Annotated in this window: 97 protein-coding genes, 2 tRNA genes and 1 pseudogene (2 of these 100 only partly in view); 41 read left to right on the top strand and 59 right to left on the bottom strand. The window is 67.5% G+C overall.

Features of this window, described 5'->3' with window-relative positions:
• Both DTPSY_RS08645 and DTPSY_RS08640 read left to right on the top strand, forming a co-directional pair.
• A protein-coding gene (locus tag DTPSY_RS08645; protein WP_015913263.1) for a CysB family HTH-type transcriptional regulator crosses the window boundary here: on the top strand, window positions 1-79 show its 3' end. 863 nt of this gene lie to the left of the window's left edge; only the last 79 of its 942 coding nucleotides appear in the window; its start codon lies beyond the left edge, outside the window; it ends in the stop codon at window positions 77-79.
• Window positions 80-219: 140 nt separating this feature from the next.
• Window positions 220-1,371: a pyridoxal phosphate-dependent aminotransferase gene (locus DTPSY_RS08640; RefSeq protein ID WP_015913262.1), complete on the top strand. Its 1,152-nt coding sequence runs from the start codon at window positions 220-222 to the stop codon at window positions 1,369-1,371.
• Between the two features lie 407 nt (window positions 1,372-1,778).
• Here DTPSY_RS08640 and rng read toward each other — a convergent pair whose 3' ends face one another.
• Both rng and cobA read right to left on the bottom strand, forming a co-directional pair.
• On the bottom strand, window positions 1,779-3,266 hold the full coding sequence (gene rng / locus DTPSY_RS08635) for a ribonuclease G (protein ID WP_015913261.1): 1,488 nt from the start codon (window positions 3,264-3,266) through the stop codon (window positions 1,779-1,781).
• A 76-nt stretch (window positions 3,267-3,342) separates the two neighbouring features.
• Window positions 3,343-4,167 (bottom strand): uroporphyrinogen-III C-methyltransferase, encoded by an 825-nt coding sequence (cobA, locus tag DTPSY_RS08630; protein WP_041839006.1) that lies wholly within the window; start codon window positions 4,165-4,167, stop codon window positions 3,343-3,345.
• 210 nt (window positions 4,168-4,377) lie between these two features.
• On the opposite strand from cobA, the gene DTPSY_RS08625 reads away from it, so the two are divergent.
• From DTPSY_RS08625 to DTPSY_RS08585, 9 genes are read left to right on the top strand one after another with little or no spacing between them, the layout of a single operon-like run.
• Window positions 4,378-6,102 carry a nitrite reductase gene (locus DTPSY_RS08625; RefSeq protein WP_011805163.1) on the top strand — a complete coding sequence of 575 codons (1,725 nt, stop codon included), beginning with the start codon at window positions 4,378-4,380 and terminating at the stop codon, window positions 6,100-6,102.
• Window positions 6,103-6,121: 19 nt separating this feature from the next.
• Window positions 6,122-6,466, top strand: coding sequence for a c-type cytochrome (locus DTPSY_RS08620; protein WP_015913259.1), 345 nt, complete (start codon window positions 6,122-6,124; stop codon window positions 6,464-6,466).
• Window positions 6,463-7,677: a cytochrome D1 domain-containing protein gene (locus DTPSY_RS08615; RefSeq protein ID WP_015913258.1), complete on the top strand. Its 1,215-nt coding sequence runs from the start codon at window positions 6,463-6,465 to the stop codon at window positions 7,675-7,677. The genes DTPSY_RS08620 and DTPSY_RS08615 overlap by 4 nt, the downstream gene beginning before the upstream one ends.
• A 3-nt stretch (window positions 7,678-7,680) precedes the next feature.
• On the top strand, window positions 7,681-8,727 hold the full coding sequence (gene ahbB / locus DTPSY_RS08610; RefSeq protein WP_015913257.1) for a siroheme decarboxylase subunit beta: 1,047 nt from the start codon (window positions 7,681-7,683) through the stop codon (window positions 8,725-8,727).
• Window positions 8,714-9,196, top strand: coding sequence for an Lrp/AsnC family transcriptional regulator (locus DTPSY_RS08605; protein ID WP_015913256.1), 483 nt, complete (start codon window positions 8,714-8,716; stop codon window positions 9,194-9,196). Before ahbB (DTPSY_RS08610) ends, DTPSY_RS08605 begins: the two co-directional genes overlap by 14 nt.
• Window positions 9,186-9,668, top strand: coding sequence for a siroheme decarboxylase subunit beta (gene ahbB, locus DTPSY_RS08600; RefSeq protein ID WP_015913255.1), 483 nt, complete (start codon window positions 9,186-9,188; stop codon window positions 9,666-9,668). Before DTPSY_RS08605 ends, ahbB (DTPSY_RS08600) begins: the two co-directional genes overlap by 11 nt.
• 2 nt (window positions 9,669-9,670) lie before the next feature.
• Entirely contained in the window at window positions 9,671-10,891 is a 1,221-nt protein-coding gene (gene nirJ / locus DTPSY_RS08595; RefSeq protein WP_015913254.1) for a heme d1 biosynthesis radical SAM protein NirJ, read from the top strand.
• Window positions 10,884-12,584, top strand: a complete 1,701-nt coding sequence (locus tag DTPSY_RS08590; protein WP_015913253.1) for a nitrite reductase — start codon at window positions 10,884-10,886, stop codon at window positions 12,582-12,584. The genes nirJ and DTPSY_RS08590 overlap by 8 nt, the downstream gene beginning before the upstream one ends.
• Window positions 12,585-12,637: 53 nt before the next feature.
• Window positions 12,638-13,402 (top strand): Crp/Fnr family transcriptional regulator, encoded by a 765-nt coding sequence (locus tag DTPSY_RS08585; RefSeq protein ID WP_011805155.1) that lies wholly within the window; start codon window positions 12,638-12,640, stop codon window positions 13,400-13,402.
• A gap of 27 nt (window positions 13,403-13,429) precedes the next feature.
• Here DTPSY_RS08585 and DTPSY_RS08580 read toward each other — a convergent pair whose 3' ends face one another.
• From DTPSY_RS08580 to DTPSY_RS08555, 6 genes are all read right to left on the bottom strand, one after another.
• Window positions 13,430-14,056, bottom strand: coding sequence for a Maf family protein (locus DTPSY_RS08580; protein ID WP_015913252.1), 627 nt, complete (start codon window positions 14,054-14,056; stop codon window positions 13,430-13,432).
• Between the two features lie 51 nt (window positions 14,057-14,107).
• On the bottom strand, window positions 14,108-14,575 hold the full coding sequence (rlmH, locus tag DTPSY_RS08575; RefSeq protein WP_015913251.1) for a 23S rRNA (pseudouridine(1915)-N(3))-methyltransferase RlmH: 468 nt from the start codon (window positions 14,573-14,575) through the stop codon (window positions 14,108-14,110).
• A gap of 15 nt (window positions 14,576-14,590) precedes the next feature.
• Window positions 14,591-15,379 carry a ribosome silencing factor gene (rsfS, locus tag DTPSY_RS08570; RefSeq protein ID WP_015913250.1) on the bottom strand — a complete coding sequence of 263 codons (789 nt, stop codon included), beginning with the start codon at window positions 15,377-15,379 and terminating at the stop codon, window positions 14,591-14,593.
• A gap of 170 nt (window positions 15,380-15,549) precedes the next feature.
• Window positions 15,550-16,569 carry an oxygen-dependent coproporphyrinogen oxidase gene (gene hemF, locus DTPSY_RS08565; RefSeq protein ID WP_015913249.1) on the bottom strand — a complete coding sequence of 340 codons (1,020 nt, stop codon included), beginning with the start codon at window positions 16,567-16,569 and terminating at the stop codon, window positions 15,550-15,552.
• Entirely contained in the window at window positions 16,566-17,852 is a 1,287-nt protein-coding gene (purD, locus tag DTPSY_RS08560; protein ID WP_015913248.1) for a phosphoribosylamine--glycine ligase, read from the bottom strand. Before purD ends, hemF begins: the two co-directional genes overlap by 4 nt.
• A gap of 21 nt (window positions 17,853-17,873) precedes the next feature.
• A complete protein-coding gene (locus DTPSY_RS08555; RefSeq protein WP_011805149.1) occupies window positions 17,874-18,593 on the bottom strand; it encodes a YebC/PmpR family DNA-binding transcriptional regulator in 720 nt (239 codons plus the stop codon).
• Window positions 18,594-18,663: 70 nt separating this feature from the next.
• Here DTPSY_RS08555 and DTPSY_RS08550 point away from each other — a divergent pair, with 70 nt between their 5' ends.
• Window positions 18,664-20,172 carry a helicase HerA-like C-terminal domain-containing protein gene (locus DTPSY_RS08550; RefSeq protein WP_015913247.1) on the top strand — a complete coding sequence of 503 codons (1,509 nt, stop codon included), beginning with the start codon at window positions 18,664-18,666 and terminating at the stop codon, window positions 20,170-20,172.
• Window positions 20,173-20,244: 72 nt separating this feature from the next.
• A complete protein-coding gene (locus DTPSY_RS08545; RefSeq protein ID WP_015913246.1) occupies window positions 20,245-20,946 on the top strand; it encodes a glutathione binding-like protein in 702 nt (233 codons plus the stop codon).
• A gap of 92 nt (window positions 20,947-21,038) precedes the next feature.
• On the opposite strand, the gene DTPSY_RS08540 is transcribed toward DTPSY_RS08545, so the two are convergent.
• Complete coding sequence (locus tag DTPSY_RS08540; RefSeq protein ID WP_015913245.1) at window positions 21,039-21,743, bottom strand: YebC/PmpR family DNA-binding transcriptional regulator; 705 nt, start codon at window positions 21,741-21,743, stop codon at window positions 21,039-21,041.
• A 267-nt stretch (window positions 21,744-22,010) separates the two neighbouring features.
• On the opposite strand from DTPSY_RS08540, the gene DTPSY_RS08535 reads away from it, so the two are divergent.
• The 3 genes from DTPSY_RS08535 to upp all read left to right on the top strand — a co-directional run bounded on the left by DTPSY_RS08535 (window position 22,011) and on the right by upp (window position 24,762).
• On the top strand, window positions 22,011-22,853 hold the full coding sequence (locus DTPSY_RS08535) for an enoyl-CoA hydratase-related protein (RefSeq protein ID WP_015913244.1): 843 nt from the start codon (window positions 22,011-22,013) through the stop codon (window positions 22,851-22,853).
• A 170-nt stretch (window positions 22,854-23,023) separates the two neighbouring features.
• On the top strand, window positions 23,024-24,010 hold the full coding sequence (locus DTPSY_RS08530; protein ID WP_015913243.1) for a threo-3-hydroxy-L-aspartate ammonia-lyase: 987 nt from the start codon (window positions 23,024-23,026) through the stop codon (window positions 24,008-24,010).
• A gap of 122 nt (window positions 24,011-24,132) precedes the next feature.
• Window positions 24,133-24,762, top strand: coding sequence for a uracil phosphoribosyltransferase (upp, locus tag DTPSY_RS08525; protein ID WP_015913242.1), 630 nt, complete (start codon window positions 24,133-24,135; stop codon window positions 24,760-24,762).
• Window positions 24,763-24,848: 86 nt separating this feature from the next.
• On the opposite strand, the gene DTPSY_RS08520 is transcribed toward upp, so the two are convergent.
• A complete protein-coding gene (locus DTPSY_RS08520; RefSeq protein ID WP_015913241.1) occupies window positions 24,849-27,341 on the bottom strand; it encodes an AI-2E family transporter in 2,493 nt (830 codons plus the stop codon).
• Window positions 27,342-27,620: 279 nt separating this feature from the next.
• On the opposite strand from DTPSY_RS08520, the gene DTPSY_RS08515 reads away from it, so the two are divergent.
• The 4 genes from DTPSY_RS08515 to DTPSY_RS08500 all read left to right on the top strand — a co-directional run bounded on the left by DTPSY_RS08515 (window position 27,621) and on the right by DTPSY_RS08500 (window position 32,700).
• Window positions 27,621-29,336: a Na/Pi cotransporter family protein gene (locus DTPSY_RS08515; RefSeq protein WP_015913240.1), complete on the top strand. Its 1,716-nt coding sequence runs from the start codon at window positions 27,621-27,623 to the stop codon at window positions 29,334-29,336.
• A 291-nt stretch (window positions 29,337-29,627) separates the two neighbouring features.
• Window positions 29,628-31,151: an aldehyde dehydrogenase gene (gene adh / locus DTPSY_RS08510; RefSeq protein ID WP_011805141.1), complete on the top strand. Its 1,524-nt coding sequence runs from the start codon at window positions 29,628-29,630 to the stop codon at window positions 31,149-31,151.
• Window positions 31,152-31,245: 94 nt separating this feature from the next.
• Window positions 31,246-32,277 carry an alcohol dehydrogenase AdhP gene (gene adhP, locus DTPSY_RS08505; protein ID WP_015913239.1) on the top strand — a complete coding sequence of 344 codons (1,032 nt, stop codon included), beginning with the start codon at window positions 31,246-31,248 and terminating at the stop codon, window positions 32,275-32,277.
• 21 nt (window positions 32,278-32,298) lie between these two features.
• Window positions 32,299-32,700: a DUF779 domain-containing protein gene (locus DTPSY_RS08500; protein ID WP_015913238.1), complete on the top strand. Its 402-nt coding sequence runs from the start codon at window positions 32,299-32,301 to the stop codon at window positions 32,698-32,700.
• A 111-nt stretch (window positions 32,701-32,811) separates the two neighbouring features.
• Here DTPSY_RS08500 and DTPSY_RS08495 read toward each other — a convergent pair whose 3' ends face one another.
• The 3 genes from DTPSY_RS08495 to sbcB form a co-directional block, all read right to left on the bottom strand.
• Window positions 32,812-34,815: a sigma-54-dependent Fis family transcriptional regulator gene (locus DTPSY_RS08495; protein WP_015913237.1), complete on the bottom strand. Its 2,004-nt coding sequence runs from the start codon at window positions 34,813-34,815 to the stop codon at window positions 32,812-32,814.
• Window positions 34,816-34,885: 70 nt separating this feature from the next.
• Window positions 34,886-35,770: an NAD-dependent protein deacetylase gene (locus DTPSY_RS08490; protein ID WP_015913236.1), complete on the bottom strand. Its 885-nt coding sequence runs from the start codon at window positions 35,768-35,770 to the stop codon at window positions 34,886-34,888.
• An 8-nt stretch (window positions 35,771-35,778) separates the two neighbouring features.
• Window positions 35,779-37,218, bottom strand: coding sequence for an exodeoxyribonuclease I (gene sbcB, locus DTPSY_RS08485; RefSeq protein ID WP_015913235.1), 1,440 nt, complete (start codon window positions 37,216-37,218; stop codon window positions 35,779-35,781).
• Between the two features lie 68 nt (window positions 37,219-37,286).
• Between sbcB and DTPSY_RS08480 the strand changes: the two genes are divergently transcribed.
• Window positions 37,287-38,687 (top strand): lytic murein transglycosylase, encoded by a 1,401-nt coding sequence (locus tag DTPSY_RS08480; protein ID WP_015913234.1) that lies wholly within the window; start codon window positions 37,287-37,289, stop codon window positions 38,685-38,687.
• Window positions 38,688-38,779: 92 nt separating this feature from the next.
• Here the strand turns inward: DTPSY_RS08480 and DTPSY_RS08475 are convergent, their stop codons facing one another.
• From DTPSY_RS08475 to DTPSY_RS08445, 6 genes are all read right to left on the bottom strand, one after another.
• Window positions 38,780-39,490: an ABC transporter ATP-binding protein gene (locus DTPSY_RS08475; protein WP_015913233.1), complete on the bottom strand. Its 711-nt coding sequence runs from the start codon at window positions 39,488-39,490 to the stop codon at window positions 38,780-38,782.
• A 10-nt stretch (window positions 39,491-39,500) separates the two neighbouring features.
• Window positions 39,501-40,700: an ABC transporter permease gene (locus DTPSY_RS08470; RefSeq protein WP_015913232.1), complete on the bottom strand. Its 1,200-nt coding sequence runs from the start codon at window positions 40,698-40,700 to the stop codon at window positions 39,501-39,503.
• On the bottom strand, window positions 40,697-41,848 hold the full coding sequence (locus tag DTPSY_RS08465; RefSeq protein ID WP_015913231.1) for an efflux RND transporter periplasmic adaptor subunit: 1,152 nt from the start codon (window positions 41,846-41,848) through the stop codon (window positions 40,697-40,699). Before DTPSY_RS08465 ends, DTPSY_RS08470 begins: the two co-directional genes overlap by 4 nt.
• Window positions 41,845-42,453, bottom strand: a complete 609-nt coding sequence (locus tag DTPSY_RS08460; RefSeq protein ID WP_015913230.1) for a TetR/AcrR family transcriptional regulator — start codon at window positions 42,451-42,453, stop codon at window positions 41,845-41,847. Before DTPSY_RS08460 ends, DTPSY_RS08465 begins: the two co-directional genes overlap by 4 nt.
• Before the next feature lie 645 nt (window positions 42,454-43,098).
• Entirely contained in the window at window positions 43,099-44,277 is a 1,179-nt protein-coding gene (locus DTPSY_RS08450; protein ID WP_015913229.1) for an acetyl-CoA C-acetyltransferase, read from the bottom strand.
• A gap of 141 nt (window positions 44,278-44,418) precedes the next feature.
• Window positions 44,419-46,137, bottom strand: coding sequence for a PHA/PHB synthase family protein (locus DTPSY_RS08445; RefSeq protein WP_015913228.1), 1,719 nt, complete (start codon window positions 46,135-46,137; stop codon window positions 44,419-44,421).
• A gap of 153 nt (window positions 46,138-46,290) precedes the next feature.
• Here DTPSY_RS08445 and DTPSY_RS08440 point away from each other — a divergent pair, with 153 nt between their 5' ends.
• Window positions 46,291-46,581: a hypothetical protein gene (locus DTPSY_RS08440; RefSeq protein ID WP_015913227.1), complete on the top strand. Its 291-nt coding sequence runs from the start codon at window positions 46,291-46,293 to the stop codon at window positions 46,579-46,581.
• Here DTPSY_RS08440 and pgeF read toward each other — a convergent pair.
• Window positions 46,498-47,349 carry a peptidoglycan editing factor PgeF gene (gene pgeF / locus DTPSY_RS08435; protein ID WP_015913226.1) on the bottom strand — a complete coding sequence of 284 codons (852 nt, stop codon included), beginning with the start codon at window positions 47,347-47,349 and terminating at the stop codon, window positions 46,498-46,500. The genes DTPSY_RS08440 and pgeF overlap by 84 nt on opposite strands.
• 5 nt (window positions 47,350-47,354) lie before the next feature.
• Window positions 47,355-48,023 carry a maleylacetoacetate isomerase gene (gene maiA / locus DTPSY_RS08430; protein ID WP_015913225.1) on the bottom strand — a complete coding sequence of 223 codons (669 nt, stop codon included), beginning with the start codon at window positions 48,021-48,023 and terminating at the stop codon, window positions 47,355-47,357.
• A gap of 118 nt (window positions 48,024-48,141) precedes the next feature.
• Here maiA and DTPSY_RS08425 point away from each other — a divergent pair, with 118 nt between their 5' ends.
• Both DTPSY_RS08425 and DTPSY_RS08420 read left to right on the top strand, forming a co-directional pair.
• Window positions 48,142-48,837 carry a fumarylacetoacetate hydrolase family protein gene (locus DTPSY_RS08425; protein ID WP_015913224.1) on the top strand — a complete coding sequence of 232 codons (696 nt, stop codon included), beginning with the start codon at window positions 48,142-48,144 and terminating at the stop codon, window positions 48,835-48,837.
• A gap of 70 nt (window positions 48,838-48,907) precedes the next feature.
• A complete protein-coding gene (locus tag DTPSY_RS08420; protein WP_015913223.1) occupies window positions 48,908-49,456 on the top strand; it encodes an NUDIX hydrolase in 549 nt (182 codons plus the stop codon).
• On the opposite strand, the gene DTPSY_RS08415 is transcribed toward DTPSY_RS08420, so the two are convergent.
• The 9 genes from DTPSY_RS08415 to DTPSY_RS08375 all read right to left on the bottom strand — a co-directional run bounded on the left by DTPSY_RS08415 (window position 49,449) and on the right by DTPSY_RS08375 (window position 65,361).
• Entirely contained in the window at window positions 49,449-50,651 is a 1,203-nt protein-coding gene (locus tag DTPSY_RS08415) for an MFS transporter (RefSeq protein ID WP_015913222.1), read from the bottom strand. The two genes, DTPSY_RS08420 and DTPSY_RS08415, sit on opposite strands and share 8 nt — an antisense overlap.
• Window positions 50,652-50,666: 15 nt before the next feature.
• The gene (locus DTPSY_RS08410; protein WP_015913221.1) at window positions 50,667-53,207 is read right to left on the bottom strand and encodes a penicillin-binding protein 1A; all 2,541 of its coding nucleotides are present in this window, start codon (window positions 53,205-53,207) and stop codon (window positions 50,667-50,669) included.
• Window positions 53,208-53,453: 246 nt separating this feature from the next.
• A complete protein-coding gene (locus tag DTPSY_RS08405) occupies window positions 53,454-54,404 on the bottom strand; it encodes a patatin-like phospholipase family protein (RefSeq protein WP_015913220.1) in 951 nt (316 codons plus the stop codon).
• Window positions 54,405-56,600, bottom strand: a complete 2,196-nt coding sequence (gene ligA / locus DTPSY_RS08400) for an NAD-dependent DNA ligase LigA (RefSeq protein WP_041838830.1) — start codon at window positions 56,598-56,600, stop codon at window positions 54,405-54,407. It abuts the gene before it with no gap.
• Window positions 56,601-56,611: 11 nt separating this feature from the next.
• Window positions 56,612-56,986, bottom strand: coding sequence for a VOC family protein (locus DTPSY_RS08395; RefSeq protein WP_015913218.1), 375 nt, complete (start codon window positions 56,984-56,986; stop codon window positions 56,612-56,614).
• 8 nt (window positions 56,987-56,994) lie between these two features.
• Window positions 56,995-58,137 carry a cell division protein FtsZ gene (locus DTPSY_RS08390; RefSeq protein WP_011805328.1) on the bottom strand — a complete coding sequence of 381 codons (1,143 nt, stop codon included), beginning with the start codon at window positions 58,135-58,137 and terminating at the stop codon, window positions 56,995-56,997.
• A gap of 13 nt (window positions 58,138-58,150) precedes the next feature.
• Entirely contained in the window at window positions 58,151-61,675 is a 3,525-nt protein-coding gene (smc, locus tag DTPSY_RS08385) for a chromosome segregation protein SMC (RefSeq protein ID WP_015913217.1), read from the bottom strand.
• A gap of 174 nt (window positions 61,676-61,849) precedes the next feature.
• Window positions 61,850-62,182 carry a YnfA family protein gene (locus DTPSY_RS08380; RefSeq protein ID WP_015913216.1) on the bottom strand — a complete coding sequence of 111 codons (333 nt, stop codon included), beginning with the start codon at window positions 62,180-62,182 and terminating at the stop codon, window positions 61,850-61,852.
• Between the two features lie 35 nt (window positions 62,183-62,217).
• Complete coding sequence (locus DTPSY_RS08375; RefSeq protein WP_015913215.1) at window positions 62,218-65,361, bottom strand: bifunctional diguanylate cyclase/phosphodiesterase; 3,144 nt, start codon at window positions 65,359-65,361, stop codon at window positions 62,218-62,220.
• A 171-nt stretch (window positions 65,362-65,532) separates the two neighbouring features.
• Between DTPSY_RS08375 and DTPSY_RS08370 the strand changes: the two genes are divergently transcribed.
• Complete coding sequence (locus DTPSY_RS08370) at window positions 65,533-67,401, top strand: ABC transporter ATP-binding protein (protein ID WP_238526587.1); 1,869 nt, start codon at window positions 65,533-65,535, stop codon at window positions 67,399-67,401.
• A 120-nt stretch (window positions 67,402-67,521) separates the two neighbouring features.
• Here the strand turns inward: DTPSY_RS08370 and mdtD are convergent, their stop codons facing one another.
• Window positions 67,522-68,958 (bottom strand): multidrug transporter subunit MdtD, encoded by a 1,437-nt coding sequence (gene mdtD, locus DTPSY_RS08365; RefSeq protein WP_015913213.1) that lies wholly within the window; start codon window positions 68,956-68,958, stop codon window positions 67,522-67,524.
• Window positions 68,959-69,260: 302 nt separating this feature from the next.
• On the opposite strand from mdtD, the gene DTPSY_RS08360 reads away from it, so the two are divergent.
• Both DTPSY_RS08360 and DTPSY_RS08355 read left to right on the top strand, forming a co-directional pair.
• Complete coding sequence (locus DTPSY_RS08360; protein ID WP_015913212.1) at window positions 69,261-69,839, top strand: C40 family peptidase; 579 nt, start codon at window positions 69,261-69,263, stop codon at window positions 69,837-69,839.
• A gap of 136 nt (window positions 69,840-69,975) precedes the next feature.
• Window positions 69,976-70,455, top strand: coding sequence for an EVE domain-containing protein (locus DTPSY_RS08355; protein WP_015913211.1), 480 nt, complete (start codon window positions 69,976-69,978; stop codon window positions 70,453-70,455).
• Between the two features lie 151 nt (window positions 70,456-70,606).
• Here the strand turns inward: DTPSY_RS08355 and DTPSY_RS08350 are convergent, their stop codons facing one another.
• Both DTPSY_RS08350 and DTPSY_RS08345 read right to left on the bottom strand, forming a co-directional pair.
• Window positions 70,607-71,494, bottom strand: coding sequence for an NAD(P)-dependent oxidoreductase (locus tag DTPSY_RS08350; RefSeq protein WP_015913210.1), 888 nt, complete (start codon window positions 71,492-71,494; stop codon window positions 70,607-70,609).
• 63 nt (window positions 71,495-71,557) lie between these two features.
• Window positions 71,558-72,517, bottom strand: a complete 960-nt coding sequence (locus tag DTPSY_RS08345; protein WP_015913209.1) for a class I SAM-dependent methyltransferase — start codon at window positions 72,515-72,517, stop codon at window positions 71,558-71,560.
• Between the two features lie 125 nt (window positions 72,518-72,642).
• Between DTPSY_RS08345 and DTPSY_RS08340 the strand changes: the two genes are divergently transcribed.
• Window positions 72,643-72,957 carry a DUF2322 family protein gene (locus DTPSY_RS08340; protein ID WP_015913208.1) on the top strand — a complete coding sequence of 105 codons (315 nt, stop codon included), beginning with the start codon at window positions 72,643-72,645 and terminating at the stop codon, window positions 72,955-72,957.
• A gap of 133 nt (window positions 72,958-73,090) precedes the next feature.
• On the opposite strand, the gene lpdA is transcribed toward DTPSY_RS08340, so the two are convergent.
• The 3 genes from lpdA to aceE are packed head-to-tail and all read right to left on the bottom strand — an operon-like array spanning window position 73,091 to window position 79,367.
• Window positions 73,091-74,950: a dihydrolipoyl dehydrogenase gene (lpdA, locus tag DTPSY_RS08335; protein ID WP_015913207.1), complete on the bottom strand. Its 1,860-nt coding sequence runs from the start codon at window positions 74,948-74,950 to the stop codon at window positions 73,091-73,093.
• A 16-nt stretch (window positions 74,951-74,966) separates the two neighbouring features.
• The gene (aceF, locus tag DTPSY_RS08330) at window positions 74,967-76,652 is read right to left on the bottom strand and encodes a dihydrolipoyllysine-residue acetyltransferase (RefSeq protein WP_015913206.1); all 1,686 of its coding nucleotides are present in this window, start codon (window positions 76,650-76,652) and stop codon (window positions 74,967-74,969) included.
• 18 nt (window positions 76,653-76,670) lie between these two features.
• Complete coding sequence (gene aceE, locus DTPSY_RS08325) at window positions 76,671-79,367, bottom strand: pyruvate dehydrogenase (acetyl-transferring), homodimeric type (RefSeq protein ID WP_015913205.1); 2,697 nt, start codon at window positions 79,365-79,367, stop codon at window positions 76,671-76,673.
• Window positions 79,368-79,536: 169 nt separating this feature from the next.
• Between aceE and DTPSY_RS08320 the strand changes: the two genes are divergently transcribed.
• From DTPSY_RS08320 to DTPSY_RS08300, 5 genes are all read left to right on the top strand, one after another.
• Window positions 79,537-82,083, top strand: a complete 2,547-nt coding sequence (locus DTPSY_RS08320) for a PAS domain S-box protein (protein ID WP_015913204.1) — start codon at window positions 79,537-79,539, stop codon at window positions 82,081-82,083.
• A complete protein-coding gene (locus tag DTPSY_RS08315) occupies window positions 82,080-82,706 on the top strand; it encodes a response regulator transcription factor (protein WP_011805358.1) in 627 nt (208 codons plus the stop codon). Before DTPSY_RS08320 ends, DTPSY_RS08315 begins: the two co-directional genes overlap by 4 nt.
• Before the next feature lie 78 nt (window positions 82,707-82,784).
• Window positions 82,785-83,633 carry a bifunctional methylenetetrahydrofolate dehydrogenase/methenyltetrahydrofolate cyclohydrolase FolD gene (gene folD / locus DTPSY_RS08310; RefSeq protein ID WP_015913203.1) on the top strand — a complete coding sequence of 283 codons (849 nt, stop codon included), beginning with the start codon at window positions 82,785-82,787 and terminating at the stop codon, window positions 83,631-83,633.
• An 87-nt stretch (window positions 83,634-83,720) separates the two neighbouring features.
• Window positions 83,721-85,754, top strand: coding sequence for a M3 family metallopeptidase (locus tag DTPSY_RS08305; RefSeq protein WP_015913202.1), 2,034 nt, complete (start codon window positions 83,721-83,723; stop codon window positions 85,752-85,754).
• Between the two features lie 114 nt (window positions 85,755-85,868).
• Window positions 85,869-86,525, top strand: a complete 657-nt coding sequence (locus tag DTPSY_RS08300; protein ID WP_015913201.1) for a glutaredoxin family protein — start codon at window positions 85,869-85,871, stop codon at window positions 86,523-86,525.
• 51 nt (window positions 86,526-86,576) lie between these two features.
• On the opposite strand, the gene rpiA is transcribed toward DTPSY_RS08300, so the two are convergent.
• A complete protein-coding gene (gene rpiA / locus DTPSY_RS08295; protein ID WP_015913200.1) occupies window positions 86,577-87,266 on the bottom strand; it encodes a ribose-5-phosphate isomerase RpiA in 690 nt (229 codons plus the stop codon).
• Window positions 87,267-87,301: 35 nt separating this feature from the next.
• Here rpiA and DTPSY_RS08290 point away from each other — a divergent pair, with 35 nt between their 5' ends.
• Window positions 87,302-88,357, top strand: a complete 1,056-nt coding sequence (locus DTPSY_RS08290; protein ID WP_015913199.1) for a quinone-dependent dihydroorotate dehydrogenase — start codon at window positions 87,302-87,304, stop codon at window positions 88,355-88,357.
• Window positions 88,358-88,414: 57 nt separating this feature from the next.
• Here the strand turns inward: DTPSY_RS08290 and DTPSY_RS08285 are convergent, their stop codons facing one another.
• The 16 genes from DTPSY_RS08285 to uvrB form a co-directional block, all read right to left on the bottom strand.
• Window positions 88,415-88,738 carry a hypothetical protein gene (locus DTPSY_RS08285; RefSeq protein ID WP_015913198.1) on the bottom strand — a complete coding sequence of 108 codons (324 nt, stop codon included), beginning with the start codon at window positions 88,736-88,738 and terminating at the stop codon, window positions 88,415-88,417.
• Complete coding sequence (locus DTPSY_RS08280; RefSeq protein ID WP_015913197.1) at window positions 88,735-89,130, bottom strand: phage holin family protein; 396 nt, start codon at window positions 89,128-89,130, stop codon at window positions 88,735-88,737. Before DTPSY_RS08280 ends, DTPSY_RS08285 begins: the two co-directional genes overlap by 4 nt.
• 67 nt (window positions 89,131-89,197) lie before the next feature.
• Window positions 89,198-89,506: a DUF883 domain-containing protein gene (locus DTPSY_RS08275; RefSeq protein WP_015913196.1), complete on the bottom strand. Its 309-nt coding sequence runs from the start codon at window positions 89,504-89,506 to the stop codon at window positions 89,198-89,200.
• Between the two features lie 130 nt (window positions 89,507-89,636).
• Entirely contained in the window at window positions 89,637-90,752 is a 1,116-nt protein-coding gene (locus DTPSY_RS08270; RefSeq protein WP_015913195.1) for an NAD(P)/FAD-dependent oxidoreductase, read from the bottom strand.
• Window positions 90,753-90,769: 17 nt separating this feature from the next.
• On the bottom strand, window positions 90,770-91,807 hold the full coding sequence (locus tag DTPSY_RS08265; protein ID WP_015913194.1) for a histone deacetylase family protein: 1,038 nt from the start codon (window positions 91,805-91,807) through the stop codon (window positions 90,770-90,772).
• A gap of 116 nt (window positions 91,808-91,923) precedes the next feature.
• Window positions 91,924-91,998, bottom strand: a tRNA-Val gene (locus tag DTPSY_RS08260).
• Window positions 91,999-92,037: 39 nt separating this feature from the next.
• Window positions 92,038-92,112 (bottom strand) — tRNA-Val (locus DTPSY_RS08255).
• Between the two features lie 41 nt (window positions 92,113-92,153).
• Window positions 92,154-92,867 carry a DNA polymerase III subunit epsilon gene (dnaQ, locus tag DTPSY_RS08250; RefSeq protein ID WP_015913193.1) on the bottom strand — a complete coding sequence of 238 codons (714 nt, stop codon included), beginning with the start codon at window positions 92,865-92,867 and terminating at the stop codon, window positions 92,154-92,156.
• A complete protein-coding gene (gene fdx / locus DTPSY_RS08245) occupies window positions 92,867-93,205 on the bottom strand; it encodes an ISC system 2Fe-2S type ferredoxin (protein ID WP_011805370.1) in 339 nt (112 codons plus the stop codon). Before fdx ends, dnaQ begins: the two co-directional genes overlap by 1 nt.
• A 33-nt stretch (window positions 93,206-93,238) precedes the next feature.
• Window positions 93,239-95,107, bottom strand: a complete 1,869-nt coding sequence (gene hscA, locus DTPSY_RS08240) for a Fe-S protein assembly chaperone HscA (RefSeq protein WP_015913192.1) — start codon at window positions 95,105-95,107, stop codon at window positions 93,239-93,241.
• Between the two features lie 66 nt (window positions 95,108-95,173).
• A complete protein-coding gene (hscB, locus tag DTPSY_RS08235) occupies window positions 95,174-95,692 on the bottom strand; it encodes a Fe-S protein assembly co-chaperone HscB (RefSeq protein ID WP_015913191.1) in 519 nt (172 codons plus the stop codon).
• 67 nt (window positions 95,693-95,759) lie between these two features.
• Window positions 95,760-96,083 carry an iron-sulfur cluster assembly protein IscA gene (gene iscA, locus DTPSY_RS08230; RefSeq protein ID WP_011805373.1) on the bottom strand — a complete coding sequence of 108 codons (324 nt, stop codon included), beginning with the start codon at window positions 96,081-96,083 and terminating at the stop codon, window positions 95,760-95,762.
• A gap of 5 nt (window positions 96,084-96,088) precedes the next feature.
• Window positions 96,089-96,490 (bottom strand): Fe-S cluster assembly scaffold IscU, encoded by a 402-nt coding sequence (iscU, locus tag DTPSY_RS08225; RefSeq protein ID WP_011805374.1) that lies wholly within the window; start codon window positions 96,488-96,490, stop codon window positions 96,089-96,091.
• A gap of 37 nt (window positions 96,491-96,527) precedes the next feature.
• The gene (locus DTPSY_RS08220; RefSeq protein WP_015913190.1) at window positions 96,528-97,748 is read right to left on the bottom strand and encodes an IscS subfamily cysteine desulfurase; all 1,221 of its coding nucleotides are present in this window, start codon (window positions 97,746-97,748) and stop codon (window positions 96,528-96,530) included.
• Between the two features lie 104 nt (window positions 97,749-97,852).
• Window positions 97,853-98,389, bottom strand: a complete 537-nt coding sequence (gene iscR, locus DTPSY_RS08215) for a Fe-S cluster assembly transcriptional regulator IscR (protein ID WP_011805376.1) — start codon at window positions 98,387-98,389, stop codon at window positions 97,853-97,855.
• A 235-nt stretch (window positions 98,390-98,624) separates the two neighbouring features.
• Entirely contained in the window at window positions 98,625-100,721 is a 2,097-nt protein-coding gene (uvrB, locus tag DTPSY_RS08210) for an excinuclease ABC subunit UvrB (protein WP_015913189.1), read from the bottom strand.
• 108 nt (window positions 100,722-100,829) lie between these two features.
• Between uvrB and DTPSY_RS08205 the strand changes: the two genes are divergently transcribed.
• Window positions 100,830-102,026, top strand: coding sequence for an amino acid aminotransferase (locus DTPSY_RS08205; protein ID WP_015913188.1), 1,197 nt, complete (start codon window positions 100,830-100,832; stop codon window positions 102,024-102,026).
• A gap of 106 nt (window positions 102,027-102,132) precedes the next feature.
• Here DTPSY_RS08205 and ygiD read toward each other — a convergent pair whose 3' ends face one another.
• Entirely contained in the window at window positions 102,133-102,987 is an 855-nt protein-coding gene (gene ygiD, locus DTPSY_RS08200; RefSeq protein ID WP_015913187.1) for a 4,5-DOPA-extradiol-dioxygenase, read from the bottom strand.
• A gap of 324 nt (window positions 102,988-103,311) precedes the next feature.
• On the opposite strand from ygiD, the pseudogene DTPSY_RS18770 reads away from it, so the two are divergent.
• From DTPSY_RS18770 to DTPSY_RS08190, 3 genes and pseudogenes are all read left to right on the top strand, one after another.
• Window positions 103,312-103,443 (top strand): annotated as a pseudogene (locus DTPSY_RS18770) (cold-shock protein); the annotation flags it as partial.
• Between the two features lie 271 nt (window positions 103,444-103,714).
• Entirely contained in the window at window positions 103,715-104,023 is a 309-nt protein-coding gene (locus tag DTPSY_RS18765) for a DUF1294 domain-containing protein (RefSeq protein ID WP_041838829.1), read from the top strand.
• 162 nt (window positions 104,024-104,185) lie between these two features.
• Entirely contained in the window at window positions 104,186-104,608 is a 423-nt protein-coding gene (locus DTPSY_RS08190) for a hypothetical protein (RefSeq protein WP_015913186.1), read from the top strand.
• An 18-nt stretch (window positions 104,609-104,626) separates the two neighbouring features.
• On the opposite strand, the gene DTPSY_RS08185 is transcribed toward DTPSY_RS08190, so the two are convergent.
• Entirely contained in the window at window positions 104,627-107,116 is a 2,490-nt protein-coding gene (locus DTPSY_RS08185) for a YgiQ family radical SAM protein (protein WP_015913185.1), read from the bottom strand.
• Between the two features lie 114 nt (window positions 107,117-107,230).
• On the opposite strand from DTPSY_RS08185, the gene DTPSY_RS08180 reads away from it, so the two are divergent.
• From DTPSY_RS08180 to DTPSY_RS08170, 3 genes are all read left to right on the top strand, one after another.
• Window positions 107,231-107,824, top strand: coding sequence for an IMPACT family protein (locus DTPSY_RS08180; RefSeq protein ID WP_015913184.1), 594 nt, complete (start codon window positions 107,231-107,233; stop codon window positions 107,822-107,824).
• Between the two features lie 111 nt (window positions 107,825-107,935).
• Complete coding sequence (locus tag DTPSY_RS08175) at window positions 107,936-109,348, top strand: dihydrolipoyl dehydrogenase (protein ID WP_015913183.1); 1,413 nt, start codon at window positions 107,936-107,938, stop codon at window positions 109,346-109,348.
• Window positions 109,349-109,504: 156 nt separating this feature from the next.
• Window positions 109,505-109,708: a YjfB family protein gene (locus DTPSY_RS08170; protein WP_015913182.1), complete on the top strand. Its 204-nt coding sequence runs from the start codon at window positions 109,505-109,507 to the stop codon at window positions 109,706-109,708.
• Window positions 109,709-109,765: 57 nt separating this feature from the next.
• On the opposite strand, the gene DTPSY_RS08165 is transcribed toward DTPSY_RS08170, so the two are convergent.
• The 4 genes from DTPSY_RS08165 to dsdA all read right to left on the bottom strand — a co-directional run.
• Window positions 109,766-110,893, bottom strand: a complete 1,128-nt coding sequence (locus DTPSY_RS08165) for an NAD(P)/FAD-dependent oxidoreductase (RefSeq protein WP_015913181.1) — start codon at window positions 110,891-110,893, stop codon at window positions 109,766-109,768.
• Between the two features lie 21 nt (window positions 110,894-110,914).
• Window positions 110,915-112,465, bottom strand: a complete 1,551-nt coding sequence (locus DTPSY_RS08160) for an amidase (protein ID WP_015913180.1) — start codon at window positions 112,463-112,465, stop codon at window positions 110,915-110,917.
• A 43-nt stretch (window positions 112,466-112,508) separates the two neighbouring features.
• On the bottom strand, window positions 112,509-113,486 hold the full coding sequence (locus tag DTPSY_RS08155) for a Bug family tripartite tricarboxylate transporter substrate binding protein (RefSeq protein WP_015913179.1): 978 nt from the start codon (window positions 113,484-113,486) through the stop codon (window positions 112,509-112,511).
• 70 nt (window positions 113,487-113,556) lie between these two features.
• Window positions 113,557-113,982, bottom strand: partial view of a D-serine ammonia-lyase gene (dsdA, locus tag DTPSY_RS08150; protein ID WP_015913178.1) — the 3' end only. The gene runs 930 nt beyond the window's last position; 426 of the gene's 1,356 nt are visible here — the last part of the coding sequence; its start codon lies off the right edge, out of view — the gene reads right to left on this strand; the stop codon is at window positions 113,557-113,559.

Genomic DNA, 113,982 nt, shown 5'->3' with positions numbered 1-113,982 from the left:
CGAGCTGCTGAGCGACCGCCTGAGCCGCGACCTGATCGCCCGCGCCATGACCGGGCACGTCAACGACTATGAGTTGTGATGCGCCCTGAGCCGCTTTAAGGCTTCCCGCATGGGGACGACGCGAGCGGCCTGGGCAAGCCCGCCCCAAGACCCGTGTTCGCAAGGCATGCGGCCGTCGGAACGCCACGCGTTGCGCCAGTTTTGAATGAGTGACACCCAATGACCACGCCCCACTTTCCCAGCCGCCTGCCCAACGTGGGCACCACTATCTTCACCGTGATGTCCGCGCTGGCGGCCGAACACCAGGCCGTGAACCTCGGCCAGGGCTTTCCTGACTTCCACTGCGACCCGCAACTGATCGACGCCGTCACGCGCGCCATGCAGGCCGGCCATAACCAGTACCCGCCCATGGCCGGCGTGCCCGCGCTGCGGCAGGCCGTTGCTTCAAAAATTGAAGCACTTCACGCTCGCCAGTATTGCCCCAACGCCGAAATCACCATCACGGCCGGGGCGACCCAAGCCATTCTCACCGCCATCCTCGCCTGCGTGCAGCCGGGCGACGAGGTGATCGTGCTGGAGCCCTGCTACGACAGTTACGTGCCCAACATCGCGCTGGCCGGCGGCGTCGTGGTCCGGGTGCCGCTCACGCCGGGCAGCTTCCGCCCTGACTTTGCCAAGATCGCGGCGGCCATCACGCCGCGCACGCGTCTGTTGATCATCAACACGCCGCACAACCCCAGCGCCACCGTGTGGACGGCCGACGACATGCGCACGCTGGAGGAACTGCTGGCCCCCACGGACGTGCTCCTGATCAGCGACGAGGTGTACGAGCACATGGTCTTCGACGGCGCCGAGCACCAGAGCGCCGCGCGCTTCGCGGGCCTCGCGGAACGCGCCTTCATCGTCTCCAGCTTCGGCAAAACCTTCCACGTCACGGGTTGGAAGGTGGGCACGGTGGCCGCCCCGGCCGCCATGACGGCGGAGTTCCGCAAGGTGCACCAGTTCAATGTGTTCACCGTGAACACACCCATGCAGTACGGCCTCGCGGACTATCTGCAGAACCCCGCGCCTTACCTACAGCTGCCGGCCTTCTACCAGGCCAAGCGCGACCTGTTCCGCCAGGGGCTGGAGGGCTCGCGACTCAAGCTGCTGCCCAGCACCGGCAGCTACTTCCAGTGCGTGGACATCTCGGCCGTGAGCGACCTGAACGAAGCGGACTTCTGCCAGTGGCTCACGCGCGAGATCGGCGTGGCCGCCATTCCCCTGTCGGCCTTCTATGGCGACGGCTTCGACCAGCGCGTCGTGCGTTTTTGCTTCGCCAAGAAGGACGAAACGCTGCGTGCGGCCATCGAACGCCTGCGCACGCTTTAAGCCCAAACAGGCCCCCGCGCTTATCCAGCAAGCGCTAGCAGCTCATCATTCAATAGCACCCAGGAGCGTTGCCTCCTGGCGCACGCAATCGACGGCGAGCGACGTAGCGCATGGCGCGGGCCAGCACCTGTGACACCCCGTGTGGCACACAGGTGCCGCGGAAAGTCGCGCCACTGCGCCGCGCAGCCCCGAGCAAGCCGTGGAGCAGTACGGCGGATACCACCATTGGCCGCTCGCCAACGCCGGAAGACCACGGGAGCACGAGAGGGGCCCGCATTCATCTCGACCTTTCCGCCGTCGACCGGCACGGGCGATAGACGCGGCGCACCCAGGCTCGCGACGTTGGTATGTTTTTGATAGCTGCTAGCGCCCGTCCCACAAGCGCCAGAGGCCAATTTGATCTCAACTCACAACAGCACGATGTCGTACTGCGCCTGGCCCATGGCGCTTTCGGCCTGCAGGGAGATCGGCTTGCCAATGAAGTCCGACAGGCCCGCCAGGTGCTGGCTCTCCTCGTCCAGGAACAGCTCCACCACGCGCGGGGACGCCACCACGCGGAACTCGCGTGGATTGAACTGGCGTGCCTCGCGCAGCACCTCGCGCAGGATGTCGTAACACACACTGCGCGCGGTCTTCACCTGACCCGCGCCCTGGCACGTGGGGCACGGCTCGCACAGCATGTGCGCCAGCGATTCGCGCGTGCGCTTGCGCGTCATCTCCACCAGGCCCAGCTGTGAAAAACCGCCCACCATGGTCTTGACCCGGTCGCGCGCGAGCTGCTTGCGGAACTCCGCCAACACCGCGGCCTGGTGGTCCTCGCGCAGCATGTCGATGAAGTCGGCAATGACGATGCCGCCCAGGTTGCGCAGGCGCAACTGCCGCGCGATGGCGCCCGCCGCCTCCAGGTTGGTCTTGAAGATGGTGTCGTCGAAGTTGCGCGCGCCCACGTAGCCGCCGGTGTTCACGTCGATGGTGGTCAGCGCCTCGGTCTGGTCCACGATGAGGTAGCCGCCCGACTTGAGCTGCACGCGCCGGCCCAGCGCCAGGGCGATCTCCTCGTCGATGGAATACAGATCGAATATGGGGCGCTCGCCCTTGTACAGCTGCAGCTTGGCGGCGGCCGCAGGCATGAATTCATTGCCGAACGCCTTCAGCGCCACGAACTGCTCGCGCGAATCGATGCGGATGCTCTGCGTTTGCTCGCCCGCCAGGTCGCGCAGCACACGCTGCAGCAGGCTCAGGTCCTGGTACAGCAGCGAGGTGGGCGGATGCGTCAGCGCTGCCTGCCGGATGCCTGCCCAGGTCTTGCGCAGGTAGGCGATGTCTTCGGCCAGCTCTTCGTCGCTGGCGTCCTCACCATTGGTGCGCAAAATGAAGCCGCCGCTGCTGCCCGATGCCTGGTCATCCACCAGCTTCTGCAACCGCGTGCGCAAGGCGTCGCGCTCGGCCTGGGGAATCTTCTGCGACACGCCCACGTGGTCGTCCTGCGGCAGGAAGACCAGCAACCGCCCGGCGATGCTGATCTGCGTGGACAGGCGTGCGCCCTTGCTGCCGATGGGGTCCTTGATGACCTGCACCATGAGCGCCTGGCCCTCGAAGATCTGCTTCTCGATGGGCACGGGCGGTTCGTTCTTGCGCGCGAACATCGGCGCCTCGCCGCCTTCCTGGCGGTGCCACACGTCCGCCACGTGCAGAAAGGCCGCACGCTCCAGCCCGATGTCGATGAAGGCCGATTGCATGCCCGGCAGCACGCGCGAGACCTTGCCCAGGTACACGTTGCCGACCAGGCCCCGCTCCAGCGTGCGCTCCACGTGCAGTTCCTGCACGGCGCCGTTTTCGACCACGGCCACGCGCGTTTCCTGCGGCGACCAGTTGATGAGGATGTCTTGTTGCATGGGCTTTTGCCAGATGAGGCGCCCATGATGCCTCAGAACCAGCGCTGCCCGCCGCCCTACCGGCGGCCGGCGCCCGTCACACCATCGTCGCCAGCATGCCCTGCATGAGTTGCGGCTGCAGCGCCACCACGTCGCCCACGATGATGAGCGCAGGGGGACGCACGCGGTGCTGCTGCGCCAGCGCGGGCAGGTCCTGCAGCGTGCCGGTGATGCAGCGCTGCCCGGGCAGCGAGGCTTGCTCCACCAGCGCTGCGGGCGTGCTGTCCGGCAGGCCGTGGCGCACCAGTTCGCGGCAGATGATCGGCAGCGTGCCCATCCCCATGTAAATCACCACGGTCTGGCGCGGGCGCGCCAGCGCCTCCCAGTCCAGCGCCACTTCGTTGTCGCCGCGCAGGTGGCCGGTGGCAAACACCAGGGTCGCGGAGTGGTCGCGGTGCGTGAGCGGGATGCCGGCGCAGGCGCCCGCACCCTGCGCGGCCGTGATGCCCGGCACCACGTCGAACGCGATACCGGCCTCGGCCAGCGCCTGCACCTCTTCGCCGCCACGGCCGAAGATGAAGCCATCGCCGCCCTTCAGGCGCACCAGGCTGCGCCCGCTGCGCGCCAGGCGCACCATGAGGTCAATGATCGATTCCTGCGGCAGCGTATGGTGCGAAGACTGCTTGCCCACGTAGATCAGGTCGGCATCCTCGGCCACGTAGCGCAGCACCTCCTTGCCGACCAGGTGATCGTAGAGCACCAGGCGCGCGCCGCGCAGGGCCTTGACGGCGCGCAGCGTGAGCAACTCAGGGTCGCCCGGGCCTGCGCCCACCAGCGTCACGTGTCCAGGCTTCGGGGGCTGTCCGGACTCTCCTGCTGCGGGTGCCACGGTGAACCAGCGCGCATCTTCAATGAAGCTCATATGGGCCTCTCCTTTGCGGATCATGGGGTGGCTCCATTGTTCAAAGGCTGCACCGTTTGCGTCCTTGAACCAGTTCAAGGACAGCGGCAACACCCGCTGCGACGATGCTCCCACTCGCATGAAGAGGGGATGGACAGCGACCTCGCGAGAGTGGCCGTGGCAGCCGCCAGGGCCCACCCAAGCGCTGATCCGTGACGCAGAGGACCCACAATGACAGCAAAGAGGATCGCCAGGCTGGTCGCATTAGCGGCCGCCACCCTGGTGTCTGCCACCGCTATGGCGCAGGACGCCAAGCCAGTCTCGGAGGCCGAGAAAAACTACCAGGCAGGCGGATCGCCGCTGGCGGAAGTGCCCATGTACCAGAGCACGAACCCCAAGGCACCCAAGATGACGCAGGCCGAGTTCGACCGCGCACGCCAGATTTACTTCGAGCGTTGCGCGGGCTGCCACGGCGTGCTGCGCAAGGGCGCCACGGGCAAGCCGCTCACACCGGACGTGACCCTGCCCAAGGGCACGGACTACCTCAAGGTCTTCATCGCCTACGGCTCGCCTGCCGGCATGCCCAACTGGCAGACGTCCGGCGAATTCGACGAGGCGACCGTGGACCTGATGGCCCGCTACATTCAGCAGGACCCTCCCACACCGCCCGAGTGGAGTCTGGCCGACGCCAAGAACACCTGGAAGGTCATCGTGCCGCCAGACCAGCGTCCCAAGAAGAAGATGAACAAGTACAACTTGGACAACATCTTCTCCACCACGCTGCGCGACACGGGCGAAGTGGCGCTGATCGACGGCGACACCAAGCAGATCATCAACATCGTCAAGACCGGCTACGCGGTGCACATCTCGCGCATGTCGGCTTCGGGGCGTTATCTGTTCGTGATCGGCCGCGACGCCAAGATCAACATGATCGACCTGTGGATGGAAAAGCCCGACAACGTGGCTGAAATCCGCGTGGGCCTGGAAGCACGCTCGGTGGACACCTCCAAGTTCAAGGGCTATGAGGACAAGCTGGCGATCGCCGGTGCATACTGGCCTCCCCAGTACACCATCATGGACGGCAACACCCTGGAGCCCCTGAAGATCGTGTCTACCCGCGGCATGGTCGTCGGCACGCAGGAATACCACCCCGAACCGCGCGTGGCTTCCATCGTGGCATCGCACTACAAGCCCGAGTTCCTGGTGAACGTGAAGGAAACCGGCAAGACGATGATGGTGGACTACTCCAACCTGAATGCGCTGAAGACCACCGAGATCGGCTCGGCCCCCTTCCTGCATGACGGTGGCTGGGATGCATCCAAGCGCTACTTCATGGTGGCTGCCAACAACAGCAACAAGATTGCTGCGATCGACGCCAAGGACGGCAAGCTGGCCGGTCTGACCGAAGTGGGCAAGATCCCCCACCCCGGCCGCGGCGCCAACTTCACGCACCCCAAGTACGGTCCGGTGTGGGCCACGGGTCACCTGGGCGACGAGACCATCTCGCTGATCGGCACCGACCCGCAGAAGAACAAGCAATACGCCTTCAAGGAAGTGGCCAAGCTCAAGGGCCCGGGCGGCGGAGCGCTGTTCATCAAGACCCATCCCAAGTCCAAGCACCTGTGGTCCGACGCACCGCTGAATCCTGATCCCAAGGTCTCGCAAGCCGTGGTGGTGTTCGACATCAACAACCTGGACAAGGGCTACGTCACGCTGCCGATCGCCGAATGGGCAGGCTTGCCCGATGACGGTGGCGCCAAGCGCGTGACCCAGCCTGAGTACAACAAGGCAGGTGACGAAGTGTGGTTCGCCGTGTGGTCGGCCAAGGACAAGCAAAGTGCGCTGGTCGTCGTGGACGACAAGACGCTCAAGCTGAAGTCCGTGATCAAGGACCCGCGCCTGATCACGCCGACCGGCCACTTCAACGTGTACAACACCCAGCACGACGTCTATTGACGCACTTCGAAGGCCAACCATGTCACGCACCGCGTTCCTGTCCCTGGCCCTGGCATTGGCCGCTTCGGCGGCCGGCGCACAGGGCACGCCCGACCCTGACCGAGCCGCCCAGCTCGTGCGCATGGTGCGGCAGGACTGCGGTTCGTGCCATGGCATGCGCCTGACGGGCGGCCTGGGTCCCGCGCTCACCCGCGAGGCCCTGGCCGGCAAGCCGCCCGAGTATTTGGCTGCCGTCATCACCCACGGCATCCCCGGAACACCCATGCCGCCCTGGAGCGCCATGCTGCAGGGAAGCGAGGCCCTGTGGATCGCCGAACAGCTGGCCAATGGGTTCCCCGAAGAAAACAGGAGGTCCGCCCCATGAAACGGCGTGCCCTGCTCTCCCTTACCGCCAGTGCACCCCTGATTGCCACGGGCTGTGCAGCTCCCTCTTCCACCACCTCCACATCCGCCGCTCCTGCAGCCACGCTGCAGGGCACGGGCGATCTGGGCGTGGTCATTGAGCGCGCCAAGGGCGCACTCACCCTGATCAACACCAGCCGGCGCGAAGCCGTGGGCCGCGTTACCGGCCTGGGCGACCTGTCACACGCCTCGGTGGTGTTCTCGCGTGACGAGCGCTTTGCCTACGTCTTCGGCCGCGACGGCGGCCTGACTCAGGTAGACCTGCTCACCCAGCACATCACGGGCCGCGTGATGCAGGCCGGCAACTCCATCGGTGGCGCCATCAGCGCCGACGGCAGCCTGGTCGTGGCGCAGAACTACACGCCCGGCGGCGTCAAGGTCTTCGACGCCGCCACCCTGGAGTTGCTGGCCGACCTTCCCGCCCACACGGCCAGTGGCGAACGCTCGCGCGTCGTCGGCCTGGCCGACCTGCCGCAGCGCCGGTTCATCTACAGCCTGTTCGACGCGAACGCCATCTGCATCGCCGACTGCTCCAACCCCCGAAAGCCGCAGGTCACCACCATCCCCAACATCGGCCGCCAGCCCTACGACGCGCTGGTCTCGCCCAACGGACGCCACTACATCGCCGGCCTGTTCGGTGAAGACGGCCTGGCCATGGTGGACCTCTGGGACAACCCGCCGCGCGTGCGCCGCATCCTCGCAGGCTACGGCCGCGGCCAGCAACCGCTGCCGGTGTACAAAATGCCCCATCTGCGCGGCTGGGCCATCGCGGGAGGCCATGCTTATCTGCCGGCCATTGGCCGCCATGAGGTGCTGGTGGTCGACACCGCCACCTGGGCCGAGGTCGGCCGCATTCCGGTCGCGGGCCAGCCGGTGTTCGTGATGGCGCGGCCCGACGGACGTCAGGTGTGGGTCAACTTCTCTGTGCCAGACTACAACCGCGTGCAGGTCATCGACACTCCGAGCCAGCGCGTGGTGCAGACGCTGGAGCCCGGCAAGGCCGTGCTGCACATGGAATTCACGCCGCGCGGCGAATCGGTCTGGATCAGCTGCCGTGACGACAACCGCGTTCAGGTTTACGACACGCACACCTTACAGTCCCAAGCCAGGCTGGACGTGGACGCCCCCAGCGGCATCTTCTTCACTGCCCGCGCACAGCGCATGGGGTTCTAAGCCATGCCGAGCAGCCAGAACGCAACCCACCTCGCGCTGCTCAACCACTGGCAGCGCGGCTTCCCCCTGTGCGCCGAACCCTTCGCGGCCATCGGCCACAGCCTGGGGATGGATGCCGAGGCCGTGCTCAGCGGCTACGCACGGTTGTGGCAGGCGGGCGCGCTCAGCCGCATCGGCGCGGTGTTCGCACCGGGCGCGGGGGGCGCCTCCCTGCTGGCGGCCATGGCCGTGCCGCCCGAGCGGCTCGACGACGTGGCCGCCACGGTGTCGGCCCACCCAGGCGTCAACCACAACTACGAGCGCGAGCACACCACCAACCTGTGGTTCGTGGCCACCGGCCATGACGCGGACCAGGTGGAGCGCCTGCTCCAGTCCATCGAGCACACCACCGGCCTGCCCGTGCAGCGCCTGCCCATGCTGCGCCCCTACCGCATCGACACCGCCTTCGACCTGGAGAGGACATCCGCAGGCGTGGGGGACGGCGTCGGCACCACGGGCCCCACGGGCCGCGCACGCACCCCCCTGGCACCCGAAGACTGGCCCCTGGCCGCGCTGGCCGAGCAGGGCCTGCCGCTGACCGAGCGGCCCTATGACGTATGGGCCGACCAGCTTCACAGCAGCACGCCCGCCGTGCTGGCCACCATTACCCGCTGGCAGGACGAAGGGCTGCTCAGCCGCTTCGGCGTGGTGGTGCGTCACCATGAACTGGGCTACACAGCGAATGCCATGGCCGTGTTCGACGTGCCGGACGACCACGTGGACACCCACGGCATGGCCCTGGCCCATGCGCACGGCGTAACGCTGGCGTACCGCCGTGCGCGCACGCCGGACTGGCGCTACAACCTGTACTGCATGGTGCATGGGCGCGACCGCGCAGCGGTGCATACCCAACTGGCGCAGGCCGTGGCCCAGGCGGGCCTAGCCCCCTGCCCCAGCGCCGTGCTGTTCTCGCTGCGGCGTTTCAAACAGACGGGTGCGCGGCGGTTTGCCCACCATGCGCCCCATGCCATTCCCGAACCCATGCAGGAGGCCGTCGATGCTCTCCCCTGAAGACGCTCGGCTGATCGACCACCTGCACGGCGGCTTTCCGCTGGTGGACCACCCTTTCGCCGCCGTCGCCGCCGACATCGGCTGGACCGAAGAGCAGGTCATCGAACGCCTGCACCGCCTCCTCGCCCAGGGTGTGCTCACGCGCTTCGGCCCGCTGTTCCAGATCGAACGCGCAGGCGGCCAATTCGTCCTCGCGGCCATGGCTGTGCCCGAGGATCGTTTTGACGCCGTGTGCGCTGCCGTCAACGCCTTCACCGAGGTGGCGCACAACTACCGCCGCGAGCATGCGCTGAACATGTGGTTCGTGGTGGCGGCCGAGTCCCCCGCGCTGGCGCGCGAGACCCTGGCACGCATCGAAGCCGCGACTGGCCTGCCGGTCTACGCCTTTCCCAAGGAAGAAGAGTATTTCGTGGAGTTGCGCCTGCCGCCCCTGCCTGCGCAGTCCACCGGAGAACACCATGGCGCTTGATGCCTTCGACCGTGCGCTCATCGCCGCCACGCAGGGCGGGCTGCCGCTGGTGGCGCGCCCCTACGAAGCCGTGGGCGCCATGCTGGGCGTGCCCGGCGAGCAGGTGCGCGAGCGCCTGGCCCGGATGATCGACGAGGGCCTGGTGCGCCGCATCGGCGCGGTGCCCAACCATTACCGCCTGGGCTACACGGCCAACGGCATGAGCGTGTGGGACGTGGACGATACCCAGGTCGCCGCGCTGGGTCGCCAAGTCGCCGCGCTGCCGGGCGTGAGCCACTGCTATCGCCGCCCGCGCCACCTGCCCCACTGGCCCTACAACCTGTTTGCCATGCTGCATGGCCCCAACCGCGCGCATGTCGAGCAACAGGCCGAGCAGATTGCCGGCCTGCTGGGCGATGCCTGCCGCGCCCACGACATCCTGTACTCCACGGCCATCCTCAAGAAGACCGGCCTGCGCCTCAAGGAAGACTGACCATGTTTCGCATCAGCCAGTACCTGCGTGAACTCGCCCAGGCCCAAGCCACCGGAACCTACCCCACTTCGCGCGAACGGCACGCGCGCGGCCCCGTGGTCATCTGGAACCTGATCCGGCGCTGCAACCTCACCTGCAAGCACTGCTACGCGCTCTCGGCCGACCACGACTACGCTGGAGAGCTGTCGTTGCAAGAGGTGTACACCGTCATGGACGACCTCAAGGCCTTCGGCGTGCCTGCGCTCATCCTCTCGGGCGGCGAGCCACTGCTGCGCCCCGACCTCTTCGAGATCGCGGCGCGCGCGCGTGACCTGGGCTTCTACACCGGCCTTTCGACCAACGGCACGCTGATCGACGCGCCCATGGCCGCGCGCATCGCTGGCGCAGGCTTCGACTACGTGGGCATCAGCCTGGATGGCCTGAAGCCCACGCACGACAAGTTCCGCCGTCTGGACGGTGCGTTCGACCGCAGCCTGGCCGCCATCCGCCACCTGGCCACGCACAACGTCAAGGTGGGCCTGCGCTTCACCATGACAGCGCTGAATGCACACGATCTGCCCGCACTGCTGCAGCTCATGAAGGACGAGGGCGCCAACAAGTTCTACTTCTCGCACCTGAACTACGCGGGGCGTGGCAACATCCACCGCGACAAGGACGCGCACCACCAGGCCACACGCCAGGCCATGGACCTGCTGTTCAACCACGCCTGGGCCGATGCCCAGGCCGGCAGCCTGGACGACTACGTGAGCGGCAACAACGATGCCGACGGCCCCTATTTACTGCAATGGGCGCGCGAGCACCTGCCGCAATGGGAAGACGCCTTGCGCCAGCGCCTGGTGGCCTGGGGCGGCAATGCCAGCGGCCAGATGGTGGCCAATATCGACAATCTGGGCCATGTGCACCCCGACACCATGTGGTGGCACCACGACCTGGGCAGCGTGCGCGAACGCCCCTTCTCGCAGATCTGGAACGACATCAGCGACCCGCTCATGGCGGGGCTCAAGCAGCACCCGCGCCCTGTCCAGGGCCGCTGCGCCGGTTGCCAGTACCTCACGATCTGCAATGGCAACACCCGCGTGCGCGCACAGCAGCTCACGGGCAACCCCTGGTTCGAGGACCCCGGCTGCTACCTCACCGATGCCGAAGTGGGCGCATCCAGCACGCCCTTCGAATCCCCTGCCAAGCATGAGCGCCGTCGCACGATCGAGATTGCCCATGCGTAAACTAGAAATACCTTTCCCTGAGCGGCTACGCCGCTTCCCCCTTCTCTGCGCTATCGCGAAAAAGGTGGACACCGACGCGGCGAAGCGGCCCTTGCGCGGCAGCCGCTGGTCTGGACCGAGCCGTTATCTGGCGGCCTTGGGTCTGTTCTGGCTCGCGGGCCTGCACGCCCAAACCACCGAAGCCCTCCAGCCCAACGCCCCCGCCCTGTACCAGCAGCACTGCGCTGTATGCCACGGCGCGCAGCGCACCGGCATCATGGGCCCCGCGCTGCTGCCCGAGAGCCTGGAGCGTGTGCGCCCCGCCGAGGTGTTGCGCGTCATCCAGCAAGGGCGCCCCGCCACCCAGATGCCCGGGTTCTCCGAGCAGTTGGGCGACGCGGAGATTCGCGCCCTGGCCGCGTGGGTACGTACCCCCGTGGTGCCCGCGCCGCGCTGGGGCGAGGACGATATCCGGGCGTCACGCACGTTCACGCCCATGCCCGACGATGAGCCCGCCAAGCCGAAGTGGAACGCAGACCCGATGAACCTCTTCCTCGTCGTGGAAGGAGGCGACCACCATGTCTCGCTGCTCGACGGCGACCGCTTCGAGGTCATCACGCGCTTTGCCAGCCGCTATGCGCTGCATGGCGGCCCCAAGTTCACGCCGGACGGGCGCTACGTGTTCTTCGGTTCGCGCGACGGCTGGATCACCAAATACGACCTGTGGCGCCTGCGCGTGGTGGCCGAGGTGCGCGCGGGCCTGAACATGCGCAACGTGGCCGTGAGCGGCGACGGGCGCTGGGTGATGGCCGCCAACTACCTGCCCCACACGCTGGCGCTGTTCGATGCCGATCTGAACCTCGTGCAGACATACGCCGCAGCCACGCTCGACGGCAAGGCGAGTTCACGCGTTTCGGCCGTGTACGACGCCACGCCGCGCAAGAGCTTTGTGGTGGCGCTCAAGGACATCCCCGAGCTCTGGGAAATCTCGTACGACCGGAACGCGGCCCCCATCTACGATGGTCTGGTGCACGACTACAAGATGGGAGAGGCCATCGCCAAGCCCGGCTACCTGGGCGTGCGGCGCACCCCCCTGAGCGAGCCGCTGGACGACTTCTTCTTCGACCAGTCCTACCGCCACGTACTCGGCGCCACGCGCCCGCGCAGTGGCGCCGACGAACGCGCAAGCGCGCAGGTCGTAAACCTGGACATCCGGCGCAAGGTGGCCGATCTGCCCATCGCCGGCATGCCGCACCTGGGCTCGGGCATCACCTTCGCCTGGGGCGACACCACTGTGCTGGCCAGCCCCAACCTGGGCGGCGGGGCCGTGGACGTCATCGACATGCAGACCTGGAAGACGGTACGCACCATCGCCACGCCCGGCCCGGGTTTCTTCATGCGCAGCCATGAGGACACGCCCTACGCCTGGACCGACTCCATGATGAGCCCCACGGCCAAGGACACTCTGACCATCATCGACAAGCGCACGCTGCAGCCGGTGGCCCAGGTGCGCGAGCCCGGCAAGACGCTGGCGCACATCGAGTTCACCCGCGATGGCCGCTACGCCCTCGCCAGTGTCTGGGAAATGGACGGCGCACTGGTGGTCTACGACGCCGCCACCTTCAAGGAAGTCAAGCGCCTGCCCATGAAAAAGCCCGTGGGGAAATACAACGTCTGGAACAAGATCACCCGCAGTGAGGGCACATCGCACTGAACGATTTGAGATAGATCAAGTCAAAACCTAGGGGTCTCCCCTGTAATGCGCGCATGGACATCGCGCACTTCGACATACCGCGCTACCTTGCGGCGCTGCCCCTGTTCCAGGAAATGGCACCCCAGGAGCTGGAACGCCTGGGCACGGGTTGCCGGCTACGCCGCTATGCGCGCGGCGAGATGGTGTTCAGCGTTGGCATGCCCTGCGAGGAATTCCACGTCACCGTAATGGGGCAGGTGAAGCTGTTTGCACTGTCGCCAGCGGGGCAGGAGAAGGTGATCGAGCTTGCCGGCCCCGGCATCAGCTTCGCCGAGGCGCTGATGTTTACTGATCGTCCCTATATCGTGAACGCCCAGGCCCTGACCGATACCCTGCTGCTCTCTGTAGGCAAGGCGGCCGTGGTGCGCGAGATCGAGAACGAGCCGCGCTTTGCCATGCGCATGCTCGCCGGCATCTCGCGCCGCCTGCACGGCCTGGTGCATGACGTGCAGACCTATACGCTGCACAACGGCGCGCAGCGCGTGATCGGCTACCTGCTGCACGCCCTGCCCGAGGACGCGCCTCATCCCCCTACCGCGCCTGTGCCTCCGCAATGCCCGGCCCGCGCGGCACTGCAGTCCGTTGCTCCCGCACCGCCAGCCAGCGCGCGCAGCATCTCGCTGCCGGTGAGCAAGGCCACCATCGCTTCGCGGCTGTCGATCACGCCCGAGTATTTCTCTCGCGTACTGCACGACCTGGAGGCCGCCGGCCTGATCCACATCGACAAGCGCGACATCCACATCCCGGATACGGCGCGCCTGGCCAAATACCCGATGTAACCAGGCTCCGGGCCTGACAGGCTGCGCCTAGACGGCCAGCACGCCCGCCGCGCGCAACAGGCGCGCCGTCTCATACATGGGCAGGCCCATGATGCCGGAGTAACTGCCCGACAGGTGCTCCACATAGGCGGCGGCGCGCCCCTGGATCGCATAGGCGCCCGCCTTGCCCAGCGGCTCGCCCGTCGCCACGTAGTCCTGGATCTGCGCCGGCGACATGGGCGCAAAGCGCACGCGCGAGACTGACAGCGCCGTAAGGCGTCGGGGACCCACCTGCAGCGCGACGGCCGTCAATACGCGGTGTTCATGCCCCGCCAACTCCCCCAGCATACGCACCGCGTCGTGCGCATCCTCGGGCTTGCCGTAGATGGTGCGCCCCAGGGCCACGGTGGTGTCGGAGCACAGAATGGGCGCTGGCGACAGCCCGCGCCGCGCATGGCGCACCACGGCAGCGTCCAGCTTGAGCCCCGTCACCCGCTCGACATAGGTCGTGGGCGCCTCACCAGGCAGCACGGCTTCAATGGCCTCGGCATCCTCGGCCTCGTCCCCCGCCGCGTTGGGCAGCAGCAGCTCATGGCGCACCCCCAGCTGCTCCAGCAACTGGCGGCGCCGCGGGCTCTGGGAGGCCAGGTAGATGAAGCGGTTTTCTTGAGTCAAATGTGCCTCCAGCGCCCGACCAGCAAGCGCGAGCAGCTATCAAATCTGAAGTTATTCGCGATGGTACGGGTGCCCGGCATTCACCGACCAAGCACGGTAGAGCTGCTCGATAAGCAACACGCGCACCATGGCATGCGGCAGCGTCAGGTCCGACAGGCGGATGCGCTCATGCGCGGCCTGCCGAAACGCAGGCTCCAGCCCATCGGGACCGCCGATCACCAGGGCCACATCATCCCCCCCGAGCTGCCAGTCCTTCAGCCGCTGGGCCAGGGCCTTGGTGGTGAGACTCGTGCCCCGCTCGTCCAGCACCACCACACGCGTGCCACGCGGGATGGCCGCTTCGATACGCTCGCGCTCGGCAGCATAGAGCGTCTCCAGCGTCTTGGAGCCGCGCGGCTCGGTCTTGACGGCCTTGAGCTCGACCTTCAGCTCGGGCGGGAATCGCTTGGCATAGTCGTCATAGGCCGTCTGCGCCCAGTCGGGAACCCGCTGGCCCACGGCCACGATCAGCAGCTTCATGGGTCAGCGAAAGGCTTAGGCCTTCTTGCGTGCGGGGGCCTTCTTCGCAACAGCCTTGCCGGTGGATTTGGCGACCGGCTTGCGTGCCGTGGTGGTAGCGGCGGCCTTGGCGGGTGCCTTCTTGGCCACAGGCTTGTTCACCACGACGGTCTTCACCGCGTTCTTGACAGCTGGCTTCTTCGCCGCCACGGGCTTTGCCGTGGTCTTCTTCGCTGCGGGTTTGGATGCGGCCTTGACCGGTGCCTTCTGTGCCTTGCCAGCGGGCTTGGATGCGGTCTTCACTGCGGATTTCGCTGCCGGTTTGGCCGCCGCGGGAGCTGCCGCCTTGGCCGGCTTCTGGCCAGCTGCGGCCTTCTTGGCGGCCGGCTTGCGCGCGGGTGCCTCGTCGTCGCCTTCCGAGGCCATGATCTTGCGCGGCTTGGCAGCGCCCAGCTTCAGGCGCACGGGCTTCTCGCCCCAGATCTCCTCCAGCCGGTAGTACTGGCGGATGGCGGGCTGCATGACGTGCACCACGGCCTGGCCGCAGTCCACGATGATCCATTCGCCGTTGTCCTCGCCCTCGCTGCGCGGCTTGGGGAACCCGGCCTTGCGCACGGCGTCGCGCACGCTGGCCGCCAGCGCCTTGGTCTGGCGGTTGGAGCTGCCGGTGGCGACGACCACGCGCTCGAACAGCGGCGAGAGATGCTCGGTGTTGAAGACCTGGATGTCTTGCGCCTTGACGTCTTCCAGGCCATCGACGATGGCGCGCTGGAGCTTGGTGACGTCTTTCTTGGCGGCGGTTTCCGATTTGCTGGAAGTGGTCATCAGGTGGTCTTCAGTGAAGGAATGGAATCAATATAGCCTGCAAGCACCGCCACGGCCAAGGGGGGCGCGGAGCGGTTGTCAGGGCATGTTTCAGATATCAAAAACGGGTCTGGCGCTTGATGATCAAGCGCAGGCAGCTATTGAAATTATAGTTACCCGCGCTCACACACTCAGATCCAGTCGCGGCGCTGCAGAAAGCGCTCGGTCAACAGCGCCTCGGGCGAGCCCGGCTGCGGCTCGCGCTGGTAGGACCAGGCCGCCAGCGGCGGCATGGACAGCAGGATGGATTCCGTGCGCCCACCCGACTGCAGGCCGAAGTGCGTGCCGCGGTCCCACACCAGGTTGAACTCCACATAGCGGCCACGCCGGTAGAGCTGGAACTCGCGTTCGCGCTCGCCATGGTCCATGTGCATGCGCCGCTGCACGATGGGCAGGTAAGCGCCCAGGAAGGCATCGCCCACGCTCTGCGTCATGGCCAGGCTCTGCTCGAAGCCCAGCTCCGCGAAGTCGTCAAAGAAGATGCCGCCCACGCCGCGCTGCTCATTGCGGTGCTTAAGGTAGAAGTACTCGTCGCACCAGGTCTTGAAGCGCGGGTACAGGCCTTCGCCGAAGGGTGCGAGCGCATCGCGGCAGGCACGGTGAAAGTGCACCGCATCCTCGTCGAAACCGTAGTACGGCGTGAGGTCCATGCCGCCGCCGAACCAGCAGATGGGGCCCTGGCCTGCCTGACCTGCCGCTTCTGTGCCGGCCGCACCTGTGCCGGCCGCACCTGTGCCGGCCGCACCTGTGCCGGCTGCGATCATGCGCACGTTCATGTGCACCGTGGGCACATAGGGGTTGCGCGGGTGAAACACCAGCGACACGCCCATGGCCTCGAACGGCGCACCCGCCAGCTCCGGCCGGTGCTGCGTGGCCGAGGGCGGCAGACGCGGCCCGCTCACATGCGAGAAGCCGCAGCCCGCGCGCTCGAACACGCGCCCACCTTCCAGGATGCGCGTGATGCCGTCGCCCTGCAGTGCAGAGCCGCTTTCGCGCCGCCAGGCATCGGACCGAAAGCGCGCCCCGCCGTGGCTTTGCGGCCCCTCGATGTCCTCCAGCGCGCTGGTGATGCGCGCCTGCAGGCCCTCCAGATAGCCGCGCACGCGGGCCACGGTGTCCGCCGTGTTGAAGGTGGGTTTTTGTGTGGTCATCCGTTGGCCTTCACCGCGCGGTGGCCAATGTCGTGGCGGTACTGCGCGCCGTCAAAGTGAATGCCGCGCGCCACGTCATACACGCGCTGCTGTGCCTGCTTGACGCTGTCGGCCAGCGCCGTCACGCACAGCACGCGCCCGCCACTGGTCCGCACCACGCCGTCCACGAGCTGTGTGCCGGCGTGGAAGACCATGGCGTCGTCCGCGTCCTGCGGCAGGCCGGTGATGGCGTCGCCCTTGCGCGGGTTCTCGGGATAGCCCTGGGCAGCCATCACCACGCCCAGCGCCGTGCGGCGATCCCATTGCAGTTCCACCTGGTCGAGCTTGCCGTCCACGGCCGCCCCCAGCACCTCCACCAGGTCGCTCTTGAGGCGCATGAGGATGGGCTGTGTCTCGGGGTCGCCCATGCGGCAGTTGAACTCCAACGTTTTGGGATGGCCCGTCGCGTCGATCATCAGGCCGGCATACAGAAAGCCCGTGTAGGGGATGCCGTCTTTTTCCATGCCACGGATGGTGGGTAGGATCACCTCGCGCATGGCGCGCGCATGCACATCGGCCGTGACCACCGGCGCAGGCGAATACGCGCCCATGCCACCGGTGTTGGGGCCTTGGTCGCCATCCTTCAGGCGCTTGTGGTCCTGGCTGGTGGCCAGCGCCAGGACGTTCTTGCCGTCGCACAGCACGATGAACGAGGCTTCCTCACCTTCGAGGAACTGCTCGATCACCACGCGGGCGCCGCCTTCGTTGTGGGCCACGCCGTACTTGTTGTCCACCAGCATGAAGTCCACGGCGTCGTGGGCCTCCTGCAGCGTCATGGCTACCACTACGCCCTTGCCCGCCGCCAGGCCGTCGGCCTTGATGACGATGGGTGCGCCCAGACGGTTCACGTAGGCATGCGCGGCCTGCGGGTCGGTGAAGGTCTCGTACTCGGCCGTGGGGATGCCGTGGCGCTTCATGAAGGCCTTGGAGAAGGCCTTGGAGCTTTCCAGTTGCGCGGCAGCCTGCGTGGGGCCGAAGATGCGCAGGCCGTGGGTACGGAACTCGTCCACCACGCCAGCGGCCAGCGGTGCCTCGGGGCCGACCACGGTGAGTGCGATCTTCTGCGCCTGCGCCCACTCGCGCAGGGCCGTCACGTCGCTGATGGGCACGTTCTCATACTTTGGCGACAGCGCCGTGCCGCCGTTGCCGGGCGCCACGTACACCTTGGAGGTCTTGGGGGACTGGCTCAGCTTCCAGGCCAGTGCGTGTTCCCGGCCGCCGCCGCCAATGACTAGGATTTTCATAGGGTGTCGGTGCTCAAGTTCCTAGAGCTCTGCGTTGTGGTAGACCTCTTGCACATCGTCGAGGTCTTCGATCATGTCCAGGAGCTTTTGCATGCGCGCGACATCGTCGCCCTCCAGGGCGATGGTGTTCTCGGGGCGCATGGTGACCTCGGCCACCTCCGGCTGAAGGCCCGCAGCCCCCAGCGCATCGCGCACCGCCTCGAAATCGCCGGGCGCGGTCAGCACCTCGATGGCGCCCTCATCATCGGTGATCACGTCCTCGGCGCCCGCCTCCAGGGCCACTTCCATGACCTTGTCCTCGCTGGTGCCGGGGGCGAAGATGATCTGGCCCACGTTCTTGAACTGAAAGGCCACGGAGCCTTCCGTGCCCATGTTGCCGCCGTACTTGCTGAAGGCGTGGCGCACTTCAGCCACGGTGCGCACGCGGTTGTCGGTCATGGTGTCCACGATGATCGCGGCGCCGCCGATGCCGTAGCCCTCGTAGCGGATTTCCTCGTAGCTCACGCCTTCCAGCGTGCCCGAGGCCTTGTCGATGTTGTACTTGATGCGGTCGGCCGGCATGTTGGCGGCCTTGGCCTTGTCGATGGCCAGGCGCAGACGCGGGTTGGCCGAGGGGTCGCCGCCGCCCGTGCGCGCCGCGACGGTGATTTCACGAATGATGCGGGTCCAGATCTTTCCGCGCTTTTCATCCTGGCGCCCCTTGCGGTGCTGGATGTTGGCCCATTTACTGTGTCCTGCCACTGCAGCGTCCTTTGATTGATTTAATCTTGCGGCCGCGATTTTACTTTTGACTCACCCCATCACTACCGCCATGTCCGAACCTCTCCTGATTGCACAGCGTGATTCCACGCAATGCCACCTGCTGCCGGGCCTGGCCAACCGGCACGGCCTGATCACCGGCGCCACCGGCACCGGCAAGACCGTGACGCTGCAGACGCTGGCCGAGCAGTTCTCGCGCATCGGCGTGCCGGTGTTCATGGCCGACGTGAAGGGCGATCTCACCGGCATCAGCCAGAAGGGCAGCATTGGCGAGAAGCTGGGCAAGACGCTGGCCGACCGCGGCTTGGCCGCGCCCGAGCCCACGGCCTGCCCCACCACGCTGTGGGATGTGTTCGGCACGCAGGGCCACCCCGTGCGCGCCACCATCTCGGACATGGGGCCGCTCTTGCTGGGGCGCATGCTGAACCTGAACGAAACCCAGCTGGGCGTGCTGAACCTGGTGTTCAAGATCGCGGACGACAACGGCCTGCTGCTGCTGGACCTGAAGGACCTGCGCGCCATGCTCACCTACGTGGGCGACAACGCCAAGGAGTTCACCACCGAGTACGGCAACATCTCCACGGCCAGCGTGGGCGCCATCCAGCGCGGGCTGCTGCAGATCGAGACGCAGGGCGGCGACCAGTTCTTTGGCGAGCCCATGCTCAACATCCAGGACTTCATGCAGACCGTGGACGGGCGCGGCGTGGTCAACATCCTGGCGGCCGACAAGCTCATGAATTCGCCGCGCCTGTACGCCACGTTCCTTCTGTGGATGCTGTCGGAGCTGTTCGAACAACTGCCCGAGATCGGCGACCCCGAAAAGCCCAAGCTGGTGTTCTTCTTCGACGAAGCCCACCTGCTGTTCAACGAGGCGCCCAAGGTGCTCGTGGAGCGTATCGAACTGGTGGTGCGCTTGGTGCGTTCCAAAGGGGTCGGCGTGTATTTCGTCACCCAGAACCCGCTGGACATCCCCGACAGCGTGCTGGCCCAGCTGGGCAACCGCGTGCAGCACGCGCTGCGCGCCTTCACCCCGCGCGACCAGAAGGCCGTGAAGGCCACGGCCACCACCATGCGCCCCAAGGCGGGCCTGGACATCGAGGCCGCCATCACCGAGCTGGCCGTGGGCGAGGCGCTGGTGAGCTTTCTCGACGCCAAGGGCCGCCCCAGCGAGACCGAGCGCGTGTACGTGCTGCCGCCCGGCAGCCAGATCGGCCCCATCACCGACGTGCAGCGCCGCGCACTCATCGGCGGATCGCTCGTCGCGGGCACCTACGAGCAGGCCGTGGACCGCGAATCTGCCTACGAGAAGCTGCGCGGCCGCGCCGAGCAGGCTGCCAGCAACGCCCCCAGCGCCCCCGGCAACGGCACGGCACAGGGCGACAGCGGCCTCATGGGCGGCCTGAACGACGTGCTGTTCGGCAGCACCGGGCCGCGCGGCGGCAAGCGCGACGGCCTGGTGCAGACCATGGCCAAGTCGGCCGTACGCACCATGGGCACCAGCCTGGGCAAGGAAATACTGCGCGGCGTGCTGGGCGGCATCTTCGGCGGTAGGAAGCGTTGAGGCGTTCCAAGCCAAATTCAGCTCCGGCGCTCTACTATCAAGCGCTAACAGCTATTATTTAAGGAGCATTCAATGATCGACCTGTACTACTGGACCACGCCCAACGGCCACAAGATCACCCTCTTCCTGGAAGAAAGCGGCCTGCCCTACCGCGTGCACTCGGTGAACATCGGCCGGGGCGAGCAGTTCGCGCCGGACTTCCTGCGCATCGCGCCCAACAACCGCATCCCCGCCATCGTGGACCAGGCGCCCGCGGATGGCGGCGCGCCGCTGTCGGTGTTCGAGTCCGGCGCCATCCTGCTGTACCTGGCCGACAAGACCGGCCGGTTCATCCCGCAGGACCTGCGCGGGCGCAACGAGGCGCTGCAGTGGCTGTTCTGGCAAATGGGCGGCCTGGGGCCCATGGCCGGGCAGAACCACCACTTCACGCAATACGCGCCTGAGCCGGTGCCCTACGCCATCGACCGCTACGTGAAGGAAACCGCGCGCCTGTACGGCGTGCTGGACAAGCACCTGGCCGACGGGCGCGACTACATCGCAGGGGACTATTCCATTGCCGACATGGCCTGCTATCCCTGGATCGTGCCGCATGAGAGGCAGCGCCAGGACCTGGCGGATTTCCCGCACCTGCGGGCCTGGTTCGAGCGCATCCAGGCACGGCCCGCCACCGGCCGCGCCTACGCGCTGGCACAGGCCATCAATACCGCGCCCACGGTGGACGAGGCGGCCAAGAAGATCCTCTTCGGCCAGGACGCCGGCACGGTGCGCCGCTAACCAAGCACCGAGGCGCCCATGAAAAAAAGCCGCTGTTCAGCGGCTTTTTCGTGGGTGGACGGGGGCCTCGGCGGCACGGTGCATCGCGTGCATCAGTCCACGAGCCCCACGAACACGTTCTGCACGTCGTCGTTGTTCTCGATGCCCGCCAGGAAGGCCTGCACTTCCTCCTGCGCCTCGGGCGAAAGGCTGGCCATGCTCACCGGGTTCTTGGCCTTATAGCCCAGCTTGACCGACAGCACCTTGAAGCCGAAGCCCGGCAATGCCTTGGCCACCGCGTCCAGGTCCGAGGGGTCGGTCAGGAACAGGGTCTGGCCCTCTTCCTCGCCGGGCTCGAAGTCCTGGGCACCGGCCTCGATGGCGGCCAACTCCGCGTCGGCGCCGGCTTGCTCGGGCTCGCCCTCGATCATGCCCACGTGGTCGAAGTCCCAGGCCACGGCGCTCATCTGCCCCTTGCGAAAGCACACGCGCATCTCGGGCGCCGTGCGGTTCACGTTGTCGGTCAGGCACTCCACCATCACCGGCACCTGGTGCGGGGCAAAGCCCTCGTAGATCACGCGCTCGTAGTTCACCGCGTCACCCCCCACGCCCGAACCCTTCTTGATGGCACGCTCCAGCGTGTCCTTGGGCATGGACGCCTTGCGCGCCGCCTCGATGGCCAGGCGCAGGCGCGAATTGCCGGCCGGGTCGGCCCCCGCGCGCGCGGCGACGATGATTTCCTTGACCAGCTTCCCAAAAAGCCTGCCCTTGGCATCGGCGACCAGCGCCTTGCCCTTTGCCTTCCATTGCGCGCCCATGGCTGCGATTCCTTTGCTTGGAGCCAACAAAAAATGCGGCCTGCGCCGCAGCGGCAAAGTGTATACCTCGCCGCCAGACCGGCTGGACCGCGACAGAGGGGCGCCTGCCGGCGGCGCCGCGCGAGATGGCGCTTCTTTGCTATGCATCAAATAGCTGCCTGCGCTTGCTCTACAAGCGCTGCAGGCCGATTTCGCTCTGTGCCCGATGACCGCCGCACCGTCGCGCAAGCGACGCCCCGGCCCGCCGGCCACTCCTACAGTCGTGCCATGAACACCCTCACCTGCTTCACCCTCACCGTCACCGACCACGTGGCCCACCTGGTGCTGAACCGCCCCGAGGCCATGAACACCATGCACCCGCAGTTCTGGCGCGAGCTGGACGCCGTGCTAGCCGACCTGCACCGCGGCGGCGATGCGCGCGCGCTGGTCATCAGCAGCACGGGCAAGCACTTCAGCGCGGGCATGGCGCTGGAGACCTTCGGCGGCGCGATCACGCTGGACGACCGCAGCCCCGAGGGGCGCGCCGCCGTGTTCGACCTGCTGACGGACATGCAGGCCACCTTCACGCGCATCGAGGAGCTGCGCATCCCCGTGATCGCGGCCATCCACGGCGGCTGCATCGGTGGCGCGCTGGACATGGTGGCGGCCGCCTGCATCCGCTATGCCACGCGCGATGCCTTCTTCTGCATCCAGGAGATCAACATCGGCATGGTGGCCGACGTGGGCAGCCTGCAGCGCCTGCCCAAACTCATGCCGCTGGGCCTGCTGAACGAGCTCGCCTACACCGGCCGCCGCCTGCCGGCCGAGCGCGCCCTGGAATGCGGACTGGTCACGCAGCTGTTCGACTCGCACGAAGCGCTGGTGGCCGGCGCCCTGGCCTGCGCGAACGAGATTGCCACCAAGCCTCCGGTGGCCGTCTGGGGCACCAAACAGGCCGTGCGCTATGCGCGGGACCACGGCGTACACGACAGCCTGCGCCAGATGGGCTGGCTGCAGGGTGCCATCTGGAGCAACCGCCACGTGGGCGAGGCCGTCTCCGCCATGCAGGCCAAGCGCGCGGGCGACTTCCCGGCGCTGGCGCCGCTCAAGCGCTTCAGCGAACTCGGCTGACGCACGCGCCGCGCGGCCCCGGTTTCAAAGTTGATAGCTGGGCGCGCTTGCTGCAAGGGCGTTGCAGGCCAATCGAGGCATATACCGCCGGGTGTCGGGCTATGATGCGGCAACCCGCCTGCGGCGCGGCACCGCGCCGCGTTTCCATTCACCAGCGTTCGCCCACAGCCATGCACCTGCCGCGCCCTCCGCTGCCCACCTACGACGACGTTGCCGAAGCGGCCCATCGCCTCAAGGGCATGGCACACCGCACGCCGGTGCTGAGTTCCAGCACGTTGGATGTGCTGCTCGGCGCGCAGGTGTTCTTCAAGTGCGAGAACCTGCAGCGCATGGGCGCGTTCAAGTTCCGCGGCGCGTTCAACGCACTGGTGCAGTTCAGCGAGGCGCAGCGCCAGCGCGGCGTGATCGCGTTCTCGTCGGGCAACCATGCACAGGCCATCGCGCTGTCGGCGCGGCTGCTGGAAATTCCCGCAGTCATCGTCATGCCGGAGGATGCGCCGCTTGCAAAGATAGCCGCCACGCGCGGCTACGGCGCCGAGGTGGTCACCTACAACCGCTTCACCGAAGACCGCGAGGCCATCAGCCGCCGCCTGGCCACCGAGCGCGGCATGACGCTGATTCCGCCCTTCGACCACGCCCACGTGATCGCCGGCCAGGGCACGGTGGCCAAGGAACTGTTCGAGGACGTGCCGCACCTGGACTACCTGTTCGTGCCTCTGGGCGGCGGCGGCCTGCTGTCGGGCTGCCTGCTGGCAGCCCGCGAACTGGCGCCGCAGTGCAAGGTGGTCGGCGTGGAGCCCGAGACCGGCAACGACGGACAGCAGTCCCTCAACGCAGGCCACGTGGTGCGCATCGACACACCGCAGACGATTGCCGACGGTGCGCAGACGCAGGCACTGGGCGCGCTCACCTTCCCCCTCATCCACGCCGGCGTTTCTGACATCGTGACCGCCACCGACGCGCAGCTCATGAGCGCGATGCACTTCTTTGCCGAACGCATGAAGATCGTGGTCGAGCCCACGGGCGCGCTGGGACTGGCGGGCGCGTGCCATGGCGGCGTGCGGCTGCAGGGCAAGCGCGTGGGCGTCGTCATCAGCGGCGGCAACGTGGACATGACCCGCTACGCACAGCTGCTGACCGCGGCGTCGGCAGATTGACCTGAGGCGGATGGGCCGCTGGCCGGCGGTGCGTCGGCGCTGCCCGCGCGCAGGGGCTTGGCGCCAGAGTGCAAAATTCCGGCTCCGATCTTTTTTTCTACCCCAATAAGAGGCACCAGCCCATGAGCAACGTCCACGTCATCGACCACCCCCTGGTACAGCACAAGCTGACCCTGATGCGCAAGAAGGACGCCAGCACCAACAGCTTCCGCCGCCTGCTGGGCGAGCTGTCCACCCTGATGGCTTACGAAGTCACGCGCGACATGCCGCTGCAGGACATCCAGATCGAAACCCCCCTGGAGACCATGACCGGCAAGGTCATCGACGGCAAGAAGCTCGTGCTCGTGTCCATCCTGCGCGCGGGCAACGGCTTCCTGGACGGCATGCTCAACGTGGTGCCGGGCGCGCGCATCGGCCACATCGGCCTGTACCGCGACCCGGACACGCTGCAGCCGGTCGAGTACTACTTCAAGATGCCCTCCGAGATGGCCGAGCGCGACATCATCGTCGTGGACCCGATGCTGGCCACCGGCAACTCCGCCGCCGCGGCCGTCGCGCGCCTCAAGCAACTGCAGCCGCGCTCGATCAAGTTCGTGTGCCTGCTGGCTGCACCCGAGGGCGTGGCCACGCTGCAAAAGGCCCACCCCGACGTGCCCATCTACACCGCCGCCATCGACCGCGAACTCAACGACCACGGTTACATACTGCCCGGCCTGGGCGATGCGGGCGACCGCATCTTCGGCACCAAGTAACGCGCTGGCGACAGGCGCTGCCCCGACCCTGGCCGCGCCGGTCGCTCCTACTTCAGACCATTTCGGACGATTTCGGACAACGTCGGCTACTGCGGCACCACCTGACCCACCGTGGCCGATGGCGCGGCCTGGCCCGCGGGTAGCGCCGGGCCGCCCGCGGCCTGGGCGTCGCGCCAGCCAGCCATGAGGTCATTGGCCATGGCCTGCAGCAACCGCTTTTCCCGCTCATCGAACGCGCGCGGCGCGGTGTCCATCAGGCACAGCGTGCCCAGCGCATGGCCCGCCGCGTCGCGCAGCGGAACGCCCGCGTAAAAGCGCAGACCCTGCTCGCGCAGCGCCGGATTGCCGGCAAAGCGCGCATCCCGCGCAATGTCGAGCACCACCAGCGACCGCTGCCGCGCCACCACATGCCCGCACAGCGACAGGCCGCGCGGCAGGCCCTGACCCGCCGAGCAGGCCTGCCCCCCGCCGGCCGCCAACGGGCCGTGCGCACACAGCGTGACCTGCCGCTCGCGATCCACCAGCGACACCATCGCCAACGGTACGTCGAAGATGTCGGCCGCGCGCTGGGCCGTGTGCTGGCACAACTGCTGCAGCGCGGGGCTGTCGAGCACGCCGCTGGCCTGCAGGGCGCGCAGGCGCGCCTCGTCGTCCGCGGGAATGGGCGCGGGGGTGTAGGCGCCTTCCACGCTGGCGCCCTGCAGCTGCGCCACCTGGGCCAGGGTTTCCTCCAGCGACAGCGCCAGCGCGTCGGCGCCCAGTTGGGCACTCAGCTCGTCCTGCGGCTGGGACTGCACCCCACCCCACAGCGCCAGCACGATGTGCACATGCGGCCAGCGGCGCTTGAGCCTGCGGCACAGGTGCCGCGCGGCGGCGGTGGGCTCGGGCGCGAGCCACACCACGCAGACCACGCGCACGGCGTCCAGGTCCAGGCCATCCAGATGTTCGGCGCTCATGGCGCCCTCCACGCGCGCCAGCGCCGGGCAATGCTGCAGCGACAGCGCATGCGCCAGCATGCGCGCCGCGAACAGGTCTACCTCCCACTTGCCGCCCAGGCACACCACCGGCTCTTGCGCAGCGGCGTCGGGCACCGGGTACTGCTCCTCCAACTCGTCCAGCAGCGCGTCCATGCCTTCGACCAGGCGCAGGCGGTGCTCGGGCGTGGCCACCTGCGCATGGTCACCCACGGCCATGCGCAGCACGGGCACGCCCACCTGGCCGTAGAAAGCGGGCACGGCGCCCTTCAGGGCCTCGATGCGGGTGGTGCTCAGCTCGATGGCCTCCGCCGCGTCGCCCGCCAGCAGTCGCTGGTAGATGCGCGTGGGCTCGTCCAGCACCGGCCGGCTGCCCAGCAGCACCTCCAGGAAGGCCAACTGCGGCAGGTAGCGGCCGATCACCAGCAGGCACACGGTGAGCGGCGTGGACATGATGAGCCCCACCGGCCCCCACAGCGCCGCCCAGAAGGTGGCCGCCACGATGAGCGACAGCGCCGACAGCCCGGTGCTGGACCCATACAGCCAGGGCTCGATGACGTTGTTGCTCACCAGTTCCAGCAGCACGATGAGGCCGAGCGTCCACAGCACCAGATCCCAGCCCGGGTCCACCGCGAAAGCGAGGGTGAGCGGAAACGCCGCAGCGATGAACGGCCCCAGGTAGGGCACGAAGCGCATCACCGCGGCCAGCGACCCCCACAGCACGGCACCGGGCACGCCGATGAGCCACAGGCCCGCCGCCATGGGAATGCCGTAGGTCACGTTCACCAGCAGTTGCATGGTCAGGTAGCGCGTGATGCGGTCGCCCGCCTCGTCCATGGCATCGGTGGCGCGGTGCAGATTGCCCCCCCACAGGCGCAGCAGGCGGTCGCGCAGGTCTACACGGTCCAGCAGGATGAAGATCACGAACACCAGCACCAGGCCCGCCTGGGTGAGCGGCCCACTGACCGCCGAGAGCGCGGCCATGAGCTGGTTGGCGGGCGACAGCACGGGCGGCTGCACCTGCACCTTTTGCACGGCCGGCGCGCGCGTGGCACCCGACAAGGCGGGAGCGGCCGCCTCCACCTCGCGCTGCACGATGTCGAAGGTGCGCTTGGCGCCGTCGAACATGCCGGGCGCGCGCAACTCCTGACGCAGGCTGCGCAGCTTCTTGCGGATGGTGCTCTGGTAGGAGGGCAGCTGCGCGCTCAGCTCGCGCGCCTCGTTACCCACGAACAGCGCCCCCACGCCCAGCACCATCAGCATTGCCATCACCACCGCGATGACCGAGGGCAGGCGCGGCAGGCCCATGCGCTTGAGCTGCGCCACCAGCGGCTCCAGCACGAAGCTCAGCAGGAACGCCAATGCCAGCGGCACCAGCAGCGTGCGGCCGAAATACAGGCCCGCGACCACCAGCGCCGCGATCACCAGGCCGATCATGAACCGCAGGCTGGGCACCGTGGCGTCCAAGGCCGTGGCGGTGTGCACGGTGCGCTGCGGCGGATAGCCCGAAGCGGTGGCGCCGCGCGCCGCCCCCGTATCCCTGGCCGGCCTGGAATCGGTCGGCTCCTGCGGCCCGCTGTTGCCCATGGCGTTGTCCCCTTGCATCGCTTCTCGAAGTCGTTTCCGGCGCGTATTGTCTGCTGCGCGGCCCCGCGCCCCTGTAGGCGGCAGCCGCCACAGAATGCACGCGGGCGGACGACTGACAGCGCACGCCGTGCACCGCGCCGCCCGCAGGGCGCTCCGCCCTACCGATCAATGACCTAAAATAGCCCCAGCGCGCTTGCAGCAAGCGCGAGCAGCTATCAAAATAAAAGCGCCTCTGCCGCACCGCCCCGTCGGCACGCACCTACCGGCCTACCCGAACAAAACCACCGCGCCGCCGCCTTGACCGCCACCGCCACTCCCCTGATTGCCGCCGGCACCCTGCTGGGCGGCATCGGCCTGTTCCTGCTGGGCATGACCATGCTGACCGACGGGCTCAAGCTGGCGGCCGGGCGCGCGCTGGAGCGCATCCTGGCCGCCTGGACGCGCACGCCGCTGCACGGGCTGGTGACGGGAGTGGCACTCACGGCGCTGGTGCAATCGTCCACCGCCATGACGGTGGCGGCCATCGGTTTCGTCAACGCGGGGTTGCTGGACTTCAGCTCCGCGCTGTGGGTGGTGTTCGGCTCCAATCTGGGTTCATCGGTCACCGGCTGGCTCGTGGCGTGGCTAGGCTTTGCGGTGAAGGCCGATGCCTTCGCGCTGCCCTTCATCGGCATCGGCATGGCGCTGCAAATCACCGGCAGCGGCACGCGGCGCGGGGCGCTGGGCCAGGCGGTGGCGGGGTTCGGCGTGCTGTTCCTGGGTATCGAACTGCTGCGCCAGGGCTTCACCGGGCTGGGTCCGCAGGCGCTGCCACCGCTGTCCAGCGACCTGCCGGGCCTGGCGCTGGCAGTGCTCATCGGCCTGGGCATGACGGTGGTGCTGCAGGCCTCGTCGGCCACGCTGGCGGTGGTGCTGACGGCCGTGGCGGGCGGCTCGCTGGCGGTGGAAGTGGGCGCGGGCGTGGTCATCGGCGCCAACGTGGGCACCACGCTCACGGGCATCCTGGCCGCCATCCACGCCACGTCCAACGCGCGGCGCCTGGCGGCGGCACACGTGCTGTTCAACGTGGTGACGGCCGCGGCGGCCCTGGCGCTGCTGTCGCCCCTGCTCGCGGCCATCCACCACCTGGGCGTATGGCTCACGGGTGAGGGAGACGCAGTGACGCAGCTCGTGATCTTCCACACCGCGTTCAACCTGCTGGGCGTTCTGCTCATGTGGCCGCTGTCGGGGCCGCTCGCGCGCTTTCTGCTGGCACGCTTTCGCTCGGCGGACGAAGACGTGGCCCGTGCGCAGTTCCTGGACCACAACGTGGCCGCCGTGCCCGCGCTGGCCCTGCAGGCGCTGCGCCGCGAGATGGCGCGCGTAGGCCACCTGGCACTGCAGCTGGCGTCGGATGCCACCCGCATGGCGCCCGTCGCCCTGCCCTGGCAACCGGCCGGCGCACAGGCCGCGAGCCAGCTCACGCGCCAGTTGCAGGCGCTGGAGCAGCTGCAGCAGCAGGTGGGCGCGTTTGTGAGCGACGTGAGCCGCCAGCCGCTGTCGCGCGACGTGGCCGACCAGATGCCCGAGCTGCTGCGCATTGCGGGCTACTACGACACGCTGGCGCGTGTCATGCACCAGGTGGGCCAGCAGGCGCTGCGCGTCACACACCCCGCAACGGTGGCGCCCACCACGCCCGAAGGCCACCCCCTGGCCGCACTGCCCCTGGCCTTCACCGCGGCGCTGGATTTCTTTGCTGCCGCTGATCCCAAGGCCCACGACCTGGACCAGGTGAACACCGCACACGCCGTGTTCGACGCGGCGTACGAAGCCGCCAAGGCCGCCGTGCTGCGCGCGGGTGCCCAGGGCTTGCTGGAAGTGACGGCCGCGCACGAGTGGACGGGCCTGCTGGGCGACCTGCGCCGCGCCGTGGAACAGGCCCACAAGGCCGCGCAGCATCTGGCGGCCCTGCCGCGTCTCAAGCCCACCCCGCCCGCCAACGGCCCCACAGGCGGCACACCCGGCGCCGAGTGATCCGCGAGAGTAGATCATGCAAAAAGTGCCTGAAACGCCCTTACATACTGCGCTATCCGCTATATAAAACATAGCAATCCGAGCACACCCGTACGGCTGCACTCCCAGCGGGTGTTCCGTCATGGGTCGGCGCACTGTTGCGTTATGGCACACGGCTGCGCCGCTGCGGCACAGCCGCGGCACGCCCCACCGCCCCCTTCCCTCTGCAGCCGTGCTGGCACGGCGCTTGCACTGAGGCACTGCCGCCGCCGCATCGGTGGCATTCCTTCACAAGCACTCAGGAGACACCACATGAACATGGCCGAAATCGCCAGCCTTGGCATCGCCAATCCCTACAAGCAGCAGTACGGCAACTACATCGGCGGGCAGTGGGTGGCGCCCGTGGACGGGCAGTACTTCGAGAACATCTCGCCCATCAACGGCCAGAAGTTCACGGCCGTGCCGCGCTCCAACAGCAAGGACATCGACGCCGCACTGGACGCCGCGCACAAAGCCAAGGCCGCGTGGGGCCGCACCTCGACCACCGAGCGTGCCAACATCCTGAACCGGATCGCCGACCGCATGGAGGCCAACCTGCTGCAGATCGCCGTGGCCGAGACCATCGACAACGGCAAGCCGCTGCGCGAGACCATGGCAGCCGACATTCCGCTGGCCATCGACCACTTCCGCTACTTCGCCGGCGCCGTGCGCGCGCAGGAGGGCGGCATCAGCGAGATCGACGCCGACACCATCGCCTACCACTTCCATGAACCGCTGGGCGTGGTCGGGCAGATCATTCCGTGGAACTTCCCCATCCTGATGGCGGTGTGGAAGCTCGCCCCCGCGCTGGCTGCGGGCAACTGCGTGGTGCTGAAACCCGCGGAGCAGACGCCCGCCTCCATCTTGGTGCTGATGGAGATCATTGGCGACCTGCTGCCGCCGGGCGTGGTCAACGTGGTCAACGGCTTTGGCCTGGAGGCCGGCAAGCCGCTGGCCTCCAGCAACCGCATCGCAAAAATAGCCTTCACCGGCGAGACCACCACCGGCCGGCTCATCATGCAGTACGCCAGCCAGAACATCATTCCCGTGACGCTGGAGCTGGGCGGCAAGAGCCCCAACATCTTCTTTGAGGACGTGATGTCCGCCGACGACGGCTTCTTCGACAAGGCGCTGGAAGGCTTTGCGATGTTCGCGCTGAACCAGGGCGAGGTCTGCACCTGCCCCAGCCGCGCGTTGATCCAGGAATCGATCTACGAGCGCTTCATGGAGCGCGCGCTCAAGCGCGTGGCCGCCATCCAGCAAGGCCACCCGCTGGACAAGAACACCATGATCGGCGCCCAGGCCTCGCAGGAGCAACTGGAAAAGATCCTTTCTTACCTGGACCTGGGCAAGCAGGAAGGCGCCCAGTGCCTCATCGGCGGCGCGCGCAACACCGCCCTGGGCGGCGACCTGGCCGGCGGCTACTACGTGCAGCCCACGGTGTTCAAGGGCCACAACAAGATGCGCATCTTCCAGGAGGAAATCTTCGGCCCCGTGGTCTCGGTGACCACCTTCAAGACCGAAGAAGAGGCGCTGGAGATCGCCAACGACACGCTCTACGGCCTGGGCGCGGGCGTGTGGAGCCGTGATGGCGCGCGCGCCTTCCGCATGGGCAAGGGCATCCAGGCCGGGCGCGTGTGGACCAACTGCTACCACCACTACCCCGCGCACGCCGCGTTTGGCGGCTACAAGCAGTCGGGCATCGGCCGTGAGAACCACAAGATGATGCTGGACCACTACCAGCAGACCAAGAACCTGCTGGTGAGCTACACCCAGCAGCCGCTGGGCTTCTTCTAAGCCCATACAGCGCCCCCACTGGCCGTCCCAGCGGGGGCGGCTGTGCACGGGGGCTCCCCTTGCGTTCATTTGCACAGAGAAGGAGGTTTATCCCATGCCAGCCAAGACAATGAAAGCCGCCGTGGTCCGTGAGTTCGGCAAGCCGCTGACGATCGAAGAGGTGCCCGTGCCCGCCCCCACCGCCGACCAGATCCTGGTGAAGATCGAGGCCTCGGGCGTGTGCCACACCGACCTGCACGCCGCCGAGGGCGACTGGCCCGTCAAGCCCAATCCGCCCTTCATCCCGGGGCATGAGGGCGTGGGCTTCGTCGCTGCCGTGGGGGCCAACGTCAAGCATGTGAAGGAAGGCGACCGCGTAGGCGTGCCCTGGCTGCACTCGGCCTGCGGCTGTTGCACGCACTGCCTGGGTGGTTGGGAGACGCTGTGCGAGTCGCAGAGCAACACGGGGTATTCGGTCAACGGCGGTTTTGCCGACTACGCGCTGGCCGACCCCAACTACGTGGGCCACCTGCCGAAAGACGTGGGCTTCGTGGACATCGCCCCCGTGCTGTGCGCCGGCGTGACCGTGTACAAAGGCCTGAAGGTGACCGACACCAAGCCCGGCGACTGGGTGGCGATTTCCGGCATTGGCGGCCTGGGCCACATGGCCGTGCAGTACGCCCGCGCCATGGGGCTGAACGTGGCTGCGGTGGACGTGGACGACAACAAGCTCGCGCTGGCCCGCCAGCTGGGCGCCAGCGTGACGGTGAACGCGCGCGACACCGACCCGGCCGCCTTCCTGCAAAAGGAGATCGGCGGTGCGCACGGTGCGCTGGTCACGGCCGTGTCGCCCAAGGCCTTCGAGCAGGCGCTGGGCATGGTGCGGCGCGGCGGCACGGTGTCGCTCAACGGGTTGCCGCCGGGCAACTTTCCGCTGCCCATCTTCGACATGGTGCTGCGCGGCGTGACCGTGCGCGGCTCCATCGTCGGCACGCGGCTGGACCTGCAGGAGTCGCTGGACTTCGCCGCGCGCGGCCAGGTGAAGGCCACGGTGCGCACCGAGAAGCTGGAGAACATCAACGACGTGTTCGCGCGCATGCACAAGGGCCAGATCCAGGGCCGCGTGGTGCTGGACATGGCGGCCTGACGCCGCAGCACAGGCAACGCCATGACCACGCCAGCGCCGCCCGCCACCCGCGTGTCGGCCACACCCGAGGCCACGGCGCTCATCAAGCGCCTGGTGGCCCAGCACGGGCCGCTGATGTTCCACCAGTCGGGCGGCTGCTGCGACGGCAGCGCGCCCATGTGCTTTGCCCGCGGGGAATTCCTGCTGGGCGATGCCGACGTGCTGCTGGGCGAGATCGCCGGGCAGCCGTTCTACATGAGCCGCTCGCAGTTCGCGTACTGGGAGCACACGCACCTCCTCATCGATGCGGTGCCGGGCGGCGGGGGTATGTTCTCGCTCGAAGGGCCCACGGGCATGCGCTTTCTCACGCGCTCACGGCTGTACACCGACGAGGAATGGGCCGCCATCGAAGCGCTGGGGCCGCCGCCATCGGGCGGCCAGTGACGCTGTTCTAGAGTTGCTCTTTATTTAATAGCTGCTCGCGCTGTATCGGTGGCGTTTTTCAGGTCAATTTCGACTGAATCACCCGCCCAACCAGCGCAAAGCGCTCCTTTTTCAGGAGCGACACGACTGCGCGCGCAGGTAGCGGTACACCGTGTTGCGCGACACGCCCAACGCGCGCGCGGCGGCGGAGACATTGCCCGCGTGCGCATCCAGTGCCTGCTGCAGCGCATGGGCCGCCACGTCGCCCAGCGGCCGCACGCTGGCCGGGGCTGGGGCCGCGGCGCGCGCGCCGTCCGCTGGCGGCACCGCCGGCTGAGAGAACGCCTGCGCCACCACGCGGCCCTGCTGCGCCAGCGCCTCGCATTCCTCCAGGAAGTCCTCCGGCAGGTGCGCGCACGTGATCGCGTCCGCGCCCTCGGCCAACAGCGTCGACGTGCGCAGCACGTTGGACAGCTGGCGCAGGTTGCCCGGCCAGGGGTGGGCGGCGAACAACGCCATCACCTCGGGCGCCACCGGCATGGGGCTGTCCGCGCCGGGAGAGTCGTGCTGGGCGCGCAGCAACCGCTGCACGATCACCGCCAGGTCCGTGCGCTCGCGCAGCGCAGGCAGTCGCACCACCAGGCCGTTCAGCCGGTAGTACAGGTCGTCACGGAACTGGCCGTCGGCCATCATGGCGCGCAGGTTGCGGTGCGTGGCGCAGACCACGTTCACGTCCACCTCGATCTGTCGCGTGCTGCCCAGAGGCGCCACGCTGCGCTCCTGCAGCACGCGCAGCAGCCGCGCCTGCATGGCCAGCGGCATGTCGCCAATCTCGTCCAGGAACAGCGTGCCGCCGTGCGCCTGCACGATCTTGCCCACGCTGCCCTTGCGCCGCGCGCCGGTGAAGGCGCCCTCTTCGTAGCCGAACAACTCGGCCTCGATCAGCGACTCGGGAATGGACGCGCAGTTCACCGCCACGAAGGGCCCCCGCGCGCGCGGGCCGTCGTTATGGATGGCACGTGCCAGCAGCTCCTTGCCGGTGCCCGTCTCACCCAGGATCATCGTGGGCACGCCACGCCCCAGCAGCCGCGTGACGCGCTCGATCACCTGCGCCAGCTGGGCATCGCCCGTGTCCAGGTAGCGCAGGCTGGACAGGCCCGGCGCCGCGGCGGGTCGCGCGCGCGGCGGCGGGGCCGCGGCCGGGCCGTCCGGGCACACCGGCAGCGTGACGCCGCCGCGTGGCGCAAACTCCACCTGTGCGTGCACCGACACGCCTGCCGGCAGTTGCAGCGCAAGCAGCGTGGGCACCGAGCGGCGCGCATGCTCCAGCAGCGCGCCCATCGACAGGCCGAACAGCGAGGTGAAGGTGTGTGCCGCCAGCGCCGGTCCCGACAACCCCAGCTGGAACTGCGCGCTGCGGTTGGCCGCCAGAAAGCGCCCCTGCGGGGTGAACGCCGCCAGCCCTTCCATGAGCGTGCACAGGAACTCCGCGCGCGCATGAAAGCGCAGGCGCACGGCATCCTCGTACACCTTGCCGAAGAGGTGGTTCTCCACCATCGCGGCGGACATGCGCACCAGCGCCAGCGTGTGGGCGCTGTGGCCGCGGCGGTCGCCGCTCACGTCCAGCGCGCCGAGGATCTGCCCCTGCGGATCCAGGATGGGAGCGCATGAACAGGTGAGGAACTGGTTGGCTTCCAGGTAATGCTGGCGCCCGTTGATCTGCACCGCATCGCCCAGGGCCAACGCCGTACCAATGGCGTTGGTGCCCTTGCTGCGCTCCGACCAGCCCGCACCGGGCTGCAGGGCCACGCGGCCGGCGCGGTCCAGGAAGGCATCATCGCCCTCGGCATGCAGGATCACCCCCTGCGCGTCGGTCAGCATCACCATGCTCTGCGTGCCGCGCAGCTGCTGCGCCAGGGTTTCCATGACGGGCCGCGCATGGGCGCACAGGGCCTCGTTGCGTGCCACGGTCCAGGCCAGGGTCTGGCGGTCCAGCAGGTGCAGGTCGGCCTGCTCATGGGGCTGCAGCCCGAACGACTGCGAGCGGGCGTGGGCCTGGGCGACGACGCCTGCCGTGGTCAGCGCCAGCGCGGCACCCGCGGAAGGATGCGCGCCGGGCGTTGCGGTGCGGTGCATGGTGTCTCCTATGCAAGCTATGCGCTGCACGGCACGCGGCCAGGCGGCGCTTTGGGACCGGACGATAGCATCAACGGCCGCTGACGAGCCCAGCAACCGCGGCGGGCACGCTGGCATGGGGCTGCGCCCACGCGTGGGCCAACGCCTGCAGGGCAGTGCCTGCGTCCTGCTCGAGCTTGAGCGCCAGCAGCCCGTCGGCCCGTGTACGCCCCTGGTTGACCGCTGCCACCGGCAGGCCCGCATCGGCCGCCGCCTGCACGAACCGAAAGCCCGAATACACCATGAGCGACGAGCCCACGACGAGCACCGCTTGCGAGCGTGCCAGCGCCGCGCGCGCGGCCTCCACACGCTCGCGCGGCACGCTCTCGCCAAAGAACACCACGTCGGGCTTGAGCAGGCCGTTGCCGCAATGTGCGCAGGAAGGCACATCGAAGCCGCCGAAATCCAGCCCCTCCAGATCGGCGTCCCCATCGGGCGCAGCGCTGGCCTGCAGCGCCACCCATCCGGGGTTGCGCCGCTCCAGTTCGTGTTGCAACGCGGTACGCGGCGCACGCATGCCGCAGTCCATGCACAGCACGGTGTCGATGCGCCCGTGCAGGTCCAGCGTGCGCTGGCTGCCCGCTGCGCTGTGCAGGCCGTCCACGTTCTGGGTCAACAGCAGTTCGATACGGCCCGCCGCTTCCAGCGCAGCCAGCGCACGGTGCGCCGAACCGGGCTGGGCGCGGCCCATCACCCGCCAGCCCAGCAGGCTGCGCGCCCAGTAGCGCCGGCGCGTGGCTTCATCGCCCATGAAGGCCTGGAAGGTGACGGGCTGGGGGCGCTTCCATTCACCGTTGTGGTCGCGGTAGTCGGGAATGCCCACCTCCGTACTGCAGCCCGCGCCCGTGATGACGAACAGGCGCGGATGGCGGCGCACGAAGTCAAGCAGCGCATCAACGTTGGCGGCAGCTTGCATCACAGCCCTCAGTCCATGCCGGGCGCGATGCTCTCGGCGTAGTCGTACACCGCACCGAGGATGGCCTCGGTGCGTTCGTCATCGGCCTCGGCACCCAGCGTGTCCAGGCGCTCGAACAGCGCGTCGAACGTCAGCCCGCCGCCCTCGCCCTCCACCAGCACGGCCATGCGGTGCGCCTCCCAGCGCTCCTGCTCCTCGGGCGAGAGCGTGTGCGGGAAGTTGCGCGCACGGTAGCGCCAGACCAGCTCGGCCAGGCGCGCGTCGTCAAAACCCAGGCGCTCGTGCGCCAGCTCTTCGCCGGGCAATGCGCGCAGACGGTTCAAGCGGCGGCGATCCTCATTGCCCACGAAGCCGCCGTACAGGTCCTGGTCCACATCCAGCGGCCCCTCCGCAGGGCGCTGGAACACCTGGGCCCACACGGCTGTCAGGTCGGGCAACGCGCGCGCCGCGGCGGCATGCAGCGCGGCCTGTGGCAGGTCGATGCCCCAGCGCTGCGCCATGGCCGGCGTGAGCGTATTGAGGTTACCCACCACCATCGGCGACTTGTTCAGATGCACGCTCTTGAGCGGCAGGCGCGTCACGCCTTCGGGCAGGTCGGCCGCGCGCGTGAACAGGCGCGTGCGGATCTCGTCAGCGGACAGCCGGGCCAGCTCGGAAGGGTCTTGCGCCAGATCCCAGGCCAGCAGCTCATTCTTGTTGGTCGGGTGGCTGGCCAGCGGCCACATCACGGCCAGGCAGCCGCGTTCGGTAGGGAACATGCCCGAAACGTGCAGGAACGGCCGTGCCTCCTGCGCCGTGGTGGGCAGGCGCAACTCGGCCGCCACGCGGTCCTTCTTGTGCAGGGACAGCGCGAAGTCGAACAGCCGCGGGTTGCGTGAACGGATGAGCCGCGCCAGTGCGATGGTCGCGCGCACGTCCGACAGCGCGTCGTGCGCGGCGTCGTGCGCCAGGCCGTTGGCCTGGGACAGATGCTCCAGGCGGAAGCTGGGCTTGCCGTCCACCTCGGGCCACTCGATGCCCTCGGGGCGCAGCGCGTAGGTCAGGCGCACCACATCCAGCAGGTCCCAGCGGCCGCACTGGTTCTGCCACTCGCGCGCATACGGGTCCATGAGATTGCGCCAGAACATGAAGCGCGTGATCTCGTCGTCGAAACGGATGGTGTTGTAGCCCACGCCAATGGTGCCGGGCAGCGCCAGCTCGGCCTCGATGCGGGCGGCGAACTCGCGCTCGGGCAGGCCCTTTTCCAGGCACAGCTGGGGCGTGATGCCGGTGATCAGGCACGACTGCGGATCCGGCAGATAGTCGTTGGCCGGGCGGCAGTAGATCATCAGCGGCTCGCCGATCTCGTTGAGCTCGGCATCGGTGCGGACGGCGGCAAACTGTGCGGGGCGGTCGCGGCGCGTGTTGGCGCCAAAGGTTTCGTAGTCGTGCCAGAGAAAAGTGTGCATGAGGAAGAAGTTGCAGCCGGAAACAGTGCCAGGGCGAAGTATGCATGGCAGGCCGGCACAATGGCCGCATGCGTTTTCTCTTCATGCCCGACACCCTCGCCCGGCGCCGCGCCGCCGCCTCCGCACTGGGCGTGGCAGCACTGGCGGGGTGCGCCTCCGCTCCGCCAGCGACCCCCGCCGTAGCGGCTCCATCCGCTGCACCCAGCGCCCCTGCGCCCGCGCCGGTTATCCCCCAACTGCCGTCGCCCGCAGCGCCCACCACCCCGGCGCCTGCCCCGGCAACATCCACCGTGGAACCTGCGAGCACGCCGGTCGCGCCGCCGGCGCCCGACACCACCGCAACCACGCTGGCCGGCTTCCACGCCTGGGTGAGCGCCTTTGCACGCGAGGCGCTGGCCGCCGGCATCCGCCCGCAGACCGTGGCCGCCACCCTGGGCCAGGCGCAGTGGCAACCGCGCGTGGTGGAACTGGACCGCGCCCAGCCCGAATTCACCCGCCCGCCCTGGGCCTACCTGGACAGCGCAGTGTCATCCCAGCGCATTGCGCAGGGACGCGAGCAGCGGCACCAGTACGCCGACGCGCTGGACGCGGCAGCGCAGCGCTACGGCGTGCCCGCCAGCGTGGTCACGGCCATCTGGGGCATGGAGAGCAACTATGGCCGCAACTTCGGCAGCTTCCGCACCGTGGATGCGCTGGCGACCCTCGCCTACGACGGGCGCCGCAGCGCATGGGCCCAGCGGGAGCTGCTGGCCGCGTTGCGCATCGTGGACCAGGGCGACATCGCGGCCGACGCGCTCATCGGCTCCTGGGCCGGAGCCATGGGGCACACGCAGTTTCTGCCCTCGGTGTTCCTTGCCCATGCGGTGGATGCCGACGGGGACGGGCGGCGCGATATCTGGGGCAGCGTGCCCGACGTGGTGGCGTCCACGGCCAACTTCCTGGCCCATTCGGGCTGGAAGAGCGGTGAGCCGTGGGGCGCCGAAGTGCTGCTGCCGCCCGGCTTCGACTACGCACGCGCCGAACTGAGCGTGCGCCAAGCCAGCAGCGACTGGGCCGCTGAAGGGGTGCGCGGCGTGGGTGACGCGGAGCTGCCGCCGCTGCAGGACGCCTCCGTCCTTACCCCGGCAGGCGCGCGTGGACCCGCCATCCTGGTCGGGCCCAACTTCCGCGCGCTGCTGCGCTACAACAACTCGGTGAACTACGCCCTGGCCGTGGGCCTGCTGGCACGGCAGATCGACGGCGGCGCGGGCCTGGCATCCGCCTGGCCGCGCGAACTGCAGCCTCTGTCGCGCAGCGAAGTACGCGCGCTGCAGGAGGCGCTGAATGCACGCGGCCTGGACACCGGCACGCCCGACGGCGTGGCAGGACCCGCCACGCGCGCTGGGGTGCGCCGCTACCAGCAAAGTGTGGGCTTGCCCGCCGATGGCTATGCCACGCGCGAACTATTGCAGCGACTGCTGACGCCCTGAGCCGGCGTCACCCCGTTGTTTTTACTCCTTCTTGATAGCTACTAGCGCTTGCTGCATGAGCGCTAGAGCCTGATTTCATCAAGATCGCCGCTTCACTCGAAGCCGCGACCCTCGCCCGCCTCCTCGTGGGTCACGCCGTCGCGTATGTGGTAGATGCGCTTGAAGGTGGGAATGATCTTCTCGTCGTGCGTGACGACGATGATGGCCGTTTCCAGGCGCCGCGCCATGTCGTTCAGGATGCGGATCACCGCCATGGCACGTTGCGAATCCAGCGGCGCCGTGGGCTCGTCGGCCAGGATCACCGGCGGGCGGTTGACCAAGCCGCGGGCGATGGCCACACGCTGCTGCTCCCCGCCCGACAGTTGCGATGGCATGGCCGTGGCGCGGTGCTGCACGTCCAGGGCCGTGAGCAACTCCAGTGCGCGGCGGCGCGCCTCGTCGTTGGGCACGCCGGCCAGCATGGGCAGCAGCGCCACGTTGTCGGTGGCATCCAGAAACTGGATCAGGTACGGCGCCTGGAACACGAAGCCGATCTGGTCGCGGCGCAGCGCGCGCAGGTCGGGTACTTGCCAGCCGTCGTCATAGATCACCGTATCGCCCAGCGTCATGCGGCCCGACGTGGGGTCGATCACCGCGCCCAGGCACTTGAGCAGCGTGCTCTTGCCCGAGCCGGACGGGCCGATCAGGCCCACCACCTCACCCGGTGCCACGTGCATGTTCACGTCCTTGAGGGCGAGGAACGCCGTGTCGCCGGAGCCGTAGCGCTTGGTCAGGCGCTCGATGTGGATCCCTTTCCTGCTCATTGCTGCGTCCTCACCCTATCGCTTCGGCCGGATCGACCCGCAGCGCCATGCGGATGGCCACCACGCTGGAGAGCACGCAGATCGCCAGCACCGCGATGAACCCCGCCACCGTATCGAACGGCACCAGCAGCACGTATTTGGGAAACAGCGGCGCGGCAAAGGTGGCCGTGATCTTGCCGACAACGAAACCGATCACGCCGAGCACCAGCGCCTGCTGCAGGATCATCCAGGCGATGGTGCGGTTGCGCGTGCCGATGAGCTTGAGCACGGCAATCTCGCGGATCTTGTCCATCGTCAGCGTGTAGATGAGAAAAGCCACGATGGCCGCACTGACCAGCGCCAGGATCACCAGGAACATGCCGATCTGCTTGGCCGATGTGGCGATGAGCTTGCCCACGAGGATGCCTTCCATCTGCGCCCGGTCGTACACCGTGAGCCGCTTCCAGCGGCGGATGGGCTCGGCCACCTCCTCAGATGTGAAGCCCGGCTGCATGCGCACCAGCACGGCATTCACATAGCTGTTGCTGGTTTGCGAGGCCACCACCGCATCCAACAGGTCGGGAACGCCGGGGCGGTTGAAGGCCGGGTTGGCCTCGGTGCGCCGGCGCTGCATGAGGATGGCGTCGTTGTCCTTGAGGAACTGCGCCTCCTGCGCATCTTTCAACGGTATGAACACCATCGGGTCGCCGCTGGACGAGACCATGCGCCGCGTGAGGCCCACCACCGTGTAGTGGTTGCGCCGAATCTTCAGCACATCGCCCAGACGCACGCCGGCCGCCACGTCGGCGACGGCCTCGTAATGGCCGCGCGTGATCTGGCGCCCCGCCACCAACTGCGGTGGCCAGCCGGGCGCGCCTGGGCCGCTCGCGGTGATGCCCACCACCATGGAGCGCACATCCTTGTCGCCGTGGCCCACCTGCATGGTCAGGTAGGTGATGTTGGCGGCCTGCGCCACGCCCGGCATGGCGCGGATGCCGCGCCACAGGTCGTCGGGCACGCTGGAGGATTCCGCGTAGGGGCCCAGCGTGTCTTTCTGCACCACCCACAGGTCGGCGCCGCTGTTGTCCAGCAGCACCTTACCGTCGTCCACCATGCCGCGGTAGACGCCCGCCATGGTCAGCGTCACGCCGATCAGCAGGCCCAGGCCGATGCCGGTGAAGACGAACTTCCCCCAGGCATGCAGAATGTCGCGCCCTGCCAGGCTGATCACGGCGCCACTCCGGCAATGCGCTCAACCACGTGCACGCGGCTACGCGCCGTGAGCGCCCTCTCGCTGTACACCACGATGGAGTCGCCCACGGCCAGCCCGTCCAGCACCTGCACATGGCCGTCGAGGTCCGCACGGCCCAGGCGTACCTGCGCAAACTGCGGCTTGCCACTGACCAGCTTCCACACGCCGCGCTGCCCGTCCACGAAGCGGATGGCCGCATTGGGAATGGTGGGCGCTTCGGGCAGTGCCGGCAGGCGCACGGTGACCTCGGCCAGTTCACCGACGGGGGGCAGCGGTGTAACCGGTGCATCGAAGACGATCTTGGCCAGCGTCTCCTCTGTCACCGCGTCCGCCAGGGGCTCGACGCGCAGCACGCTGCCGACCAGGTTGTCCCCGCGGCGCGAGCGCAGCACCACCTCGGCCGGTAGCTGCGCCGCCAACCCTTGGGCGGTGATCTGGTCAAAGCGCGTGTCGATCCACAGGCTGGCCGGGTCGATGAGCTTCACCACTGCCTGCCCCGCCACCACGGTCGTGCCAGGGTCGGCATCGCGCGCAGCCACCATGCCGGCCACGGGCGACACCAGCCGCAGGTTGCCACGCTGCGCGCGCAATGCCTGCAAGTCAGCGCGCAGACGGCTCGCATCCTCGCGGGCAGCGGCGAGCGCGGCGTCCGCCACGGCCAGTTCCTGCTGCTTGGTGGCGTAGCTTTCCTCGCTGGTGCCGCGCACCGCCACCAGTTGCCCGTAGCGCTGGTGCTGGGTCTGCGCATAGCTCTGCCTGGCCTCTGCCTGGCGCAGCGCGGCCTCGGCGCTCTTGATGGCCGCCTGCTGTGCGCGCAGGCGGTCGTCCAGGTCCACTGGGTCCATCTCGCCCAGCACCTGCCCGGCCTGAACCATGTCACCCACCTGCACGTCCAGGCGCTGCACGCGCCCGGCGAAGGTGGGGCCGATCTTGTACAGATAACGCGCCTGCACCGTGCCTATGCCCGAGAGTGCCGGGGCAATGGCGCGCGATTGCACGCTGCCCAGCGTGACCGCCACCGGAGCCAACGGCCCTGACCGCAGTGCGACATAGACGAACAGCACCATCAGTGGCGCAATGACGGCTATCAGCGCCAACGTGCGACGCTGCAAACGTGGAAATTTCATTGCACCCTCCCTATGCCTCGGCGATAGATGGCAAAGACCCCCGGGGCATCCTTGCGCATACGCTGCACATCACCGGCGAGCAGCGACTGCATCACCAGCCCCTGCACGGTGCCGATGAACAGCACGGCGGCGGCTTGCGCGTCCAGTTGCGGGTCCAGCTCGTCCGCGGCCTTGCCCGCCTCCAGCAGCCCGCGCAGGCGCTCGCCGTAAGCCGCGATCAGGGTCTGCACCATCTGCTTGGGCAGGGTTTGTCCGGGCCGCTGGAGCTCCCCAAAGATGAGGCGTGGCACACCAGGGCGCTCGCACACGAAATGGATGTGCGCCATGAACACAGCCTCCAGTGCCGCCAGGGGGGACGCTGCTCCATTCGCCGCCGCGTCCACACGCGCCATGAGACGCTGCGCCACCCACGACATCACGGCCTGCAGGATGGCGTCCTTGGACGCGAAATGCCGAAACAGTGCCCCCTGCGTCACGCCCATATGCTGGGCAATGGCGGTGGTGGTGATGTCGCTGGGGTTCTGCTGGGCCGCCAGATCGACCACGGCCTCCACTGTGGCGGTGCGCCGTTCGTCGGCGGGCAGGTACTTGGGCAGCTCACTCATGCAATCACCAAAAGAAAGTAATTTATTACTATCTTATCGATAAACACGTTCTGCACAAGGCACCTACGCTTCCGGAAGCAGCCAGCACCTCAAACCGCACGCCAGCGCCCTGGCAGGTTGCTCTCGTTTCAATAGCAGCAATAGAGTCCCAGTCCTTAGTGCGGTTGTAGGTATGCGTGCTCATCGCCCGCGACCGTATGGGCCAGGCACTGGACTTCATGACGGGAGTCGGCCCGGTGACCAAGGCCCAGTTGCGCGAAGGCCTGCAGTTGGAACTCTCCGATGATGCGCTGCTGGTCAGTGACGCCAATGCTATGTGCTATCACTTTGCCGCCGAGGCCAGCATTACGCATGAAGCCATGATCTCTCTCAGGGTGCTCACGTTAACGAGGCCGTCCACGTACAGATCGTCAGTGCTATCACAGCCGCCTGCGCCAGTGGCTGTTACGGTTTCACGGCGGCCACACGCTGTTTACCCCACTACCTCGGCTGGCGGCGCACCCTGGGCACCCATCGCCCGCCTACCCGCAGGCCTTGTTGCAGGCGGCTATCGGCTCTTTTTACTCAATGGAGACATAGTCATAAAAAAAGGCCGCATGGGCGTCCCCTACGGCCTTCTGAGTCATGACAACGCCGGTGCTCTGCTTAACGCGCCAATGCCATGGACACGCCCATGCCTCCACCAATGCACAGCGCAGCCAGGCCCTTCCTGGCATCGCGGCGCTGCATTTCGTGCAGCAGGGTCACCAACACGCGGCAGCCCGAGGCGCCGATGGGGTGACCGATGGCGATGGCGCCGCCATTCACGTTGACCTTGGCGGGATCGATGCCGAGCTCCTTGTTCACCGCGCACGCCTGGGCAGCGAAGGCCTCGTTGAGTTCGAACAGGTCCACATCGCCCACGCTCCAGCCCGCGCGCTGCAGTGCCTTGCGGGATGCCGGCACCGGGCCCATGCCCATGGTGGCGGGGTCCAGTCCGCTGGTGCCGTAGGCCGCAATGCGGGCCAGCGGTTGCAGGCCCAGGGCCGCAGCCTTGGTGGCACTCATCACCACCACGGCGGCCGCACCGTCATTGATGCCCGAGGCATTGCCCGCCGTGACCGAGCCGGCCTTGTCGAAAGCGGGGCGCAGGCCAGCCAGAGCTTCGGCACTGGTTTTGCGGTTGAGATATTCGTCTGCCGCGAATATGACGGGGTCGCCCTTCTTCTGCGCAAGTGTCACCGGCACGATCTCGTCCGTGAAGCGCCCTGCGTCCTGGGCGGCGGCGGCCTTTTGCTGGCTGGCCAGGGCCAGCGCATCCTGCATCTCGCGCGTGATGCCGTGCTGCCTGGCCACGTTCTCGGCCGTGATGCCCATGTGGTACTGGTTGTACACGTCCCACAGGCCGTCGACGATCATGGTGTCGACCAGCTTCCAGTCGCCCATGCGCTGGCCTTCGCGCGAGCCATTGAGCACGTGCGGTGCCAGGCTCATGTTCTCCTGGCCGCCGGCCACGACGATCTCGCTGTCGCCCGTCGCCACGGCCTGGGCGGCCAGCATCACGGCCTTGAGACCCGAGCCGCACACGGCGTTGATGGTGAGCGCGGGCGTCTCCTGGGCCAGCCCCGCCTTCATCATGGCCTGGCGGGCCGGGTTCTGGCCACAGCCGGCCGCAAGCACCTGGCCCATGATGACCTCGCCCACCTGATCGGGAGCGACGCGGGCGCGTGCCAGCGCCTCACGGATGACGATGGCGCCCAGATCGGTCGCGGGGGTCTTGGCCAGTGCGCCGCCAAACTTGCCCACGGGCGTGCGCACGGCGGAAACGATGACGATGTCTTCCATGGTGTGTCCTTTCGGGAGTGGCACCTGCCGGCTGCACGGCCGCAGGCCAGTAGCCATTGTCTGTCGGCCCGGTGTCAGGACTATTGCGTAGTCACCCCGCAGCGCGCCGCAACGCCGCCCCGGGAGCGTGCGGCGCCGGCCTCAGGCCTTTTGCTGCACGTAGCGCCCTGGCGCGGGTTCGATGGCCTTGAACTTCGGCGCCTTTCCATAGGCCTTGGGTGCGGCGATCTGCCGACCGGCGTGGCCGTGCAGCCATGCGCACCAGTCGTCCCACCAACTGCCGGGCAGTTCGGTGGCCCCAGCCAGCCACGCATCCAGCGTGGCGGGCAGTTGCCCATCCTCGCGCAGCCAGTGGCTGCGCTTTTTCTTGGCGGGCGGGTTGATGACCCCCGCGATATGGCCCGACGCGCCCATCACGAAACGCTTGTCCCCCGGCAATACCTGCGTGGAGGCGTAGGCCGCGCCGATTGGCACGATGTGATCCTCGCGCGAGCCGTAGATGTACACAGGCAGTTGGACCTGGGTCAGGTCGAGTGACTCGCCGCACACGGTGAGCCGCCCCGGCCGGATGAGGTTGTTCTCCAGGTAGAAGTTGCGCAGGTACCAGGCGTAGTACGGCCCAGGCAGGTTGGTGCTGTCACTGTTCCAGTACAGCAGGTCGAAGGGCGGCGGCGTCTCGCCCTTGAGGTAGTTGCCCACCACGTAGTTCCACACCAGGTCGTTCGGGCGCAGAAAGCTGAAGGTGGATGCCAGGTCCTGGCCCTTCATGAGCCCGCCCTGCCCCATCTGCAGTTCGCGCATGCGCACGAAGCCTTCGTCGATGAACACGTCGAGGATCCCGGTGTCGGCAAAATCGATCAGCGTGGTCAGGAAAGTGCAGCTGGCCACAGGCTCCTCGCCGCGCGCCGCCAGCACCGCGAGCGCCGTGGCCAGCATGGTGCCGCCCACGCAAAAGCCCAGGGCGTTGATCTGCTTGGCGCCAGCGATCTGCTGCACGGTGGCGATGGCCGTGAGCACGGCCTCGTCGATGTAGTCGTCCCAGGTCTTGTGCGCCAGCGACGCATCGGGGTTGCGCCAGCTCACCACGAAGGTGCGGTGGCCCTGGGCCACGGCATGGCGGATCAGCGAGTTGTCGGGCTGCAGGTCCAGGATGTAGTACTTGTTGATGCACGGCGGCACCATAAGCAAGGGCCGCTCGTACACCTTGGGGGTGAGCGGCTTGTATTCCAGCAGCTGAAACAGCTCGTTCTCGAACACAACGGCGCCCTCGGTAGTGGCCACGTTGCGGCCCACTTCGAAGCGGCTCTCGTCGGTCATCGAGATATGCCCCTGGCCCAGGTCGTGCAGCAGGTTGGCGACGCCCTTGGCGATGCTCTCGCCGTGCGTTTCCAGGGCTTTTTGCTGCGCGTCCGCGTTGAATACCAGGAAGTTGCTGGGCGCCATGGCGGCCAGCCATTGCTCCACGCTGAAGCGGATGCGTGCACGGGTCTTGTCGTCGGCCTGCACCGCGTCGGCCAGGCCCATGAGCGCATGCGCCTGCAACTGGTAGGCCGCGACCGAGAACGCCGACAACGGGTTGTGCGCCCAATTCTCGCCCGCGAACCGGCGGTCGTTGCTGAGGGGTGCATCGTCGTGATGCAGCGCGTGGCTCCACAGCGCCTGCACCTCTTGCAGGTACCGCTGCTGCACCGCAGCCAGCTTGTCGGGTGCGAAGCCCACCGGGCCGGCAGCTGGCATGGACAGCGCGGCGCCCATTTCTTTGGGCTGCAGGACCTGCAGCATCTGGCTCCAGCCCTCGCCCACCATCTGCTGAAACTGCCGGGCGCTGTCGGCCCAGCTGGCGTCGAAATTCGTGCTCATGCAGCCTCCATCGCGGCCCAGGCGCGGGCCCCGTATGCCATTGTTGCCCAGCAGGCGGTGCCTCGGAAAACTGCAGCGCATTCGCAGGGCTTTGGGTTTCCGCAGCCGTGGCAAGCCGGCCACAATCGCCGCTTTGCCCCTTCGGAATCGATCATGTACCTGGTGGTTATCGCATGGCTGTATGTCACCGTGTTGATGGCCTTGGCCGAGGCCACGTCCGCCAACGGCACGGTGCTGGGCGCCATCGTCACCTTCGTGCTGTACGGGCTGCTGCCCATGTCCATCGTGCTCTACATCCTGGGCACGCCCGGGCGCAAGCGCGCGCTGCGCGCCCGGCAGCAGGCCGAGGTGGAAGCCGCCTCAGGCGGCCAGCCAGATGCAGGCGGCCATGCGCCCGCTGCTGCCGAGCCGGGCGGTGTCCCGCCGGTGCGAAAAGAACCGTGACGGATTGGCCACGGTGCACCAGGCGATGGTGCTGTCGTTGCCGTACAGCGCCGTAACGCCGCAGGCGCGCAGGCGGTGGCGTGCCAGCCCGGCCAGGTCCGCCAGCCACTTGCCATCGCTGGCATGCGGGCGGAAGTACGCGGCCGCCCGCGGATCCTGCGCACAGAAGGTCTCGCGCACCTCCGCGCCCACCTCGAAGGCCTCGGGGCCGATGCAGGGCCCCAGCCAGGCCATTACGTCATCCGCATCCGCCGTCGCTCCGTTTTCAATAGCTGCTCGCGCTTGACCTGCCTGCGCTGCGGGCCTGAAACACTCCAAAGTCGATTCCAACACCCCTGCGGCCAGACCGCGCCAGCCCGCATGCGCCGCGGCCACGCGCGTACCCGCGCGGTTGGTGAACAGTACCGGCAGGCAATCCGCCGCCATCACGATGCAGGCCACGCCTGCGGCCTGCGTGGTGCAGCCATCGGCGTCCAGCCCGTCGGGCGTGTGTGCGTCCAGCGGCTGCACTGCCGTGCCATGCACCTGGCGCAGGTACACCGCTCGTACCACGGAGCCGCCGGCGCCCAGCGCATCCTGCAGCGCAGCCCAGTTGGCCTGCACGGCGGCGGGGTCGTCGCCCACGAAGCGGCCCAGGTTGAAGCTGTCCCAGGGCGGCGCGCTCACGCCGCCGTTGCGCGTGGTGCACAGCGCACGTACCCGGGCGGGCACGGGCCAGTCCGGAACCAGCCAGTCGTGCGGAACTGCGGAGGGAGCGGTCTGTGCCACGGGCTTCAGGCCTCGTGGTCCGGGCAGGCAGACGGCTGCGCGCGCTGGAAGGCCGGCAGCGCCATGCATGCGTCGAACGCGGCCATCGTGCGCGGCAGACCGTCCATGTCAACATGGAAGCGCCGGCCGTTGAAGATCTGCGGCACCAGGCAGCAGTCGGCCAGCGTGGGCATATCGCCCCAGCACAGGCGCGAGGGTGCCAGCCCGGCGGCCTGGCGTTCGCCGTCCAGCAGCCCCAGCTGCCGCTCGAACGCCTCCAGGCCCTTGCGCACCCAGTGGCGGTACCAGGCGTCCTTGGCGGCGTCTTCCACCTGCAGCTGGTGCTTGAGGTACTTGAGCACGCGCAGGTTGTTCAGGGGGTGGATCTCGCAGGCCACCATCTGCGCCAGCGCCCGCACGCGCGCGCGCGCCAGCGCGTCGCCCGGCAGCAGCGCAGGCTCGCGGTGGGTCTCGTCCAGATATTCGATGATCGCCATCGACTGCGTGAGCAGGTGGCCGTCATCGGTCTGCAACGCCGGCACCAGCGTGTCACCCACGCGGTCGGCATAGCCGGGCGCCAAATGCTCCGCCTTGACCAGGTGGACCGGCAGGTAGTCATAGGGCAGGCCCTTGACTTCCAGCGCGATGCGCACGCGAAACGATGCCGAGGAGCGGAAGTAGTTGTAGAGCTTCATGCGGCCGCAGCATAAGCCAAGCCGGCGCCGGGCGTAATGCGGGCCCCCGCCCATGCGCGGCGCCGCGCCGTGGCACACTGCTTCATCCCTTCACACCGCCGCTACCACCGAGAGAACCATGAGCTATGTGATCCCTCCCGCACCGCAGGCCAGCGTGCCCGTCGTGGGCTCAACCCAGCGCTTTCCCGTGCACCGCATCTACTGCGTGGGCCGCAACTATGCCGAGCATGCCAAGGAAATGGGCTTCACCGGCCGCGAGCCGCCGTTCTTCTTCATGAAGCCCGCCGACGCCGTGCTGCCCGTGAACCCGGGCGAGACCGGCCAGATGCCCTACCCCACGCTGACCAAGGACCTGCACCACGAGATCGAGCTGGTGGTGGCCATCGGCAAGGGCGGCAAGCACATCGCCGCGGCCGACGCGCTGTCGCACATCTGGGGTTACGCCGTGGGCCTGGACATGACGCGTCGCGACCTGCAGGGCGAGATGAAGAAGCAGGGCCGCCCCTGGTGCATCGGCAAGGGCTTCGAGGCCAGCGCGCCCATCGGCCCGATCACGCCCGCGGCGCAGGCGGGCGACGTGCAGCAGGCAGCCATCTGGCTGCAGGTCAACGGCACGGACCGCCAGCGCAGCAGCGTGGGCCAGCTGATCTGGAACATCGCGGAGACCATCGAACATCTGTCCGCCGCGTGGGAGCTGCAGCCCGGCGACCTGATCTTCACCGGCACCCCCGAGGGGGTGGGCGCGGTGGTGCGCGGCGACGTGCTGGAAGGCGGCATCGACGGCCTGGGCACGCTGCGCGTGGCCGTGGCCTGATTCACTATCATAAAAATAGCTGCTAGCGCTTTCTCCATAAGCGCTGCAGCCGTTTTTTATTCATACAACGATGAATTTCCGCCGCCCCATCAAGCATTGCCGCGCCTGCGGAACGGCCGTGGCCTACCGCGTGCCCGACGACGGTGACACGCGCGAGCGCGCCGTCTGCCCCAGTTGCAACGTAATCCACTACGAAAACCCGCTGATGGTGGTGGGAACGGTGCCGGTACTGGGGGACCACGTGCTGCTGTGCAAGCGCAACATCGAGCCGCGCCGAGGCAAGTGGACCCTGCCGGCCGGCTTCATGGAACTGGACGAGACCACCGTCGAGGGCGCCGCGCGCGAGACCGACGAGGAAGCGGGCGCGCAAATCCAGATGGGCCCGCTGTTTTCGCTGCTGAACGTGCCGCAGGCGGGTCAGGTGCACCTTTTTTACCTGGCCACGCTGCTCAGCGACCGCTTCGACCCCGGCCACGAGACCATCGAGGCACGCCTGTTCACCGAGGACGAGATCCCCTGGGACGAGATCGCGTTTCGCACCGTCAAGCACACGCTGGAGCAGTTCTTTGCCGACCGTCGCGCGGGGCGCTTCGGCATGCACTGCATCGACATCACCTGAGCAACCGGCCAGCCCCTGCGCTGCGCCAACCGAGACCCGCAAGGCACAGCGCCGCAAACGCACCGCCAGCCCAGAACGTGGCCGCCGGCCCCACGGCATCCCACAGCAACCCGGCGACCGCGCTGGCCACCAGCATGGCCAAACCGCTGGCCAGGTGGAACACGCCATAGGCCGTGCCGCGCAGGTCGGCCGGAGTCGCATCCGCCACCATGGCCGACAGCAGGCCCTGCGTCATGCCCATGTGAATGCCCCATACGGCCACGCCGGCAATCACCAGGGTCCAGTGCTGGGCCGTTGCGAGCAGCACGTCTGACAGGATCAGCACCACCAGGCCCCAGGCCAGCAGCCGCGTGTGGCTCACGCGGTCCGACAGCTTGCCAAATGGATAGGCCGCCGCCGCATACACCAGGTTCATGGCCACCATCACCAGGGGCACGAGTGCCATGGGTATGCCGATGTTCTGGGCGCGCAGCACCAGGAAGGCTTCGCTGAAACGTGCCAGCGTGAACACCGCACCCACGGCCACCACCCACCAATAGGCGGGCCCCAGGCGGCGGATGTTCTCGCGCCGGATGGGGTTGGTGCGGCGCACGCCCCCTTGGGACGCAGGCTCGCGCACGCCCCAGGCCAGCACGGCCACCGACAGCACGCCCGGCACCACCGCCACCCAGAACACGGCGCGAAAGTCGTTGGCCCACAACAGCATCAGGCCCACGGCCAGCAGCGGCCCGACGAAGGCGCCCACCGTGTCCAGTGACTGGCGCAGGCCGAACGCGGCACCGCGAATCTCCGGCGGGGTCACGTCGGCCACCAGCGCATCGCGCGGTGCGCCGCGGATGCCTTTGCCCACACGATCGATCAGGCGCGCCGTCACGATCAAGCCGGCGCCCGAAGCCAGCGCGAAGAGCGGCTTGGTGACGGCCCCCAGCCCATAGCCCAGCAACGCCAGCCCCTTGCGCCTGCCAAGATAGTCGCTGAGCGTGCCCGAGAACACCTTGACGATCAGCGCCGTGGCTTCTGCCAGACCTTCGATGAGGCCCACCGCGAAGGCCGACATGCCCAGCGCGCCCACCATGAACATCGGCAACAGGCTGTGGATCATCTCGGACGAGATGTCCATCAGCATGCTCACCAGGCCCAGCGCCCATACAGCGGCGGGGATGCGCGCTGGCGAGAATTGGCGCGGCGTCTGCATGCCAAGGGGCCGTGGTCAGCGGGTTTCGACGAAAAACGGCGCGTTGTCCTGCGGCCGGGGTACGACCACGCCACGCTGCACGGGATCGACCACCACGCCGGGAACGACCTGCGGCGCGGTGGGGCCGGCACCGGGTGGCGCCGGGGGCGCCGCCGGAGCAGCGGCTGGCGGACCCGGCAACGGTGCATCCGGCTCGGTCACCCACACCGGCGGCTCGGCCGGCGCGGGGCGGGGCGTGACCTCCTGCAGCGGCACAAGGGGCGCATCCGTGATCTCGGGGCGCTCTTCCGGCGGCGGGCCGCTGGCGGCCGGCGCCGGCGTCTGCGGCAGTTCGGGCTGCGGCGCCGGAGCGCCCGCCGGGCCGGCCTGCTCACCCGTGGGACGACCAAACAGGTCATAGACCCAGTTGCGCAGCGTGCCTGCGGCCGAGCCGATCCAGGAGCTTTCCTCCTCATCCACGAAGCGCTCGCGTGCGTCGATGACTTTGGCGCGCAGGGCCTGGCGGAACACGTCGCCCACCATAGGCAGAGCGCTGTGCGCGCCCTGCCCCCAGTAGTCGCTGCGCAGGGTGATGCGCCCGTCGTTGAAGCCCGCCCAGGCCCCCGCGACGAGCTGCGGATGCATCAGGATGAACCAGCCGTCGGTGTTGTCCTGCGTGGTGCCGGTCTTGCCCGCCACGTCCGCCGTGATGCCGTAGCGGCTGCGGATGGCCGCGCCCGTGCCTTTGTCCACCACGCCCCGCAGCGCGTCGCGCAGCTGCTGCGCGGCGGTGACGTCCAGCGCGCGCTCGGGCGATGCAGGCTTGAATTCCTCCAGCAGCTTGCCGTCCTTGTCCTCGATGCGCGTGATGACCCGGGGCGCCAGGTAACGCCCGCCGTTGGCGATGGTGCCGTAGGCGGCGACCATCTCCTTGAGCGTGACCGAGCTCGTGCCCAACGCCAGCGCGGGCACGGCCTCCAGTTCGGACTCGCGCACGCCCATGGCGCGGGCCAGTTGCACCACGCGCGCCGGCCCCACCTTCTGCATGAGCTGTGCAGTGATGGTGTTCTTGGAATACGCCAGCCCGTCGCGCAGCGTCATGGGCTCCTCGCTGGGCGGCGTGCGGCCGTCCGTGGGGCGCCAGACCCGCTTTCCACCCAGGGGGATCTCCACCGCGGTGTCCAGCAGCGTGTCGGTCGGCTGCAGTCCCATCGCAAAGGCCGCGCCGTACACGAAGGGCTTGAAGGTGGAGCCCGGCTGGCGGCGCGCAGCCTGCACGTGGTCGAACGGATCGGTCGCGTAGTCGCGGCTGCCCACCCAGGCCAGCACCGCACCGCTGCGCGGGTCCATGGCCATGAAGCCGGCCTGCACGCGGGTCTTGGACTGGCGCAGCGTGCGCAGGAAGCTGCCGTCGTCCAGCAGTTCGCGCAGTGCCTCCTCGGGTGCGGCACCCGCGGCCACCGCCTTTTCGTACTGGGGCGACTCGCGCACCAGCTGTTGCACCAGCGCGCTCTTGGGGCCCCAGGCGCTGCGCGGCGCCCACGCACTGTCGGCCACACCCTGCAGCGCCCGGCCCTGCTGCTGCACGGCCCGGTTGGCCATCTCCTGCAGCCGCCCGTCGATGGTGGTGCGGATCACCAGCCCATCGGAATACAGGCTGTAGCCGTTGCGGTCGGCCCAGTCGATGAGCTGGCGGCGCAGCTGCTGCGCCAGGTGCGGTGCAAGTCCCGCCACCTCGGCCTGCCGCTCGAAGCGGATGCGCAGCGGGCGCTTGATCAGCCGCTCGTATTCCGTCTGCGAGAGCTTGCCCCGCTTGGCCATTTGCGCCAGCACGGTGTTGCGCCGGGCCTGCGCGCGCTCGGGGTTGAGCACCGGGTTGTAGTAGGCCGTGCCCTTGAGCATGCCGATCAGCGTGGCGCTCTCCAGCACGTTGAGCTTGTCGGCCGACTTGTCGAAGTACGTGCGCGCCGCCATCTCGATGCCGTAGGCGTTGTAGAGGAAGGGCACCGTGTTCAGGTAGGTCTCCAGGACCTCGTCCTTGGAGTACAGCCACTCGATCTTCAGCGCGGTGATCGCCTCCTTGATCTTGCGCGTGAGCGTGGGCGCGCGGCCGATGTCCTCGGGGTAGAGATTGCGCGCAAGCTGCTGGGTGATGGTGGAGCCGCCCTGCTTGTCGCCGCCCACGGTGCGCACGACGGCCGACAGCGTGCGCCGCCAGTCCAGGCCGAAGTGGTCGTAGAAACGGTGGTCCTCGGTGGCGATGAGCGCATCGACCACGGGCTTGGCGATGGTCTCCAGCGGCACCCATTCGCGGTTCACCCACCGGTACTCGGCGAGCAGCCGCCCGTCGGCGGACACCAGTTGCGCAGGCTGGTCGCTCTTGGCCTTGCGGATGTCGCTGATCCCCGGCGTGAACGGGGTCAGCGCCAGCACATACAGCACGCCGGCCAGCGCCAGCGCCGCCAGCAGCCACACCAGGCCATGCGCGGACAGCCAGCGCTCGGGCCGATGCAACAGTTGCGCCAGCGCGGGCCGCAGGCGGGCCCAGCGGGCTCGCAGGGTCGTGGAAAGATCCATGTAATTTATGGGCAAAAATGGCCTGTAGCGCTTGATCAGCAAGCGCTAGCAGCTATGAATTCAGAAGCAATGCGTAGACAGGGGTGCCCGGCCATGCGCGGCAGGCAGAACACGCGCCGCCGCGCCGGTCGCCGCGCCAGCCGCGGCGCCTGGCGACGGGCCGGGCCTGCTTTATACCGCCAATCCCGCGCCAGGCTGGGCCGCTGTACGGATGCCATTGACCGCCCGGTGGCCCGCGCCACCACCTCAGCCCATGAACTGGCGCAATTGCGGCAGGCTGGCATGTGCGGCGCGCCGGCCCTCGGCAATGGCTTCGCTGGCACGGTGAAAGTCCAGCAGGCCCAAATGCGCCAGGCGCGGGGCGATCACCACCTCGGGCGGGTCACCCGCCATGCGGCTGCGGGTGATGCGCATCTGCATGATGTTCACGCTGGTCATGATCACGTCCAGCGCCGATGGCTTGGGGGGCGGCGCCTCGCCGCTGGCGGGCGCCCAGAACTTCAGGCGGCGCATCCAGTCGGCGCTGACCAGCGGTTCGGGCACCGGCTCCGGCCCGGGGACCGGCGCCGCATCCGTGGGCACGGAGGCCTGCGGCTCGCGCACCACCGCCAGCGGATGCATGTGGCGGTGCAGGATGTCGGAATTCAGGTCCACGGCGATGACGATGTCCGCACCCATGGCGCGGGCCAGCGATGCGGGCACGGGGTTGACGAGTCCGCCATCCACCAGCAGCCGCCCGTCGGTGTGGTTCACGGGGGTGAACAGGCCCGGCAGCGCGATGGAAGCGCGCACCGCGTCGGCGATGGAGCCGTGGCGCAGCCAGACTTCGGCACCCGAGTGCAGGTCGGTCGCCACCGCGCCGAAGGGCAGCGGCGACGCGTCGATGTCGAAATCGGCGAAGTTGCGGCGCCAGAAGGCGATGAGCTTTTCGCCCTTGAGCATGCCGCCCGACAGATTGAAGTCCATGAAGCCGAACACATCGCGCAGGCCCAGGCCCTGCACCCAGTCGGCAAAGCGCTCCAGTTCGCCCCCCGCGTAGGCCGCGCCCACCAGCGCACCGATGGAGGAGCCGCAGATCACGTCCAGCCGCACGCCCTCCTCCCGCAGCGCCTGCAGCACGCCGATGTGCGCCCAGCCGCGCGCCGAGCCGCTGCCCAACGCAAGGCCCAGCCGTGGGGCGCGGCGGGTCAGTGCCATCTAGCCCCCACCTGCGTTGGGCGGCGCGCCCCGCAGCAACGCACGCAACCCGTCCTCGTCCAGCACGGGGATGCCCAGTTCCTGCGCCTTGGCGAGCTTGCTGCCCGCGTCGGCGCCGGCCACCACGTAGTGCGTCTTCTTGCTGACCGAGCCCGCCACCTTGGCACCGGCGGATTCCAGCAGGTCCTTGGCTGCGTCGCGGCCCAAGGTGGGCAGCGTGCCGGTCAGCACCACGGTCATGCCCGCCAGGGGCAGCGTGGCGGCGGCAGCGGGCTCGCTCTCGTCCCAGGTGACGCCGCAGGCGCGCAGCTGCTCCACCACCTCGCGGTTGTGCGGTTGCGCGAAGAAGGTGTGGATGGCCTCGGCCACCACGGGCCCCACGTCGTTCACCTGCAGCAACTGTTCCACGCCCGCATCCATGATGGCGTCGAGCCGGCCGAAGTGGCGTGCCAGGTCCTTGGCCGTGGCCTCGCCCACATGGCGGATGCCCAGGCCGAAGAGAAAGCGCGCCAGCGTGGTGCGCTTGGATTTGTCGAGCGCATCCAGCACGTTCTGCGCGGACTTCTCGGCCATGCGGTCGAGCTGCGCAAGGCTGGACAGCCCGAGCCGGTACAGGTCGGGCAGCGTGCGGATCACGTGGCCCTCGACGAGCTGGTCCACCAGCTTCTCGCCCAGGCCCTCGATGTCCATGGCGCGGCGCTGGGCGAAGTGCAGCACCGCCTGTTTGCGCTGCGCGGGGCAGAACAGCCCGCCGGAGCAGCGGTGGTTGACCTCGCCCGGCTCGCGCACCACGGCGCTGCCGCAGATGGGGCACTGGCGCGGCATGCGGAAGTTGGGCACGTAGGGCTGGCGCGGCCCCGCCAGCGGCTGCGCGGGTGCGGTGCCGTCCGCGCTGCTGGCGGCGTCCACCAGCGCGTCGGAGCCCGCCAGCACTGCCAGGCCTGCGCCCGCCGGCACCACGCCCACCACCTCGGGAATCACGTCGCCCGCGCGGCGCACGATCACCTGGTCGCCCACGCGCACTTTCTTGCGGCGCAGCTCGAACAGGTTGTGCAGCGTGGCATTGGTCACCGTGACGCCGCCCACGAACACCGGCGCGAGTCGCGCCACAGGGGTCAGCTTGCCCGTGCGGCCCACCTGCACGTCGATACCTTCCACGCGCGTGACCATCTCCTGGGCCGGGTATTTGTGAGCCACGGCCCAGCGCGGCTCGCGCGTCACAAAGCCCAGCTGGCGCTGCAGTGCCAGGCTGTTGACCTTGTAGACCACGCCGTCGATGTCGTAGGGCAGCGCGTCCCGTTCGGCCCCCACACGCTGATGGAACGCTATGAGTTCAGAAGCGCCTTGCGCAATCTGCACCTGGGCTGCAACCGGAAAGCCCCATTCCTTGAGCTGCTGCAGCATGCCGAAGTGCGTGCCGAAGTCGGGCCCGCCCTCGGCGGCCGGCGTGACCTCGCCCAGGCCGTAGGCGAAGAAGGACAGCGGCCGCTGCGCGGTGATGCCTGAGTCCAACTGGCGCACCGCGCCGGCGGCGGCGTTGCGCGGGTTGACGAAGGTCTTGTCGCCCTTCTCGCGCTGGCGCTCGTTGAGTGCGTCGAAGTCCGCGCGGCGCATGTAGACCTCCCCGCGCACCTCCAGCACCCGCGGCACGCCGGCGGGCAGGCTCAGGGGGATCTGGCGGATGGTGCGCACGTTGTGCGTCACGTCCTCGCCCACCTCGCCGTCACCGCGCGTGGCGGCCTGCACCAGGCGCCCGCCCTCGTAGCGCAGGCTCATCGCCAGGCCGTCGAACTTGGGTTCGGCCACGTATTCCACCGGCGGCGCATCGGGCGGCAGCTTCAGTTCACGGCGCACGCGCGCGTCGAAGGCTTGGGCGCCGCTGGCCTCGGTGTCGGTTTCGGTGCGGATGCTGAGCATGGGCACGCGGTGGCGCACCGGTGTCAGCCCGTCCAGCACCGCGCCCAGCACGCGCTGCGTGGGCGAGTCGGGCGTCACCAGGTCGGGGTAAGCGCCCTCCAGCGCCTGCAATTCCTGGAACGCGCGGTCATACTCGGCATCGGGCACGCTCGGCGTGTCCTGGACGTAGTACTCGTGCGCCCAGCGGTTCAACTGCTCGCGCAGCGCTTTGATTTTTGCAGCTACCAGCGCAGACCCCTTGGGCGCGGGAGCCGGAAAAAGGCTGGATTGTTCAGTCATGCCGGAAAGGGTCAGGCCCGGTCCCATTGGGCGAGGTGCAGCAGCACGCCCGACGGGTCCCAGACGTAGGTCACGCACGCGCCGTACGGTTCCTGCTTCGGCGCGGACACGCGGGCCCCAGGAAAGCGACCCGTGCCGATGAGCTGCGAAACGTCTGCAAAACACTGGGCCGCGTCTTGCACGGAAATGTGCAGCATGCAGTTGTCCGCCCATTCGTTCACGTAGTAGCGCTGCAGATAGAACCGCGCCCCGCCCAGGTGGAACAGGGCCAAGTCTTCGTCCGACCATTCCAGGGTGCAGCCCAGGGCCGCGTAGAACGCCTTGGACAGCGCGAAGTCCTGGGCCGGGAGGAAAGAGCGCACATCGTGGGCGCGCAGGTCGATCATGCCGGTTCCTAGCTGAACAGGCGCCGCGCCAGCGCGGAGCCGGCCGAGAGTTCGCGGCTGTCCAGCTTGTCGTACAGCTGCTCAAGATCGGCGGCGATGGGCTCCATGGTCATGGCGGGCAGCGGCGTGCCGTTCTGGTCGCACAGCACGCCGTCCATGGCCTCGCCGAGCGCGGCCGCCACCTCGCGCAGGCGCGCAAAGGGCTGCTGCGAGCGGTGGACCTGGGCCACGTCCAGGCTCAGCACGATGTCGCGCACGGCGGACTGCTCGGGGTCGTCGGACATGGCCGCCTGCGCGTCGTAGGTCAGCGTGAGCACGGGCGGCAGGCCCGGCCCCTGCGCCGGCAGCACCAGCCGGCCCGGAATGGCGCCGGCGACGAGACCCAGGCGTGCGGCGTTCTGCTGCACGTAGCCGGGGCTCCAGGCCGCGTGGCGCGCCCGCAGCACGAAGGTGAGCTGCGCGTCGTGCTCGCTGGCGAACTGGTCCAGCTCGCGCGCGCGGGCCACCTCGTGCAGCATGTCGGGAAAGTCGGGCGCGGCATTGATCGCGTCGGCGAAGCCCTGGGCCTTCATGACGAATTCGGAGAACTCGATCTCATTGAGCGCACCCAGGCGATTGGCCAGTTGCACGCCCGCCTGGAACTGCAGGTAGCGCTGGCCGGGCTGGGGGGTTTCCCACTGCTGCGCGGCGTCGTTGAAGCCCTCCACCGCGAACGGCTTGCTGCCCGCGCGGCGCGTGGGCGGCAGCGCGGCCAGGGCCGCATCGCCCGAAACCTGCTGCTCGGCCACGATGGGGGCGATGGCGTCGATCAGCGGATCCAGGCCGCCGCGGCGCTCGGCCGTGGGCACGGGCAGGTCCAGCGCATCACGCAGATCCACGGCGTGGCCGTCAAAGCCGGGCTCGGCCTCGCCTTCGGCGCCGCTCCCGACAAGCCCCGCGCCGGTGAGCCCCGCGCCGGTAAGCACCGCGCCGGTAAGCACCGCGCCATCAAAGGCGGGCTCATGGCGCGCCACGGGCTCCTGCGCGGGATCGGCCTCGGCCGGCCGCGGGCGCTTGGGCGCGTTGCGGTGGGTTGTCCAGGCGTTGTAGGCGACGACGACGATCAGCACGAGCGCGCCGGCGATGATGAGACCAAGTTGGAAGTTGCTCATGGTGAATACGGGGTCAGGCCTCGGCCATGGACAGCGCGGACTCCATGTCCACGGCCACGATGCGCGACACGCCCTGCTCCTGCATGGTGACGCCGATCAGTTGCTCGGCCATCTCCATGGCGATCTTGTTGTGGCTGATGAAGAGGAACTGCGTTCCCTTGGACATGCTGGACACCAGCTTGGCATACCGCTCGGTGTTGGCATCATCCAGCGGCGCGTCCACTTCGTCCAGCAGGCAGAACGGCGCGGGGTTGAGCTGGAAGATGGCGAACACCAGCGCGATCGCGGTGAGTGCTTTCTCGCCGCCCGACAGCAGGTGGATGGTCTGGTTCTTCTTGCCCGGCGGCTGGGCCATGACCTGCACGCCGGAGTCGAGGATCTCGTCGCCCGTCATGATGAGCTTGGCCTGGCCGCCGCCGAACAGTTCGGGGAACATGCGGCCGAAGTGCCCGTTGACGGTCTCGAAGGTGCCCGACAGCAGGGTGCGCGTCTCGCCGTCGATCTTGCGGATGGCGTCCTCCAGCGTGGTCATGGCCAGCGTCAGGTCTTCGGTCTGCGCGTCCAGGAAGCCCTTGCGCTCGCGCGCGAGCTGCAACTCCTCCAGCGCGGCCAGGTTCACCGCGCCCAGCGCCGTGATCTCGCGGTGCAGGCGGTCGATCTCGCCCTGCAACCCCGCCATGCGCACGCCACCGTCCTGGATGGAACGCTCCACCGCCGCCAGGTCGGCCTGCGCGTCCGCCAGCAGCGTGCTGTACTGCTCCAGGCCCAGGCGCGCCGCCTGCTCCTTGAGCTGGAACTCCGTGATGCGTGCGCGCAGGGGCTCCAGCGTGCGCTCGTTCTGCATGCGCAGTTCGTCGCTGGCGCGCAGCCGCGCCGTCAGGTCGTCGTACTGGCTGCGCTGGGCGGCCAGGTCTTTTTCGCGCTCGATCTTCAGGTCCAGCGCCTGCTGCAGGCCGCCCTGGGCGGCGGCATCGGACAGGCGCGAAAGCTCGTCCTGCGCGCGCTGGCGCTCATCGTGCAACGCGCGTGCCTGGGTGGCCGCGGTGTCGATGGTGCGCGCCAGCTCGGCACGCCGGGCCTGCAGGCTGCGCTGGGAGAACTGCGCCTCCTGTGCCTGGCGCTCCAGCGCGCGCTGCTGCTCACGGCATTCGGCCAGGCGGCGCTCGGCCTCGATCACACGGTCGCCCAACTGCGCATGGCGCTCCTGGCTGTCGGCCAGTTGCATGTCCAGTTCTTCAAAACGCGCCTCCGCGGTGACGCGGCGCTCCTGCAGGTCGCCCAACTGCGCCTCGACCTCGGACAGATCGGCGCCAATCTGCTCGCTGCGCGCCCGGGTCTGCTCGGCCAGTTGCGACAGGCGCAGGGTCTCAACCTGCAGCTCATGCGCGCGGCCTTGGGCCTCGCTGGCCTCGCGGCGCGCGGCCACCAGGCGCTGCGCCGCGTCGGCGTACAGGCTCTCGGCACGCACCAGCGCCGTGCGCGCCTCCTCGGCGATCAATGCCTGGGCACGCAGCTCCTTCTCCAGGTGTTCGATCTCCTGCGCACGGGCCAGCAGGCCGGACTGCTCGGAGTCCTGCGCATAAAAACTCACGCTGTGCGCGCCCACGGCATGGCCGGCTGCCACATAGATGGCCTCGCCCGGCTGCAACTGCGCACGGCGGTTCAGCGCATCGTCCAGTGTCTGCGCGGTGTAGCAGCCCTGCAGCCAGTCCACGAGCACGGCGTGCAGCCCGGCGTCGTGCACGCGCAGCAGATCCGACAAGCGCGATGAACCAGCGGGGGCTTCGGGCGCGGGCGCAGACGGCGCGCTGTAGAAAGCCAGCCGCGCCGGAGGCGCATCCTGCCCGCCCGCGCCCAGGAAGCCGCGCACCATGTCCAGCCGGCCCACGGGCAGCGCGGCCAGGCGCTCGCGCAGCGCGGCCTCCAGCGCGTTCTCCCAGCCGGGTTCGATGTGGATGCGGCTCCACAGTCCCTGCAGCCCTTCCAGCCCGTGCTTGGCCAGCCAGGGCTGGAGCTTGCCGTCCACCTTGACCTTCTCCTGCAAGGCCTTGAGCGCTTCCAGCCGCGCGGACAGGTCGGCCTGCCGGGCCGTTTCCTGGTTCACGACCTGCTGGCGCGCACGGCGGTCCTCGTCGAGCTGGGGCACGCTGTCCTGCAGCTCGGCCAGGCGCGCCTCGGCCATCTCGGCACCCTCCTCGGCCTGCTGCAACTGCTGGCGCAGGTTGGCCAGGCGCGCCTCGTCGGGCGCAGCCAGGGCATTGCGGTCGGTGCGCAGGCGCTCCAGGCGCGCCTCCAACTGGCGGCTTTGCTCGTCCAGGCTGCGCTGCTCGGCCGCCAGCACCTGGATCTGCTGCTGCACCTGCGCCACGGCGGCGCGCTGCTCGTCGCTGCGCTGCTGGCTCTGGCGCAGGGCGTCTTCCAGCTCGGGCAGGCGTGTCGCCTGCTCCTCGACCTGTGCGGCCAGGATCTCGGCCTGCTCCTCGGCATTCATGCCGGCGCCTTCGATGCTTTCGACTTCAGCTTGAGCCTCTTCCTTGCGCGCGGACCACTGGGCGATCTGCTCGGCCAGTTGCACCAGGCGCTGCTCCACGCGCTGGCGGCCCTCGACCACGTAGCGAATCTCGGCTTCCAGCTTGCCGACCTCGGCCGTGGCCTCATAGAGGCGCCCCTGTGCCTGGTTGACCTTGTCGCCCGCCTCGTAGTGCGCCTGGCGGATGGTCTCCAGGTCGGCCTCCACATGGCGCAGGTCGGCCATGCGCGACTCCAGGTCGTTCACGGCGGCCAGGCCCTCGGTGCGCACGCGGGCCTGTTCGCTTTCCGCCTCGGCGCGCTTCAGGAACCACAGCTGGTGCTGCTTGAGGGTCACGTCCTGCTGCAGCGCGTTGTAGCGCGCGGCCACCTCGGCCTGCTTTTCCAGCTTGTCGAGGTTGGCATTGAGTTCGCGCAGGATGTCCTCCACCCGCGTGAGGTTCTCCCGCGTGTCGGACAGGCGGTTCTCGGTCTCGCGCCGGCGCTCTTTGTACTTGGACACGCCCGCGGCTTCTTCAAGGAACAGGCGCAGTTCCTCGGGGCGACTTTCGATGATGCGGCTGATCGTGCCTTGGCCGATGATGGCGTAGGCGCGCGGGCCCAGGCCCGTGCCCAGGAACACGTCCTGCACGTCGCGGCGACGCACCGGCTGGTTGTTGATGAAGTAGCTGCTGGTGCCGTCGCGCGTGAGTACGCGCTTGACGGCAATCTCGGTGAACTGGTTCCACTGCCCGCCCGCGCGGTGGTCGCTGTTGTCGAACGTCAGCTCCACGCTGGAACGGCTGGCCGGCTTGCGGCTGGTGGTGCCGTTGAAGATCACGTCCTGCATGCTCTCGCCGCGCAGCTCGCTGGCCTTGCTCTCGCCCAGCACCCAGCGCACGGCATCCATGATATTGGACTTGCCGCAACCGTTGGGGCCCACCACGCCCACGAGTTGCCCCGGCAGCATGAAGTTGGTGGGCTCGGCAAACGACTTGAAGCCGGCGAGTTTGATCGAGTTAAGACGCACGGGTCAGGCGTTGGACAGGGCGGTTCGCAGGTGCAGGAAAGACCGGAATCATACCGTGGCGCTCGTGTCGGCCCCATGCCCAGCCGGGCATCCTTCGATTGCAAGCAAAAATGGCCTCTAGCGCTTACCCAGCAAGCGCCAGCAGCTATTCTTACGAGAGCATCCTACGGCAGCTCAGCCCCCACGCGGGGCGAAGGCAATGATGGCCATGCCGCACAGCGTGACGGACACGCCCAGCCAGTCCCATGGGCCGGGGCGCACGCCGTCAACCGTCCACAGCCAGACCAGCGCCACGGCCACATACACGCCGCCGTAGGCCGCGTACACACGCCCTGTGGCCGCCGGATGCAGCGTGAGCAGCCAGGCAAACAGCGCCAGGCTGGCGGCCGCCGGCACCAGCAGCCAGGCGCTGCGCCCCTGGCGCAACCACAACCAGGGCAGATAGCAACCGACGATTTCCGCCACGGCAGTGAGGAGGAACAGGGCCAGGGTCTTGAAAGGCAGCATGCGTGAATGCGTGATGAAAAAGAAGGCCGCAGCGTTCAGACGCCGGCCCGCTTCAGCACCAAGGCCTCGAACGCCGCGGCCTGCAGCGGTGGGCTGAGCAGATAGCCCTGCCAGGCATGGCAGCCGTTGCGCTCCAGAAAGGCGCGCTGCGCCTCGGTCTCGACGCCCTCGGCCACCACCCGCAGGCCCAGGCTGGTGCCCAGGGCGACGATCGTGCGTGCGATCACGGCATCGTTGGGGTCGGTGAGCACGTCGCGCACGAAGCTCTTGTCGATCTTCAGCTCGTGCAGGGGCAGGCGCTTGAGGTAGGCCAGCGACGAGTAGCCCGTGCCGAAGTCGTCCAGCGAGAAGCCCACGCCGTAGCCACGCAGCTGCACCATCTTGGCGATCGTGTCCTCCACGTCCTGCAGCAGCATGCCCTCGGTCAGTTCCAGCCGCAGGCGGCGCGCGTCGGCGCCCGAGGCGGCCAGCGCCTCCAGCACCTGGGGCACGAAGCTACCCTCGTGGAACTGGCGCGGGCTCACGTTCACCGCGACGGTGAGCTCACCCAGCACGGGGTGCGCGCTCCACTGCGCCAGCTGTGCGCAGGCGCTGCGCATCACCCACTCGCCCACGCGCAGGATCAGTCCGCTTTCTTCCGCCAAGGGAATGAATTCCGCTGGCGAGATGAAGCCCCTGTCCGGATGGCGCCAGCGTACCAGCGCCTCGGCGCCCGTGATGCGGCCCTGGTCCACCTTGGGCTGGTAGAACAGTTCTAACTGTCCCGCATCCAGTCCGGCGCGCAGGTCCGCCTCCAGCGCCGCGCGTTCGGACACGGCAGCCTGCATCTGTGGATCGAAAAAGCGCAGCGTATCGCGCCCGGCGGCCTTGGCCTCGTACATGGCAAGGTCGCTGCGCTTGAGCAGCTCGTCCGCCGATTCGCGCACCCCGCGGAAGATGGCGATGCCCACGCTGAGCGCCGTGTGGTGCTGCTGACCGTCGATGTCGAAGGGCGCGCGAATGGCCGCCAGGATCGTCTGGCCCATCTCCTCGGCGCGGTTGGCGGCCTCCTGCGGGTCGGCGCCCAGGTCCTTGAGCACCACGACGAACTCGTCGCCGCCGTGGCGCGCCAGGGTTTCGTCCTCGGGCACGCAGTCGCGCAGCCGCCGGGCCACCTCGCGCAGCAGGCGGTCACCCATGTCCGGACCTTGTGTCTCGTTGATGGTCTTGAAGTTGTCCAGGTCCAGCATCATCACCGCGCCGCACAGCTGGTGGCGGGCGCTCATGGCCAGCGCCTGCTCCAGGCGGTCCAGCAGCAGGCGGCGGTTGGGCAGGCCGGTGAGCGGATCGTTGTAGGCCAGGTAGCGCACCTCTTCCTCGGCCGCCTTGCGCTGGCTCTGGTCCACCATGGTGACGATGTGCGAGTCACCCAGGATCATGCCGGACAGCTCGACCGCGCGGCGCACGCCCGACTTGGCGGTGATCACGCATTCCACGGTACGGATGGCACCGTCGGGGTTCTTCAGCGCCGCCGTGCATGCGGCGTGCCATGCCTCGCGCGCATGCTCGCGTTGGCGTGCGTCGGGCATTACCAGGCGCCACCAGGTGTCCACGTCGGGCGCCTCGCGTATGTCGTAGCCGCAGATCTGGACATGACGGTCGTTGCGGAACACGATCTTGCCGTCCTGCACCTGGTTCACGCCCACGGGCATGTGGTTCAGGATGTTGCGCAGGTGCTCCTCGCTCTGGCGCAGCACCTGCTCCATGTGCTTGCGTTTGCTGATGTCCTGCACCACCGCAAGGTGGTGCTCGGGCTGGCCTTCCAGGCGCAGCGGCGAGACCATGAGGTCCACCCACACCTCGCTGCCGTCCTTGCGGCGGTAGCGCTTTTCCATGCGGTATTCGCTCAGCTCACCGGCCAGCATCCGCTGCAATTGCTCCAGGTCCGCGGCCAGGTCGCTGGGCTCGCTGAAGTCCTGAAAGCGCATCTGCTGCAGTTCCTGCGCGCTGTAGCCCAGCAGGTCGCAGAACTTCTGGTTCATGCGCACCAGGCGGCCGGTGCGCGAGTCGGTCTGGGCGATGCCCACCGCGGCCTGGTTGAACACGGCGCGCAGGCGCGCCTCGCTTTCGCGCAAGGCCGTATCGGTCTCCTTGGCATGGTCCAGTGCCTGCGACCGCCGCAGCACCAGCATCGATACCAGCGCGGTGAGCAGTGCGGTCACCAACAGGCCGCCGGAGCCCAGCAGCCAGGGCAGGCGCGACTCCTGCGGCGAGAGGAACGGCACGACGGGCTGGAACTGCAGGCTCCAGCGCCTTCCGCCCACGCGCACGCTTTGCTCATATTCCATGGCAGAGGTGCCGACGCGCGTCTCCGATTCAAAGAGGGATTGCGGCGGAGCAGGCTCCTCGCTGCTGAAGGGGCCCACGTCCGCCATGCGCAGCGCCAGGCCCTGCATGTTGCCCGCGGTGCGCACGGCATGCACGATGTCGTAGATGCGCAGGCTCACGCCCACCGCCCCCAGAAAGCGCGCCGGCCCCGCCTGTCCGGCCGCCGGCTCGGCAAACACCGGCATGCGGATGATGACGCCCGTGCGGTGCTCGGTTTCCTGGTGCAGCTCGAACGGCGCGGAGGCGACCAGCCCGCCGGTGTCGCGCGCACGGCGCATGGCTTCGAGGTTCGCTGGCTGGGAATGGATCTCCAACCCTTGCAAGCCGCTGTTGCCCCCCTGGGGCCAGAGGTAGTCCACCACGAAATAGTCGGGCAATACGGCCTGCGGATGGATGGCGAAATCCCGCGGCAGGTCGCCGTCCAGATGCGGGTCGGAGCGCGCCTGCTCTTCGAAGGCCGCCCGCCGGGGGCCGGGCACGTACCGCGTAAAGTTGATGTTCTTCACGCCGGGGTGGTAATGCTGCAGATCCAGCTCACGCGCCACGCGCTCGAAGTCGGCGCGCCGCAGCTGCGGATTCACCGTCAGCAGGCCGCGCATGCCCTGCAGCAAAACCGCGTGGGACTCCATGCGCCGCTGCAGCGTCTCGACAAACAGCCGGGCCTCCTGCTCGAAACGCACCCGCGCGATGGCCTGCATGGAGGATTGCTGCTGGTGGTACAGCGCGTAGCTTGCCGCGCAACCGGCCAGCGCCACGGCCGCTCCGGGGAGCCAGTGCCAGGGGAACGAGCGCTGTGCGTTGGATGTCTGCATGCGGGCAGATGGACAGGGAGGACAACGGCTGATAGGCCGCCGCCGCGCCGCAGAGCATAGCGGCATTTACCGATGCGGGGGCAACAGGCACCGCCAACGTCTGCTGCGACCGCGCGGCTGCGGCGCCTGCGCAATTCCCCACGCCGGCGTCGCCAGCCGCCGGCCCGTACCATGGCCGCATCAGGAGTGCCCGCCATCGTGTTGTTTCGGTTGTTCGAAAATCGTGTCCCCCCGTACCCTGCGGCCGAGCCGACCGTGCCGCCCGCCGGGTTCCTCGCCTTCGTGTGGGCCAGCACGCGCGGCCTGCGCGGCTATGTCGGGGCCATGGCCGCCCTGTCTGCCGTGGTGGCCATCTACGAGGCGCTGCTGTTTGCCGTGCTGGGACGGGTGGTGGACTGGATCGCCGCCACTGCGCCCGAGCGCTTCTGGGCCGAGCGCGGCACGCTGCTCGCCGGGGTGGCTGCGGTGCTGGTCGCCAGCATTGGCATAGTGGCGCTGCAGACCACCGTGCGCCACCAGGTCTTGGCCATCAACTTCCCGCTGCGCCTGCGCTGGAACTTCCACCGGCTGATGCTGGGCCAAAGCATGGCGTTCTATGCGGACGAGTTCGCGGGCCGCATCACCACCAAGATCATGCAGACCGCGCTGGCCGTGCGCGACATGATCTTTACCACCTGCGACGTGGCGATCGGCATGGGCGTCTACCTGGTCACCATCCTGGCACTGGCGGGCGGCTTTGAATGGCGGCTGCTGCTGCCCTTTCTTGCGTGGGCGCTGTGCTACGCGGCCGCGTGCTGGTACTTCGTGCCACGCCTGGGCCAGGTGAGCAAGGCCCAGGCCGACGCGCGCTCCGTCATGACCGGCCGCGTGACGGACGCTTACACCAACATCGCCACGGTGAAGCTGTTCTCGCACACGCGGCGCGAGGCCGAGTTTGCCCGCGCGGCGATGGACGCGTTCAAGACCACGGGCTACGCACAGATGCGGCTGGTCAGCCGCTTCGAGATCGTGAACCACGCCCTGGTGGTGGGCATGATCCTCGGCGCCTGCGGCACGGCGCTATGGCTGTGGTCGCGGGGCGAGGTAGGCGCCGGCGCGGTGGCCGCGGTGACCGCGATGGCACTGCGCGTTTCGGGCCACGCCCACTGGGTGATGTGGGAGATGACCACGCTGTTCGAGAGCGTGGGCACCATCCAGGACGGCATCAACACCCTCACCCGCCCGCGCACGGTGGTGGATGCGCCCGATGCCCGCCCGCTGCAGGTCACGCGTGGCGAGGTGCAGTTTGAGAACGTGCGCTTCGGCTACCGCGACGGCGCGGCAGTGATCGACGGGCTGAACCTCACCATCCGCCCAGGCGAGCGCATCGGGCTGATCGGCCGCTCCGGCGCGGGCAAGTCCACGCTGGTCAACCTGCTGCTGCGCTTTCATGACGTGCAGGGCGGACGCATTCTGGTGGACGGGCAGGACATCGCCCACGTCACGCAGGACAGCCTGCGCCAGGCGATCGGCATGGTCACGCAGGACACTTCGCTGCTGCACCGATCGATGCGCGACAACATCCTGTACGGCCGCCCCGATGCCTCCGAGGAAGACATGCGCCTGGCTGCCGAACGCGCCGAGGCCGTGCAATTCATCGACGAGCTGACCGACCTGCAGGGCCGCAGCGGCTACGACGCCCAGGTGGGCGAGCGCGGCGTCAAGCTCTCGGGCGGGCAGCGCCAGCGCGTGGCGATCGCGCGCGTGATGCTCAAGGACGCCCCGATCCTGCTGCTGGACGAGGCTACCAGTGCGCTGGACTCCGAGGTGGAGGCTGCCATCCAGCAGAGCCTGGACGGACTGATGCGGGGCAAGACGGTGATCGCCATCGCGCACCGCCTGTCCACCATCGCCGCCATGGACCGGCTCATCGTGCTGGACGCCGGCCGCATCGTCGAGGAAGGCACGCACGCACAGCTGCTGGCGCAAGGGGGTGTCTATGCGCGGCTGTGGACGCACCAGAGCGGCGGCTTCATGGGACAGGACCCGGACGAGGCCTGAGCGATACAGGATCGGCCGCGCACGATCATGGCAATCGAGACAGAAATAGGCCTCCGAGGCAATACTGACAAGCGCCAACAGCTCTTATAACAATAGCACAAGAGACTGAAGAGTCCCGGTTCAGCTCTGCTCCTCGGGGCCCAGGGGATGGGGGCGCGGCGGCTCGTGCGGCGGCAACTGCAGGAACAGCGCCGTGGCCGCCAGCGTCAGCACACCCATGCAGGCAAACGTGGCGCGGAACGCGTGGAGCGTGTCCTGCGCATCTGCGGCGCCAAAGTAGCCCTGGAAGCTCGCCAGCACCGCCCCGGCAGCCGCCACCCCCATGCCCATGGCCAGCATCTGCACCATGGACAGCAGGCTGTTGCCGCTACTGGCATGACCCGTGTCCAGGTCCTTGAGCGTGACCGTGTTCATGGCCGAGAACTGCATGGAGTTCACGCCGCCAAACGCCGCCAGCTGCACCATCAGCAGCCACGGGGGCTGGCCGGGCGTGATCAGGCAGAAGCTGGCGATGAGCAACGCCAGCGCGCAGGTATTGACCACCAGCACCTCGCGATAGCCCCAGCGCCGCACCATGAAGGTGACCACAGGTTTCACGGCCATGCTGCCCAGCACCGTGGGCAGCATCATCATGCCCGCCTGCATGGGTGCGTAGCCCAGGCTGACCTGCAGCACCAGCGGGATCATGAAGGGCATGCACGAGCTGCCCAGCCGCGAAAACAAGTTGCCCAGCAGCCCCACGCGCAGCGTGCGCACCGCGAACAACCCCGGCACAAACAGCGGCGCATCGCTGCGCAGCGCATGCAGCCAGTAGGCCGCCAGACTGGCCAGGCCAAAGATCATCATCACTAGCGACGACGCGCTGCGCGCACCACCGCCGGCCATGCCCTCCACCGCCAGCGACACGGCCGCCATGCCAAAGGCCAGCAGGCCATAACCCACGGCGTCGAATCCACGCACGGCCAGCACCTCTCCCGCCGCCATGAAGCGCCGCGCGGCCATCAAGCCCACCAGCCCCACGGGCACATTGACCCAGAAGATCCAATGCCAGGAGGCGTACTCCACCATCCAGCCGCCCAGGGTCGGCCCGATCAGCGGCCCCACCAGCCCGGGAATCGCCACGAAGCTCATGGCGCGGATGAACTCGTCGCGCGGAAACGCCCGCAGCACCGCCAGCCGCCCCACGGGCAGCAGCAGCGCACCGCCCAGCCCCTGGACCACGCGCGCGCCCACCAGCAGCGGCAGCGTGGACGACAGCGCGCACAACACTGAGCCGAGCACGAACAACGCGATCGCCGACATGAACACCCGCCGCGTGCCGAAACGGTCCGCCAGCCAGCCCGACGCCGGAATCAGCACCGCCATGGCCAGCGAATACGCCACGATCACCGAGTGCATCTGCAGCGGGCTCTCGCCCAGGTCGCGCGCCATGGCCGGCAAGGCCGTGTTGACGATGGTGGCGTCCAGCGTCTGCATGAAGAAGCCCAGCGCGACCACCCACAGCAGCGGCTGGCGCGAAGTGGGGGAAACAGGTCCACGCGTCATGAAATCGCCCATGGCGGGCTCAGAAAAGAAGGCCAAAGTGTGCCATTGGGGCCCGTTTGCGGACTAATGCGCTGGTCATATCCGTCAAAACGATGTTGGGCCCTGTTCACCAAACATGAACCGCTATCAAAGTAGAAGCACTTTCCCGAGATGGTGAGTGGCAGGTATGCGGAGGCACTGCACCCCATCACCGGGCAAAACCCAGCAAGACGTTGCCTATCGCCGCGGGCACGTTCATGAAAATCCACGTAAATCAACTATTTACTATCAGTTGTCGGCAGATTTCCCGTCATGCCGTGGTACCCTCGCGCCCCATGTTTCGTCGGTTGTGCCTGCTGCTGCTGCTTTGCTCGAGTGCCTACGCCGCTCCCTCCCCCGAGGTAGAGCGGGCAGCCGCCACCCCTGCAGCCAGCATTGACCGCAGCCTGCTCGTCCAGTTGCAGGACGTTCAGCACAACGTGGCAGACCGCACCTCCTCCCTGATTTCCACCGCCATGGGCTTCATCGGCGTGCCATACCGCCGGGGTGGCAGCAGTGCCGAGACGGGTTTTGATTGCAGCGGCTTCGTGCGCGCCATCTACGAGCAGGCCAAGGGCATGGTGCTTCCACGCCGCGCCAACGAGCAGGCCGCCGCCACCGAAGTCATCGACAAAAAAGACCTGCAGCCCGGCGACCTGGTGTTCTTCAACACCATGCGCCGCGCGTTCAGCCACGTAGGCATCTACGTGGGTGACGGCAAGTTCATCCATGCCCCGCGCTCCGGTGCGCAGGTGCGCGTGGAAGACATGGGCGCTTCCTACTGGCAGCGGCGCTTCAACGGTGCACGGCGCGTGACCACGGACGAAGACGCCGCCGCCATGGCCATTTCCGCGCGCTCTCCGGCCGCCAACTGAGACCGGGGCCGGCACCCTGTCCGGCACTGCTGTAGTAATTGCGGTAAGTAGCTACGCACCGGGCCAGCGTTTTCAGTGCCTGCACATGGGGTGACGGTGTGCAAGCCACACAGGTGTCCTGAGTCTCCTTCCAGCCATGACCACACCCACTACGCGCTTTTGGCTCATGAAATCGGAGCCCGACGAGTGTTCCATTGACGACGCATTGGGCGCTCCGGGCGCCACCGTGCCCTGGACCGGCGTGCGCAATTACCAGGCGCGCAACTTCATGCGCGACGAGATGCAGGTGGGGGATGGCGTGCTCTTCTACCACTCAAGCTGCCCTGCACCCGGTATCGCCGGCATTGCACGCATAGCCTCGGGCGTACGCCCCGATCCCACACAGTTCGACCCTGAATCCCCTTACTACGACCCCAAGTCACCCCTTGAGAAACCCCGGTGGCTGCTGCGGGACGTGCAAGCCGTGCGCAAGACACGGCTCATTGGCCTGGCGGAACTGCGCGCCCATCCCGAGTTGGCGTCGATGCGCGTACTGCAGCGAGGCAACCGGTTGTCGATCACGCCGCTGCAGCCCCAGGAGTGGACCTTCATCACGCAGGTGCTCGCGGCAGACTAGCGGGCCGCGCGGGTGTCCCCGCCACGCATCAACAGGCTGGAGGCTGGAGGCTGGAGGCTGGAGGCTGGAGGCTGGAGGCTGGAGGCGGGAGGCGGGAGGCGGGAGGACTGGAGGCGGGAAGAGGGAATCCCCGCCAGAAGTCCAACCTTCATCAACCCGCCCCCTTGGCGCGCAGCAGCGCTACCAGCTCCGGCACCAGCGCCTGCGGCCCACCCTCGGCAACGGCGGCGGCAAAGGTGTCGTGCACGGCCTGGGCAATGCCATCGGCCGCACCGCCGTCGTGCGCCATGGCGGTGTAGTAGCCCATGTCCTTGAGCGCGTTGGACATGAAGAAGCGCAGCCCGGAGGGGTCCTGCTGCAGCAGGTAGGGCCGCAGGCGCTCCAGCGCCACGCCGCCGCCGCCGCCCTTGGCGAGAACATCCAGGAACACCTGCGGGGCCACGTCGGCCGCCAGCGCGCACGCGGCAGCCTCCGCGATCAGCGACACGCTGCCCAGCGACACATAGTTGTGCAGCAGCTTCATGCGGTGGCCGCTGCCCACGGCACCGGTATGCGTGATGTTCTCGGCAAAGCACTGCAGCACCGGGCGCACTTCGTCGAGCAGTGCGGCCTCGCCGCCCACCAGCAGGTTCAGCCGGCCCTCGGCGGCCTCCTTGGGGGTGCGGGTCATCGGCGCATCCAGAAACCGCCCGCCGGCCGCCGCCACGGCGCGGGCGACGGGTTCGGTGGACGAGGGAATGGCCGTGGAGCAGTCGATCACCACGGTGCCGGGCTGCAGGGCGGCCAGGGCGCCCTCCTCGCCCAGCAGCACCGCCTCTACCTGGGGCGATCCCGTCACGCACAGGATGAGCACCTGCACCTGTCGCATCAGTTCATGCACCGATGCGGCGCTGGCCACGCCCTGGGCGCGCAATGCATCCAGGGGCTGGTTGCCAGGGTGCTCCAGCACCGTCAGCGCATAGCCCTTGCGGGCGATATTCATGGCAATGCCGTGGCCCATCAGGCCTACGCCGATCAGTCCGATGCGAGGGGTGTTCATGTGCTGCGTTTCAACCGGTGGGTGGGAAGCGGTGTCCACCGCATTGTGGCGCGCGGAGCCCCTTCAACCCACCGCCGCCGTATCCCGGAAAACCAGTACCTTCAGCGACCGCTCCTCGTCCACATCGGCGAACGCCGCCGGGTTGGGAACGCGTTCCACGAACGCCAGCGAAGGCGCCTGGGATCGCATCTGCTCGCGCAGAAACTCCATCCCGAGCTCCGGCGCGTTCAGGCACAGCAGGGCGTGGCCGCCCGGCATCAGCAGTTCCGGCAGGCGCCGCATGAGCCGCGCATAGTCCTTGGTCGCGACGAAGCTGCCCTTCTGGTAGGACGGCGGATCCACGATCACCAGGTCGTACGGCCCGCTGCGCGTGATCTTGCCCCACGAGCTGAAGATGTCATGCGCCAGAAAGCGGGCACCGGCGCCCAGCCCGTTGAGCTGGTGGTTCTGCTGCCCGGTGGCTATGGCACCCCGGCTCATGTCCACATTCACCACCTCTGCCGCGCCCGCCTGCAGCGCAGCGACCGAAAACGCACAGGTATAGGCGAACAGGTTGAGCACCCGAGCGCCGCGCCCGGTGCGTGCGCGGTGGTTCGCCACATGCGCGCGCACCCAGCGACGCCCTTCGGCCATGTCCAGGAACAACCCGTGGTTCTGCCCGCGCAGCACCTGGACGCGCAGGCGTGCGCCATCCTCGGTGACCACATGCGGCTCGGGCACCTCGCCCGCCATCAGCCGCGTATCGCTGCGGCCCTCGATGCGCAGCGCCTCGCCGCGGTGCTGGAACACCCAGTTCAGCGGCTGCCCTGGCGCCACCTGCTGCCAGCGTGCGCGCAGGGCGCCGTCGATGGTGGCGAGTGCGTCGTCCGTCACCGGGGCGAAGCTGGTGAGCACCAGCACGGGTGGATAGGCATCCAGCGTCCACTGCTCGCTGCCGGGAAACCGCCCGCCACGCCCATGGAAGATGCGGCAGGCCTCAACGGGCGGAGTGAGGGTGGCGATGGCGTCGAGCAGGGCTTGCATGAGTGGGGTCGGGCGCAAAGAAAAATAGGCATCAAAATGCCCTCTAACGCAGATTGTGCCAGCGCTAACAGCTATGGTTTTTACGTTATCGTCACGGTTTCATCCGCTCCGTTCAAGGCTTTTGCATGACCTTCGCTGACAACCTGCGCCAATTGCCCTCCATCGCCCACCTGGCAGCCCTGCAACTGCTGGACGACGCCGGCCAGGTGGTGGCCACCATTCCCAACCAGCAGGGCAAGACGGGCTCGCTGACCGTGTACGCCGCGCTGGCCGCCAAGCACGGTGGCATCACCGTCGCCGCGGCGCAGGAAGGCCTGGAACTGTTCGCCGAACACACCGCCGATGCCCGCCAGCATCCCGGCAGCCACCCCAACATCGACCGGCTGCTGCAGGTGATCGAGACGGGCCAGGGCTACCGCGTGGCACTGGTGCAGGCCTGAACTGCCACGCACACTCGCCAACCCAGCACCTCATACTAAAAAACGCCTCCAGCCCTTGCACAGCAAGCGCTAGGCGCTATCAAAAGCATAAAAAAAGCAGCCAGAGGCTGCTTTTTTGCTACGGCCGCGGCCTTTACCTGCGCTGCGGCGGCACGTCCGTGCAACTGCCGTGGGCAATCTCCGCCGCCATGCCGATGCTCTCGCCCAGCGTGGGGTGCGGGTGGATGGTCTTGCCGATGTCCACCGCGTCGGCGCCCATCTCGATGGCCAGGGCGATCTCGCCGATCATGTCGCCGGCGTGCGTGCCGACGATGCCGCCGCCCAGGATGCGGCCGTGGCCGTGCGCCTCGGGGCTGTCGTCGAACAGCAGCTTGGTAAAGCCTTCGTCGCGGCCGTTGGCGATGGCGCGGCCGCTGGCCGCCCAGGGGAACAGGCCTTTCTTGACCTTGATGCCCTGCGCCTTGGCCTGGTCCTCGGTCAGGCCCACCCAAGCCACTTCGGGGTCGGTATAGGCCACGCTCGGGATCACGCGGGCGTTGAAGGCGGCGCTTGCCAGTTCCTTGTTGCCCTGCAGTTCACCGGCGATGACCTCGGCCGCCACGTGCGCCTCGTGCACCGCCTTGTGCGCAAGCATGGGCTGGCCCACGATGTCGCCGATGGCGAAGATGTGCGGCACGTTGGTGCGCATCTGGATGTCGACGTTGATGAAGCCGCGGTCCGTCACGGCGACGCCGGCCTTCTCGGCGGCGATCTTCTTGCCGTTGGGCGTGCGACCCACGGCCTGCAGCACCAGGTCGTACACCTGGGGCTCGGGCACCGTGACGCCGTCCTTGGCGGGCGCGAAGCTCACCTTGATACCTTCGGGCGTGGCCTCGGCGGCCACCGTCTTGGTATTCAGCATCACGTTGTCGAAACGGTGCTGGTTCATCTTCTGCCATACCTTGACCAGGTCGCGGTCGGCGCCCTGCATCAGGCCGTCCATCATCTCCACCACATCCAGGCGCGCGCCCAGCGTGCTGTACACCGTGCCCATTTCCAGGCCGATGATGCCGCCGCCCAGGATCAGCATGCGTTTGGGCACGCCCTGCAGCGCCAGCGCGCCGGTCGAGTCCACCACGCGAGGATCGTCGGGCATAAAGGGCAGGCGCACCGCCTGGCTGCCGGCGGCGATGATGGCGCGCTTGAACGCCACCACCTTCTTGGCGCCGGTCTTGTCCTGGCTGGTGCCGGTGGTTTCCTCCACCTCCAGGTGGTTGGCGCCGACGAAGTGGCCGTAGCCGCGCAGCACGGTCACCTTGCGCATCTTGGCCATCTGCGCCAGCCCGCCGGTCAGCTTGCCGATGACCTTTTCCTTGTGGCCGCGCAGGGTGTCGATGTGGACCTGCGGCGCGCCGAAGTCGATGCCGGCGCTCTTCAGGTGGCTCACCTCGTCCATCACCGCGGCCACGTGCAGCAGCGCCTTGGAGGGAATGCAGCCCACGTTCAGGCACACGCCGCCCAGGGTGGCGTAGCGCTCGACCAGCACCACGTTCAGGCCCAGGTCGGCGGCGCGGAAGGCGGCGCTGTAACCGCCGGGGCCGCCACCCAGCACCAGCACATCGCACTCCACGTCGGCACTGCCGCCGAAGCTGGCTGCTTCGGTTTTAGGAGCTGCTGGCGCTTGAACAGCGGGCGCTGGAGCCGGTTTTGACTCAGATGGCGGTGCGCTGGGTGTGCTCGCCGCGGCAGGGGCCGCAGCCGGCGCCGCCGCACCCTGCGCCACTTCCAGCGTCAGCAGCACGGAGCCCTCGGCCACCTTGTCGCCCAGCTTGACCTTGAGCTCCTTGACCACCCCGGCGTGGCTGCTGGGAATCTCCATGGAGGCCTTGTCGGACTCCACGGTGACCAGGCTCTGCTCGGCCCGGATGGTGTCGCCCGGCTGCACCAGCACTTCGATCACGCCCACCTCGGCGAAGTCGCCGATGTCGGGCACCTTGATGTCGATGATTGCCATATGTTGTGCTCCGTCCTTACAGCAGGATGCGGCGGTAGTCCGCCAACACCTGACCCAGGTAGGCGTTGAAGCGCGCGGCAGAGGCGCCGTCGATCACGCGGTGGTCGTACGACAGGCTCAGCGGCAGCGTGAGGCGCGGCACGAACTGCTGGCCGTCCCACACGGGCTTCATCTGGCTCTTGGACAGGCCGAGGATGGCCACCTCGGGCGCATTGATGATGGGGGTGAAATGCGTGCCGCCAATGCCGCCCAGCGAGCTGATCGACATGCTGCCGCCCTGCATGTCGGCCGCACCCAGCTTGCCGTCGCGGGCCTTCTTGGCCAGCTCGGCCATCTCGGCGCTGATTTGCAGGATGCCCTTCTTGTCGGCATCTTTCAGCACAGGCACCACCAGGCCGTTGGGCGTGTCGGCCGCAAAGCCGATGTGGAAGTACTGCTTGTAGACCAGCGCGTCGCCGTCCAGGCTGGCGTTGAACTCGGGGAACTTCTTCAGCGCCGCGACCACGGCCTTGATGACGAAGGCCAGCATGGTGACCTTGACGCCGCTCTTCTCGTTCTCCTTGTTGGTGGAGACGCGGAAGGCTTCCAGTTCGGTGATGTCGGCCTCGTCGTTGTTGGTGACGTGGGGAATCATCACCCAGTTGCGCGACAGGTTGGCGCCGCTGATCTTCTTGATGCGCGACAGCTCCTTGCGCTCGACGGGGCCGAACTTGGCGAAGTCCACCTTGGGCCACGGCAGCAGGTCCAGGCCCACCCCGGAGCCACCCGCAGCGGGCGCCTTGCTGCCCTGTGCCTGGGTCTGCAGCGCACCGCTCATCACCTGGCGCGTGAAGGCCGCCACATCCTCCTGCGTGATGCGGCCCTTGATGCCCGTGCCCTTGACCTCCGCCAGCGGCACACCCAGTTCGCGGGCGAACTTGCGCACCGAGGGGCTGGCGTGCGGCAGGCCCGGCGTGGGCGTCGAGGGCTGGTGGGCCGGCACGGGCGCCGTTGCCGTTGCCGCAGCTGGTGCGGGCGCGGAGGCCTGAGCCGCCACGGGCGCGGCAGCGGCCGGAGCGGAAGCGGCCGCTGGTGTAGAACCCTGCGCCGGGGCGGCAGCCGGTGCAGCGGCGGCACCTTCAAGCACCGCCACGAGATCGCCCACATTGATCTTGTCGCCGATCTTGACCTTGAGCTCCTTGAGAACGCCGGCGGCGGGCGAAGGGATCTCCATCGAGGCCTTGTCGGACTCCACGGTGAACAGCGACTGCTCCACCTTGACCGCATCGCCGGGCTGGACCAGCAACTCGATCACGGCGACGTCCTTGAAGTCACCGATGTCGGGCACACGCACCTCAACCGCGCCACCACCCGCAGCAGGGGCGGCGGGTGCAGCAGGCGCGGCAGGCGCTTGCGTTTCGATAGCTGCCGGCGCTTGCGCGGCGGGCGCTGGAGCCGGTTTTTCATCAGAAGCAGCGGCTTCGCCCGTGGCCTCCAGCACGGCGATCACGCTGCCCTGCTTGACCTTGTCGCCCAGCTGGACCTTGAGTTCCTTGACCACACCCGCGTGGCTCGACGGGATTTCCATCGAGGCCTTGTCGGACTCCACGGTGATCAGCGACTGCTCCGCCTTCACCGTGTCGCCCACCTTGACCAGCAGCTCGATCACGCCGACTTCGTCGAAGTCGCCGATGTCGGGAACCTGGATGTTTACCAATGCCATGTCGTGTCTCCCGGGCCATCAGGCGTGCAAGGGGTTGATCTTCTCGGTCTGGATGCCGTACTTGGCAATCGCCTCGGCCACCTTCGCCTTGGGCAGCTTACCCTCGTCGGCCAGTGCGCTCAGCGCGGCCACGGTGATGTAGTGGCGGTTGACCTCGAAGTGCTCGCGCAGGCGGTAGCGGAAGTCGCTGCGGCCAAAGCCGTCGGTACCCAACACGGTGTAGGAGCGCCCTGCGGGGACGAAGGCGCGGATCTGCTCGGCGTAGTTCTTCATGTAGTCGGTGGACGCCACCACGGGGCCCGGGCGGCCGCCCAGCTGCTGCGCCACGAAGGACACGCGCGGTGTCTCCAGCGGGTGCAGCAGGTTCCAGCGCGCCACGTCTTGGCCCTCGCGGGTCAGCTCGTTGAAGCTGGTGCAGCTCCACACGTCGGCCTGCACGCCCCAGTCGGCGGCGAGCAGCTTCTGCGCCTCGATCGACTCGCGCAGGATCGAGCCCGAGCCCAGCAGCTGCACGCGCTTGTCACCCTCGGCACCGGCCTTGCACAGGTACATGCCCTTGATGATCTGCTCTTCCGTGCCCGGCTGCAGGCCCGGCATGGCGTAGTTCTCGTTGAGCAGCGTGATGTAGTAGTAGACGTTTTCCTGCTTCTCCACCATGCGCTTCAGGCCATTCTGCATGATGACCGCCACCTCGTGCGCGAAGGTCGGGTCGTAGCTCACGCAGTTGGGAATGGTGTTGGCCAGGATATGGCTGTGGCCGTCCTCGTGCTGCAGGCCTTCGCCGTTGAGCGTGGTGCGGCCCGACGTGCCTCCCAGGATGAAGCCGCGCGCCTGCATGTCGCCCGCGGCCCAGGCGAAGTCGCCAAAGCGCTGGAAGCCGAACATCGAGTAGTACACGTAGAACGGGATCATGATGCGGTTGTTCGTCGAATACGACGTCGCCGCAGCGATCCACGAGCACATGCCGCCCGCCTCGTTGATGCCCTCCTGAAGAATCTGACCGGCCTTGTCTTCCTTGTAGTACATCACCTGGTCGCGGTCGACCGGGGTGTAGAGCTGGCCCTTGGGGTTGTAGATGCCAATCTGGCGGAACAATCCCTCCATGCCGAAGGTACGCGCCTCATCCACCAGGATGGGCACCACGCGCGGACCCAGGGCCTTGTCGCGCAGCAGCTGCGTGAGAAAGCGCACGTAGGCCTGGGTGGTGGAGATCTCGCGGCCCTCAGCGGTGGGCTCCAGCACGGCCTTGAACGTCTCCAGCGCCGGCACGGTGAAACTCTCGTCGGCGTGCGTGCGACGCTGCGGCAGGTAGCCGCCCAGGGCCTTGCGGCGCTCGTGCAGGTACTTCATTTCCGGCGTGTCGTCGGCCGGCTTGTAGTAGGGCAGCTTGTCCAGCTCGCTGTCGGGGATCGGGATGTTGAAGCGGTCGCGGATGTACTTGATGTCCTCGTCCGACAGCTTCTTGGTCTGGTGCACGGTGTTCTTGCCCTCACCGGCCTTGCCCATGCCATAGCCCTTGACGGTCTTGACCAGCAACACCGTGGGCTGGCCCTGGTGTTCATTGGCCGCATGGAAGGCGGCATACACCTTCTCGGGCTCGTGACCACCGCGGCGCAGTTCCCAGATTTCGTCGTCGCTCAGGTGCTCCACGAGCTTGGCCGTCTCGGGGTACCTGCCAAAGAAATGCTTGCGGATATACGCGCCGTCCATGGCGCGGTAGGTCTGGTAGTCGCCGTCCAGCGTCTCCATCATCAGCTGCTTGAGCTTGCCGCTCTTGTCGCGTGCCAGCAGCTCGTCCCAGCCCTTGCCCCACAGCAGCTTGATGACATGCCAGCCCGCACCGCGGAAGTCACCCTCCAGCTCCTGGATGATCTTGCCGTTGCCGCGCACCGGGCCGTCCAGGCGCTGCAGGTTGCAGTTGATAACGAAGATCAGGTTGTCCAGGTTTTCACGTGCGGCCAGGCTGATCGCGCCCTTGCTCTCGGGCTCATCCATCTCGCCGTCGCCCAGGAAGATCCAGACCTTGCGGTTCTCGGTATTGGCGATACCGCGGGCATGCAGGTACTTGAGAAAGCGCGCCTGGTAGATGGCCATCATCGGCCCCAGGCCCATGGACACCGTGGGGAACTGCCAGAAGCCCGGCATCAGCTTGGGGTGCGGGTAGCTGGACAGGCCTTTGCCGCCTACTTCCTGGCGGAAGTTTTCGAGCTGGTCCTCGGTGATGCGGCCTTCCAGGTAGGCACGGGCGTAGATGCCGGGCGCACTGTGGCCCTGGAAATAGATGCAGTCGCCGCCGTGGCTCTCGCTCTCGGCGTGCCAGAAGTGGTTGAAGCCCGCGCCCCACATGGAGGCCAGCGAAGCGAAGGAGCCGATGTGGCCGCCCAGGTCGCCGCCGTCATGCGGATGCAGGCGGTTGGCGCGCACCACCATGGCCATGGCATTCCAGCGCATGTAGGCGCGCAGGCGCTTCTCGATGGCGATATTGCCCGGGCAGCGGGCCTCCTGGTCCGGCTCGATGGTGTTCACGTATCCCGTATTGGCGGAGAACGGCAGGTCAATACTGCTCTGGCGGGCCTGCTCCAGCAATTGCTCCAGCAGGAAGTGGGCACGCTCCGGCCCCTCCTTGTCGATCACTGCCGACAGCGCGTCCAGCCATTCGCGGGTTTCCTGTTGGTCGATGTCGGTAGCGGTCAGGACTTTGGTCGGATCAGACATACCTGTCTCCTTGATTCAGTGGCAATAACGGTAATACGGGCGCGAGTTTCGCACAAATTTTCATCATTTCAAATGATGCTTTTTCATCTCTTAATATGAAAAATTGCTGCGATTGCACATTATTTCTTCAGATGAAATCGCCCCCGCGAAGCCTTTAAACTCCGCGCCCATGGAGTCTCCTGTCGCGCCCTCTTCCACCGTGTCTGCCGTTAAAACCCCGGCGCGCTGGTGGCGTGCCTGGTGGCGCAGCCTCTCGCCCACGCGCCAGGACCGGTTCGCGGCGCTGGCGCCCGTGGCATCGGTGCTGATGTTCCTCGCTGCCATCGTGGCCTCGTTCTGGTATTTGCGCACGGAAGAGGTGGAACGCGAGAAGGAAGCCCTCAGGCGCGACGTGGAATACGCCCAGCAGCGCGTGCGTTTGCGCTTGCTGGAGCGGCAAGAGCAGATCATGCGCATCGCGCGCGATCTATCCAACCAGGATGTGGAGCGCGCGGACTTCGGCAGCCGCGCCGAGCCGCTCATCAGCCAGTACCCCGAGCTGCAGGCCATCACCTGGATTGACGAGCGCCGGCGTATCCGCGCCAGCCACGCCGCGCCCGCCGTGACCAGCAGCCAGCTGCGCGTGGGCGGCGAGGTGCTCAAGCCCGGCGAGACCACCAACCTCTTCAACGCCGTCCGCGACCTGCAGCAGCCGCTGTATTCGCAACCCACGGCCACCGAGGGCGAGAGCGCTCCCCTGCTGCAACTGCAGGTGCCCCTGTCGCCCCAGGGCAAGTTCGGCGGCGTGGTGCTGGCGGAATACTCCATCGACAGCCTGCTGCGCTACGGCACTCCCACGGAGGTGCTGGCGCGCTACGCCGTCACGTTGCTGGACGGCAATGGCCGCACCTTGGCGGGCACGCCCCTGCCCCCGCGCACCAATGCGCTGCTGCCCTGGACCACCAAGGCCAACCAGTACGAGATCCCGGTCTCCCCGGTGGGCAACGGCCTCGTGATGCGGGCGCAGGCGTACCGTACGTCGCTGGGCGTGGTGGGCAGCGGGCTGTTCTGGCTCGTGGGCACGCTCAGCGTGATGACGGCATGGATGCTCATCGCCACCTGGCGGCACACGCGCAGGCGGCTGCAGGCCCAGGAAGCACTGGTGGCAGAAACCAACTTCCGCCGGGCGATGGAGAACTCCATCCTCACCGGCATGCGCGCGCTGGACCTGGAGGGCCGCATCACCTATGTGAACGCCGCGTTCTGCCAGATGACAGGCTGGACCGAGGCCGAGCTGGTCGGGCAGACCCCGCCCTACAGCTACTGGCCCGAGGGCGAATATGAGTCGCTGCACGCCAATCTGCGGGACGAACTCTCGGGCAAGACCGTGCCCGGTGGATTCCAGGTACGCGTGCGGCGCAAGAGCGGCACGCTGTTCGATGCACGCCTGTACGTCTCACCGCTGATCGACGCACGCGGTCACCAGACAGGCTGGATGACCTCGATGACCGATATCACCGAGCCCAACCGCGTGCGCGAGCAACTCACCGCCTCGCATGAGCGCTTCACCATCGTGCTGGAGGCGCTGGACGCCTCCGTCTCCGTGGCGCCGCTGGGGAGCGAGGAGCTGCTGTTTGCCAACCGCCTGTACCGCCAATGGTTCGGCTCGCAGACCAGCGGCCACCTACAACTGGTGGCGCAGGCGGGCGTGCTGCCCACCTCCTACAGTTCCGGCGGCATGGACGACGAAGATGGCCTGATGGGCCTGCCCACCGACTCGCTGACCAGCGCCCGTTCGGAGAACGCCGAGATCTACCTGCCCGATCTGGGCAAGTGGCTGGAGGTGCGCTCGCGCTACCTGAACTGGGTGGACGGCCGTTTGGCGCAAATGGTCATTGCCACCGACATCACGCCGCGCCGCCAGGCCGAGGAGCAGGCCGCGCGCCAGGCCGAACGCGCCCAGTCGGTCAGCCGCCTCATCACCATGGGCGAGATGGCCTCCAGCGTGGCCCACGAACTCAACCAGCCGCTCACCGCCATCAGCAACTATTGCAGCGGCATGGTCTCGCGCATCCAGGGCGGCCAGATCAGCGAGGAGGCACTGCTCACGGCGCTGCAAAAGACCGCCCACCAGGCGCAGCGCGCCGGCCAGATCATCCAGCGCATCCGCGCCTTCGTGAAAAAAAGCGAACCCAACCGCACGCTGGCCGACGTGCACGAGATGGTGAGCGAAGCGGTGGAACTGGCCGACATCGAGCTGCGGCGCCACAACGTGCACCTGACGCACTACGTCGCCGCCCGGCTGCCCCAGGTGATGGCCGACACGATCCTGATCGAGCAGGTGCTCATCAACCTGATGAAGAACGGCGCCGAGTCCATCGCCCAGGCCCACCGCCCCCCATCCGGGCGCAGCGTGGAGCTGCGCGTGGTGCCGCGCCATGTGGATGGCCGCGGGGTGATCGAGTTTTCGGTGCAGGACACGGGCAAGGGCCTGGCCCCGGAAGTGCTGGCGCACCTGTTCGAGGCATTCTTCTCCACCAAGAGCGAAGGCATGGGCATGGGCCTGAACCTGTGCCGCAGCATCGTCGAGTCGCACCAGGGCCGGATGCACGCGGAGAACCTCTACAATGGATCGGAGGTCACCGGCTGCCGGTTCTCCTTCTGGCTTCCGCTCGCCACTGCTGCGGATGCCACTATCAATTCCGCAGCAACGTCAACCCCAAGGACTATTGCATGAGTTTGATTCCGAAAAAAGGCACCGTCTATGTCGTCGACGACGACGAAGCCGTCCGCGACTCGCTCCAGTGGCTGCTGGAGGGCAAGGACTACCGTGTACGCTGCTTTGATTCGGCGGAATCGTTCCTCGCACGCTATGACCCGCGCGAAGTCGCCTGCCTGATCGTGGACATCCGCATGGGCGGCATGACGGGCCTGGAGCTGCAGGACCGCCTGGTCGAACGCAAGTCGCCCCTGCCCATCGTCTTCATCACTGGTCACGGCGACGTCCCCATGGCCGTGAACACCATGAAGAAGGGCGCGCTGGACTTCATCCAGAAACCTTTCAACGAAGAAGAGTTGCTGGGCCTGGTTGAGCGCATGCTGGACCATGCACGCGAAGCCTTTGCCGACTACCAGCAGGCCGCCAGCCGCGACGCGCTGCTGTCCAAACTCACCAGCCGCGAGGCGCAGGTGCTGGAACGCATCGTTGCCGGCCGCCTGAACAAGCAGATCGCCGACGACCTGGGCATCAGCATCAAGACGGTGGAGGCGCACCGCGCCAACATCATGGAAAAGCTCAACGCCAACACCGTGGCCGACCTGCTCAAGATTGCCCTGGGGCCAGGTAGCGCCAAGGCCTAATTGCTCCGTTTTTAATAGCTGCCTGCGCATACCAGACAAGCGCCAGGCAGCTTTTTCATTTGTATCGTGGATTCATCAATGACAGCCCAACTGATCGACGGCAACGCCCTCTCCCGCCAACTGCGCACTGAAGTCGCCGCGCGCACGGCCGCGCTGAAAAGCCGCGGCATCACCCCTGGCCTCGCAGTGGTGCTGGTGGGCGACAACCCTGCCAGCCAGGTCTACGTGCGCAACAAGGTCAAGGCTTGCGAGGACGTGGGCTTTCACTCGGTGCTGGAAAAGTACGACGCCAGCATGAGCGAAGAACAGCTGCTGGCGCGCGTGCAGGCGCTGAACAACGACCCCAGCATCCACGGCATCCTGGTGCAACTGCCGCTGCCCAAGCACATCGACGACCACAAGGTCATCGAAGCGATCTCGCCCCTCAAGGATGTGGACGGCTTTCACGTCGCCAGCGCCGGGGCACTGATGGTGGGCCAGGTGGGCTTCAAGGCCTGCACGCCTTACGGCTGCATGAAGATGCTCGAATCCATCGGTATGAAGGACCTGCGCGGCAAGCACGCCGTGGTCATCGGTCGCTCCAACATCGTGGGAAAACCCATGGCCATGATGCTGCTGGCAGCCAACGCCACCGTCACGGTCTGCCATAGCGGCACGGCGGATCTTGCCGCCATGACGCGCCAGGCCGATGTGGTGGTGGCTGCCGTGGGCAAGCGCAACGTGCTCACGGCCGACATGGTCAAACCCGGCGCCGTGGTGATCGACGTGGGCATGAACCGCAATGACGAAGGCAAGCTCTGCGGCGACGTGGACTTCGAGGGCGTCAAGCAGGTGGCGGGCTACATCACGCCAGTGCCCGGCGGCGTGGGCCCGATGACAATTACCATGCTCCTGGTGAACACCCTGGAAGCGGCTGAGCGCCTCTGACGCGAGGCACCCCTGACCCGAGTGCCGGTGGGCGCGCGTTTGCGCCAACGGCTTGAACCCACTCACGGCAACGCCATCTAAGCCAGCATGAGCAATCCCCTCCTCGACTTCTCGGGCCACATTCCCTTCGACCGCATCACCCCCGCCGACGTAGCCCCTGCGGTGGATGTGCTGCTGCAACGCGCAGACGGCGCACTGGAAACCGTCACCCAGCCGGACTTCCCGGCCCGCTGGGATGCGATTGCGCAGGTACTGGATGTCGCCACCGAGGAACTGGGCCGCGCATGGGGCGCCGTCAGCCACCTCAACAGCGTGGCGGACACGCCCGAGCTGCGCGCCGCCTACAACGAGGCGCTGCCCAAGGTCACCGAGTTCTGGACCCGCCTGGGCGCCGACGAGCGCCTGTACGCCAAATACAAGGCGATCGACCCCACCACGCTCAACCCGGAACAGCGGCAGGCGCACAGCAATGCGATCCGCAACTTCGTGCTGTCGGGCGCCGAGCTGCAGGGCGCAGCCAAGGAGCGCTTTGCCGCCATCCAGGAACGCCAGGCCGAGTTGCAGCAAAAGTTCAGCGAGAACGCGCTGGACGCCACCGACGCCTACGCCTACTACGCCACGGCCGAGGAGCTGGACGGCGTGCCGGCCGACGTGCAGAACGCCGCCCGCGCCGCGGCCCAGGCCGAGGGCAAGGACGGTTACAAGCTCACGCTGAAGATGCCGTGCTACCTGCCGGTGATGCAGTTCGCCACCAGCAGTGCCCTGCGCGAGAAGCTCTACCACGCCTACGTCACACGCGCATCGGACCAGGCCAGCGGCGACGCCGCGCGTTTCGACAACACCGCCGTGATGGCCGAGATCCTCGCGCTGCGCAAGGAAGAGGCGCAGCTACTGGGCTATGGCAACTTCGGCCAGGTGTCGCTGGTGCCCAAGATGGCGCAATCGCCCGAACAAGTCATCCACTTCCTGCGGGACCTGGCGCACCGCGCCCGGCCCTTTGCGGAGAAGGACGTGGCCGATCTGCGCACCTTTGCTGCGGAACATCTGGGCCTGGCCAACCCCCAGTCCTGGGACTGGCCCTACATCTCCGAGAAACTCAAGGAAGCGCGCTACGCCTTCAGTGAGCAGGAGGTCAAGCAGTACTTCACGGCGCCCAAGGTGCTGGCCGGGCTGTTCAAGATCGTCGAGACGCTGTTCGAGGTGGCCATCCGCCGCGACGTTGCGCCCGTATGGAACAGCGCCGTGGAGTTCTACCGCATCGAGCGCGGCGGCGAGCTGGTGGGTCAGTTCTACCTGGACCAGCCTGCCCGCCAGGGCAAGCGCGGCGGGGCCTGGATGGACGATGCGCGCGCCCGCTGGCTGCGCCCGGACACGGGCCTGCTGCAGACACCGGTGGCGCATCTGGTGTGCAACTTCGCCGATGGGGTGGACGGGCGCCCACCCCTGCTCACGCACGACGACGTGATCACCCTGTTCCATGAATTCGGCCATGGCCTGCACCACATGCTCACCCAGGTGAACGAGCGCGACGTGTCAGGCATCAGCGGCGTGGAATGGGACGCCGTGGAACTGCCCAGCCAGTTCATGGAGAACTTCTGCTGGGAATGGGAAGTGTTGCGCCACATGACCGCCCATGTGGACACGGGCGAGCCGCTGCCGCGCCCGCTGTACGACAAGATGATCGCGGCCAAGAACTTCCAGGCCGGCATGGCCACGCTGCGCCAAATCGAGTTCGCGTTGTTCGACATGCTGCTGCACACCGAGCACGACCCCCAAGGCGACGTGCTGGCGCTGCTGGACCGCGTGCGCGACGAGGTGGCCGTGCTCAAGCCTCCCGCCTTCAGCCGCTCGGCCCACACGTTCAGCCATATCTTCGCGGGCGGCTACGCGGCGGGGTATTACAGCTACAAGTGGGCCGAGGTACTCAGCGCCGACGCGTATGCCGCGTTCGAGGAAACTGCCGGCGCGGGCGGGGAGCCCAGCGCGGAGACCGGCCGGCGCTACCGCCAGGCCATCCTGGAAGCGGGCGGCAGCCGCCCCGCCATGGACTCCTTCAAGGCCTTCCGCGGGCGCGAACCCACACTGGACGCGCTGCTGCGCCACCAGGGCATGGCAGCATAAAAGTGAGCGGTTCGCGCTTGTCTGCCGGGCGTTTGCGCCTGCTTTCTACTGGAAAATGGCTTGCAGCAAGCGCGACCAGCTATTATTTTTAAGAAACCAAGAGGAGAGGAACCCATGTCCATCATTCGCAACGCTGCCGTGTTGGCCACCACATGCGCCACGGCCGCCCTGCTGTCCACGGCCGCGCTGGCCCAGCAGGTGTACCGCATCGTCGGGCCGGATGGCAAGGTGACCTTCTCCGACCGCGCTCCTGCCGCAAACGCCGAGGGCACAGCGGTCGGCGCCGGACCACGCAGCGGCGGCGGCGGCGCCGAGGCCCTGCCCTACGCTCTACGCCAGGTGGCCACGCGCTTTCCCGTGACGCTGTACACCAGCAGCGACTGTGTGCCCTGCAACAGCGCGCGCAATCTGCTGATCAACCGTGGCATTCCTTTCACCGAGCGCACCGTCAGCACCAACGAGGACATCGACGCGCTCAAGCGCATGAGCGGTGAATCCAGCCTGCCCTTCGGCACCATTGGCGCACAGCAGCTGCGGGGCTTTTCCGACACCGAGTGGACGCAGTACCTGGACGCCGCCGGCTACCCCAAGCAGTCGCAATTGCCGCCGAACTACCGCCGCCCTGCGGCAGCCCCGCTCGTTGCGGTGCCTGCGCAGCCTGCAGCACCGGCTGCGGACAAGGCGTCCGCTGCTCCCGCACGACGCCCCTCAGCGCCACCGGCAGCGCCCACGGGGCCGTCTCCCTCCAATCCGGCCGGCATCATTTTCTAAAAGCGAGGGGATGCTCGGCGCGGCATTGCCGCGCCACTGCCGTCCACCGTCTTACAGGGACAGCGTACGCACGCCCTGTGCCGTGCCCAGCAGGCAGACGTTGGCCTTCTGCAGCGCAAACACGCCCACCGTCACCACCCCCGGCCATTGATTCACCTCGGTCTCGAACGCCAGCGGATCGCTGATGGTGAGGCCGCGCACATCCAGTATGTGTTGGCCGTTGTCGGTCACGAGCGGTTGGCCATCCTTGAGACGCAGCGTCGCCTGCCCCCCCAGCGACTCGAAGCGCCGCGCGATGTACGCGGCGGCCATCGGAATGACCTCCACCGGCAGCGGGAACGCGCCCAGCACGTTCACCAGCTTGGACTCGTCCGCTATGCACACAAAGCGCCGTGCCAGCGCGGCGACGATCTTCTCGCGCGTGAGGGCCGCCCCTCCGCCCTTGACCATGTAGCCGTTGCCGTCGATCTCGTCGGCGCCATCGATGTACACCGACAGCAAGCGCACGTCGTTGGCGTCCAGCACGGGGATGCCCAGCGCCTTCAGCCGCGCCGTGCTGGCTTCGGAGCTGGAAACCGCGCCGCGGATGCTGTCCTTGATAGATGCCAGCGCGTCAATGAACTTGTTGACGGTAGAGCCGGTCCCCACGCCCACCAGTTCGCCCGGCACCACATATTGCAGTGCAGCTTGGCCGACCAGGGTCTTGAGTTCGTCTTGGGAAAGGGATGTGGGTGCAGTCATGGGGGAAAATCCGGAAAGATCATTGAATTATCCCCATGTCTCTGCTGCCCTACGCCCTCGCCCGCTCCTTTCTCTTCGGCATGGACGCCGAAGCCGCCCACGAACTCACCATGGACATGCTGGCGCGCGGCCAGCGCACGCCGCTGCAATGGGCCTGGTGCAACGAAACCGTGAGCGACCCCATCGAACTGGCAGGCCTGCGCTTCCCCAACCGCGTGGGCCTCGCGGCGGGGCTCGACAAGAATGCCCGCTGTATCGACGCGCTGGCCGCCATGGGCTTCGGCTTCGTGGAGGTTGGCACCGTCACGCCCCGTGCGCAGCCCGGCAACCCCAAGCCGCGCATGTTCCGCCTGCCCGAGGCGCGTGCGCTCATCAATCGCCTGGGCTTCAACAATGAAGGGCTGGATGCCTTTGTTGCCAACGTGCAGCGCTCGCAGGTCCGCACACAGGGCCGCGGCCAGAGCAAACTGCTGCTGGGTCTGAACATCGGCAAGAACGCCACCACGCCCATCGAAGACGCCACGCGCGACTACCTCACCTGCCTGGAAGGCGTGTACCCGCATGCCGACTACGTTACGGTGAACATCAGTTCGCCCAACACGCAGAACCTGCGCGCTCTGCAGAGCGATGCGGCGCTTGACTGCCTGCTGGGCGCTATTGCCGAACACCGCGGACAGCTCGCCGCCGCCCAGGGCCGCCGCGTGCCCATCTTCGTGAAAATTGCGCCGGATTTGGACGAGGCCCAAGTGGCCGTGATTGCCACCACACTTCAGCGCCACGGCATGGATGGCGTGGTTGCCACCAACACCACCATCCGCCGGGACGCCGTGCAGGGCCTGCGCCATGCCGGCGAGACTGGAGGCCTGAGCGGTGCACCCGTGCTGGAAGCCAGCAACGCCGTGATCCGCCAGCTGCGTGCCGCGCTGGGCCCGGCTTTCCCGATCATAGGCGTGGGCGGCATTCTGAGCGCCGAAGATGCTGTGAGCAAAATCCGCGCAGGCGCCGATGTCGTGCAGATCTACACCGGCCTGATCTATGAAGGCCCTGCCCTCGTGGGCCGTGCGGCCAAGGCGATCCGCGATCTGCGTTAAAAACGGACCGAGAAAAAAGGCCGCGATGCGGCCTGATAGAGACGGTGGAACAGGGCCTTAGCCGCGCCGCATGCGCATGACCAGCGGCATCACCAGGGTGGCCCAGCGCACCAGCCGTTGAGGCCCCGCCAGCACAGCAGCGCCCGCCACCGCTGCCACCGCAACGGGATGCAGGCGCGCAAACGCCACCAGCCGGGCCGCCAGCGGCGCATCGGGTTCCACCCGAACTTCCGCGCCTGCGGCCACGGCGCGCGCCTGGCGCAGGGCCGCGCGCCGAGCACGCAGCCGCTCACGCTGCACCAGAATGCGGTCCAGCACCTTCTGCTGCTGCGGGGTGGGCACGCGCGTCGGCTGCCCAGAGTCCAGGGAAGAGGGGCTCATAACTGCTCCTTGATGGTGCGCCAATCCTGCTGCAACTCCCGCCGCGTAAGGGCAAAGGCATTACCCGCCTGTCGGCCGATGGACACCAGGGCCACCGCCACTGCCACCCAGGCCAGCAACCAGCCGCCTGCCAGCAACCATGCCACCAGCACGCGCTGCGGTGAATCCCAGAACTGGACCAGCACAGCCAGTGACAACAGCAGCAGGGCGATCACGGCCACGCACCCAAAGAGAACCAGCAGCACCACCAGCTGGGCCATGCGGCGCTTCTGGTCGGCCCATTCGAGCCGTGCGAGTTCGATACGGTCTTCCGCCGCGATCGCGCCTTCGATGATGGCGGCCCGCCAGCGTGCAACCCAGCCTTCCAGGCCGAGCAGCGACAACCAGTTCATGCAAGCCCCTCCCTGGCGCTGGAGCGCGCCGCAGCGTTGACGATTCGCCCTGCCACTGCGCTACCGGTCAGCGGCGGGCCAGCATGAAGCCCACCAGCGCCCCTACGGCCAGCGCAGCGCCGGCAACGCGCCAGGGCTCGTCGTGGGCATAACGGTCGGCGGCGCGCGCGGCATCTTTGGCCTGCAGGGCTGCCTCCTGAGCGGCACGCACGGCGGAATCACGCACCGAATGAATGCCGTCATCCAGGCGCTGACGCAGTTGCTTGATCTCGGGAATACCGTCCAGATCCTTGCTGGCCAGCAGACCGCGCAGGTCGCCCACCAGCTTTTCGAGTTCTGCCTGGGTGGAGGAAATGGTTTCGGATACGGTGGTCATACGCGAGCCTTTCATAGCAGGAAACAACGGTAATACGCCGTACATGGCAAACCATGTAGGCGGGTATCTCATCTTAGCCCAGTGCTCGCGCCGCAGGGCATGGCCGCTATCACAAAATGACCGCGTTGCATCAAGACACGGCGTCTTGGTGCAGCAGACCGACCACGTGCGCACCGATTGCCAACGCGCTGGTCAGCCCAGGTGATTCGATGCCAAACAGGTTGACCAGCCCCGAGACTCCGTGATCGCGCGGCCCCTGGATCAGGAAGTCCGCCGCGGGCTCATGGGGGCCGTGGATCTTCGGGCGTATGCCGGCGTAGCCCGCCGCCAATGCACCGTCGCGCAGGCCGGGCCAGTACTTGCGCACCTCGGCATAAAAGGCCTCGGAGCGGCTCGCATCCACCACCAGGTCCTCGGGGCCTTCCACCCATTGCACGTCGGGGCCGAACTTGGCCTGCCCCCCCAGGTCGAGCGTCAGGTGCACGCCCAGCCCCGCCGCCTCCGGGACGGGATAGATGAGATGGCTGAAGGGTGCCCGGCCGGACAACGTGAAATAGTTGCCTTTGGCATAGGCCGCCTGCGGTACATGCACCGCGGACAACCCCTCGAATTGGCGCGCGAGGACTGGCGCATGCAAACCGGCCGCGTTGACCACCGTGCGCGCACTGATGCACGTGCCATCCATTGCTTCCAAATGGATAGCTTGTGGCGCGCAATGGGCCTTGGCCAGAGGCGAATTCAATGCCAGAACACCACCCGCGTTCTCCAGGTCGCCCAGCAACGCCAGCATGAGGGCATGGCTGTCCACGATGCCGGTACTGGGCGAGAGCAGCGCTGCCACACATTCCAGTTCGGGCTCCAGCGCACGTGCTTCCTCCCGCGAGAGCCATTGCAGGTCATCCACGCCATTGGCCTGCGCGCGCGCTCTGATGCCCGTCAGCGCGTTCTGCTGTTCGGTCGACGTGGCGACGATGAGCTTGCCGCAGCGACTATGGGGCACGCCGCGCTCGCTGCAGTAGTCGTACAGCATGGCCTTGCCTTGGACGCACAAGCGCGCCTTGAGCGAACCCTGCGGGTAATAGATGCCGGCGTGGATCACCTCGCTGTTGCGCGAACTCGTCTCGGTGCCAATGGCATTGGCCGCTTCCAGCAGCCAGACCTCGCGCCCTTGCAGCGCCAATGCGCGCGCCACCGCCAGCCCCACCACCCCCGCGCCCACCACGACGCAATCGACCATCTCACTCATCGCTCATGCCTCCGTTGTCATGCCTGCTCGAAACCCTCGAGCACATTCACCGCATTCGTTCCCAGCGCCGCCGCTGCGTAGCCGCCTTCCAGCACCAGCACGGTGGGCAGTCCCACACCACGCAGCCGCGCACCCAGCCGCAGAAAATCCGTCGTCGCCAGCCGAAAGCGCGAGATCGGATCGCCCTCATAGGTATCCAGTCCGAGCGAGACCACCAGGGCATCCGCTCCAAAAGCGGCGATGCGCGCGCAGGCCTGCTCCAAGGCCGCAAACCAAGTGGCAGCATCGGTTCCGGCCGGCAGAGGCAGGTTCAGGTTGCAGCCCGCACCGAGGCCTGCGCCGGTTTCATCGGCATGTCCCAGATAGAAGGGGTATTCGGTGTGGGGATCGCCATGGATGCTGACGAAGAGCACGTCCGCACGGTCATAGAAGATGCTCTGCGTGCCATTGCCGTGGTGGTAATCCACGTCTAACACGGCCACACGGGCCGCGCCGTGGTCGCGCAGCCATTGGGCCGCCACGGCCGCGTTGTTCAAGAAGCAGTACCCGCCCATGAAATCGGGGCCTGCATGGTGCCCCGGCGGGCGTGTGCTGCAGAACGCGGCGCGCTCGCCAGCCGCCAGGCGCGCCGCGGCACTGGCCGCCGCGTCGGCGCCTGCTTTGGCTGCCGTCCAGGTGCCCGCTGCAAGCGGCGAGCCGTTGTCCATGGAGTACAGCCCCAGCTTGGCAATGAAATTGTCGGGCTCTACATCCGAGCGCAATGTGCGTACCGGCCATACCGACGGAAACGGCTGCACACGGTCCTGCCCTTCACCCAGCGACAGCCACTGCTGCCACGCCGAAGCCAGAAAAGCCAGGTAGCTCGGCGCATGGATCTTTGCCAGGATCTCAGCGCAATCCACATCCGGGGGGTGCAGTACATGACCCCGCGCAGTCAAAGCGGCTTCCACATAGGCCGCGCGCGTCGGGTTCTCGAAACACGGTACACGCTCGCCGCGGAAAAATTCGTGCTCGGGAGCGTGGGTGTGCTGCAGCGGGTTATGGAAGGTGATCATCGACGGCGGCCAAGTCAATCGCGACTGCCGGATTGTCATCGACGCCGGCAGTCCCTCACGACCTCAGCGCCAAGAAAAAACCCCTTGCGGCCATACCGGCTGCAAGGGGTTCGGATTGGTGGGTGATACATGGATCGAACATGTGACCCCTGCCGTGTGAAGGCAGTGCTCTACCGCTGAGCTAATCACCCAAAGGACTGTATTTTTGCGAGTACAGGCCCTGACAAAACTGGTGGGTGATACATGGATCGAACATGTGACCCCTGCCGTGTGAAGGCAGTGCTCTACCGCTGAGCTAATCACCCGTGTCGTTGCTGCGACAGCCCGCGATTATGGCATAGCTTTCTCACGCCTCAGACAAAGTCCGCCAAATTGTTTTACCGCCGCTGGACTTGTCGATCTGCACGAGTACTTCCTCATGCTCGGCAAGCTCCTGCGCACTGGCGGTCAGCACCGTCAGCGCAATGCGGCTCAGATCTACCGCGGCCACGGTGGTGCCTCCTGCCCCGGCGGTGGCCTCATCCATGATCAGCAGGGCATCCTGCCCGCGGGTCATGTTGATGTAGACATCCGCCAGCAACTCCGCGTCCAGCAAGGCGCCGTGCAGCGTACGACTGGAATTGTCAACGCCCAGCCGGTCGCACAGCGAGTCCAGCGAGTTGCGCTTGCCCGGGAACATCTCCTTGGCCATGGCCAGGGTGTCGATCACGCCCCCGACATGCGCGGACAGCGGCGCCAGGCCGACCAGTTCCAGCTCCTTGTCCAGGAAGCCCACGTCGAAGCTCGCGTTGTGGATGATGAGTTCCGCGCCCTGCAGGTATTGCAGGATGTCTTGCACCCGCTCGGCAAACTTGGGCTTGTCGCGCAGGAATTCATTGCTGATGCCGTGCACCTTCAGCGCGTCCTCATGGCTGTCGCGCTCGGGGTTCAGGTACAGATGCAGATTGTTGCCGGTGAGCTTGCGGTTGACGAGCTCCACGCAGCCCAGCTCGATGATGCGGTCGCCCCCTTCCGCCGACAGGCCGGTGGTCTCCGTGTCCAGAACAATCTGTCGGGACATCAGTGGTTCTCCTTGGCGTGGTTGATCGAGTACTTGGGAATCTCCACCGTCACATCGCTCTGCGCCAGGATGGCCTGGCACGACAGGCGCGATTGCGGCTCCAGGCCCCACGCGCGGTCCAGCAGGTCTTCCTCCTCCTCTTCCGCATCATTGAGCGATTCGAATCCTTTGCGCACGACCACATGGCAGGTCGTGCAGGCGCAGCTCATATCGCAGGCGTGCTCGATCTTGATGCCGTTGTCCAGCAATGCCTCGCAGATCGAGGTGCCGGCCGGCGCAGTGATTTCCGCGCCCTCGGGACAGTATTCGTGATGAGGCAGGATCTTGATGACGGGCATGGGTGTTTGAATCAATGGATGAGGTTTGTGCGCTCAGAGGGCGCTGACGTTCTTGCCTGCCAGGGCTTGGCGGATACCGCGGTTCATGCGCTGCGCGGCAAATGCCTCGGTGCCCTTGGCCAGGGCCTGCGCTGCAGCCTCGACAGCCGCCGCGTCGGTGCTGGTCTCCAGCGTGGCGCGCAGTGCATGCATCAGGTCGTCGATCGCTGTGCGCTCCGCGGCCGCTAGTACATCGCCGTCCACGTCCAGTGCGCTCTGCGTGGCGATCAGCAGGCGGTCGGCATCCACACGGGCTTCAACCAATGCGCGCGTCTGCATGTCCTGCTGCGCGGTCGCAAAGCCCTCTTGCAGCATGCGCGCGATCTGCTCGTCGCTGAGCCCGTAGGATGGCTTGACGTCAATACGCGCCTCCACACCGCTGGCCTGCTCGCGCGCAGCCACGCTGAGCAGACCATCTGCATCGACCGTGAACGTGACGCGGATGCGCGCCGCGCCCGCTGCCATGGGGGGAATGCCCCGCAGCTCAAAGCGCGCTAGGCTGCGGCAGTCCTGCACCAGGTCGCGCTCGCCCTGCACCACGTGGATGGCAAGAGCGGTTTGGCCGTCCTTGTAGGTGGTGAAGTCCTGCGCCTTGGCCGTGGGAATGGTCTCGTTGCGGCCGATGATGCGTTCGACCAGCCCACCCATGGTTTCGATGCCCAGCGACAGCGGAATCACGTCCAGCAGCAGCAGATCGCCGGCCGCATCGTTGCCGGCCAGTTGGTTGGCCTGGATGGCCGCGCCGATGGCCACCACTTCGTCCGGGTTGAGGTTGGTCAGCGGTTCACGGCCGAAGAATTCGGCCACCGCGGCGCGCACGACCGGCATGCGCGTGGAACCGCCCACCAGCACCACGCCCTTGACTTCGTCGCGCTCGATCTGCGCATCGCGCAAGGTGCGGCGCACCGCCGCCAGGGAGCGCTGGGTGAGCTCCGCCGTCACTGCCGCAAAATCTTCACGCTTGACATCAAATTGCACTGTAGCGCCCGCCACATCTGCGGTAAAAGCTACATTATCAGTAGCAGTCAGCGCTTCCTTGCAGGCGCGCGCGGCCAAGCGCACCGACGTCTTGTCTTCGGGCGTACTCGCCCGAACACCTGTCTGCTGCATCACCCACTCGGCCAGGGCCGCGTCGTAATCGTCACCGCCCAGGGCTGAATCCCCCCCGGTGGCAATGACTTCGAACACCCCTTGCGCCAGGCGCAACACGGAGATATCGAACGTGCCACCGCCCAGGTCGTACACGGCATAGACGCCTTCGGCTCCGTTGTCCAGCCCGTAGGCAATCGCGGCGGCCGTCGGCTCGTTGATCAGGCGCAGCAGATTCAGGCCCGCGAGGTGGGCGGCATCCTTGGTCGCCTGGCGCTGCGCGTCGTCGAAATATGCGGGCACCGTGATCACGGCGCCGTAAAGGTCACTGTCAAAGCTGTCTTCGGCACGGTAGCGCAGCGTGGCGAGGATCTCGGCACTGACTTCCACCGGCGATTTCACGCCTGCCGCGGTGGACAGCGAGAGCATTCCGCCACTGTCGGCCGCTGCAATGAAGTCGTAAGGCAACTTCTCGCGCCCCGTGATGTCACCCAGGCCCCGGCCCATGAATCGCTTGACGGATGACACCGTGTTGGCCGGGTCCTGCATCTGCGCTGCAGCGGCCTCGTAGCCGATCTGCCGCCCGCCCCCGCCCAGGTAGCGAACGACGGAAGGCAAAAGCACCCTGCCCTGCGCATCGGGCAAGCACTCGGCGACCCCGTTGCGCACCGCCGCCACCAGCGAATGCGTGGTGCCCAGATCAATGCCAATGGCAACGCGCCGCTGGTGAGGATCGGGCGATTGCCCTGGTTCGGAAATCTGCAGAAGCGCCATGAAATGAGTGTGGAAAAGCCGGGGCCCGCAAGCGCACGCCCAGGCAGGAGTGACCGAATAAAGCGCCTATTGTCCCAGTTGCTCTCGGCGCGAATCGATGTCGTGCGCAAATCGCGCAATGAACATGAGGGCTCTGACCTCGCGGGCTGCGCCGGCATAGTCCTGATGCTGGTCCAGCAGTTCCGCACAACGGGCCAACGCCACTTGCCGCGCCATATGGGTGGTGTCGTCCAGCGCGTCAAGCTCCGCAGCACTGCGGGCCTCATCCAGGGCTTCGCGCCACTCCATCTGCTGCATCAGGAAGGCCGCGGGCATGGCGGTGTTGTCCTCGGCGCGGATGGGCGAGCCGCCCAGTTCGCAAAGGTAAGCCGCCCGCTTCAAAGGATCCTTCAGGCGTTGGTACGCCTCGTTGATGCGCACCGACCATTGCATCGCCACACGCTGGGCGGCGGCGCCCTGCGCCGCAAACCGGTCGGGATGGGCTTCGCGCTGCAGGTCCTTCCACCGCGCGTCCAGGGCGTCGCGGTCCTGCGCAAAGCGGCGTGGTACGCCAAAAAGTTCGAAATCGTCGGATTGGAGGTTCATGGCAATAAAAAAACCGCCAGCGCGGCGGGCGATGGCGGTCCTGTGCAATAAGCGGCCTACGGCGTGCTCACACGCGGAAGCTCTCTCCACAACCACAGCGGTCGCGCTCATTCGGGTTATTGAAGCGAAAGCCTTCATTGAGGCCCTCGCGCACAAAATCCAACTCGGTCCCGTCGATATAAGCAAGGCTCTTGGGATCGATCAGCACCTTGACGCCGTGATTTTCAAACACAACGTCTTCGGGTGCCTGCTCATCGACATATTCAAGCTTGTAAGCCAGGCCTGAGCACCCGGTGGTCTTGACACCTAGGCGCACGCCCACGCCCTTTCCCCGCCGGGCGAGGTAGCGCGTCACATGGCGCGCGGCAGCTTCGGTCAGCGTGATCGCCATGGTCTTCAGGCGGCCTCGACAGCCGCTCCGTGCTTGGCCTTGTAATCGTTGACCGCGGCCTTGATGGCGTCTTCCGCCAGGATGGAGCAGTGGATCTTCACCGGCGGCAGCGCCAGCTCTTCGGCAATCTGGCTGTTCTTGAGCGAGGCAGCCTCATCCAGCGTCTTGCCCTTGACCCATTCCGTCACCAGCGACGAGGACGCAATGGCGGAGCCGCAGCCGTAGGTCTTGAAGCGCGCATCCTCAATCACGCCCGTATCGGGGTTCACCTTGATCTGCAGCTTCATCACGTCGCCGCAAGCCGGCGCACCGACCATGCCGGTGCCCACCGAGTCGTCACCCTTGTCGAAGGAACCCACATTGCGGGGGTTCTCGTAATGGTCAATCACTTTGTCCGAGTAAGCCATGGTGTGTTTCTCCTGTATTCCGTCGTGCCGCGTGTGGTCAGTGAGCCGCCCATTGGATGGTGCTCAGGTCCACCCCATCCTGGTACATCTCCCAGAGGGGGCTCAACTCACGCAACTTGGCGACGTTGTGCCGGATGGTGCTGATCGCGTAGTCAATTTCCTCTTCCGTCGTGAAACGGCCAATGGTCATGCGCAGGCTGCTGTGGGCCAGCTCATCGCTGCGACCCAGGGCACGCAGCACATAGCTGGGTTCCAGGCTCGCCGAAGTGCAAGCCGACCCGGAAGACACTGCCAGTCCCTTGATGCCCATGATCAGGGATTCGCCTTCCACGAAGTTGAAGCTCATGTTCAGGTTGTGGGGTACGCGCCGCTCCAGGTCGCCGTTGATAAAGACCTGCTCCACATCCTTCAGACCGTCCAGCAGACGCTTTTGCAGCGCTTGGACCTTGCCCAAATCCTGGGCCATTTCCAGCTTGGCCAGGCGGAAAGCCTCGCCCATGCCCACAATCTGGTGGGTGGGCAACGTGCCCGAACGCATGCCACGCTCGTGCCCGCCACCATGCATCTGCGCTTCCAGGCGCACGCGCGGCTTGCGGCGCACGTACAGGGCTCCGATGCCCTTGGGTCCGTAAGTCTTGTGCGAAGCCAGGCTCATCAAATCCACGGGCAATTGGTTCAGGTCGATTTCGACCTTGCCGGTGGCCTGCGCGGCATCCACATGAAAAATGATGCCCTTCTCGCGGCAGAGCGCACCCAGCTGGGGAATGTCCTGGATCACGCCGATTTCGTTGTTCACGAACATGACACTGGCCAGGATCGTGTCAGGGCGGATGGCGGCCTTGAACTTCTCGATGTCGAGCAGGCCGTTCTCCTGCACATCGAGGTAGGTCACCTCGAAGCCTTGGCGCTCCAGTTCACGCATCACGTCAAGGACGGCCTTGTGCTCCGTCTTCACGGTGATGAGATGCTTGCCCTTGCCTTGGTAGAAATGGGCAGCGCCCTTGATGGCGAGGTTGTTGGATTCAGTGGCGCCCGAGGTCCACACGATCTCGCGCGGGTCGGCGCCGATCAGATCGGCCACATGGCCGCGGGCTTGCTCCACGGCCTCTTCGGCCTCCCAGCCCCAGGCGTGGCTGCGCGACGCCGGGTTGCCGAAATGTTCGCGCAACCAGGGAATCATCGCGTCGACGACCCGGCCGTCCACGGGGGTCGTGGCGCCGTAGTCAAGATAGATAGGGAAATGCGGAGTCATGTCCATGGCTGGCTCAGTGAAAGGTTCTGGCTGGCATCAGAAAGCAATAGGGTCGACGTGGCGAGCCCGCCCGGCGCGCAGCCAGTGGCCGGCGCGGGTCAGCCTGCAGCTCAAGATTTGGCGAACGCGTTGCCGAGGGCAAACACCGAATTGGGTGCGTTCACACGGATCGGCTTGACCACAGGTGTGGTGGAAATCGCGCGGCGCGTGACCGGCTTGTCTTCGATTTGCACGCCCTTGGCGAGCTGGTCGTCCACCAGTTTCTGCAACGTGACGGAATCCAGGAATTCCACCATGCGCTGGTTCAGAGAGGCCCACAGCTCGTGCGTCATGCAACGGCCCGCCTCGCCCAGGCAGTTTTCTTTGCCACCGCACTGCGTGGCATCAATGGGCTCGTCCACGGAGACGATGATGTCTGCCACGGTAATATCGCCCGCCTTGCGGGCGAGCGTATAACCGCCGCCAGGGCCGCGCGTGGATTCCACCAGTTCGTGGCGGCGCAGCTTTCCGAACAATTGCTCCAGATAGGACAGCGAAATCTGTTGGCGCTGGCTGATGGCCGCCAAGGTGACGGGCCCGTTGTTCTGGCGCAGGGCCAGATCGATCATGGCGGTGACCGCAAAACGGCCTTTGGTTGTGAGACGCATCGCAAGCTCCTTGTCTAGGCTTGATCGTTATAGAAACGCCGCGGCATGCGTATAGCCAACCGGGCACCGTCTCCACCCTTTCCCTGAAGCGCTACGGTTGCAGCCTCCAAGGCCCTTGTTTGTTGTGGGGCTCTTTCTTGAGTATTTGAGACAAGTATAGCACAAATCCCTATTAATTTTGTCGGGTAACTAGACTAAACAGTCGCGTTTTCTCCTGCAGGGTCGCAAAACCGGGTCATGCGGCAGGGATTTGATCGCCGCCATGCGCTCCGAACACCCGGTCCTTGAGACGGGTCAATTGATCGCGCACCCGAGCAGCCTGCTCAAACTCCAGGTTGCGGGCGTGTTCCAGCATGAGCTTTTCCAGCCGCTTGATTTCGCGCGCAATGTCCTTTTCGGACATCTCCTCCAGTTCGGCCTGCCGCGCCGCGTCTTCGCGGAGTCGCTGGGCTTCCTGGCCTGCCTTCTCGCTGTACACGCCGTCAATCAGGTCTCGCACCTGCTTGACGATGCTGCGCGGCGTAATACCCCGGGCCTCGTTGTATGCGATCTGTTTGGCGCGGCGGCGTTCCGTTTCGCTGATCGCCTTGCGCATTGAGTCGGTGATCCGGTCGGCATACAGGATGGCCTTGCCGTGCAGGTTGCGCGCCGCCCGGCCGATGGTCTGGATCAGGCTGCGTTCGGCGCGCAGGAAACCCTCCTTGTCGGCATCCAGGATGGCCACCAGGGAGACCTCAGGAATGTCCAGCCCCTCACGCAGCAGGTTGATCCCCACCAGGACATCGAAGGCTCCCAGGCGCAGGTCGCGAATGATTTCCACGCGCTCCACAGTGTCGATATCGGAGTGCAGATAGCGCACCTTGACCCCGTTGTCGCTCAGGTAATCGGTCAGTTGCTCCGCCATGCGCTTCGTCAGCGTCGTAATGAGTACGCGTTGATTCTTTTGCGTGCAAATGCGTATTTCTTGCAGCACATCATCCACCTGATGGGTAGCGGGACGCACCTCCACCTCCGGGTCCACCAAGCCGGTGGGCCGTACCACCTGGTCCACCACCTGGCCCGAGTGCTCCTTCTCATAATCAGCCGGAGTGGCCGATACAAACACCACCTGCCGCATGCGCTGCTCGAACTCCTCGAACTTGAGCGGCCGGTTGTCCAATGCCGACGGCAGGCGAAAGCCGTACTCGACCAGCGTGGTCTTACGCGCGCGGTCGCCGTTGTACATGGCGTTGAGTTGCCCGATCATCTGGTGGCTCTCATCCAGGAACATCAGCGCATCGGGCGGGAGGTAGTCGGTCAGCGTGCTCGGCGGCTCGCCAGGCGCAGAACCCGACAGGTGGCGCGTGTAGTTCTCGATGCCCTTGCAGTGCCCCACTTCGCTGAGCATTTCCAGGTCGAAGCGCGTGCGCTGCTCCAGCCGTTGCGCCTCCACCAACTTGCCCTCGGCCACGAAGAACTTGAGCCGCTCGTCCAGTTCCTGCTTGATGGTCTCCACGGCCGCCAGCACCTTGTCGCGCGGCGTCACGTAATGGCTGCTGGGGTACACCGTGAAGCGCGGGATTTTTTGCTGGATACGCCCCGTGAGCGGGTCGAACAGCTGCAGGCTTTCCACCTCGTCGTCGAACAGTTCGATGCGCACCGCCAGCTCGGAATGCTCGGCTGGGAACACATCGATGGTGTCGCCACGCACGCGGAACTTGCCCCGGCTGAAGTCCTGCTCGTTGCGCTGGTACTGCATGCGGATCAGCTGCGCGATCGCGTCACGCTGGCTCAGCTGGTCACCCACGCGCAGCGTCATGATCATGCGGTGGTAGCTCTCGGGCTCGCCAATGCCGTAGATGGCCGACACCGTAGCCACGATGACCACATCGCGCCGCTCCAGCAAGCTCTTGGTGCACGACAGGCGCATCTGCTCGATGTGCTCGTTGATGGCGCTGTCCTTCTCGATGAACAGGTCGCGCTGAGGCACGTAGGCCTCGGGCTGGTAGTAGTCGTAATAGCTCACGAAGTACTCCACGGCGTTCTTGGGGAAGAACTCGCGGAACTCGCTGTACAGCTGTGCGGCCAGCGTCTTGTTGGGCGCGAAGATGATGGCCGGCCGTCCCAGGCGGGCGATCACGTTCGCCATGGTGAAGGTCTTGCCCGAGCCCGTCACCCCCAGCAGGGTCTGGAACACCTCGCCGTCCTGCACGCCCTCCACCAGCTTGGCGATGGCCTCGGGCTGGTCGCCGGCGGGCGGGTATGGCTGGTACAACGAAAAGGGCGAACCTGGAAACTGGACGAACTGCCCGTCCGCCGCGCCAGCGGCCGGCTCAGAGGTGACTTCATGCATGGCGGAGGTAAACGGCGCGCGGGGGCGGCCGTTAAAATCAAGAGTGGACCGAAAGCCTACCGTAGGTGAGGTCCCGTCGTCAGATTTCCATCCCCTCAAGGACTTTTCATGTCTCTGTTCACCGCCGTCGAAATGGCTCCCCGCGACCCGATCCTGGGTCTCAACGAACAATACGCCGCCGACCCCAATCCAGCCAAGGTCAACCTGGGCGTGGGCGTGTACTTCGACGACAACGGCAAGCTGCCCCTGCTGCAGTGCGTGCAGGCGGCCGAAAAGGCCATGATGGACAAGCCCGCTGCGCGCGGCTATCTGCCCATCGACGGCATCGCCGCCTATGACAACGCGGTCAAGGCCCTGGTGTTCGGCGCGGAGTCCGACGTCGTCAAGGCCGGCCGCGTGGCCACCGTGCAGGCCATTGGCGGCACGGGCGGCCTGAAGATCGGCGCCGACTTCCTCAAGAAGATCAGCCCGAACGCGAAGGTGCTGATCTCCGACCCGAGCTGGGAAAACCACCGCGCCATCTTCACCAATGCCGGCTTCGAGGTGGGCAGCTACCGCTACTACGACGCCGCCAACCGCAAGGTGGACTTCGACGGCATGCTGGCCGACTTGAACGCCGCCGCGCCCGGCACCATCGTGGTGCTGCATGCCTGCTGCCACAACCCCACGGGCTACGACATCACCGCCGCGCAGTGGGAACAGGTGATCGCCGCCGTGAAGGCCAAGGGCCTGGTGGCTTTCCTCGACATGGCCTACCAGGGCTTCGGCTACGGTATTGCCGAGGACGGCGCCGTGATCGGCAAGTTCGTCGCGGCCGGCCTGAACATCTTCGTGTCCACCTCGTTCTCCAAGAGCTTCAGCCTGTACGGCGAGCGCGTGGGCGCGCTGTCCGTGGTGGCCAACGACAAGGACGAGGCCGCGCGCGTGCTCTCGCAGCTCAAGATCGTGATCCGCACCAACTACAGCAACCCGCCCACGCACGGCGGCGCCGTGGTGGCCGCGGTGCTGAACAACCCCGAGCTGCGCGCCCTGTGGGAAAAGGAGCTGGGCGAAATGCGCGTGCGCATCAAGGAAATGCGCCAGAAGCTGGTGGACGGCCTGAAGGCCGCCGGTGTGAAGCAGGACATGGGCTTCATCACCACGCAGATCGGCATGTTCAGCTACTCCGGCCTGTCCAAAGACCAGATGGTGCGCCTGCGCAATGAGTTCGGCGTATACGGCACCGACACCGGCCGCATGTGCGTGGCCGCGCTCAACAGCAAGAACATCGACTACGTCTGCCAGGCCATCGCCAAGGTGATCTGAGCCGCAGCGATGCCCCAAAAAACAACCGCCTTCGGGCGGTTTTTTCATGTGTTTTCGGACTCAAACACCCATCCAGCAAGCGCTAGCAGCTATCAATTTAGATAGCTCAGCCCCAAAGCATGGAGCGCATGGAGATCGAGGCCGACTGAAAACCCGTGTTGAAAAAGCGCGGCATCTCCGTGGGCAGTGCAGCGCCTGCGGCATACAGCAGTGGCAGGTAATGCTCATGCGTGGGATGCGCCAGCGGCGCCATCGGGCCCCACTGCTGGAAGGCCACCAGCGCGTCGAGGCGGCCCGCCTTCACCAGTTCCTGCACCTTGACGTCGAATTCGTTCGCCCACTCGTAGGCTGCATTGATACCTGTGCCGCGCCGTGCGGCGCGCAGGTTGTGCACCACGTTGCCGCTGCCCACGATCAGCACCCCACGCTCGCGCAACGCACGCAGCTGCTGGCCCAGCGCGTAATGCTCGGCCGGCGGGCGCGCGTAGTCCATGCTGAGCTGCAGCACCGGAATGTCCGCCGCCGGGAACATGGGCTTGAGCACCGACCATGTGCCGTGGTCCAGGCCCCACGCCCCCGCGTCCACCTCCAGGGCGCGCGCCGTTGCGGGTGAGCGCAGCTCCTGCGCCAGGCTGCGCGCCACCTGCGGCGCGCCCGGCGCCGGGTACTGCTGCTCGAACAGCTCGCGCGGGAAACCGCCAAAGTCGTGGATGGTGCGGGGCGCAGCCATGCCCGTCAGCTGCCAGCCGCCGCGCGTGAGCCAATGGGCCGACACGCACAGGATGAGCTGCGGCCGCTGCCCGCGCGCCAGCAGTTCCGCCCCCATGTCCTGCCAGGTGCGGCGCCAGGCGTTGTCTTCGATGGCGTTCATGGGACTGCCATGGCCCACGAACAGCACCGGCATGCGCGGCGAGGGGCGCAGCGCCTCCAGCAACGGGGCGGCTTCGGACAGGGGGCTCATGAAGACTCCGGGAAGGGTGGCGAGGCCCGCCAGCGCGGCCATGGTGCGGCGGCGCTGCGGCAAGAGGAAGGCGTGAGAGGGCACGATATGATTTTCTGCCGGACAGCCGGGATCGGAGCGCGCACGGGCGCCGAAGTTCCAGCCGCGGCCCTCCGTTCACCGCCTCCGCTTTCCGCCCATGCCTCTCGCGCTCGATCCCCCTGCCCCGCTGGCATGCCGCCGGCTCAGTGCCCGCGCATGTCCTGGACCACAGGCCACCACCCTGCCCCCTGACGGCCAGCCCATGGCCACACTTCCGCCGTCCAGCGCGGCGGATGTTTGAACATGCGCACACATGGCATCGTCCGGCAATGGAACGCGGACAAAGGCTTTGGCTTCATCCAGGGCGCTGCCAGCACCCAGGTGTTCTTTCATGTACGGGACTTCCGGGGCACGGCGCCGCCCGCCCACGGGATGCCGGTGGAGTATGAAGAGATCCACGTGGGCGGCAAGGGACCGCGCGCGATGGATGTGCGTCCACGCAGCCAACCGAGCGGCTCCCCTTCCGCCCACCGGTCTCCGGCCCGCGCAGCATCCGCCCCGCCATCCACGCGACCCACCGCGCGCCCCACGCCTGCCACCGCCAGGCACACGCGCCCGCGCTCCGCGCCGCAGGCACCCGCAGGCGCGGGCATCGCGCTGGCGCTGATGCTGCTCTGGCTGGGCCTGTGGGGCTGGGGGCGCCTGGGTGCAGCGGTTCCCGCTGTGGTGGCTGGGCGCGACGGCGGCCCTGAACCTGCTGACCTTCTTCACCTACGCGCTGGACAAGAGCGCCGCCCAACGCGGCACGTGGCGCACCCGGGAGAGCCACCTGCACCTGCTCGCCCTGCTGGGCGGCTGGCCTGCCGCATGGTGGGCCCAGCAGTGGCTGCGGCACAAATCGCGCAAACAGGACTTCCGCGCGGTGTATTGGGGCACGGTGGTGTTGAACTGCGCCGCACTGGCGGTGTGGACGCTGCGGCCGCACACGCTTCGCGAAGTGCTTTCTTTTTTATAGCTGCTAGCGCTTTCCAGCATTGCGGCGGGGCCGGTTTTTATCGGGATCTGCGGCATGCCTTGCGGCCACGTCCGACAGCGCGGCCTTCCATCACCCTACAGCCAGGCGACGCTGCTGCGCCTCCAATGGGTCCAGTTTTTTGCCGCATTGGAGAACGACGCCATGAAGCCTTTCACCCTCGACCCGAGCATGACCACGGCGACCGGGACTTTCTACCCCACGGGCCATGTGTTCGCGCTGTTTGCGAACGAGGAGGCGGCGCGCTCCGCAGGCCAGGCGCTGCAGGCCCAGGGTCGCGATGACGTGGCGCACGCCACGCCGCCGATGATCCTGGAACATGTGGTGCGCACGCTGGGCAATGCCGATGCACCTCTGCCCTCGGTCGGTGCGGAGGGCGTGATCGTGCGCCGCATCGCGCAACTGGCCAGCGACGGCGCCCACGGCCTGTTGCTGCGTGCCGCGGATTCCGACGCTCCTGAGACGCTGCGCGACCTGCTGCAGCCGCTGGGCCCGCTGGCGGCGTTCTACTACCGCCGCCTGATCATTGAGGAACTGGTGCCCGCCCCCGCCGGTCCCGCGCGCTGACGGCCGGGTGCCGCCCCGTCAGCGCCGCCGGCCCGTACCCTTGCCCGACGCCGGGGTGCCGGCCCCGCCCTGCCGGCGCCCCGCGGTGCCCGCACGCGGCGGCAGGCCGGTGTTCTGCGTGAGCATGCGGCCCGGCTGCGGCGCACTGCTACGAAAACGTACGTCGCCCTGCGGCTCCTCCAGCTCCTGCGGGCGGCGGCGCAGCGCCACGGCCTTGCCGTCCTTGTTGATGGTGTAGCCCACGCCGGCCCCGCCACCCTTGGGCCCGGTGCTGTTTTTCTTGCGGGCGCTTTGGTAGCTGCCGTCGACCAGCGGCTGGAAGGTGGGGATCAGGTGGTGCTTGCCGTTGCCGATCAGGTCGGCCCGGCCCATGCTTTTCAGCGCCTCGCGCAGCAGCGGCCAGTTGTTGGGATCGTGGTAGCGCAGGAAGGCCTTGTGCAGGCGGCGGCGCTTTTCGCCACGCACCACGTCCACCTGTTCCTCGGCCACGTCGCGCATCTGCCGTCGCACGCGCGTGAGCGGGTTGCGGCCCGAGTGGTACATGGCCGTGGCGCTGGCCATGGGGCTGGGGTAGAAGGCCTGCACCTGGTCGGCGCGAAAGCCGTTCTTCTTGAGCCAGATGGCCAGGTTCAACATGTCCTCGTCGGTGGTGCCGGGGTGGGCGGCGATGAAGTACGGGATCAGGAACTGTTTCTTGCCCGCCTCTTCGGTGTACTGCTCGAACATCTGCTTGAAGCGGTCATAGTTGCCGATGCCTGGCTTCATCATCTTGGACAGCGGCCCCGCCTCGGTGTGCTCGGGCGCGATCTTGAGGTACCCGCCCACGTGGTGCTGTACCAGCTCCTTCACGTATTCGGGGGACTTCACGGCCAGGTCGTAGCGCAGGCCGGAGCCGATGAGGATCTTCTTGATGCCCGGCAGCTTGCGCGCGCGGCGGTAGATATTGACCAGCGGCGCATGGTCCGTGTGCAGGTTCTGGCAGATGCCGGGAAACACGCAGCTCGGCTTGCGGCAGGCGGCCTCGATCTCTGGGCTCTTGCAGCCCAGGCGGTACATGTTGGCCGTGGGGCCGCCCAGGTCGGAGATGGTGCCGGTGAAGCCCTTGACCTTGTCCCGGATGTCCTCCACCTCGGCAATGATGGAATCCTCCGAGCGGCTCTGGATGATGCGTCCCTCGTGCTCGGTGATGGAGCAGAAGGTGCAGCCGCCAAAGCAGCCGCGCATGATGTTGATCGACGCGCGGATCATCTCCCATGCCGGGATCTTGGTGGGCCCCTCGTAGCTGCCCTGCGCGTCCAAGTACTGCGGGTGCGGGTTGCGCGCATACGGCAGGCCGAACACCCAGTCCATCTCGGCCGTGGTGAGCGGGACGGGCGGCGGGTTCAGCCACACGTCGCGCGCCGTTGCGCCCTCGCCGTGCGCCTGCACCAGCGCGCGGGCGTTGCCGGGGTTGGTCTCCAGGTGCAGCACGCGGTTGGCGTGGGCGTAGAGCACCGGGTCGGCCTTCACCTGCTCGTAGCTGGGCAGGCGGATCACGGTGCGCTCGCGCGGCGGCAGCGCCCGACCGCTGCGCCCCTTGGAGGGCAGCGCCGGGTTGGGCACGATCTGCACGGTCTGCAAGGGTTTTTGGCCTGCAGCGCTTTGTGGATCAGCGCTGGCAGCTATTGAATTTGCAGCATCTTCCTGCGAACACGCCTGGCCCTGGGCTGCGGCCTGCTCGCTGGTGGTCATGTAGGGATTGATCAGCTCATCCACGCGGCCGGGCTCGTCCACCTCGGTGGAGTCGATCTCGAACCATCCGGGCTCGGACGCGCGCCGCACGAAGGCCGTGCCGCGCACGTCGGTGATGGTCTCCACCGGGTCGCGCCGCGCAATGCGGTGGGCCACTTCGACCAGGGCGCGCTCGGCATTGCCGAACAGCAGGATGTCGCACTTGCTGTCCACCACGATGGAGCGGCGCACCTTGTCGCTCCAGTAGTCATAGTGGGCGATGCGGCGCAGAGAGCCTTCGATGCCGCCCAGCACGATGGGCACGTCCTTGTACGCCTCGCGGCAGCGCTGGCTGTAGACCACGGCGGCGCGGTCGGGCCGCTTGCCGCCCACGTCGCCGGGCGTATAAGCGTCGTCGCTGCGGATCTTGCGGTCCGCCGTGTAGCGGTTGATCATCGAATCCATGTTGCCCGCGGTCACGCCCCAGAACAGGTTGGGCTTGCCCAGCACCTTGAACGCGTCGGCGCTCTGCCAGTCCGGCTGCGCAATGATCCCCACGCGAAAGCCCTGCGCCTCCAGCACCCGCCCGATCACCGCCATGCCGAAGCTCGGGTGGTCCACATAGGCATCGCCCGTCACCAGCACCACGTCGCAGCTGTCCCAGCCCAACTGCTCCATCTCGGCACGGCTCATGGGCAGGTACGGCGCCACGCCAAAGCGCTTGGCCCAATACGGGCGGTAGCTGGTCAACGGCTTGGCGTTGCGCGGGAAGAAGGAGACATCGATCGGGGCGTTCATGGGCGGGCCTGCAGGTGAGGGCCGGGCATTTTAGAAGCCATGCCCCCTTTGCGCCTAACCGCCCCCGCATGGCCCTTGTCGCCGTCGGCCCATGGGGTAAGCTCGGCCGCCCCCATGCCCTACACCCTCAGCGCCCCCGTTCACAGCGAACTCACCATCAAGAAAAGCCGCTTCATCGGCTGCGTGCAGCCCATGGCCGACCGCGCGAGCGCGCAGGCCGTGGTGGATGCGCTGTGGCGCGAACACCCGGGCGCGGCCCATGTGTGCTGGGCGCTGCTGGCGGGTGGCCAGTCCGCCGCGGTGGACGACGGCGAGCCCAGCGGCACCGCCGGGCGGCCCATGCTGGATGTGCTGCGTCACCAGGACCTGGAGGGCGTGCTGGCCACCGTGGTGCGCTATTTCGGCGGGGTGAAGCTGGGCGCGGGTGGCCTGGTGCGCGCCTATACCGATACCGTGGCCCAGGCGCTGCTGCAGGCCGACAAGGTGCCGCTGCAGCGCATGCGCACCCTGGAATGCAGCGTGCCCTACGCCCTGGAAGGACTGCTGCGCCGCATGATCGACGGTGCTGGCGCGCAGTTGCTGCAGGTGCAGCATGCCACGCTGGTCACGCTGCAACTGCGCCTGCCCGAGGCCGAGGCCGAGGCTTTCGTCCACCATGTGAACGAAGCAGGCCAGGGCCGCGTGGCCTGGGGCGAATCCACGGATTGAAGGCTGGGACCGGGGCCGCGCCCGCGCAAGTCCAACAATGCCTGCGCGCCTACATGCCGCGCCGGCGCGCGCGGCGACACTGGCGGCCCGCATTGACAAGGAGCCCCCTCCATGAGCCAGCCGCTGGACGTGATCATCCTGGGCGCCGGGTCCGCCGGACTGGCGGCGCTGCGCGAGGTGCGCAAGCGCACCGACCAATGGCGCATCGTGAACGACGGCCCCTGGGGCACCACCTGCGCGCGCGTGGGGTGCATGCCGTCCAAGATGCTCATCGAGGCCGCCAACGCCTACCATGCGCGGCGCGCGCTGCACACCTTCGGCATCGAGGGCGCGGATGCGCTGCGGGTGGACCTGCCCGCCGTGCTGCGCCGCGTGCGCGCGCTGCGCGATGACTTCGTGGCCGGCACGCTGGCCGCCACCGATGCGGGCGAGCGCGCCATCAGCGGCCACGCCCGGCTGCTGGACGCGCAACGTGTGGAAGTGAACGGCCAGGTGCACACGGCGCGGCGCATCATCATCGCCACGGGCTCGCGCCCCATCGTGCCGGAGGACTGGCTGGCTTTTGGTGACCGCATCCTGACCACCGATACGCTGTTCGAGCAGCCCACGCTCGGCCCGCGCGTGGCCGTCATCGGGCTGGGGCCGCTGGGGGTGGAAATCGCGCAGGCGCTCGCGCGGCTGGGGGTGGAGGTGATGGCCTTCGCGACGGGCAAGAGCGTGGCCGGCCTGAGCGACCCCGCCATCAACGACGCGCTGCTGGCGCGGCTGAAGGACGAATTCATCGTCAACGTGGGCGACAAGGCCGAGCTGCGCGAGGTGGCCGGCGGCATACAGGTCACCAACGGCAGCGCGACCGTGGTGGTGGACCAGGTGGTGGCCGCCATGGGCCGGCGCCCCAACCTGGAACACCTGGGACTGGACACGCTGGGCGTGGCGCTGGACGACAAGGGCCGCCCGCCCATCGATCCGTGCACCCTGCAGGTGGGCGATCTGCCCGTCTTCATCGCGGGCGATGCCGATGGCGACCGCCCTCTGCTGCATGAGGCTGCGGACGAGGGCCACATTGCGGGGTTGAACGCCCTGGCGCCCACGCCGCGCGGCTTCGCCCGGCGCACGCCGCTGGCCATCACCTTCAGCCAGCCCCATGCAGCCGTGGTGGGACAGCGCCATGCCGATCTGCCCCAGGGGCAATGGGTGGTGGGCACGGTGGACTTTGCACGCCAGGGCCGCGCGCGCGTGGCGCAGTGCAACCACGGGCGCCTGAACGTGTACGCCGAACACGGCAGCGGCCGCCTGCTGGGCGCCGAGCTGTGCACGCCAGCGGGCGAACACATGGCTCACCTGCTGGCGCTGGCCGTCGAGCAGCGGCTGACGGTGCACGACCTGCTGCGCATGCCCTTCTACCATCCGGTGCTGGAGGAAGGCCTGCGCACGGCGCTGCGCGACGCGGCCTCGCGCCTGCCCAAGGCCAGCGATTCCGACCTCGCCGCCTGCGAGGCCTACGGCGCGAGCGCGCTGGACTGATACAAAAACAATAGCTGGCCGCGCTTGCCAGGATGAATTTTCAGCACCAAAACAGCTTGAAATTCTTACGTATCAAGCGCCAACAGCTATGTTTATAGAAGCACCCTTGAGTCCGCGGTGAACTGGCCGATAACAAGAGGTACACCGGAGATCACCATGGACGTCGCCCTCACCCAATCCATCGTCAGCACCGCCAACGCCCTCGCCAGCCGCGAGACGGCCGATGCCGTCCAGGTCACCGTGCTGAAGAAGGCCCTGGATACGCAGGAAACGGCCGCCGCCACCCTGCTCGCCGCCCTGCCCCAGCCGCCGCTGGCGACCGAAGGCCCGCTGGGCACGCAGCTCAACACCTACGCCTGACGCGCACGGCGCGCTGGCTTTTCCGGCGGCTCAGGGCAGCTTCAGCTCTGGCCTTGCTCAGCGCAGCCGCGCAGGCGACAGGCCCGCCACGTCCACACCCTCGCGCGCCAACTCGGGGGCCAGCGGCTCGCCCAGTGCCAACTGCCGCGTCAGCAGCGCCGCGCCCGCCGCGCTCTGGATGCCATAGCCGCCTTGCGCGGCCAGCCAGAAGAAGCCGGGTACATGGTTGTCCCAGCCAATGACCAGGTCGCCATCGGCCACGAACGAGCGCAACCCCGCCCAGGTGTGCGAGGGGCGGCGGATCTGAAAGCACGTCACCTGCTCGATGCGGTGGATGCCCATGGCCACGTCCAGTTCCTCAGGCACCACGTCGTGCGGCGCCACGGCATCGGCATTGGCGGGGGAGCCCAGCATCTGCCCCGCGTCGGGCTTGAAGTAATAGTCCTCGGCAATGCCGATGACAGCGGGCCAGTGGGCCGCTTGCATGCCGGCCGGCACGGGGAAGGTAAAGGCCGTGCGCCGGCGCGGCTCCAGCCCGATGGGCGGCACGCCCGCCTGGGCTGCCACCACGTCGGCCCAGGCGCCTGCGGCATTGACCACGGCGCGCGCGTGCAGCACCTCGCCATCGGCCAGGGTGATGTGCCAGCCCTCCTCGCCCCGCTGCAGGGCCGTCACCTCGGCATGGGTGCGGATCTCGCCGCCACGCTGGCGCAGGCCGCGCAGGTAGCCCTGGTGCAGCGCATGCACGTCGATGTCGGCGGCGCCGGGCTCGCTCATGCCCGCGGCCACGGCCTCGGGGCGCAGGCACGGGGCCTGCTCCAGCAGCTCCTCGCGCGTCAGGCGGCGCACCTGCGGGTTGCGCGGCAGCGCCTCGGCGTAGGCGGCTTCCAGCAGGTCGAGCTGGTCGGGCCCCGCCAGGTACACCACGCCGCGCGGCGTGAGGATGGGGGCGCTGCCGAATTCGGGCGGCGGCGCATCGTAGAACGCGCGGCTGGCCCGTGTGAGTGCGCAGATGTTGGGCGTGCCATAGGTGGCCGAGTACAGCGCAGCCGACCGGCCGGTGGTGTGGTAGCCGGGCTGGGCCTCGCGCTCCAGCAGCAGCACGCGGCGGTGCGCGGCCAGTTCCCAACCGGCGGAGGCGCCGGCAATGCCCGCGCCGATGATCACAAAGTCATAGGGTTGCATGAGTTCCCTCGCCAATCACTGTCAGACCGCCGACGCCTGCTCCGCGGTACCGCGTGCGCCCAGCCGCGGCACGCCGCGCGCGTCATCGGGGTCCGGCGCGTGGGTGACGATGGAGGTGAGCGCGGGTTGCACCGGCCCCAGCCGGGCCAGGTCGGGCCGCGGGCGCTGCAGGCCATCGATGCGGGCAAAGGCTTGCTCCAGCCCCAGGCCGATGGACAGTAGGCGATGGTCGTCGCGAAAGCGCCCCACCACCTGCAGGCCGAACGGCATGCCGGCCGTGTCGCGCCCGCAGGGCACGCTGAGCGCGGGGTGCGTGGTCAGCGTGGTCACATAGGTCAGTGCCAGCCAGCGGTAGTAGTTGGCCTGGGGTTCACCGTTGATATGGCTGGCGTACAGCGCGGTCCACGGGAAGGGCGAGACCGGCGTGGTGGGTGCCAGGATCACGTCGAAGTTGGCAAACGCCTCCTGGAAGCGCGCCAGGATGCGCGTCTGCTCGGCCTGCGCCCAGGCGCTGTCCAGCAGCGACATGGCCGCGCCCATCTCGTAGTTGGCGCGCGTGTTGGGCCCCAGGCTGGCGGGGTCGCGCTCGTAGGCCTCGCGCATGCCGGCCAAGAAGCTCTCGGCCCGCAGCACGTCGAAGCAGCGGTGCACGTCGCCCAGGTCCAGCCGGATCTCCTCGCAAGAGCGGAACAGGTGGCGCATGGCGCCGATCTTGGCGCGGAACACCGCGCGGATGCCGTCGTCCACCGCGCAGGCGCCGAAGTCTTCGGTGTAGCCCACGCGCAGGCCGCCCAGGTCGGCCGGCTCCAGGTGCAGGAAGCTGTGGGGGTCCAGGGGGTAGGTCAGCGGGTCGCCCGCCGACAGGCCGGCCGATGCGGCCAGCTGCAGGCAGGCCTCGGCCATCGTGCGGCCCATGGGGCCGACCACGGAGATCGGCGTCCAGCCCAACAGCTTGCGCGAGCTGGGCACCACGCCGGGCGACGGCCGAAAACCCACCACGCCGCACTTGGCCGCAGGGATGCGCAGCGAGCCGCCCGTGTCCGAGCCCGTGCACACCGGCAACATGTCGCAGGCCAGCGCCGCGGCCGACCCGCCGGACGAGCCGCCCGCGTTCAGGCGCGGATCGAACGGGTTACCCGTGGCGCCCCAGACCACGTTGCGCGAATTGGCGCCCGCGCCCATCTCGGGAATATTGGTCTTGCCCGTGACGATGGCGCCGGCCGCGCGCAGGCGCGCCACCAGCACGTTGTCCTGCGCAGGGATGTTCTCGCGGTAGATGGGCGAGCCGTAGGTGGTCAGCAGGCCGGCGGTGGCCTCCAGATCCTTCACGCCCATGGGCAGCCCGTGCAGCAGGCCGAGGGGCTCGCCGGCGCGCACCGCCCGCTCGGCGGCCTGCGCCTCGGCGCGGGCGCGGTCGTAGCAGGTGGCGGTGACGGCGTTCACATAGGGGTTCACCGCCTCGATGCGGTCGATGCAGGCCTGCAGCAGCTCGACGGGCGAGAGCTCGCCCGTGCCGATGCGGTGGCGCAGTTCATTGGCGGACAGTTCCACCAGCGTGGGATCAGCAGTCATGGTCGTGAAGAAGGTCCAGGGGCCATTGTGGATGAGCCGCGCCTCAGTCGGCGGTGATGCCCGCGCGCTGGGCAATGGCACGCATCAGCGGCAGCTCCCGCTCGATCAGGGCAGCCAGCTCGGCCGACGAGGCGAATGCCGGCTCAAAGCCCAGGGCGAGCAGGCGCTCGCGCGTGTCGGGGTCGGCCACCACCTCGGCCAGCGTCTTTTCCAGCCGCGTCTTCACCGCGGCAGGCAGGCCTGCGGGCGCCACCAGGGCCAGCCAGGTGTCCATGTTCAGGCCGGGGTAACCGCTCTCGGCCAGCGAGGGTACCTGGGGCAGCAGGGTCGAGCGCTTCTCGGTGGTCACGGCAATCGCCTTGACCTTGCCCTCCTTGAGCTGGGGCAGCGCGGCCGACACCGTGTCCACGGTGAACGGAATCTGCCCGCCGATCAGGTCCACCATGGCCGGCGCGCTGCCTTTGTAGGGCACGTGCTGGATCTTCAGGCCCGCGGCATGAAAGAACATCTCGCCCGCGAACTGCGAGGTCGTGCCCGCGCCGAAGGAGCCGTAGGAATACTTATCGGGCGCGGCCTTCACGGCGCTGACGAACTGCTTCACATCGTTGACCGGAACGCTCTTGCTGGCCAGCAGGATCAGCCCCGTGCGCCCGGTGATGCCGATGGGATCGAAGCTCTTGACGGGGTCATACGGCAGCCGGGGCCGCACCGCCGGGTTCACCGTGAAGGTGGTGCCTGAGCTCAGCAGCAGCGTGTAGCCGTCCGGCGCGGCCTTGGCCACGTAGCTCGCGCCGATCACCGTGCCCGCGCCAGCGCGGTTGTCGATGACCACGCTTTGCCCCAGCTTGTCGCCGAGCTTCTTGCCGATCAGGCGGCCCAGCACGTCGGTGGCTCCACCCGCGGGGAACGGAATCACCAGCGTGATGGGCCGGGAGGGAAACGCCTCCTGCGCATGCGCGGGGGCGAAAGCGGCGGCACCCAGGGCGCAGGCCAGCATGGACAACATCGTCTTGCGGTTCATGGCGTTCTCTCCAGTCAAGCCAGTTAAAAAAACAGATCCTTTCGCGGGGCCAGGACTCGGCGAAGGCGCGTCAACCCAGGGCCCGGCCACGTTCCTCGAAGCGCGCGTAGGCCTCGGGCGGCACGTACAGCCCGCCGGTGGTCCACACCAGGTGCGTGGCCTGCGCCAGGTGGGGCCACAGACCTTGCGCGTGCAGCCAGGTGCGGCCCGTCTCGGTGCCCGTCAGGAAACCGGGGCCGCTCAGGCCCGCCGCTGCGGACGGCTCGATGCGCTCGCCCGTGGCATCCAGCACCTGTACCAGTTGGCGAAACAGGGTGTCGTCGCACACGGTGAAGCAGCCCGACAGCAGCGGCTCCATCAGCTCGGCCGCGGGCAGGGACGCGCGTGGCACGGCCAGGCCGTCGGCTTCCGTCCGGTTGGTGAGGCCCCAGTCGTACACCGAGGGGTGTGCGCCCTGTCCGGCCATCATTTGCACCATGAAACACGGCGACTGCAC

The sequence above is a fragment of the [Acidovorax] ebreus TPSY genome, from assembly GCF_000022305.1.
GTDB classification, from domain to species: domain Bacteria; phylum Pseudomonadota; class Gammaproteobacteria; order Burkholderiales; family Burkholderiaceae_C; genus Diaphorobacter; species Diaphorobacter nitroreducens.
The sequence above is the reverse complement of the archived record's forward strand: the minus strand, read 5'-3'. Positions and strand labels throughout refer to the sequence as shown.

Bases quoted from the DNA above. Each gene is read 5' to 3' on its own strand.
- DTPSY_RS08640 (WP_015913262.1), top strand. From the start codon at position 220: ATGACCACGCCCCACTTTCCCAGCCGCCTGCCCAACGTGGGCACCACT.
- rng (WP_015913261.1), bottom strand. From the start codon at position 3,266: ATGCAACAAGACATCCTCATCAACTGGTCGCCGCAGGAAACGCGCGTG.
- cobA (WP_041839006.1), bottom strand. From the start codon at position 4,167: ATGAGCTTCATTGAAGATGCGCGCTGGTTCACCGTGGCACCCGCAGCA.
- DTPSY_RS08625 (WP_011805163.1), top strand. From the start codon at position 4,378: ATGACAGCAAAGAGGATCGCCAGGCTGGTCGCATTAGCGGCCGCCACC.
- DTPSY_RS08620 (WP_015913259.1), top strand. From the start codon at position 6,122: ATGTCACGCACCGCGTTCCTGTCCCTGGCCCTGGCATTGGCCGCTTCG.
- DTPSY_RS08615 (WP_015913258.1), top strand. From the start codon at position 6,463: ATGAAACGGCGTGCCCTGCTCTCCCTTACCGCCAGTGCACCCCTGATT.
- ahbB (WP_015913257.1), top strand. From the start codon at position 7,681: ATGCCGAGCAGCCAGAACGCAACCCACCTCGCGCTGCTCAACCACTGG.
- DTPSY_RS08605 (WP_015913256.1), top strand. From the start codon at position 8,714: ATGCTCTCCCCTGAAGACGCTCGGCTGATCGACCACCTGCACGGCGGC.
- ahbB (WP_015913255.1), top strand. From the start codon at position 9,186: ATGGCGCTTGATGCCTTCGACCGTGCGCTCATCGCCGCCACGCAGGGC.
- nirJ (WP_015913254.1), top strand. From the start codon at position 9,671: ATGTTTCGCATCAGCCAGTACCTGCGTGAACTCGCCCAGGCCCAAGCC.
- DTPSY_RS08590 (WP_015913253.1), top strand. From the start codon at position 10,884: ATGCGTAAACTAGAAATACCTTTCCCTGAGCGGCTACGCCGCTTCCCC.
- DTPSY_RS08585 (WP_011805155.1), top strand. From the start codon at position 12,638: ATGGACATCGCGCACTTCGACATACCGCGCTACCTTGCGGCGCTGCCC.
- rlmH (WP_015913251.1), bottom strand. From the start codon at position 14,575: ATGAAGCTGCTGATCGTGGCCGTGGGCCAGCGGGTTCCCGACTGGGCG.
- rsfS (WP_015913250.1), bottom strand. From the start codon at position 15,379: ATGACCACTTCCAGCAAATCGGAAACCGCCGCCAAGAAAGACGTCACC.
- hemF (WP_015913249.1), bottom strand. From the start codon at position 16,569: ATGACCACACAAAAACCCACCTTCAACACGGCGGACACCGTGGCCCGC.
- purD (WP_015913248.1), bottom strand. From the start codon at position 17,852: ATGAAAATCCTAGTCATTGGCGGCGGCGGCCGGGAACACGCACTGGCC.
- DTPSY_RS08550 (WP_015913247.1), top strand. From the start codon at position 18,664: ATGTCCGAACCTCTCCTGATTGCACAGCGTGATTCCACGCAATGCCAC.
- DTPSY_RS08545 (WP_015913246.1), top strand. From the start codon at position 20,245: ATGATCGACCTGTACTACTGGACCACGCCCAACGGCCACAAGATCACC.
- DTPSY_RS08540 (WP_015913245.1), bottom strand. From the start codon at position 21,743: ATGGGCGCGCAATGGAAGGCAAAGGGCAAGGCGCTGGTCGCCGATGCC.
- DTPSY_RS08535 (WP_015913244.1), top strand. From the start codon at position 22,011: ATGAACACCCTCACCTGCTTCACCCTCACCGTCACCGACCACGTGGCC.
- DTPSY_RS08530 (WP_015913243.1), top strand. From the start codon at position 23,024: ATGCACCTGCCGCGCCCTCCGCTGCCCACCTACGACGACGTTGCCGAA.
- upp (WP_015913242.1), top strand. From the start codon at position 24,133: ATGAGCAACGTCCACGTCATCGACCACCCCCTGGTACAGCACAAGCTG.
- DTPSY_RS08520 (WP_015913241.1), bottom strand. From the start codon at position 27,341: ATGCAAGGGGACAACGCCATGGGCAACAGCGGGCCGCAGGAGCCGACC.
- adh (WP_011805141.1), top strand. From the start codon at position 29,628: ATGAACATGGCCGAAATCGCCAGCCTTGGCATCGCCAATCCCTACAAG.
- adhP (WP_015913239.1), top strand. From the start codon at position 31,246: ATGCCAGCCAAGACAATGAAAGCCGCCGTGGTCCGTGAGTTCGGCAAG.
- DTPSY_RS08500 (WP_015913238.1), top strand. From the start codon at position 32,299: ATGACCACGCCAGCGCCGCCCGCCACCCGCGTGTCGGCCACACCCGAG.
- DTPSY_RS08495 (WP_015913237.1), bottom strand. From the start codon at position 34,815: ATGCACCGCACCGCAACGCCCGGCGCGCATCCTTCCGCGGGTGCCGCG.
- DTPSY_RS08490 (WP_015913236.1), bottom strand. From the start codon at position 35,770: ATGCAAGCTGCCGCCAACGTTGATGCGCTGCTTGACTTCGTGCGCCGC.
- sbcB (WP_015913235.1), bottom strand. From the start codon at position 37,218: ATGCACACTTTTCTCTGGCACGACTACGAAACCTTTGGCGCCAACACG.
- DTPSY_RS08480 (WP_015913234.1), top strand. From the start codon at position 37,287: ATGCGTTTTCTCTTCATGCCCGACACCCTCGCCCGGCGCCGCGCCGCC.
- DTPSY_RS08475 (WP_015913233.1), bottom strand. From the start codon at position 39,490: ATGAGCAGGAAAGGGATCCACATCGAGCGCCTGACCAAGCGCTACGGC.
- DTPSY_RS08465 (WP_015913231.1), bottom strand. From the start codon at position 41,848: ATGAAATTTCCACGTTTGCAGCGTCGCACGTTGGCGCTGATAGCCGTC.
- DTPSY_RS08460 (WP_015913230.1), bottom strand. From the start codon at position 42,453: ATGAGTGAGCTGCCCAAGTACCTGCCCGCCGACGAACGGCGCACCGCC.
- DTPSY_RS08450 (WP_015913229.1), bottom strand. From the start codon at position 44,277: ATGGAAGACATCGTCATCGTTTCCGCCGTGCGCACGCCCGTGGGCAAG.
- DTPSY_RS08445 (WP_015913228.1), bottom strand. From the start codon at position 46,137: ATGAGCACGAATTTCGACGCCAGCTGGGCCGACAGCGCCCGGCAGTTT.
- DTPSY_RS08440 (WP_015913227.1), top strand. From the start codon at position 46,291: ATGTACCTGGTGGTTATCGCATGGCTGTATGTCACCGTGTTGATGGCC.
- maiA (WP_015913225.1), bottom strand. From the start codon at position 48,023: ATGAAGCTCTACAACTACTTCCGCTCCTCGGCATCGTTTCGCGTGCGC.
- DTPSY_RS08425 (WP_015913224.1), top strand. From the start codon at position 48,142: ATGAGCTATGTGATCCCTCCCGCACCGCAGGCCAGCGTGCCCGTCGTG.
- DTPSY_RS08420 (WP_015913223.1), top strand. From the start codon at position 48,908: ATGAATTTCCGCCGCCCCATCAAGCATTGCCGCGCCTGCGGAACGGCC.
- DTPSY_RS08415 (WP_015913222.1), bottom strand. From the start codon at position 50,651: ATGCAGACGCCGCGCCAATTCTCGCCAGCGCGCATCCCCGCCGCTGTA.
- DTPSY_RS08410 (WP_015913221.1), bottom strand. From the start codon at position 53,207: ATGGATCTTTCCACGACCCTGCGAGCCCGCTGGGCCCGCCTGCGGCCC.
- DTPSY_RS08405 (WP_015913220.1), bottom strand. From the start codon at position 54,404: ATGGCACTGACCCGCCGCGCCCCACGGCTGGGCCTTGCGTTGGGCAGC.
- ligA (WP_041838830.1), bottom strand. From the start codon at position 56,600: ATGACTGAACAATCCAGCCTTTTTCCGGCTCCCGCGCCCAAGGGGTCT.
- DTPSY_RS08395 (WP_015913218.1), bottom strand. From the start codon at position 56,986: ATGATCGACCTGCGCGCCCACGATGTGCGCTCTTTCCTCCCGGCCCAG.
- DTPSY_RS08390 (WP_011805328.1), bottom strand. From the start codon at position 58,137: ATGAGCAACTTCCAACTTGGTCTCATCATCGCCGGCGCGCTCGTGCTG.
- DTPSY_RS08380 (WP_015913216.1), bottom strand. From the start codon at position 62,182: ATGCTGCCTTTCAAGACCCTGGCCCTGTTCCTCCTCACTGCCGTGGCG.
- DTPSY_RS08375 (WP_015913215.1), bottom strand. From the start codon at position 65,361: ATGCAGACATCCAACGCACAGCGCTCGTTCCCCTGGCACTGGCTCCCC.
- DTPSY_RS08370 (WP_238526587.1), top strand. From the start codon at position 65,533: ATGGCCGCATCAGGAGTGCCCGCCATCGTGTTGTTTCGGTTGTTCGAA.
- mdtD (WP_015913213.1), bottom strand. From the start codon at position 68,958: ATGGGCGATTTCATGACGCGTGGACCTGTTTCCCCCACTTCGCGCCAG.
- DTPSY_RS08360 (WP_015913212.1), top strand. From the start codon at position 69,261: ATGTTTCGTCGGTTGTGCCTGCTGCTGCTGCTTTGCTCGAGTGCCTAC.
- DTPSY_RS08355 (WP_015913211.1), top strand. From the start codon at position 69,976: ATGACCACACCCACTACGCGCTTTTGGCTCATGAAATCGGAGCCCGAC.
- DTPSY_RS08350 (WP_015913210.1), bottom strand. From the start codon at position 71,494: ATGAACACCCCTCGCATCGGACTGATCGGCGTAGGCCTGATGGGCCAC.
- DTPSY_RS08345 (WP_015913209.1), bottom strand. From the start codon at position 72,517: ATGCAAGCCCTGCTCGACGCCATCGCCACCCTCACTCCGCCCGTTGAG.
- DTPSY_RS08340 (WP_015913208.1), top strand. From the start codon at position 72,643: ATGACCTTCGCTGACAACCTGCGCCAATTGCCCTCCATCGCCCACCTG.
- lpdA (WP_015913207.1), bottom strand. From the start codon at position 74,950: ATGGCAATCATCGACATCAAGGTGCCCGACATCGGCGACTTCGCCGAG.
- aceF (WP_015913206.1), bottom strand. From the start codon at position 76,652: ATGGCATTGGTAAACATCCAGGTTCCCGACATCGGCGACTTCGACGAA.
- aceE (WP_015913205.1), bottom strand. From the start codon at position 79,367: ATGTCTGATCCGACCAAAGTCCTGACCGCTACCGACATCGACCAACAG.
- DTPSY_RS08320 (WP_015913204.1), top strand. From the start codon at position 79,537: ATGGAGTCTCCTGTCGCGCCCTCTTCCACCGTGTCTGCCGTTAAAACC.
- DTPSY_RS08315 (WP_011805358.1), top strand. From the start codon at position 82,080: ATGAGTTTGATTCCGAAAAAAGGCACCGTCTATGTCGTCGACGACGAC.
- folD (WP_015913203.1), top strand. From the start codon at position 82,785: ATGACAGCCCAACTGATCGACGGCAACGCCCTCTCCCGCCAACTGCGC.
- DTPSY_RS08305 (WP_015913202.1), top strand. From the start codon at position 83,721: ATGAGCAATCCCCTCCTCGACTTCTCGGGCCACATTCCCTTCGACCGC.
- DTPSY_RS08300 (WP_015913201.1), top strand. From the start codon at position 85,869: ATGTCCATCATTCGCAACGCTGCCGTGTTGGCCACCACATGCGCCACG.
- rpiA (WP_015913200.1), bottom strand. From the start codon at position 87,266: ATGACTGCACCCACATCCCTTTCCCAAGACGAACTCAAGACCCTGGTC.
- DTPSY_RS08290 (WP_015913199.1), top strand. From the start codon at position 87,302: ATGTCTCTGCTGCCCTACGCCCTCGCCCGCTCCTTTCTCTTCGGCATG.
- DTPSY_RS08285 (WP_015913198.1), bottom strand. From the start codon at position 88,738: ATGAGCCCCTCTTCCCTGGACTCTGGGCAGCCGACGCGCGTGCCCACC.
- DTPSY_RS08280 (WP_015913197.1), bottom strand. From the start codon at position 89,130: ATGAACTGGTTGTCGCTGCTCGGCCTGGAAGGCTGGGTTGCACGCTGG.
- DTPSY_RS08275 (WP_015913196.1), bottom strand. From the start codon at position 89,506: ATGACCACCGTATCCGAAACCATTTCCTCCACCCAGGCAGAACTCGAA.
- DTPSY_RS08270 (WP_015913195.1), bottom strand. From the start codon at position 90,752: ATGAGTGAGATGGTCGATTGCGTCGTGGTGGGCGCGGGGGTGGTGGGG.
- DTPSY_RS08265 (WP_015913194.1), bottom strand. From the start codon at position 91,807: ATGATCACCTTCCATAACCCGCTGCAGCACACCCACGCTCCCGAGCAC.
- dnaQ (WP_015913193.1), bottom strand. From the start codon at position 92,867: ATGTCCCGACAGATTGTTCTGGACACGGAGACCACCGGCCTGTCGGCG.
- fdx (WP_011805370.1), bottom strand. From the start codon at position 93,205: ATGCCCGTCATCAAGATCCTGCCTCATCACGAATACTGTCCCGAGGGC.
- hscA (WP_015913192.1), bottom strand. From the start codon at position 95,107: ATGGCGCTTCTGCAGATTTCCGAACCAGGGCAATCGCCCGATCCTCAC.
- hscB (WP_015913191.1), bottom strand. From the start codon at position 95,692: ATGAACCTCCAATCCGACGATTTCGAACTTTTTGGCGTACCACGCCGC.
- iscA (WP_011805373.1), bottom strand. From the start codon at position 96,083: ATGGCGATCACGCTGACCGAAGCTGCCGCGCGCCATGTGACGCGCTAC.
- iscU (WP_011805374.1), bottom strand. From the start codon at position 96,490: ATGGCTTACTCGGACAAAGTGATTGACCATTACGAGAACCCCCGCAAT.
- DTPSY_RS08220 (WP_015913190.1), bottom strand. From the start codon at position 97,748: ATGGACATGACTCCGCATTTCCCTATCTATCTTGACTACGGCGCCACG.
- iscR (WP_011805376.1), bottom strand. From the start codon at position 98,389: ATGCGTCTCACAACCAAAGGCCGTTTTGCGGTCACCGCCATGATCGAT.
- uvrB (WP_015913189.1), bottom strand. From the start codon at position 100,721: ATGCATGAAGTCACCTCTGAGCCGGCCGCTGGCGCGGCGGACGGGCAG.
- DTPSY_RS08205 (WP_015913188.1), top strand. From the start codon at position 100,830: ATGTCTCTGTTCACCGCCGTCGAAATGGCTCCCCGCGACCCGATCCTG.
- ygiD (WP_015913187.1), bottom strand. From the start codon at position 102,987: ATGAGCCCCCTGTCCGAAGCCGCCCCGTTGCTGGAGGCGCTGCGCCCC.
- DTPSY_RS08190 (WP_015913186.1), top strand. From the start codon at position 104,186: ATGAAGCCTTTCACCCTCGACCCGAGCATGACCACGGCGACCGGGACT.
- DTPSY_RS08185 (WP_015913185.1), bottom strand. From the start codon at position 107,116: ATGAACGCCCCGATCGATGTCTCCTTCTTCCCGCGCAACGCCAAGCCG.
- DTPSY_RS08180 (WP_015913184.1), top strand. From the start codon at position 107,231: ATGCCCTACACCCTCAGCGCCCCCGTTCACAGCGAACTCACCATCAAG.
- DTPSY_RS08175 (WP_015913183.1), top strand. From the start codon at position 107,936: ATGAGCCAGCCGCTGGACGTGATCATCCTGGGCGCCGGGTCCGCCGGA.
- DTPSY_RS08170 (WP_015913182.1), top strand. From the start codon at position 109,505: ATGGACGTCGCCCTCACCCAATCCATCGTCAGCACCGCCAACGCCCTC.
- DTPSY_RS08165 (WP_015913181.1), bottom strand. From the start codon at position 110,893: ATGCAACCCTATGACTTTGTGATCATCGGCGCGGGCATTGCCGGCGCC.
- DTPSY_RS08160 (WP_015913180.1), bottom strand. From the start codon at position 112,465: ATGACTGCTGATCCCACGCTGGTGGAACTGTCCGCCAATGAACTGCGC.
- DTPSY_RS08155 (WP_015913179.1), bottom strand. From the start codon at position 113,486: ATGAACCGCAAGACGATGTTGTCCATGCTGGCCTGCGCCCTGGGTGCC.